This window comes from Vibrio sp. Y51_MX_L26 (assembly GCF_024181935.1).
In the GTDB taxonomy this organism is placed as follows: domain Bacteria; phylum Pseudomonadota; class Gammaproteobacteria; order Enterobacterales; family Vibrionaceae; genus Vibrio; species Vibrio diabolicus.
Map to the genome: position 1 here is coordinate 433,713 of NZ_JAMZAS010000003.1, position 100,653 is coordinate 534,365.

Genomic DNA, 100,653 nt, shown 5'->3' on the forward strand with positions numbered 1-100,653 from the left:
TGATCAAAAAACATGACAAAGGGTAACCCGATTCGTTTGCTCCTGAGCACGTTGTTGCTTTTCGTCGGCGTGCTGTTTTCTTCATTTTCGTTTGCTGAGGCAGAGGAGTCTGCTCTGCCTGAAAACTTGGCCGATGGAAGTAGCGTCACTGTTCAGGCGATGCAAAGTGATACTGGCGCCAGTCGTGCTATGTCCGTTTCTAGTGGTGGTGGCATCCCTGCGTTTACCATGACCACAAACCCAGATGGCAGTGAAGATTACTCGGTTACGCTACAAATCCTAGCGTTAATGACCATGCTTGGCTTCTTGCCTGCTATGGTGATTCTAATGACGTCGTTTACTCGAATTGTTGTGGTGATGTCGATATTGCGTCAGGCAATGGGTTTGCAACAAACGCCGTCTAATCAGGTCATCATTGGTATAGCTCTGTTTTTGACCTTCTTTGTTATGTCTCCCGTCCTGAACGAAATCAACGATAAAGCCGTTCAGCCTTATTTGAATGAGCAAGTCACTGCGAGAGAAGCGTTTGATGCTGCACAAGCACCAATGAAAGCTTTCATGCTTAAACAAACCCGAATCAAAGATTTGGAGACGTTCGTAACCATGTCAGGAGAGCAAGTCGATAATCCAGAAGATGTGTCGATGGCGGTGTTGATTCCGGCTTTTATCACCTCAGAGCTAAAAACTGCATTCCAAATTGGTTTTATGCTCTTCTTGCCGTTTTTGATTATTGACCTCGTGGTAGCGTCGGTACTGATGGCAATGGGTATGATGATGTTGTCACCAATGATTGTTTCGTTGCCGTTCAAGTTGATGCTGTTCGTATTGGTCGATGGTTGGAACTTGATACTTTCGACACTCGCGGGCAGTTTTGCCCTTTAGATAAGCGCAGATAGAGGATAAGACATGACACCAGAAATGTTTGTCGAGCTTTTCCGTGAAGCACTTTGGATGGTGCTTATCATGGTCTGCGCCATTATCATCCCAAGTTTGCTTATTGGCCTTATTGTTGCGATTTTCCAAGCTGCGACTTCCATCAACGAACAAACATTGAGCTTCTTGCCGCGTTTGATTGTCACGCTTTTGGCTCTAATGCTATTTGGTCACTGGATGACGCAAATGTTGATGGAATATTTCTATGGCTTGATTGAGCGCTTACCTCAGGTGCTTTATTAGAGGCGCCTATGGAGTACCCCACTAGCGTTGTCTTAGATTGGATCGCAAACTATTTCTGGCCCTACGTTCGTATCTCTTCCATGCTGATGGTGATGACGGTAACTGGGGCTCGATTTGTCTCACCACGAATCCGCCTTTACCTCGGGTTAGCCATTACTTTTGCCGTCATGCCAGCGATCCCTGCAGTGCCCCAAGACATTGAGTTGCTCTCGTTTCGGGGTTTTATGACCATTGCCGAGCAAATGATCATCGGTATTGCGATGGGTATGGTCACTCAATTTATGATTCAAACCTTTGTCTTGTTGGGACAAATATTGGGTATGCAGTCAAGTTTGGGTTTCGCTTCTATGGTTGATCCCGCAAATGGTCAGAACACGCCATTGCTTGGTCAGTTATTCATGTTTTTGACGACAATGTTTTTCCTTGCCACCGATGGGCATTTGAAAATGCTGCAACTGGTAGTGTTCAGCTTTAAAACCTTGCCGATTGGCTCCGGCTCGCTCAACGCGGTTGATTTCCGTGAAATGGCAGGCTGGCTTGGTATTATGTTCCAAACGGCACTGAGTATGTCGCTATCTGGCATTATTGCACTACTTACCATTAACTTGTCGTTTGGTGTAATGACCCGTGCTGCACCACAGCTGAATATCTTTTCGCTTGGTTTTGCGTTTGCGTTGATGGTGGGTCTATTACTGTGTTGGTACATACTGGCTGGCCTTTACAGTCATTATGAAATGTTCTGGACGGTGGGTGAGGCGCAGATTTGTCGACTCATTCGCTTGGAGTGTTAAGAATTGGCAGAATCAGACGGTCAGGAACGCACCGAAGAAGCCACGCCCCGGCGGTTACAACAAGCCAGAGAAAAGGGGCAGGTTGCTCGGTCTAAAGAACTCGCATCAGCATCTGTACTGATCGTTGGCGCCATTTCACTGATGTGGTTTGGCGAGGCGTTAGCACGCTCACTGTTTTCCATCATGAGCCGTTTATTTGATCTTCAACGAGAAGAGATTTTCGATACGGCAAAGCTATTTGACATTGCTTTAGGGGCGATGACCGATTTGTTGTTCCCACTATTTTTGGTGTTAGCGACATTGTTTACTGCCGCCATGATTGGTGCTGCGGGTGTGGGAGGAATCAGTTTTTCTGCTCAAGCGGCTATGCCAAAGCTGTCAAAAATGAATCCGCTTAGCGGTTTAAAGCGGATGGTCGGAATGCAAAGCTGGGTAGAGTTGATCAAATCAATTCTTAAAGTGGTTTTGGTTACTGGTGTCGCGATCTATTTGATCCAAGCATCGCAGGCGGATCTGATTCAATTAAGTATGGATGTGTATCCGCAAAACATCTTCCATGCTTTAGATATTCTGCTGAACTTTATCTTGTTGATCAGCTGTTCGCTGTTGATCGTGGTTGCCATCGATATTCCATTTCAAATCTGGCAGCACGCTGATCAGTTAAAAATGACCAAGCAAGAAGTCAAAGACGAATATAAAGAAACCGAGGGTAAGCCAGAGGTCAAAGGACGCATTCGTATGCTGCAAAGAGAAGCGGCTCAACGTCGTATGATGGCAGATGTTCCTCAGGCTGATGTTATTGTTACCAACCCAGAGCACTTTTCGGTTGCGCTTCGTTATAAACAGAAGACAGACCGTGCGCCGGTAGTGATCGCTAAAGGCACCGATCACATGGCAATGAAGATTCGAGAAGTCGCCCGAGAGCATGACATCACAATTGTACCTGCTCCGCCACTTGCTCGTGCGCTGTACCATACTACCGAGCTAGAACAAGAGATCCCCGATGGATTGTTTACTGCGGTGGCTCAGGTTTTGGCATTTGTATTCCAGTTGAAGCAATACCGAAAGCGAGGTGGTCAGCGCCCCAAAATTCAGGATTACGATTTGCCAATCCCGCCAGAACACCGGCACTAATGCTAAAAGAAGCCTAATTCTAAAAAGGCTAATTTAATCAGATATTAAGCTCTACTTGAGTGTTTAGTCATTATTTTGGCGTTAATTATGGTACATAGCTTGCTTAAAACGCCTTAATTATCAACCATACCTAAACTTTTAGGCCAAAGCGGTCGCGTATTAATAGTAAGAGCTAACGTGACGCTTCAATCGATTGAGATCTCTCGTAGTATGAAGTTAAGCCTGCCATTTGCAGATAAATTGCCACGAATCCCTCAGCGTGAAATGCCAGCTATTGGCGCGCCGGTGATGGTTTTGGCCACCTTAGCGATGGTGGTGCTGCCTATTCCAGCCTTTTTGCTGGATATGTTCTTCACCTTTAACATCGCGTTGTCGATGGTGGTGTTGTTAGTGACCGTTTACACACGTCGTCCGTTGGACTTCGCCGCTTTTCCGACGGTACTGCTGATCGCGACCTTGTTGCGTTTGGCGCTGAACGTTGCCTCGACACGTGTTGTCTTACTGCATGGTCACGAAGGCGGCAACGCGGCAGGTAACGTAATTGAAGCGTTTGGTAATGTCGTTATTGGTGGTAACTACGCGGTCGGCTTAGTGGTTTTCCTTATCTTAATGATCATCAACTTTATGGTGGTGACCAAAGGTGCGGGTCGTATCTCTGAGGTAAGTGCTCGCTTCACCCTTGATGCGTTGCCAGGTAAGCAGATGGCTATTGATGCGGACTTAAATGCCGGATTGATAGACCAAGAACAAGCAAGAGTTCGTCGTTTTGAAGTGACCAAAGAAGCGGATTTCTACGGTTCAATGGATGGTGCCTCGAAGTTCGTAAAAGGTGACGCGATTGCCGGTATTTTGATTCTGTTTATCAACATCATCGGCGGTCTGTCGATCGGTATGGCGCAGTATGGATTGGGTTTCGGTGAGGCAATTGAAATCTATACTTTGCTGACGATTGGTGACGGCCTAGTTGCACAGATTCCATCGCTATTGCTGTCGATTGCAGCGGCGATGATGGTGACGCGTCAAAACACCGATGAAGACATGGGTGAACAGCTGGTCTTCCAGATGTTCGACAACCCAAAAGCACTGATGATTACCGCAGCTATTCTCGGTGTGATGGGCATCGTACCGGGCATGCCACACTTTGCGTTTTTGAGTCTGGCGGTCGCGGCTGGCGCGGCGGCGTATTTCATCGATAAACGCCAAAAGCAGAAAGCGAAAGAACCGGCTTTACCAGCGAAAGCTGACGAAGGTGCAGAGCCTTCATCACAACGCGAGCTTTCTTGGGACGACGTCCAGCCAGTCGATATTATTGGCCTAGAAGTGGGTTACCGCTTGATTCCGCTAGTGGACCGAGACCAAGGCGGAGAACTGTTAGAGCGCGTAAAAGGTGTGCGTAAAAAGCTATCGCAAGATTTTGGGTTCTTAATCCCTGCGGTTCACATACGTGACAACCTTGAACTGACGCCAAACAGCTATCGAATCACATTAATGGGGGTTGCGGTGGGCGAAGCTGAGATTCGTCCGGATCAAGAGCTAGCGATTAACCCAGGTCAGGTGTATGGCATGATTGATGGCGAGCCAACCATTGACCCTGCATTTGGACTGGAAGCTGTATGGATTCGCGAAGATCAGCGTGAGCATGCTCAGGCGTTAGGTTATACGGTTGTTGACTCATCGACAGTATTAGCGACGCACCTGAGCCAGTTATTGACTAATAACGCATCGCAGTTGATTGGTCATGAAGAAGTAGAGAATTTATTAGAAATGTTAGGACGCAGCGCGCCTAAGTTGGTTGAGAACTTTGTTCCTGACCAATTACCATTAGGTGTGGTGGTGAAAGTCCTACAAAACTTGTTAAACGAGGCCATCCCAATCCGCGATATTCGCACGATTGTTCAAACTTTGGCTGAGTACTCAAGTAAGAGTCAAGAAGCTGACATATTGACGGCAGCAGTTCGAATTAGTCTGAAACGTCTAATTGTTCAAGAAATCAATGGTATAGAGCCTGAGCTGCCAGTGATTACTTTGATACCTGAACTGGAACAAATATTGCATCAAACTATGCAAGCATCAGGAGGCGAATCTGCGGGGATTGAACCGGGGCTCGCTGAACGATTGCAGTCTTCACTAAGCCAAGCGACACAGGAACAAGAATTGAAAGGCGAACCTGCCGTTCTGCTTACTTCCGGTGTATTACGCTCGACGTTGGCGAAATTTGTGAAGAACACAATACCTAATCTCCGGGTACTGTCTTACCAAGAAATCCCGGATGAAAAACAGATCAGAATTGTGCAAGCCGTGGGTAACTGATCTCACGCATCATTAATGGATTCATAGTTTGAAAATAAAGCGATTTTTTGCCAAAGACATGAGAACGGCGCTGCTCCAAGTGAAAGAGGAGTTAGGCGCGGAAGCGGTGATCATGTCAAACAAGAAAGTGGCTGGTGGGGTGGCGATTGTTGCGGCGATAGATAGTGAATCTAACCCGTCTCAAGCAAGCGCAGCGTCACAACAAAATCGCGGTGCTTCTCAATCGAATCGCTATAACGAACATCGTCAAATGTCATCGTCTTCTGCAGATCGTTATCAAGATCGTCATTTAGATGAAGATAAAATTAGCCTGAACAGTAATAACAGTAACAACGAAAAAACAGGCTCGATGACGCAGCGATTCGCTAACATGCTTAAGCAATATAGTGGTGGTGCAGCAGATGCTGACGATCATGTAGCGGAAAATGAAGATTCGCTCTCTGCTTTATTGCAACGCCAGAATAAGCATCGCGACGGCTACAACCAAGAAAAGCCAGCGCCATATCAACCAGATTCACCTTTGGCGAAGTTAATCGCACAAGATAATCGATTTGAGCGTCCAACGCCGAAGTTGGATCCGACACGCTATGATCGCCGCCGTCCAAGTGATGAGCGAGAAGAGTCTGCCGATGAGCTGGAGAGTATGCGCGAAGAGATGACGTCAATTCGTCGTCTTCTAGAGCATCAAGTCTCTGGCCTGATGTGGCAGGAAGTGGAACGTCGAGAGCCGCTCAGAGCAATGCTGATTAAGCGCTTAGAGCGTATGGGCGTTTCTCCGGAGTTAGCAGACCAAATGGCGTGCTATATCCCGGAAGATACAAAACCAGCGCGAGCGTGGAAAGCGTTGTTGTCGCTGGTGGCGGATCAAATCAATATTCCTAAACAGGACATTTTAAAACGTGGTGGTGTGGTTGCACTGCTAGGTCCGACGGGGGTGGGGAAAACAACCACCGTTGCGAAGCTCGCAGCACGTGCCGCCATGGAATACGGTGCCGACAATGTGGCCCTTGTGACAACAGATACATATCGCATAGGTGCACATGAGCAGCTCTCAATTTACGGAAGAATCATGGGTTGTCCCGTAAGAGTTGCTAAAGATTCTAACGAGTTAGCCGATGTTATATATCAGCTAAGAAACAGAAGACTGATTTTGGTCGATACGGCAGGGATGGGGCAACGAGATGTCAGGCTTTCTGAGCAGCTCGATACTCTAATGCAAGAGAGCGGAGAAGTGATTCACAGCTACCTTGTTTTGCCAGCTACCGCACAACGTCGCGTTCTACAAGAAACGCTGGATCACTTCCGACGCATACCACTTTCGGGTTGTATTATGACGAAGCTTGATGAGTCATTAAGTCTAGGCGAATTCATCAGTGTAGTGATTCAAAACGCAATGCCAGTGGCTTACATCGCTAATGGTCAGCGCGTGCCAGAAGACATTGTGATAGCGCAACCAAAATATATGCTTGCGAAAGCAAATGAACTGTTAGAGAAGTCGACAGAGAACGAACCTCACTTTTGGAACAGTGACAGTGAAGGACTCTAAGGCGGCGGACTACTATGACTGAGAATATGATACACGATCAAGCAAGCGGCCTCCGTCGCTTAACACAACCATCGTTGACCAAAGTGATTGCTGTTACTGGCGGCAAAGGTGGTGTGGGGAAATCAAACGTAACACTGGGTCTGGCGATTTGTATGGCTCGCCAAGGCAAGAAGGTGATGGTTCTCGACGCTGATTTAGGTCTGGCCAATGTGGACGTGATGCTCGGAATTCGTGCAAAACGTAATCTAGGACATGTCTTAGCGGGTGAATGTGAGCTAAAAGATGCGATTGTCGAAGGGCCTTATGGTATAAAGATAATCCCTGCAACTTCTGGCACACAGAGCATGACTGAGCTTTCTCACGCTCAACATGCTGGACTCATTCGAGCATTTGGTAGTCTTGAAGACGAAATGGACGTCCTGCTGATAGATACCGCCGCAGGCATTTCTGACATGGTAATCAGTTTTTCGCGAGCAGCTCAAGACGTCGTTGTGGTTGTGTGTGATGAACCAACTTCAATCACAGATGCATATGCGTTAATTAAGCTGTTAAGTAAAGAACACCAGGTCCAACGCTTTAAAGTTGTAGCAAATATGGTCAGAAGCTACCGTGAAGGGCGAGAATTGTTTGCAAAGTTGACGCTAGTCACAGAGCGATTCTTGAATGTCAGCCTTGAACTCGTAGCATGTATTCCATTAGATGATAAAGTACGACAGGCTGTAAAAAGACAAAAAATTGTCGTTGATGCGTTCCCTCGCTCACCTGCCGCTTTAGCTATCAGCTCACTAGCAAACAAAGCGTTAACGTGGCCACTACCGAAAACACCAAGTGGACACTTGGAATTTTTTGTGGAAAGGTTGCTAAATCGTACCGAATTCGCAGAGGACCCTTTTGGTGAATAAAGCGATAACCTATGACCAACATGGCAAGTTTAATAGCCAGCAAGCGTTTATAGAGCGCTACTCAGTGTTGGTTAAGCGCATTGCTCACCACCTATTAGGCCGTTTACCGCCGAGTGTTCAGGTAGAGGATTTAATTCAGGCCGGCATGATCGGTCTTATCGAAGCTCAGCAGAATTATGATGGTTCTAAAGGTGCGAGCTTTGAAACTTATGCAGGTATCCGTATTCGTGGCGCAATGTTAGATGACATGCGCAAAGGCGATTGGGTACCGCGTTCTGTTCATAAAAATAATCGAGAGATTAACCAAGCGATTGCGGAACTGGAAGGCGAATTAAATCGAGATCCTACTGATTCTGAAGTAGCCACGCATCTCGGTATGACACTGGATCAATATCATAGTGCTCTGACCGATATCAACTGCTCAAAATTAGTCGGTATTGAAGATTTAGGCGTTTCTGATGATGTGATTTCACCTGCAGATGAAACTGATGACAGTAACCCGTTCAAAGGGGTTGCCGATGAATCATTTCGAAAAGCACTGGTTGAATCAATAAAACAGCTTCCAGAGCGTGAAGCTTTGGTACTTTCGCTTTATTATGATGAAGAACTCAATTTGAAAGAAATTGGCGATGTGTTAGGCGTAAGCGAATCTCGCGTAAGTCAAATACTGAGTCAAGCGATGCAACGTTTGCGCACCAAGCTCAGTGCGTGGACACAAAATGACTAAAAACACTGATTTTACGATTCAGTGGAGGCAATTTTGAATAAAAACATGAAGATCCTTATTGTTGATGATTTCTCAACAATGCGCCGTATTGTTAAAAACCTGCTTCGTGACTTGGGTTTCAATAACACTCAAGAAGCGGACGATGGTTTAACCGCATTACCAATGCTGAAAAAAGGTGACTTCGATTTTGTTGTAACTGACTGGAACATGCCAGGTATGCAAGGCATCGATTTGCTTAAACACATCCGCGCGGATGCAGAACTTAAGCATTTGCCAGTTCTAATGATCACGGCTGAAGCGAAGCGTGAGCAGATCATTGAAGCTGCTCAAGCAGGCGTAAACGGCTACATTGTTAAGCCATTTACTGCTGCAACATTAAAAGAAAAATTAGATAAAATTTTCGAGCGTTTATAACTCTCTCTTTTTCTCTTTGTTATTCGAGTCATTCATACCAATTATTAAATACCTATTAAATGACTCGTTTAGCGTTTTTAAAGTGATAAGAAGAACTAAACGTAAAAGGGTCTATTCAGAATGATCTCACTAGAGCAGGCGAAGTCACTCGTTCAAATGCTAGAAAACGGGGAACAAGACCAAGCCAATATGCTTGTTGCCTCGATCTACGAAGGTGCCGAGAATCCAATGCTGCAAGAAATTGGAGCCTTAACTCGAGACCTTCACGAATCACTCAAGCAGTTCAGTCTCGATCAGCGCATGACCGAAATTGCGAAAGACGAAATCCCTAACGCAAGGGATCGTCTTAATTATGTGATCGAGAAGACAGAGCTAGCAGCCAACAAAACGATGGATGCAGTCGACTGCTGCCTTCCTATCGCTGACAACCTGCATGATTGCCTTCAGAAAGTTCGTCCTCAATGGAATGAACTCATGCACGGGCGCATCGAATTAAGCGAATTCAAAGCACTTTGTCACCGAATCGACGAGCTATTAGTTCAAGTCGAAGGTGACAGCACTGAGTTGCGTGGTCAATTGACCGAAATTCTCATGGCGCAAGACTTCCAAGACCTAACTGGCCAAATTATTCGCCGCGTAATTACGTTGGTAAATGAAGTAGAAGGCCGCTTAGTGGAAATCCTAACCGTATTCTCTGGAAATAAACCTGAAGAACACATTCAAGTTTTGTCAGAACCGGCAGATAAAAAGAATACACAAACAAGCGAAGCCGAAGGCCCGATTCTTCATCCAGAACTGAGAGAAGATGCGGTTTCATCGCAGGACGAAGTCGATGACTTGTTGTCCAGTCTTGGATTTTAAAGGTAACGTATGAGCTACGATTTAGACGAAGATATTCTTCAGGACTTTCTCATTGAGGCTGGGGAAATTCTCGAACTGCTTTCTGAGCAGTTGGTTGAATTGGAAAATAACCCAGAAGACAAAGACTTACTTAATGCAATTTTCCGCGGGTTTCACACCGTAAAAGGCGGTGCTGGCTTCCTGTCTTTGGCAGAGCTAGTCGATACTTGTCATGGTGCGGAGAACGTGTTCGACGTTTTACGAAACGGCCAACGCACGGTCACGCAAAACTTAATGGATACGATGCTAAAAGCGTTGGATACGGTCAATACCCAGTTCCAAGCCGTTCAAGATCGTGAACCATTGGAAGCAGCGGATCCTGCCCTTCTTGAAGAACTTCATCGTCTATGTAAACCTGAATCAGAAGATGAAGTCGCTGCAACCGTGGTTGAAGAACCAGTGGTTACTCCTGAACCTGTCATTCCTGAGCCTGTTATTGAAGAACCTGCCGCGCCAGCGTCAAGTGTCGGCTCTGTCGATGAAATTACCCAAGACGAATTCGAAAAGCTGCTGGATGAACTTCATGGTAAAGGCTCAGCTCCAGGCGCTTCAGAACCTGCGACACCAACAGCGCCATCAGAGCCCCCTCAATCAAGTGCGCCATCAGTTGAAAGTGGCGATATCACTGACGATGAATTTGAACGTCTACTTGACGAACTTCACGGCGTTGGCAAAAGTCCATCAGCGGCAGAGGCTGCAGCATCTGCACCAGCAGAACCTCCTAAAGCGGCAGAACCAGCTGCGCCAGTTGCATCGTCAGCAAATCAAGATAGTGATTTAATGACGGACGAAGAGTTCGAAAAGTTACTCGATGAGCTACATGGTGCGGGCAAAGGTCCTACGCTAGAAGAACTGGATATGGCAACGAAGCCGGCATCAGCAAACGTAGAGGAAAGCCCTGCGAAACCTGAGCCTGCGGTTAAGCCAGCACCAGCAGCTCCAGCACCAAAACCAGAATCTAAACCTGTCGCGGTGAAAGAAGAGGCGAAAGCGCCAGCGGTTAAAAAGCCTCAGGCCGAGGCAACCGTTCGTGTCGATACCTCGACGCTTGATACCATCATGAACATGGTAGGTGAGCTTGTATTGGTCCGAAACCGTCTATTAAGCCTTGGTTTGAACAGCGACAATGAAGAAATGTCCAAAGCGGTCGCCAACCTTGATGTCGTAACGGCGGATCTGCAAGGCGCGGTAATGAAAACGCGTATGCAGCCAATCAAGAAAGTATTTGGCCGTTTCCCACGCGTTGTCCGTGACTTGGCGCGCAACCTAAATAAAGACATTGTGTTGGAAATGCGCGGTGAAGAAACCGATCTCGATAAAAACCTTGTAGAAGCATTGGCTGATCCATTGATTCACTTGGTTCGTAACTCGGTTGACCACGGTATTGAAATGCCAGACGACCGCGCGAAAGCAGGTAAATCACGCACAGGTAAAGTGATTTTGTCTGCATCGCAAGAAGGGGATCATATTGAGCTATCCATCGTAGATGATGGCGGCGGTATGGACCCGAACAAACTGCGTGGTATCGCGGTTAAGCGCGGCATGATGGACGAAGATGCGGCGGCCCGTTTAACAGACAAAGAGTGCTTCAACCTTATCTTTGCGCCAGGTTTCTCAAGTAAAGATAAAATTTCTGACATCTCTGGCCGTGGCGTTGGCATGGATGTGGTTAAGACGGCGATCAACACCTTAAATGGTTCAATCGATATCGATTCTGAGCTAGGGAAAGGCACTAAGATCACCATCAAAGTACCACTGACGCTTGCGATCCTACCAACACTGATGGTTGGTGTTGGCGGTCATCCGTTTGCACTGCCACTGGCATCTGTGAGCGAAATTTTCCACTTGGATCTGAGTCGCACAAACGTGGTAGATGGTCAGTTGACGATCATTGTGCGTGAAAAATCTATCCCGCTATTTTACTTACAGAACTGGTTAGCATCCAAATCACAAAACGTCGAAGAGCGTACTGGTCACGGTCATGTGGTTATTGTACAGATCGGTAACCAGCGCGTTGGTTTTGTTGTGGATACGCTTATTGGTCAAGAAGAAGTGGTTATTAAGCCACTCGATAATCTATTGCAAGGCACTCCGGGCATGGCTGGTGCAACAATCACTAGCGATGGCCATATTGCATTAATTCTAGATGTGCCTGATTTACTTAAGCGATATGCTGCGGCTTCACGCCTTTAAGCAAAGCTGACGTTATTAAAAGGAATAAGATGGCGATTAAAGTACTAGTCGTTGATGATTCGAGTTTTTTTCGACGTCGCGTGAGCGAAATCATCAACTCAGAATCGCGCCTAGAAGTGATTGACGTTGCGGTAAATGGCAGAGAGGCGGTTGAGAAAGCCAAATCTCTTAAACCGGACGTCATCACGATGGATATTGAAATGCCAGTGATGGATGGCATTACCGCTGTGCGTGAAATCATGGCAGCTGCTCCAACGCCAATCCTAATGTTTTCGTCCCTGACTCATGACGGGGCGAAAGCCACGCTTGATGCGCTAGATGCGGGCGCATTGGATTTCTTACCGAAAAAGTTTGAAGACATCGCACGTAACCGCGAAGAAGCGGTGTCACTGCTTCAGCAACGTGTTATTCAGATTGCTTCGAAGCGCGCTTTTATGCGTCGACCAATCACTCGCGCTGCTGCGAGTACCAGTGCGGCAGCTCGTCCACTAGGTTCAAGAACGGCTTCGCCAGCGACTCCAGCTCCTGCTCGACCGGCTGCGGCAAAGTTCCGAGCCTCTGGTAAGAAGTATCAACTGACCGCAATTGGCACGTCGACTGGTGGTCCGGTTGCTTTGCAAAAAATTCTGACGCGTTTACCGATGAACTACCCGCATCCGATCGTATTGATCCAACATATGCCGGCAACCTTTACTGCTGCATTTGCCAGCCGTTTGAATACCTTGTGTAAGATTCAAGTGAAAGAAGCCCAAGACGGCGATGTCTTACAGCCTGGTGTGGCATACCTTGCTCCAGGTGGTAAGCAAATGATGGTGGATGGTCGAGCGGGGGCTGCTCGTCTTCGTATCATTGATGGCGGCGACCGCATGAACTACAAACCATGTGTGGATGTGACTTTTGGTTCTGCAGCCAAAGTATACGGTGACAAAGTACTCTCTTTAGTGCTGACTGGCATGGGTGCAGACGGTCGTGAAGGTGCTCGTATGTTGAAGTCTGCAGGCTCAACTATTTGGGCTCAAGATGAAGAAAGTTGTGTTGTTTATGGTATGCCCCAAGCTGTTGCTAAAGCAGGCATTTCTTCAGAAGATTTACCGCTTGACCGCATTGCAGAACGCATGTTGGTGGAAGTTGGCCTAGCGTAGGATTCATCATGATTGTTTGGAGTGTAGCTAACCAGAAAGGTGGCGTGGGTAAAACCACCTCAACAGTGACATTAGCGGGTTTGCTGAGTCAAAAAGGTCATCGCGTACTGATGGTCGATACTGACCCTCACGCATCACTGACTACCTATCTTGGTTATGATCCTGACGCAGTAACTTCGAGCCTGTTTGATTTATTCCAGTTGAAGACATTCTCTCGTGAAACGGTGAGGCCGTTAATCCTAGAGACAAAACTGGAAGGGATGGATATCATTCCCGCGCATATGTCCCTTGCGACGCTTGATCGTGTCATGGGGAATCGCAGTGGGATGGGGCTGATCTTAAAACGAGCTCTACAAGCGGTCTCACAAGACTATGATTATGTGTTGATTGACTGCCCGCCAATTCTTGGTGTGATGATGGTGAACGCACTGGCCGCCAGTGACCGAATTTTGATTCCCGTTCAAACCGAGTTTTTGGCGATGAAAGGCTTGGAACGCATGATGCGCACGTTAACCATTATGCAAAAGTCTCGTCCGGGTGGTTTCAAAGTGACTATCGTTCCAACGATGTATGACAAGCGCACCAAAGCGTCTTTGCAGACATTGATGCAACTGAAGAAAGATTACCCAAATCAAGTATGGACCTCTGCGGTGCCGATTGATACCAAGTTCCGTGATGCTAGTTTAAAGCATTTGCCAGCATCACATTTTGCATCTGGTAGTCGTGGTGTGTTTGCGTATAAACAGTTACTGATTTACCTGGAGAGGTTAGCGTTCGATGAGCAGTAACGACGTGCTTTCCAGTGAACAAGCGCTTGATGACTACTTTAATGCGCTACTGGGTGATGAGGCTGAAGCAACGACTCTTGAGGAAGAGCTTGACTTGCTGGCTCAAGAAATATCATCTGCAGAGCCAGAGCCAGAGCCAGAGCCAGAGCCAGAGCCAGAGCCAGAGCCAGAGCCAGAGCCAGAGCCAGAGCCAGAGCCAGAGCCAGAGCCAGAGCCAGAGCCAGAATTGCAGTTTCAATACTCGGAGCCGGAAACTTACCAGTTTCAAGAAGCGTATCCGCCAGAATTGGAAGCCCCAAATCTGGAAGATGTGCAAAGGTTATTAAGTCAGCTTGAAGCAAGCAACCCTGTAGCCGAGTTAGATATTGATAGTATTCTTGAACAAAATACGATTGATATTGCAGCAGAAATAAAAGCGGCTGAGCCAGACGTACAAACCGTTAGTGAGGCGCCCGAGTTACAAACAGTTGAAGAGATACAAGACTGGGTGATTGATGCGCCAGTTTTTGAGGAAACTCAGCCAGAACTGGTTGAACCTCAATCGGTGATTGAGCATGATGTCAATATAGAATCGAACGTTGATACCGAGCTCGAGACACAAACAGGTTCCGAAATACCAACTGACTGGGAAAGCACGAAGCGAAGTGAAGATTTTCAAGTGCTTTACTTTGATGTGAATGATGTCACGTTTGCCGTACCGCTTGATGAGTTAGGTGGTATTCATCGCATCAGCGAGCTTAACCATTTGATAGGAAAGCCCGCCTGGTATTTGGGGCTACAAACAAATCGTGAGCAACAGTTTGATGTCGTCGATACCGCGAAATGGGTGATGGCAGATAAGCTTCGCGATGACAGTTACAAAGATAATTACCAATACGTTGTCATGCTTGGAGAGAGCATGTGGGGGCTGGCCAGTAACCAACTAATGGGGACGGAAACGCTCAATATCGACAAGGTTCGCTGGCGTGAACAGGCGGGTAAGCGCCCTTGGCTAGCGGGCATGGTAAAAGAAAAAATGTGCGCCTTAATTCATGTCCAGGCGCTCATTGACATGCTAAACGCCGGTTTAGATGTCAAATCACTGAATTAGATTTAAGTCGGGAACGACATTAACGAGGATTAACTATGTCTCAAGCTTTTGAAGTAGAAGTGAAGAAAGATGCATCGAATGACGAAGTTCTTCAGTGGGTGACGTTCCAGCTAGAAGAAGAAACGTACGGCATCAACGTAATGCAAGTTCGTGAAGTACTTCGTTATACTGAAATTGCACCCGTTCCAGGTGCGCCAGATTATGTTCTGGGTATCATCAACCTGCGTGGTAACGTGGTTACTGTTATCGACACGCGTTCGCGTTTCGGCCTGATGGAAGGCGAAGTTACAGATAATACTCGTATTATTGTGATCGAGTCAGAGCGTCAAGTGATTGGTATTTTGGTAGATAGTGTGGCAGAAGTGGTTTACCTACGTTCTTCTGAAATTGACACGACGCCTTCTGTTGGTACTGATGAAAGCGCGAAGTTCATCCAAGGTGTGAGCAACCGTGACGGCAAGCTTCTTATCCTTGTGGATTTGAACAAGCTCCTAACGGATGACGAATGGGACGAGATGGCTCACCTATAATGGGCTGAATAATGATGGCTGAAGAGACTCTTTTATCTGTTCCATTCCTTGCGGGTGGCGTCGCTTTTATCGTGTTGGTGTTGGTTGTTTTGCAACTGCGCATTCGCTCGGGGTTGCAAAAGCAAGTAGACCAGCAACGAGCACAGTCTCGACATGTAGATAAAGAAGTACAAAAGTTGAGTAAGCAGTTACTCGAAGTGCGTTCGGTTGTCGTTGGTCTTGGACAAAAAGTAACGGAACAACAAGACATTATTCAGCACCTAAACGAGAGAATTCGTGAACTCGAACACGCTGATACTGATGGTCGCTTGTACAGTCGAGCTTCTAAAATGGTACAGCTTGGTGCAGATATCAATGAGCTCATTGAAGAGTGTGAACTGCCAAAAGCTGAAGCGGAATTGATGCTTTCACTACAGAAAAAACTGGCGGGAAAAGAGAAAATTCCACCACTAAGCGGTCAGCCATCAGATGATGCAGAATACCCGGCGCGTGGACGTCGTCGACGCTAAAGGTTTTAAAGCGATAAAAAGAGGCGATAAGCCTCTTTTTTTTGTGTTCGGTTACTAATTATCTTTTTGCAATACAGCCCTAGATTACCTTAAGCTCTTTTCATTCTTAGCACTCGCTCCCCAAGTTAAAATGAGAGCTTATAACTACTTATAGTTAATTTTATTAAAGTGTGACGATTAATTAACAAAAATACATGAACTTACATACATCACAGCCCTCTTATCCTGTTTTGTCATAACTAAGCTGTGCTAATATATCGCTTCGTTCATTTTTTAGTTGAAGCTCTATGTTAGAAGTATCTAACCTGACAGCGATCCGTGATGAGAGGGTCCTGTTTGAAAACCTGCAGTTTGAAATTAAGCCTGGTGAATTGGTCCAGATAGAAGGACGCAATGGTACTGGCAAAACTACGTTACTACGTATTGTGACAGGTTTAGGTGATAGAGAAGAAGGCATCATTAAGTGGAAAGGAGAAGAGGTTGAAAAATCTCGTGATGTTTTCCATCAAGATCTGCTGTTCTTAGGGCATCAAACTGGAGTGAAACGAGAGCTTACCGCACTAGAAAACTTACGTTTTTACCAATCTATTCAAAATAACCGCTCTTCTGACGAAGAAATCTTCACAGCTTTAACTCAAGTTGGTTTGGCCGGTCGAGAAGATGTGCCTGTAGCACAGCTTTCCGCAGGTCAGCAACGACGAGTGGCACTAGCAAGGTTATGGCTCAGTAAGCAAATTTTATGGATTTTAGATGAACCGTTGACCGCCATCGATAAGCAAGGCGTCAAAGTGCTTGAATCTTTGTTCGCAAGTCACGCTGATAATGGCGGTATTGTCGTGTTGACGACGCATCAAGATATGTTTTCGGACAGCCCGAAACTTAGAAAAATAAAGTTGGGTGATTGATATGATTCCATCTATGACCACCATCATTCGCCGCGAGCTATTGATAGCATTTCGCCGTCAGGCAGACATTCTGAACCCGCTTTGGTTCTTTATTATTGTTATTACTTTGTTTCCTCTTAGTATCGGGCCTGAACCAAATTTGTTAGCACGTATTGCAGCGGGCATTGTTTGGGTTGCCGCATTGCTATCCGCCTTATTATCATTAGAGCGTCTATTTCGTGATGATTTTCAAGACGGTGCATTGGAACAAATGATGCTAATGCCGATTCCATTGCAACTTGTAGTGGTTTCAAAGGTCATAGCACATTGGTTGTTAACAGGGTTACCTCTGATCCTAATTAGCCCATTATTGGCGGTTTTACTTTCGCTCGATTTCAATACTTGGCTATCTGTTGTACTAACCTTGATGATCGGTACACCGACACTAAGTTTTATTGGAGCTATTGGTGTGGCTTTGACGGTTGGGTTGCAAAAGGGTGGCGTTCTTTTGAGTTTGCTTATTCTTCCGCTCTACATCCCAATTTTGATTTTCGCAACATCAGCAATTGATGCCGCCGCGCTTGGTATGGCGTATAACGGTCAACTAGCAATTTTAGGTGCGATGCTAATGGGAGCGATGACGTTAACGCCTTTTGCCATTAGTGCCGCATTGAGAGTTAGTGTTAACTAACTCAATAAAGTGCCAATGAAGCGGCGCTTGATCAAAGAATTATTATTAAAGCACTGCTACGGTCTCAACCCTTTAGACAGTGTCCCTGAAGTAAGAGTGAGAACAAAACATGTGGAAATGGCTACATCCTTATGCCAAGCCAGAAACCGCTTACCGTTTGAGTGGTAAGTTTCTGCCTTGGTTTTCTGTATTGGCCCTCGTATGCTTATCGGTTGGTACGGTTTGGGGGCTTGCATTTGCGCCTTCAGATTACCAACAAGGTGACAGTTTCCGAATCATCTACATTCATGTCCCATCAGCTATTTGGTCTATGGGCGTTTATATGTCGATGGCGATTGCGGCATTTATTGGCTTAGTATGGCAAGTACGTCTATCTGATATGGCGGCACTTGCGATGGCGCCGATTGGTGCGGTATTTACCTTTATTGCTCTACTTACTGGTGCCGTTTGGGGTAAGCCAATGTGGGGCACTTGGTGGGTATGGGATGCGCGTCTTACTTCAGAGTTGATTCTTCTATTTCTCTATCTTGGTGTTATTGCGCTTTATCACGCGTTTGACGATCAGAAAACAGCCGCAAAAGCGGCGGGTATTTTAGCGATCGTAGGCGTTGTTAACCTTCCGATCATTCACTTTTCCGTAGAGTGGTGGAACACGCTTCACCAAGGCGCGACGATCACGAAATTTGAACAACCTTCTATTTCATCCGACATGCTTTGGCCGTTATTGCTAAACATCTTTGGCTTTGCGTTCTTCTTTGGTGCAGTGACGATGGTCCGTTTCCGTAACGAAATCATCAGTAAAGAAAGTCACCGCCCTTGGGTGCGCAAACTCGCAACAGAACAAACTCAGTGAGGTAATTGATTATGCATTTTGAATCTCTGAGCGACTTTTTTGCCATGGGTGGCTACGCATCATACGTATGGAGTGCGTTTGGTATTACTTTCTTATCCATGCTGATTCTTCTGATCACTAGCCTTCGCCGCGGTGATGCATTATTGAAAGAAGTGAAAGCAAAAATTGACCGTCAAGCTCGTATCGACGCAGCGAAGAACATGGAGAACACCTTATGAATCCGAGACGTAAAAAGAGGCTAGGTATCGTACTAGCGATCTTTATCGGTATTAGTGCCACCATTGGTTTGATACTTTATGCGCTTAACCAAAATATGGACCTTTTCTACACTCCTACGGAATTGGTTAATGGTAAGCCAGATGGCACCAAGCCAGAAGTAGGCCAGCGTCTGCGTATTGGTGGTATGGTGGTTGTGGGCTCGGTTCGTCGAGATCCTAATTCTTTGAAAGTGAGTTTTGACCTGCACGATGTCGGTCCTAAAGTGACGATTACTTATGATGGTATTCTTCCTGACTTGTTCCGTGAAGGGCAGGGTATTGTGGCTCAAGGTGTGCTGAAAGATGCCACGACGGTTGAGGCATTTGAGGTCCTAGCGAAGCACGATGAAGAATACATGCCACCAGAAATTGCAGAAGCGATGAAGAAAACGCATGAACCGCTTCAATACAGCACCGAACAGAAACAAGGAAGCGGCCAATGATTGCTGAAATCGGTCACTTTGCTCTCATTCTTTCGCTTGCAATGGCTGTGCTGCTGAGCGTATTGCCATTGTGGGGAGCATCGAATAATAACACCATGCTCATGAACACAGCGCGACCGCTATCTTGGTCTATGTTCCTGATGCTGTTGTTCTCTTTCGCCATTTTATGTTGGGGATTTTATACCAACGACTTCACGTTACAGTATGTAGCGAGCAACTCGAATAGTCAGCTTCCTTGGTACTACCGTTTAACCGCAGTATGGGGTGCACACGAAGGTTCACTGTTGCTATGGGTGTTAATCCAAGCTGCTTGGACTGTCGCTGTAGCGACATTCAGTCGTGGTATGCCACAAGAGTCGGTTGCACGTGTACTTGCCGTAATGGGTATGATCTCAGTAGGTTTCCTACTGTTTATTATCTTAACGTCAAACCCATTCTTACGTACGTTGCCTTTCTTCCCGGTTGACGGGCGTGACTTGAACCCTCTGCTTCAAGACCCTGGTTTGATTGTTCACCCGCCAATGCTTTACATGGGCTACGTTGGTTTCTCGGTTGCCTTCTCTTTTGCGATCGCATCCCTAATGACCGGACGCCTTGATACGGCTTGGGCTCGTTGGTCTCGTCCTTGGACAACCGCTGCATGGGTATTTTTAACACTCGGTATCGCACTAGGCTCTTGGTGGGCTTACTACGAACTTGGCTGGGGTGGCTGGTGGTTCTGGGACCCAGTAGAAAACGCATCATTCATGCCTTGGTTAGCGGGTACCGCATTAATGCACTCTCTTGCCGTGACAGAAAAACGCGGCACATTTAAAGCGTGGACGGTACTATTGGCAATCTCTGCATTTTCGTTGAGTTTGTTGGGCACATTCTTAGTCCGTTCCGGTATTTTAGTATCGGTGCACGCGTTCGCGTCTGACCCGTCGCGCGGTATGTTTATTCTAGGCTTCCTCGTTTTCGTTATCGGCGGCTCTTTATTGCTGTTTGCTGTAAAAGGGGCAGCAGTACGTGTACGTGGTAACTTCGACTTAGTCTCTCGTGAAAACGCGCTCTTAGCCAACAACGTATTACTTATCGCAGCACTTGTTGTGGTGTTAGTGGGGACACTGTTGCCGCTCGTACACAAGCAGCTTGGTTTGGGGTCGGTTTCTATCGGTGCGCCATTCTTCGACATGCTGTTTGCTTGGTTGATGATGCCATTTGCTTTCCTACTTGGTATTGGTCCACTTATCCGTTGGAAGCGAGACAATTTATCTAAACTTGTGAAACCAATGCTCATTTCAGGTGTGCTTGCTTTCGCCTTGGCTGCGGTATGCGTGTTCCTGTTTGCCGACTTCTTCTCAACCATGGCTTACATTGGCTGGGTAATGGCGATTTGGATTATTGCAATGCATGGCTTTGAACTATATGAGCGTGCAACGCACCGTCATAGCTTTAGTGAAGGCGTTCGCAAGCTGCAGCGTAGCCACTGGGCGATGATGTTGGGTCATGTTGGTCTGGCGGTATCTGTTATCGGTATTGCGATGGTACAGAACTACAGCATCGAGCGTGATGTACGTTTAGCACCTGGCGAACATTTCCAAATTCAAGGTTATGATTTCTACTTCTCAGGCCTGCGTGATAAAGATGGTCCAAACTACGATGGCTACATCGCGGATTTTGAGATCACACATGATGGCAAATACGTGAATACGCTTCACGCTGAGAAGCGCTTCTACCGTACGGCTAAGTCTATGATGACCGAAGCTGCCATTGACCGTGGCATTAGTCGTGACTTATACATTGCAATGGGTGAACGTTTAGACGACAACCGATCTTGGGCTGTTCGTATTTACTATAAACCGTTCGTTCGTTGGATTTGGGCTGGCTCTTTGATTATGGCGTTAGGCGGTGCACTAGCGATTTCAGATAAGCGTTATCGCTTCCGTAAATCTTCAAAGAAAAACGCGAAGTCAAAAGAGCAGGAGGCATAACATGAATAAGAAAATCTTATTTATTCCGCTCGTCGCTTTCATGATTTTGGCGGGCATTTTCGCAACCCAGTTAATGCGCAACCAAGAGGGCGATGATCCAACGAAATTGGAGTCGGTTTTGGTTGGTAAGCCAGTTCCTGAGTTTCACTTAGAAGACTTAGCTGAACCTGGAAAACAATACGACCAGTCAATTTTTAAAGGTGAGCCGTTGCTCTTGAACGTTTGGGCAACGTGGTGTCCAACATGTTATGCAGAGCATAAATACCTAAACGAATTGGCGGGTAAGGGCGTTAAGATCATCGGTATGAATTACAAAGATGATCGTAACAAAGCGGTAGGCTGGTTGAATGATCTCGGCAACCCGTACTTAATTAGCCTATTTGATGGTAGTGGTATGCTTGGTCTTGACCTTGGCGTTTATGGAGCACCAGAAACATTCATTATTGATGCAAATGGTGTGATTCGCTATCGCCATGTGGGGGATGTAAACCCACGTAATTGGTCAGAAACACTGGAGCCGCTTTACAACAAATTGGTTGAGGAGGCGAAGCAATGAGAAAGCTGATCCTTGCAGTTTTTGCTGCCATGACATTATCTCTTGCTGCTCACGCTGCCATTGAAGTGTACGAGTTCGATAACTTGGAACAAGAACAGCAGTTCAAAGAGTTAAGCCATACGCTCCGTTGCCCTAAATGTCAGAACAACACGATCTCGGATTCTAACGCTGAACTTGCTCAAGACTTACGCCATAAGGTGTACGAAATGACCAAAGAAGGTAAGTCCAAAGATGAGATTGTTGATTACATGATCGCCCGTTACGGTAACTTCGTGACTTACAACCCACCATTTACGGTTGCGACTGCGATTTTGTGGCTAGGGCCACTCGCTGTAGTACTGGGTGGTTTTGGTTTGATTGTGCTGCGTAGCCGTAAATCTAAAGTTAAGGCAAAAGCGAGCAGTGACGAGCAATGGGATGAGCAAAAAGAGGCTCGTTTAAAAGCATTGCTTGAAGAAGAGAACAACGGAGATAAGAAGTAATGACACTATTTTGGATTTCCACCGTTGCTCTTACGCTTATTGCTTGTGCGCTGGTGGCTTTGCCGCTGCTTAAACAAAAAGCGAACAATGATGATGTGTTACGCGATGAGCTCAACAAGGCATTTTATAAAGACCGTCTATCTGAGCTTGCAGAAGAAACCGACGAAGGGCTGGTTGAAAGCGAAGACGAACTGATTTCTGATCTAAAGCAGTCTCTCCTTGACGATATTCCGGGTGATAAAGCGCAAAAAGAAGCCAAGGTTTCACCAATCGCGGTTTTAGTTCCATCGGTAATTCTGACGGTGGCGTTGAGCTATGGCTTGTATTACAAATTTGGCGCGTCAGACGATATTGTTCAATGGCAAGAAGTGTCTGCAAATCTACCTGAGTTATCGAAAAAGCTGATGTCGGCTTCTTCTGAGCCGTTGAGTGACGATGAAATGGCGGATTTGACCCTTGCCCTTCGAACTCGCTTACATTACCAGCCGGAAGACTCGACAGGTTGGTTACTGCTAGGTCGTATTGCGTTAGCAAATCGTGATGTCACGACCGCTATCGATGCGATGGAAAAGTCATATCGCCTAGAGCCCAAAGATCCTGATGTGATGTTGGGTTATGCACAAGCTCTGATGCTGTCTCAAGAGGAAATGGATCAAGCGACGGCTCGCTCATTACTCGGCAAGCTGATGCAGCAAGACTATGTCGATCTGCGTGTGTTTTCTTTGTTAGCGTTCGATGCGTTTGAGCGTCAAGACTTCCCGGCAGCGATCAAGTACTGGGGAATCATGCAGCAAATGATTGGTCCAGAAGATAGCCGCTACGAGATGTTGTCACGCAGTATTGAGAGTGCTCGTAAGCAAATGGGCGAAGCGGTTTCACCGGATAAGAGTGTAGCTGTGACAATTAATGTGGCACCAAATGCTCAGTTGGATCCAAACGCAGTTCTGATTGTATCGGTACATCGTGCAGATGGCTCACCAATGCCTGTTGCGGCAGCTCGCTATCCGCTGGGTACTTTCCCTCGTACAGTCGTATTAGATGATGGTAATGCCATGATGCAGGGGCAAAAACTATCTTCACTCGACAAGTTAATCGTCCGTGTGCGTGTGGACTCTGACGGTAACGTAGCAACGCGTGACCAAGATTGGCACGGAGAGAGTGACGTCGTTGAATTTGGCACGCCGGTTGAAGTGACCATTGACCAGCAATATTAATCGTTAGCGTCTGTCTCTGAAATATGACAACGGGGTAGAGTCTGTTGCCTTTAGTGGTATGACTCTAAACGATCGAGTAGAATACCGAAGGCCAGCGACTGCTGGCCTTTATTTATTCCCATATCTGAGTCATCTTTACTACGTATACTGCTCAACATACGTACAACTGTTCATTGGATGACTTAGGTACATTAATAGTCGTTATGGAAAATAAAATGTATAACAAGGGTAAATCTACCTTCTTGTTACTGCTTGCAGTTGGACTGGTTGGCTGTTCAAGTGCGCCTGATGAAGCAGTAACAGGACAAGAAACAAATCAAACGACTTCTGATGTGTATGACCCGTTGGAAGGCTTTAACCGAACCATGTGGGAAATCAACTACGAATATTTAGATCCGTATTTGGTTCGTCCTGTATCACTTGCGTATGTGGAATACACGCCAGTTCCTATTCGTTCCGGTATCGCTAACTTCTTGTCGAACTTAGATGAGCCAGCCAGCATGGTTAATAACTTAGTCATGGGTAACGGCACGAAAGCCGTAGACCACTTTAACCGTTTTTGGATTAACTCGACGTTTGGTATTTTCGGTTTATTCGATATTGCAAGTGCCGCGGGTATTACGAAATACGACGAGAAAGCGTTCAGTGATGCAGTAGGCCACTATGGTGTTGGAAATGGCCCTTACTTCATGATTCCAGGTTATGGCCCGTATACCTTACGTGAAGTGACAGATACCGTAGATAGTACGTATTTACCCCTCTCTTACCTCAACTTCTGGGCGAGTTTGGGTAAGTGGGCGTTTGAAGGCATGGAGAAGCGTGCTTTATTAGTACCGCAAGAAGCACAGTTAGACTCGTCGCCGGATCCATATATTCTTACTCGCGATGTTTATATTCAGCGTCAAAACTTTAAAGCAGAAGTTGAAACCGTTGAAGAAGTGAACATCGAAGAAGAAGAGTATTTAGACGAATACCTAGAAGACTTTTAAGCGCTGTTCTTTACAATATACAAATAAAAAAGGCTTAGCTGATGCTAAGCCTTTTTTGTATTTTTGCTGTTTGGTTAGAAACGGTAGTTTGCTTGAACACCGATTAGCCAAACATTACCCGTAGTTTCGCCTACGAATTGGCCGCCGACTTGTTCTGCAGCGTCGTCTGACTTGTAACCACGAGACTCAACGATTGGTGCGTCTTTCGCGAAAATATAGGTGAAGCCAGCGTCTAGGCTGAAGTCTTTCGTCCAATCGTACGTTGCGCCAATACTTAGCCAAGTACGGTCAGTTTCTGGAATAGTGATCGTACGGTTTTTGTCGCTTACCGCTGAAGTATCGTATGCAATACCAGTACGTAGCGCTAGCTTAGGATCAAGCTGGTAAGTGGCACCAACAGCAAAGCGGTAGTTATCTTCCCAGTTTTCTACTTTAACCATATGCGTGCCAGCGGTATCTAGGCGTGCTTCCAATTTCTCGAAAGAGCTCCAATCCGTCCAGTTAAAGCTTGCGTGTAACGCAAGTTGGTCTGTTACTTGGTGGAAACTTGCCAGCTCAGCTGTTGCAGGCAGGTTTAGGTACATATAGCCGTTGTCACGTAGTTGTGGAAGCTCAGAAGTACCGAAGCCAAAACCTAGACCTTCAGCATGGCCTTCAAGCTTCAGTTCAACTTCAGATTTGTACGCGAAGCCGATACGGTTATTTTCATTGATCTGCCATGCAGTACCAACTTGCCAGCCCCAAGCGGTATCGTCACCTTCCATGTATTTTAGAGCGGTACCTTGAGGAACACTGATAGGATCGCCAGTGACAGGGTGCTGTCCTACAACGTTATTCTTAGGTGCGGCTGCGCCAAAGCTGCCTTCGCCGATGATGTAACGGATACCACCACCAACGCTGATTGATTCATTGACTTTGTAAGCTGCGTTTAAGTTCGCTTCCATTGTCGTTACGCTTGCTTCGTTACCGAAGTGTGAAGCACCAAAGCCTTTACCTAAATCGGTTTCCATGCCGTAGTTGGTGCCAAATGCCAAACCAATCGCGAATTTCTCATTGTATTGGTGTGATAGGTAGAAGTTTGGAATGATTGCATCATGTGCGAAATCATCTGAAGATGCAGAAGAAGTACTACCGTGGAAGTTTACATCACCTTCAATATCAATATTTGGGTTCACATAGATTGCACCAACGGACACTTGAGTGCCTTCCAAATAAGTTAGCATTGCTGGGTTACGCCATTGTGCACTTGCGTTGTCAGCCATTGCTGCTTCACCAGCATATGCTCGACCTAGGCCTGTTGCAGAATATTCAGCAAGTTGGAAACCTGCTGCGTTAGCCATGCCCGTTGTGCCAAGTAGGGTTAATGCCACTGCTGTTGATAGAAGAGTCTTGTTGGTTTTCATTCGAATGTTCGCTGATTTGTTTATAACGTGGGACGAAAGTTTAAAGGTAGAGTTTTTACTTTAGAAATGAAAATCCAGCACAAGCAGTCATTTGGAATATTATGCTTTCAAGTGTTGTTTGGGTGGTTTAATAATCTAACTGTGAAGGGCTTGTAAATGGAATTCAGCGAACAGCTGTGCGTCCTAATTGTGAGATTTAGATACACGTGTTCACTCAAATTGAGTGGGCAATAAATCGCAGATATGAAAAAAGGCTGGAAATCCAGCCTTTTATATAAAGTATTTTTCTACTAACTAACAGCGAAGCGCTTAGAAGCTACGGCTGTATTGTAAGCCGAATAGAATTGCGTCAGCATGAGTTGTTGCTGTTACACCGGTAGAAAGACTAGGAGCTAATTGAGTATTCTCATTAACTTTTACATCTTCACCTAACAAGTACGTGAAGCCAAAATCGATGTTTGAGCTATTATCAATATGGTAAGAGAAACCTGTGGAGAACCACTGGCGATCTGAGTCTGGTACCGAGATAGACGTTACTTTATCTTGAGCGCTTGTGTCGTACATGTAACCAGCACGAAGTGTCCAGTTGTTGTTTAGGTAGTAAGTACCACCAATTGCGTAGTGCCAGCCATCTTGCCATTGATAGTCTTTCGAGTAACCACCTTTAAGTAAACCCTGATTTAGGTTCTCAAAATCAATTTGGTCAAAATCTTTCCAACCGATGTATTGGATGCTGTAGTGTACAGCAAACTTAGTGTCTTGGATTTTGTGGAAACCAGAAAACTCGGCCATATCTGGTAGAGGTAGCGTGATTTCCTGACCTTTGTCGTCTTTCGCTGTAAATTCAGGGCTGTAACGATACGCTAGACCAAAACGGTTGTTTTCATCTAGTTCGTACACAGTACCAACGTTGAAACCAACAGCCCAACCATCAGCTTTATCTACGTCCAGAATTTTTTGACCGCCAACCCCTGGGACTGAAGAGCTAGTTGTACGCTTCATTGTGCCTTGGCCGTAGATTAAATCTAAACCAGCACCAAAGCTCCATTGTTCGTTTAAACGGTAAGAACCCGCAAAGCCAAAGTTGAAGCTTTTTACATCCGTAAGACCACCGTACTCGGTTGCGGTGTAGTTATCTGAAAATTCAGTTTTAGTGCCGAAATTAGAGTATGCGTTTACGCCCCATGCAAACTTGTCATTTACTGGAACGATTAGGTGAATGTTTGGAGCTATTGACGTATCACCCACATCATCAGTGTCAGCAACATTTACAGTACTGGAACCCAAAGGAGTATTAACGTTATATTTCGCATCTTTCACTTCAATCATTGAAGTAATGCTTTCGAAACCTAGCGAAAGCTCCATTTTATCAAATAGAGCCATTGCTGCTGGGTTGCGAGCCATTACTGCGGCGTTATCTGCGATTACTGCATCACCAGCAAATGCACGGCCGATGCCAGTTGCTGATTGAGCGTTGATTTGGAAACCCGCTGCCATCGATTGACCTGAGGCAAAAGCTACCGTTACTGCTAGGAGAGTCTTTTTAAACAGACGCGTGTTCTGAGTCATTTGTTTTTCCTTATTAGATTCGTCTCTTTGGACGATAAATTGAGCTTTTGCTCAGTGGCGCAGATAGTAGTATCAATAGTTGCTTGGACAAATCCGACCATTGGATAAAATTGAATAAAAATTGCAGAAATGATGTCTAAAAGACGGGAAATTGCACTTAAAATGCATAATTTAGAGTTTAAGCTCTAAATGCTATAGCGATGGTGAATGTTTTGTGTTCTATTTATACAAAAATGCCGCTAAATAAGATCATTTAGCGGCATTTAACCTTTTGAAGGCTGGAAATCGTCGAAGTTATTACATAGGTTTAATCATTGATGCAAGAGTCGTAGCGATAGCATCAATATTTTCACCTTCTTCTCCGACTAAAATCAGGCTTGAACTCCCGACGGGCTGAACGATACCGGTCATGCCATCCTTATTAAAGTCGGTACTTTGTTCGCTAGGAATACCAGTAATAAATAACGTTACTTTACCTTTTGGACCTTGGAATACCATATGCACCGCATTGGATTCACCAAAACCGCAGTGGTTTAGGTAGTAAACGTGATATGGAAAGCTTTCACTAAACTGGTAATGAAATGGCGACATTTTCGCATTAATTTGCGAGCTCGGTACATCCTCATCAAGATGACGAACAAAAGGTTCTTCATGAATAACGTGTTTCATCGCGGTATCAGCTAAACTGGCTTGTGCTGGAGAAACCAAAACATTTCCCCAGTTTACTTGACCAACTAATAATCCTGCGGTGAACGCAATAGAAGCGGCAAGTGCCATTGCTTTGCGCACAAAGTTTGGTCTGACGACCTTCTCTTCATCAAGTGCACTCGACGTCTGACTAAATAAAATCTTATCAGCGAGATCTTCAGGTACATCCACATTCATGGCTTGTTTAATTTTTACGTCGAGATCCAAAACGTCATCAACAAACTTATTGTTGGTGTCGCTACCAGCTAAAGCTTGCAGAATCTCTTCATCCTTTTGTTTTGGATCCGACAAAATACGACGACGAAATTCTAAATCATCCATTCTTTTGTCCTCTCTTAGTATCTTGAGAATCCAACATCTCTTTGAGTTGATTACGAGCGCGAAATAATCGAGTCATCACTGTATTTTTATTTAAATCAAGAATGTCGCCAATCTCTTCTCCGCTGAAACCACCGACAACTTGGAGAAATAAAGGCTCGCGGTATTCAACATCGAGTTTCATGATCTGCGCTTGCAGCCATTCTTGCTGATGATGTGGGTCATCGCTGACTTTAGCATCATTGCCGTAATCATCGATATCAACTAAATCAAATTGTTTACGTTCGAAGCGGCGCGCATTTTCTCGTCTCAATATGGTGATGAGCCAAGACTTGGCTGCTTTTTCATCCTGGAGACTATCGAGTGACTTCCAAGCTCTAAGACAGGTTTCCTGAACTAGATCTTCCGCTATCGCTTTATCTTTGCACAACCAGTATGCGTAGCGATATAAGTCACGATGGTACCCTCGGACGAGCGCTTCGTATTTTCTTTGCTTGTCCATATCAGAGTTGACCGGACTGTTGGAATTTTTCTTTCCAAACATTTTTAATATGGCCACAGGAGCCTCCATCCTCGCTCTGTGAGTTTTTTATTTGTTCTGAGCATGACTTTACTTTTCAATAGCTTCGCGGTTTCGGTTGAGCGTGTGTCGTAGATAACCTCTGACACAATAAGCTATGTGGTTACTTAAAAGTGTATACGCAAATGCCAAATATCATCGAACATGAATTGGTAAAGATTGTTAACAATATCATCATTAGTAATCAATGGTTTGGATAAGTTCATTCGATGGGACATAAAAAGAGACTGCTAGCGGTGAATTTTTGAATAGGTTTGCATCGCTGAGCCTTTTAGATGTGCTTAAAGCTCGTAAAATCACTATAAAATTGATCTATTTCAAAATATCAAGCAGTGAAGGGGTTATAGTACATCTTGTCATCTCGTTAGTCATTGCGACTAACATGTTGAGCAAGATGACACTTCCTTTTGAAGGCTGACTTTACTTTCTCCTAATCAGGAAACTGATTAATTTTCAATTGGCGTAAGTTAATTGTTTTATAGATATTCCGACCACACAGTTATGTGTGGTTTTTTTTTGCTTCGATTTTACCTTCCATATACCTCTTACCGTTTTAACTCTCTATAGTTAATCATTATTAATCGCATAAGAATCAAAGAAGTAGAGTAATTGATCTACTTGCTTCACGTTTATTTAAACGCACGTTTGATAAATTTAACAAATTCATTACAATGCATCAGGTCAGACCTCTTGTATTTAAGGAGAAACAATGGGCAAGCAGGAAGTAAAAACACGCAATGGTGAGCGTGTCGCTATTGTCGCGGGGCTTCGAACTCCCTTTGCTCGTCAAAGCACGGAATTTAGCCAAGTGCCAGCGGTCGATTTAGGGAAAATGGTAGTAAGCGAAATGCTTGCTCGAACAGATATTGATCCGAAGTTAATCGAACAAGTGGTATTTGGACAAGTAGTACAAATGCCTGAAGCGCCAAACATCGCACGAGAAATTGTGTTAGGCACCGGTATGAACATCCATACTGATGCTTACAGTGTGACTCGTGCGTGTGCAACGAGTTTTCAAGCGGCGGTCAATGTCGCAGAAAGCATCATGGCGGGAACCATCGATATCGGTATTGCTGGTGGTGCAGACTCTTCTTCCGTCCTGCCTATTGGCGTATCTAAGAAACTGGCCGCTAATCTGCTTGCTCTAAGTAAGACAAAAACAATGGGTCAGAAGCTTAGCATCCTCAAAAACTTGAGCTTTAAAGACCTTATGCCAGTGCCTCCTGCAGTAGCCGAATACTCGACGGGCTTGTCGATGGGACAAACTGCGGAGCAAATGGCAAAGACGCATGGTATTTCTCGTGCAGAGCAGGATGCGCTTGCACATCGCTCTCATACGCTGGCTTCCCAAGCTTGGAAAGAAGGTAAGATCCAAGGTGAAGTGATGACGGCTTTTCCAGAACCATACAAAAAATGGATTTCGGAAGACAACAATGTCCGTCACGACTCAACCGTAGAAGGGTACGCGAAACTTCGACCTGCCTTTGATCGCCAGTATGGCAGTGTTACGGCAGCTAACAGTACGCCACTGACTGATGGTGGTGCGGCAGTGATGTTGATGCGCGAAGGTAAAGTGAAAGAGCTTGGCATGGAGATTCTTGGCTACATACGTGGCTACGCATTTTCAGCGATCGGTGTGGAAAAGGACATGCTGATGGGACCGACTTATGCCACAGCGAAAGTGCTAGAAAATACAGGCTTGGAATTGTCTGATCTGACGTTGATCGACATGCACGAAGCGTTTGCTGCGCAAGCATTGGCGAATGTGAAGATGTTTGCTTCAGATAAGTTTGCTCAAGAAAATCTAGGTCGTTCGAAAGCGATCGGCGAAATCGACATGGATAAGTTTAACGTGCTTGGTGGCTCAATCGCTTATGGTCACCCATTCGCGGCGACAGGTGCACGAATGATGACGCAAACCCTACGTGAACTGAAACGCCGTGGTGGCGGTATTGCATTGAATACCGCATGTGCAGCTGGCGGTCTTGGTGCAGCAATGATTCTGGAGGTTGAGTAATGAGCGAGCAAAAAGCATTTAGTCTAAAAGTTGATGAGCAGAATATTGCTTGGTTAGCGATTGACGTACCTAATGAAAAAATGAATACGCTACAGGCGGCTTTTGCTGATGAAATGAAAGAAATCTTTGCTCAGCTAAAAGACGCCAGTGGCATCAAAGGGATGATCATTCATTCCCTAAAACCGGACAACTTTGTCGCGGGGGCCGATGTTCGCATGCTAGAAGCGTGCACGACCGCAAGTGAAGCAGAAGCATTAGCGAGGCAAGGTCAAGAGCTATTCCAGCAGCTATCGGACTTACCATATCCTGTGGTTGCCGCTATTCACGGTCCATGTTTGGGCGGTGGTTTAGAGCTTGCTCTTGCATGTGATTATCGTGTTTGTACGGATTCAGATAAAACGCGTTTAGGCCTACCAGAAGTACAGCTTGGATTGCTGCCAGGTTCCGGCGGTACGCAGCGTCTGCCGCGTTTGATTGGCCTGTTACCTTCACTGGACTTGATCCTGACGGGTAAACAGCTTCGCGCAAAGAAAGCTAAAAAGCTGGGTGTGGTTGACGCCTGTGTCCCTGACACCATTTTGCTCGACGTAGCAAAACAGTTTATCGACAAAGGTAAAAACAAGGGTACGAAAAAGCTATCGACGAAAGAAAAAGTGATGTCGGGTAGTGGGTTAGGGCGCAAGTTTGTGTTTGAACAGGCAGCGAAGAAAACCAATCAGAAAACCCGTGGTAACTATCCTGCAACGGTCGCGATTTTAGACGTTATTCAGCATGGTTTAGAGAAAGGTTTCGCCCAAGGACAAGAGCTTGAAGCGAAACGCTTCGGTGAGCTTGTGATGAGCTCAGAGTCAAAAGCGCTTCGTTCTATCTTCTTTGCGACAACGGAAATGAAGAAAGAAAATGGTACGGATGCGAAACCCGCGCCAGTTCATAAAGTTGGCGTGCTTGGCGGTGGCTTGATGGGCGCAGGAATCAGCCATGTGTCTGTTGCAAAAGCGAAGGTGCCTGTCCGCATCAAAGACGTCAGCAACGATGGCGTTCTAAACGCACTCAACTACAACTACAAGTTATTTGAGAAACAGCGTAAACGCCGTATTCTATCCAAAGCTGATCTGCAAGCGAAAATGTTGCAACTGTCTGGCGGTGTCGACTTTACCAGCTTTAATCATATTGATGTCGTAATTGAAGCCGTTTTTGAAGACTTAGATCTTAAACAAAAAATGGTGGCGGATATTGAAGCGAATGCCAAGCCGGAAACTATCTTTGCGACTAATACTTCTTCGTTACCAATCCACAAAATTGCAGAAAAAGCGGAACGTCCAGAAAACGTAGTGGGTTTGCATTACTTCAGCCCGGTAGAAAAAATGCCGTTGGTGGAAGTGATTCCGCATGAAACGACATCAGATGAAACCATTTCAACAGTCGTTGCACTTGCTAAAAAGCAAGGTAAAACCCCGATCGTAGTGAAAGACAAAGCGGGCTTTTACGTGAACCGCATTCTTGCGCCATACATGAACGAAGCGGCGCATATTCTGCTGGCTAACGAACCGATCGAAAAGATTGATACGGCGTTGCTTGATTTTGGTTTCCCTGTCGGCCCGATTACCTTACTGGATGAAGTCGGTGTCGACATTGGCGCGAAGATCATGCCGATTCTAGTCAACGAGTTAGGTGAGCGATTCAAAGGCCCTGACGTGTTCGATATCTTATTGAATGACGGTCGCAAAGGACGTAAGAGCGGGAAAGGTTTCTACACTTACAAAGGTAAGAAGAAAGAAGTCGATAAATCTATCTACAAGCTGCTTAAGCTCGATCCTGAATCTAAGCTGAGCGATAACGATATTGCGTTGCGCTGTGTACTACCAATGCTGAATGAAGCGGTACGTTGTTTGGATGACGGCATCATTCGCTCGCCACGTGATGGTGATATTGGTGCAATATTTGGCATTGGTTTCCCTCCATTCTTGGGCGGTCCATTCCGTTATATGGATCAGTTTGGCATTAAAGAACTGGTTGAGAAAATGAATGAGTTTGCATCGAAGTATGGCGATCGTTACGCACCGTGTGATGGTTTGCTTACTCGAGCTGGAGAAGGAACCACATTCTATTAAACGTTGCTTCGGTAAAGAAAAAGGCTTGCCAGTGGCAAGCCTTTTTCATAAATAAGAAATAGTTACTTCTTCTTGTCTTTTTTATCTTTATTGTGGCCTTTACCTGGGTTGTCGTCCCCGTGAACGCTGCTGTTGCCTTTGTTGTCTTTATCTTTCCACTGTTTTGAAGAGCAATCATCTGATTTGATAGAAACATTGTCTCCGCTTAGGCGGACACAGTCGTTACTTAGCTCAAAGCCATCACCTTTCACCGAGATTTCAGCGTGTGCAGATGCCAGTGGCAGTAAAATAGCCGCAAGTAGTAGTGCTTTTTTCATGATTACCTCATTTAATTTATTTTTAGTGTGGTAATTAGAGCATAAGCCGCAATGGCGTAATTTCAATTTTCTGCCAATTATGGTGTCGATTCTATTTATGAGACCCACAACCTCATTGGTTTGTAGGTATATACTTACTAATCGATAATTTTATTACTGCGCAATTAGATCATCCTAAGCCGCAATCTTTTGGCCTAAGTTGGAACTCTTCAATCGATCCAATTTCTTGCCCTAAGTGGATGCGCGGAGCGTCCGAATGCGATTGCCCTTGAGAGTGCATGACCAATCGGTTTGCCGTGCGAGGTTTCAACTCATTAACGACAAAGCGAATCATGTCTGCTCGGGTCAATTTCTTCAGTTCAGCAAGTACCTTGTCACGTTGGTTAAACTCGGTGTCTTTGTTTCCTATTGCAACCCAAAGACGCTGAGCACGACCTCGCAGTGTGGTGTCCGGCGTCGCTATTTGATTCCACAAGCCGCGCTTACTGCTATGCCACTGGTAATCGTTCAGTTCTAACAGCACCATATAAAAGGCATTTAAGAACTCATCGATTGAGGTAACCAGCTCGGCAGGTGCTGCATTGGGTGATTGCACATAAAGCACAATACCCGGATGACGATTAAGTGGCATATTGCCAGTGCCCACCATGTAACCTAATTGCTGTTTTGTGCGGATCTCGTGGAAAAAAGTTGCCGACATGAGATGGTTCGCCAATGAGTATAGAGCAATGCTACGAGGCTCAATATCCTCACACTGGTGATAAATAACGACCGCCGAATCTTGCTGGTTACAATGTACTTCACGTTGAAAACTGCCGTTTTTTCCCAGCATGATGAGTGGGCGGAGCGCCTCTTCATAACGCTGCTCTTTTACTCTTAGGGCATCCTTTAAGGTTGTCGCCATGTCATGCGCTTGTTGACGCTGCCAATCTCCGTAAACAAACATTTCAACGTGCAGCTCTGCAAGAATTGATTCTACGAATACCGAGAGTTCATCGACTTCGATTTCTTCTAGCGCTTCGACTAAGGTTGCGAAAGGCGGGTTATTGGGTTGAAGTAGCCCTGTAAGTGCGTTAAACAGCTGCGAAATAGGACGATCTTGTGAAGCATTTCTCCAGTTACGTAACAGTTGCTGCTTGATGGTTTCAAAGCGTGCAGGGCTGAAATCTCGAGAAGCAAAACGGTGCAGGATCATTTCCAACAATTGAGGCAGTTTTTGGCTGAACCCTGAGAGGGTTAAGGTAACCCCGCCTTGGTGAGCGTACATGTTGTAACCCATCCCTGCGATTTCAGCTTGATAGGTTTCTTTTGCTAGCGAGTCGAGGAACATCTCGACACATAGGCGAGTTTTGACAATGTTCTTCGGTGATGCAACAGCATGAGAGCTGTCGATAGCGACATATACAACGCCTTTTGGCACGCGAAATTCATCATCTTGTAAATGCCAAAGTCGGAAGCCTTCGAGATCTTCAATTAACTCTGGTAGTGAACCACCATTTTCGAACGGCATGGGATCGAGATCGTAGCAAATATAAGGGTTCTTTTCTGGTAAGACGAACTGCCAGCTTGGATCGATTTGTTGATAGAAGCGGCGTTGCTCATCACTAAAAGGCGTGACGGAATACGGAGTAAAGTACCATTCGGCAGTACGATTGTATTCCAGTCCTTTTGCAATCAGGGTTACGCGGACATTATCGATGGTTAAGTATTGCAGCAACGAACGCTGCAGTTGTTCATCATAGCCCGCCATTTTGTAGTCGCCATAAATGGTATCGTCTGGCTGATAATGCTGCATATTGATAACAAGATGGCTAACCAAATCCATTGGTCGAGATGGTTCCTGGAAACGAAACGCCGACTCAAGCACCGCTTGTTTTTCGAGATAACGCCATTCATCTAGCCCGTCTTGTTTGATCATCGAGAGGTATTGAAAAACCGCTTGGATGATGTCGTCAACGTGGTTGAGACCCAGCGGGGTGAGTGTGCAGCTAACCGTAAAATCTCGATAGTTGCTACCACTAGCGCCGCCTCCCGCAGAAAGCGACGTAATCCAGCCCTCATTTTTTAGCTGGAGCATTAAGCTGCCTTCGCCTTCATAGCCGAGTAAATGCGCGAAGTAAGAGAGTGGTTTCAAGCCGTAGTGCTTATCCATTCCCGGCATTGGGAAGGTGAGAATGAGTTTTCGAAATTCTTTGATTGGTTCAACTTGAACTAAAATCCCGGTACTTTCTTTGGTGCTAATGGGGACATCAATCGATTTTCCACGAAGGTGGTGGTTTGGGATATTGGCAAACATGGCCTCTACCCACGCTTGCTGTTCATCGAGCGACTGCGGCCCAAAGAGCGTCAACGTCATGAGATCGGCAGAGTATTGAGAGTGGTGAAACTCGACAATTTCGTTGCGGATGGATTTACCATCTCGATCACCTAATGTATCTAGGTTGCCGACTGAGAACTTAGAGAAAGGGTGATCTGGATTGATGACTTCTTTGTTGACTTGATACAGGCGGCGAGAATCGTCATTAAGTTTGAGTTTGTATTCGGAGTCGACAGCTTGGCGTTCTTTGTCTAAAGCTTCTTCGTTAAACAATGGTGCGGTAAAGAATTGGCTAAATCGATCTAAGGCATTTTCAAAGGCATTCGGAGTAACATCAAAAAAGAAACAAGTGTGCTCAGTACCCGTCCAAGCGTTATTTGTTCCTCCATGCTGGCTAATATAGCTTTGAAACTCGCCCACTTTAGGGTATTTTTCCGTACCCAAAAAAAGCATATGTTCTAAATAGTGTGCCAGACCTTGGCGATCGTTTGGGTCGTCGAAGTGTCCAACGTTCACTGCTAGAGCAGCTGCTGACTGTTGAGCTGTCTCGGAATGAATCAGCAGTACACGCAGATCATTGCTCAAGGTAATGTAGCGGTATTGATTTGAATCGTTAGGACTTAGATGCACGATGCGTCTCCAGATTTCGCATTACAGTAATTATGAACCCCTAGCTAGGGGGCGCAAAGTTTGCGTTTCGACAAATACTGCTTGCCGTATTTTTGTTATTCGTAGACTTCTGCACAGGCCCATCGCGTTTGCGTATGGGGAAGAACTGTTTGAATGAATGCTCTGAACTCATAGCACAGTTAAATACTGTGATGAACTGAGTACATTCTTTTTAATAGATTGTTAAGAAAGTCGCTATCTTTAGCAAGCGAATTGGTATAATGAACAGATAATTATATCAGTATTTTTGTTTCGTCATTATTAAAGTTAGCCCCGTCTATCTAATAAAGATAGCAGTCAACCTTTTGGTAGCGTTAGCTATCCCTAGGAAATAACATGAAAATATTCATCATGCGTCACGGCGAAGCCGAGCATTTTGCAGATTCAGACGCAGCACGACAATTGACCCCAAGAGGCAGAGTCGAATCAGAAGCGGTTGCGAGAGCCTGTAAAGAACAAGGTTTTGCGCAATTCGATAAAGTGTTGGTGAGTCCGTACATTAGAGCTCAACAAACTTGGCAAGAGATCAGCGAGTATTTTGCTGCAAAAAGCATCGAAACTTGTGAAGATATTACACCTTACGGCCAATCTGAGCATGTATTTGATTTTGCAAGTGCATTGATTGAAGTGGAAAAACTAGACTCGCTTCTGCTTGTCTCTCACTTGCCTTTGGTTGGCTATCTCACTTCAGAGTTTGTAAAAGACATGGCACCACCGATGTTTCCTACATCAGGTCTAGTGTGTATTGAATACGATCTACAAACGCAAAACGGTGAAGTGCTGTGGCATATTACGCCATAAGCGTCGAAACCAAATAAGCATTTAAACATTAGATATAGAATGAAGAAAGGCAGGAAATTTCCTGCCTTTTTGTTTAATTGCTTCTACAGTGAGCTAGTTACTTTTCTGGAATCGAGAGCAAAACTAACAACGCGCCATCACCGCCGAATTCTAGTGGCGCTTGGTGGAAAGCCATTACGTCTGGGTGTTGTGCTAACCAAAGTGGCGCTTTCTGTTTCAGGATGTGTTTACCAATGCCATGTTGCACACACGCACAGTGAATCTCGTTTTTGACGCAGTAGGCGATCATCGCACCAAGTTCGCGTTTAGCTTCTTGTTGTGTCATGCCGTGCATATCGAGGAATACGTCCGGTACATACACGCCGCGACGTAGACGTTTAACTTCATAAGTGGAGACGTCGTCACGTGCATAACGAGTTGGGCCTTCTTCATTTAAGAGAGGGACAAACTCGTCGGAGAAGTAAAACTCAGAATCACTCGCTTCCCGGTTGGAGCGCTTGATTTCTTTTTGCTTAGTATTTTTTTTTGGTTGCTGGATTATGGTATCCTGTCGCAACTTTTTTACGCCCTGTACTGCTTCCTGAAACAAGGCGAAATCGTCATCGTGTTCGGTGTCTTTTTTGCTCATTAGGTAAACAATTTCATTAATAAACTTTTATTGGCAGTATTGTAGCGCTTTTCGGAGGCAATTTTGGATAAGATTTTTGTAGAAGAAGCGGTATCGGAGCTGCATACCCTTCAAGATATGATTCGTTGGACGGTAAGCCGCTTTAACGCAGCGAACCTGTTTTACGGTCATGGTACTGATAATGCGTGGGATGAAGCGGTTCAGCTTATCCTGCCAACCTTATACTTGCCGATTGATGTGCCTCCGCACGTATTAAACTCTCGCCTAACGACCAGCGAGCGTCTGCGTATTGTTGAGCGCGTAGTAAAACGTATCAATGAACGTACACCAACTGCATATCTAACCAACAAAGCGTGGTTCTGCGGTCTTGAATTCTTCGTTGATGAGCGCGTACTTGTGCCACGTTCTCCAATTGGTGAGTTGATTCAAGCAGAATTCCAACCTTGGTTGGTGGAAGAGCCTACGCGCATCATGGACCTATGTACGGGTTCTGGTTGTATCGCGATTGCTTGTGCGCACGCTTTCCCTGAAGCTGAAGTGGATGCGATCGACATCTCTACAGATGCTCTACAAGTGGCTGAGCAAAACGTACAAGATCATGGCATGGAGCAACAAGTGTTCCCAATTCGCTCTGACTTGTTCCGCGATCTACCAAAAGAGAAGTACAACCTGATCGTGTCTAACCCCCCATATGTGGATGAAGAAGACATGAACAGCCTGCCAGACGAGTTCACACACGAACCTGAGCTTGGTTTAGCAGCCGGTACGGATGGCCTAAAACTTGTGCGTCGTATTCTTGCAAACGCACCAGACTACCTAACAGATAACGGCATTCTTATCTGTGAAGTTGGCAACTCAATGATTCATATGATGGAACAGTACCCACAGATTCCGTTCACTTGGATTGAGTTTGAGAACGGTGGTCACGGCGTATTCATGCTAACGCGTGACCAGCTGGTTGAGTGTGCCGAAGAGTTCAAACTGTACAAAGACTAATAGGGTCTTGCACTAAACGTCAAAACACCGAGCTTTATGCTCGGTGTTTTTTTATGCATAACTCGCCGATATTAACTCTTTACATCAAAACGTAATAAAGCCACTATGAATCCACGAAGAATTGGAAAGCAGTTGCGCTCTGGTTTGAGAGGGCGTAGCGATAAAACTTGAGGAAGTAATGGCAGGAAACAGTATCGGACAACATTTCCGAGTGACGACATTCGGGGAAAGTCACGGTATCGCACTGGGATGTATCGTAGACGGATGTCCTCCGGGGTTAGAAATTACAGAAGCAGATCTGCAAATCGATCTCGACCGCCGTCGTCCAGGCACATCACGTTACACCACACAACGTCGTGAACCGGATGAAGTTAAAATTCTTTCTGGTGTTTTTGAAGGCAAAACCACTGGCACATCGATCGGTTTGCTAATTGAAAACACCGATCAGCGCTCAAAAGATTACTCGGACATCAAAGATAAATTCCGTCCGGGTCATGCTGATTATACTTACCACCAAAAGTATGGCATCCGTGACTATCGGGGTGGTGGCCGTTCGTCTGCTCGTGAAACCGCAATGCGTGTGGCGGCGGGTGCAATCGCGAAGAAATACTTGAAAGATGAGTTTGGTGTTGAGATTCGCGCGTATTTATCACAAATGGGTGATGTCTCTATCGACAAGGTAGATTGGAACGAAATCGAAAACAATGCGTTCTTTTGCCCAGATGTGGACAAAGTAGAAGCGTTTGACCAACTTATCCGTGACCTGAAAAAAGAAGGCGACTCAATTGGCGCGAAAATTCAGGTTGTGGCAACTAACGTGCCTGTTGGTCTTGGTGAGCCTGTATTTGATCGTCTTGATGCCGACATTGCGCACGCGCTAATGAGCATTAATGCGGTGAAAGGCGTGGAAATCGGTGATGGCTTTGATGTGGTAAACCAAAAAGGCAGTCAACACCGTGATACGCTTACTCCTGAAGGTTTTGGCAGCAATCACGCGGGCGGTATTCTTGGCGGTATCTCAACTGGTCAAGACATTGTGGCTAACATTGCGCTTAAGCCAACATCAAGCATCACAGTTCCGGGTGAGACCATCACAAAAGAAGGTGAGCCAACTCAATTGATCACCAAAGGTCGTCATGATCCTTGTGTGGGTATTCGTGCCGTACCAATTGCTGAAGCGATGCTCGCGATTGTGGTGATGGATCATTTGCTGCGTCATCGTGGTCAGAACCATGGCGTAACAACTGAAACACCGAAGATTTAAGAGCTTTGTGTCATTCCAGCGAGCTATAGCGAGACTAGGAATCTAATTTCAGCGCGATGAAAAGAGAAAGAAACATCTCTGACAACAGAGTGCTCGGATAATAGATCCTGAATCATGCTCCTTCGTCGCTGTTCTGGATGACTGAATATAAAATTATGCCACTCACTTAATCGCGGGTGGCACAATTTTATCAGGCAACCTTTTTGTTTAAGTAGTTTTTGCTTAATGGAGTGAGCCTTCCGTTTCCAAATTGAAAGAAGGGAGACGCCACTTAAAACGTACCGCGGCCATACGCAGCATATAACCGGTGATCAGTGTAATGATAGTGGCTGTTACATCGGGAACATTAAATTCTAATAGCGCTAAGTACATTCCTGATGCGATAAGAGCGACAGAAGCGTAAAGTTCTTCATGCAGTACCAACGGTGTTTGGCGACAGATTAAGTCGCGGAGTAGCCCACCGAATACACCCGTTACTAGCGCTGAAACCATACAGATTCCAGGGTGTAAGCCCATGCCCATCGCAATCTTAGTTCCGATGATGCTGAACACGATTAGACCTAACGCATCAAGGCGGATGAATAGACCTTTTAGCTTAATCACCCATTTCGCTAAGCCTGTGGTAAGTACACCCGCAATACACGTGATTGCTAGGAACTCTGGGTTTTTTACCCAACCAAGAGGGTAGTGCCCCAGTAAAATGTCACGTACGGTGCCACCACCAATGGCCGTTGCACTGGCCACCAACATAACACCAAACCAGTCCATTTTTCTTCTACCAGCACTCAACGCACCTGTCATGGCTTCAGCCGTGATACCAATGATATACAACACACTTAGCAACATAGGGAGACACTCAACGTAAAAAGTCACTACGTTCTACGTGAATCACCGTAGGCGCAGCAACAACACTTACAAAAGGTTTTATCATTCTTAAAAAGTGATTAAAACCAGCAACATGCCTGTAATCAAACCGCTTAAAAAACAGCAGTTTGAGCAGCATCAAAATAAGGCGAGAGTGTAGTAGCAAATGAGTACGCTGACGAATGAGAAATTATATGGAGAAAGCGATGTTCAGATAAATTCAACTAATAACCAAAACTGTGGGAGCACCTTTACCTTATAGATAAAAACAGCGACAATACCCAGCGCATGTCAAACTGAAGTACAAACTCGACGATGACCCACGAATACCAAGACCTTATCACTATTTTTAATGACACCTTTTTAGACCAATTTAATACGAAATTGGAGTTAGGTGGTGATGAGCCTATTTATCTTCCTGCTGATGATGAACATCCTCATCATCGGATTATTTTTGCTCGGGGTTTTTATGCCTCCGCATTACACGAAATCTCGCATTGGTGTGTGGCAGGGCCAGAGCGTCGTTTGCTGGAAGATTTTGGCTATTGGTATGAACCTGATGGGCGCACGGCAGAAGTTCAAGCGGAGTTTGAGAAAGTTGAAGTGCGTCCGCAAGCTTATGAATGGATTCTGGCACAAAGTGCTGGCTTCCCTTTTACGGTGAGTTGTGACAATCTACACGGCGATTTTGAACCAGATAGGCTCGGCTTTATGCAGAAAGTGCATAAAGAAGTGTTGGGTATTTTGGAAGCTGGCTTGCCTTTGCGAGTGAAAATGCTTTCGGATGCTCTGCGTGCGTTTTACCAAACCAAGCCGCTGGAAGCGTCAGACTTTTGCGTTAAATAACCTCAAATAACCTCAGAGATACACCATGATTATTGAATTTGAAGAAAAACTACTGGAACTGATTGATGCTCGAATTGAAACAGCATCTGACGATGAATTGTTTGCTGGTGGTTATCTACGTGGTCACATCTCTTTGTCTGCGGCATCTTGTGAAGAAGAAGGCATTAGCGATATTACTGAGCTGAAGTCACGCATTGAGAGCAGTTTGGAAGACGCTCGTACCGAATTAAGCCCAGCAGATCGCGTGATCGTCAGTGACTTGTGGCAAGAACTGCAGGCTCAGGCTTAATCTCCGAACGTCGTTCTCCATTTATTAGTCTAAGTCATTTACTACTTCGAAAAATTCGAACCTCTCCATAAAATTTTTGTGGTTGTAGCGAAACTGTTCAACTTTTATTCTGGTTAGCATAAAACGTGAACAAAGGATTACAACCATGAAAATTGTCGCATTTGGTGCTTCTACCAGCTCTACCTCAATCAACAAATTACTTGCTACATACGCAGCAAACCAAGTCGAAGACGCTCAAGTGAACGTTTTAGACTTAAACAATTATCAAGTACCGATGTTTAGCGAAGACAAAGAGAAAGAAATTGGTCAAGCTGAAGGTGCAGTCGCATTTTTACGTGATTTGGCTGAGGCTGACGCTATTGTTGTTTCCTTCGCAGAGCATAACGGTTCATACCCAGCAGCGTATAAAAACCTATTTGATTGGGCGACGCGCATTGAGCGCAACGTATTCCAAAACAAGCCAGTCGTTTACCTAGCAACTTCTCCTGGTCCGGGTGGCGCACAGAGCGTTCTTGCTGCGGCAACAGGTTCCGCGCAATTTTTCGGAGCAGATGTGAAAGCATCGCTATCTGTGCCGAGCTTCTACGAGAACTTTGACGTGGAGTCTGGTGAGGCGGTAAATCCGGAAGTGGCAGAACAAGTGAAACAGGCAATTGCACGGCTGAAGTAATTTCAACACGAGTGACTTAATGAGTTAGTGATTCCCGACACATATTTGCGTCGGGAATGTAAACGAGAGGATACTCTTACAGCTCAGTAATGGCTTTGCCTTTTCTTAGTTTACGAACCCACATTCGACTTGGATGAAGTTCGGTCAATACATCAACAGGTAATGGCAGCGGGTCCCCACAGATTTGCGAGGCCAACACTTCAGCTAACAATGGTGCAGAGCTCAGCCCACGAGATCCTAAACCTAAGAAGCAGAATAGGTTAGTGTACTGATGAACGGTTTCTACCTCTTCTGCTTTTTGATTTTGTAAGTTGGCGTATTGCGTTTTTATCGTCTCAAAGTCACCCACATTTCCGACAAATGGTAAGTGATCTCGGCTCACGCAGCGAACACCTTGGCGAGATCGATTGCCACTGATATCTACCTCTTTTGGCCATTCTTGGTTCGGTACGCACTTAACTAATTTTTCTGCGTTATCCTTCTGAGCGTTTTCATCAAATTCGTAGTCTAGGTGACAGCGATCGTAGCTTGCGCCTATGCACAGGTGCTGATTGTTTGGGTTAACAGGCGTCATGTAGCCGTCGTAACACAATACCGTTTTCAATTGACTCAGCGTTTCGGTTGCCGGAGCATGACTGACTTGCCCTTTCACCTGTCCCATCGGCAGGGAAGCGGTTTGGCTCAATGTTTGGAACTCATGGCCATTCGCAACCACAACGGTTGAGTGCTCAAATGTTTGACCATTGACCGTTAGTGTCCAAAGCTGATGCTCTTCATCCCAATTTAATGCTTCAACGTGATGTTCAAACTTCGTTGAGAGTAACGATGTCTGTTCTAATTGTTTGATTAACCCACGCGTTAGCTCGGCAGGGCACAACCACCCTCCCATAGGATAGTGCACAGACGACATATCGATAGGTAATCCGATAGTATTCGCAGTTTCCTCGGCGGACAGTTTTTGAATCAATTCAGAAGGAAAATTACCCGCAAGCATCTTTTCCAGCTTATCAGCAGATTTTTCATCCCACATTAGCTGAGTTACACCACACCAATCGTGATCGAATGTAACCGACTTCGCAGCTTGTTCAATAAATTGTCTTGCAAACAAAAATGCAGGCGCAAACACACGCGAAACACCAGTATGAGGACCGTTCAACAAGGGATACACGGCCCCTTGACGATTCCCCGACGCTCCTTCGGCTGGTTGAGTGTCTTTGCAGTAAAGCGTGACGTTTTGGCCACGACGAACCAACGTTTTCGCTAACGCCGCGCTGGCAATACCGCCTCCGATTATGGCAATCGAATCAAGATTGCTGGACGCCGTGCGATTGAACCACGGAAGATGGTTCGACTGCTTTTTGCGTTGTTCCATCGAACCTGCGATCATTTCACGCTTGGTGCCAAAGCCTTTGACTTTTTTCATTGCAAAGCCTGCTTCGTTCAATCCTCGACGCACAAAGCCCGCTGCGGTAAAAGTGGCAACTGTACAGTCTTGCTTGGCTAACTTAGCCATGTTGTTGAACAGATTTTGGTTCCACATCTCTGGGTTTTTGCTTGGCGCGAATCCATCTAAGAACCAAGCGTCAATCAGTCCTTGTTCGCCATAAGGCACTTGCGGCATGCAGTCTTTGATGTCACCAAACCAAAGGTCGAGTGTGATTGCGCCGTCTTCTAAAATAATGCGATGACATTCCGGCACGGCGGCAGGGTAGTGCTTTTGTAACTTTTCCGCGTACTCAGCTAGCTCAGGCCAAGCTTCATGCGCCTTCTTTAAATCCGCTTGGCTTAGCGGATATTTTTCAAAGCTAATAAAATGCAGCTCTTTCAATGCTGCGTCTGGATGCTGACGACGAAACTCACTAAACCACTGGCATACTGCTAAGAAGTTTAATCCCGTGCCAAATCCTGTTTCACCAATGACAAAACGTCTTTGGTCAAATTCCTGCCATCTTTCTGGGAGATGATTTTGTTTTAAGAAAACGTAGCGTGTCTCTTCAAGACCGTTTACGTTAGAGAAGTAAACATCATCAAATTGGTCTGAAACCGGAGTACCAGCTTCGTTCCAACCAAGTTCTGCGTTTTTTATTGAAGTCATAATGGTGCAAATTTGTGATTTGGCGCGGTAAGAATGGGGCGATTGTACGAATTTATGGGAAAGCTGACCACTTTTGTTGACTATCTTAGTTATCATCTAGCGGATTTTTGAATTATAGGAATGTCATAATGAAACGAGTCGTAATCACCGGTATGGGTATTGTTTCAAGTATCGGTAACAACGTCGAAGAAGTTCTAGCGTCTCTTAAAGCGGGCAAATCTGGCATCACTGCATCTGAGCAGTTCAAAGAACACGGTCTTCGTTCGCAAGTATGGGGTGACCTAAAAATCAACCCGGCGGAACACATCGACCGTAAGCAGATGCGCTTTATGGGTGATGCGGCTGCTTATGCATACCTATCAATGGAGCAGGCAATCGCAGACGCTGGTCTTACAGAGGATCAGGTTTCAAACGATCGTACCGGTATCGTTGCGGGTTCTGGCGGTGCTTCTGCATATAACCAAACGGTAGCGACAGATACGATGCGCGCAAAAGGCGTAAAACGAGTTGGCCCTTACATGGTTCCTCGTACTATGTCTTCTACGGTTTCCGCTTGTCTTGCTACGCCATTTAAGATTCGTGGTGTGAACTACTCAATGAGCTCTGCATGTGCTACCTCTGCACACTGTATCGGCCATGCTATGGAGCTTATTCAACTTGGTAAACAAGACATTGTTTTTGCGGGTGGCGGTGAAGAGCTTGATTGGTCTCAAACCATGATGTTTGACGCCATGGGTGCGCTGTCAACGAAATACAACGACACTCCAGACAAAGCATCTCGTACGTATGATGCGGACCGTGATGGTTTCGTTATCTCTGGTGGTGGCGGCATGCTGGTTATCGAAGAACTTGAGCACGCTCTAGCACGTGGCGCGAAAATCTACGGTGAGATCGTAGGTTACGGTGCGACATCAGATGGCTACGACATGGTAGCACCATCAGGTGAAGGCGCGATCCGTTGTATGAAGATGGCGATGCAAGACGTTGACGGTGTGGATTACATCAACACGCACGGCACGTCGACACCAGTTGGTGACGTGAAAGAGCTTGGTGCGATCCAACAATTGTTTGGTGAGAACAGCCCAGCAATCTCTGCAACAAAAGCAATGACTGGTCACGCACTAGGCGCCGCTGGTGTGCACGAAGCGATTTACTCAACACTTATGCTAGACAAAAACTTCATTGCTCCAAGCATCAATATTGAAAACTTGGACGAAGCAGCTCAAGGTCTGGACATCGTGACAGAAGCACGTGATGCAGAGTTAACGACCGTAATGTCAAACAGCTTTGGCTTTGGCGGCACAAACGCAACTTTGGTTATTAAAAAGTACCAAGGTTAACTGAATTTGTTGGCGCGCCACGTGAGTGAGAACAGCGTCAACAATCCAGTTTCCAGAGCTTGATCAGTCACGCTGATCGAACAGACGCAGACTCTATCCCATGGAGAGCGGGATAGGATCCTTTTGTTCTGGAACTTTGCCCGGCTATTTAGCCGGGCTTTTTCTTTTCTCAATTTCTGCTTTTTACGTTGCTTCCCGTTAAACGATTTCTTTGGAACCAATCTCCTTGAGGTTTATTAGGGTTATTTCTTGAGATTTTTCGGGAAAAGGGCACAATCGTTTTAGTTTCGCATCTTGCGAATAAACGAACTCATACAAATGGATGTTAAAACGCTGGCGCTATGAAAATTATTGTTGATGAAAATATGCCGTACGCTGAAGAGCTATTCAGCCAACTCGGTGAAGTGATTCTAAAACCAGGTCGTACACTGACAGCTGATGATTTAGTGGATATCGATGCCCTAATGATTCGCTCGGTAACTAAAGTGAATGCCGATCTGATCAGCAAAGCAAACAAGCTAAAGTTTGTTGGCACCGCAACAGCAGGTATGGATCATGTCGACCAAGCACTTTTAAAAGAGAAAGGTATATTCTTTACCGCTGCGCCGGGTTGTAACAAAGTGGGTGTGGCGGAGTATGCGTTCAGCGTAATGATGGTGCTCGCTCAGCAACAAGGCTTCTCGGTATTTGACAAGACGGTAGGTATTATTGGTGCAGGCCAAGTAGGTAGCTACCTAGAGAAATGTTTGAAAGGCATGGGGATTAAAGTTCTCATCAATGACCCATTCAAACAAGAGGCTGGTGATCCTCGTAGCTTTACTCCGTTGACAGAACTGATTGAAAGCTCAGACATCATTACACTACATACGCCAATCACCAAAGATGGCCCATATCCAACTTATCATTTAATTGATGAAACGGTTTTAAACTCGCTTCGTGGTGATCAGATTTTGATTAACGCCGCGCGAGGTCCAATCGTTGATAACGAGGCATTGAAGCAACGTCTTTTGAAAAACGACGGTTTTACCGCAGCGCTTGACGTATTTGAATTTGAACCAGAGGTTGATATGGAGCTTCTGCCTCTGCTAGCATTCGCAACCCCTCACGTTGCAGGCTACGGCTTGGAAGGGAAAGCTCGCGGTACGACGATGATTTTCAACAGCTACTGTGAGTTCTTAAATAACGAATTACGTGCGCATGCCAGCGATTTACTGCCAACCGCGCCTGTTCCTACTATGGTATTGGACAGAGCTTGGGATGAAGCAACACTGCATAACATCACGCAGTTAATCTATGATGTGCGTAGAGATGACGCTCTTTTCCGTCGTGAGATCAGTAAGCCAGGTGCTTTTGACCTGATGCGTAAAAACTACTGGGATCGCCGTGAATACAGCGCTGTCACGCTAGTGGGTAACAAAACATGTAACCTTGCTCCATTAGCAGAACTAGGTTTTCAGATTGAGGTAAGTCAATGAGCCAGCAATATAATGTTGCCATTTTAGGTGCGACCGGTGCGGTCGGTGAAACAATTTTAGAAGTGCTTCAAGAACGTAAATTCCCAGTGGGTGACATTCACTTATTGGCAAGTGAGCGTAGCGAAGGCAAGACTTATCGCTTTAATGGCAAAACGGTTCGTGTACAGAACGTTGAAGAGTTTGATTGGTCTCAAGCTCATATTGCGTTGTTCTCTGCTGGTGGTGAACTATCTGAAAAATGGGCGCCAATAGCGGCAGATGAAGGTGTTATCGTTATCGACAACACTTCACACTTCCGTTACGAGTACGACATTCCTCTTGTTGTGCCAGAAGTAAACCCAGAAGCGATTGCAGAGTTTCGTAACCGTAACATCATCGCGAACCCAAACTGTTCGACCATTCAAATGCTGGTGGCACTAAAACCAATTCACGATGCAGTGGGTATTGAGCGTATTAACGTATCTACATACCAATCCGTATCTGGTGCGGGTAAAGCGGGCATTGACGAACTAGCAGGTCAAACGGCGAAGCTTCTAAACGGTCTGCCCGCGGATAAGAAGCAATTCTCTCAACAGATTGCGTTTAACTGTATTCCACAAATCGATCAGATGATGGAAAATGGCTACACCAAAGAAGAAATGAAAATGGTGTGGGAAACACAGAAGATCTTTAACGATCCATCAATCACAGTAAACCCAACGTGTGTGCGTGTGCCGGTATTTTATGGTCATGCTGAAGCGCTTCACATTGAGACTCGCTCTCCAATCGATGCACAAGAAGTCGTTAACTTGCTTGAGCAAACTGACGGTATCGAAGTCTTCCACGGTGATGACTTCCCGACACAAGTGCGTGATGCGGGTGGTAAAGATCATGTTATGGTTGGTCGTATCCGCAACGATATCAGCCACCACAGTGGTGTAAACTTGTGGGTTGTGGCGGATAACGTGCGTAAAGGCGCAGCAACTAACGCGGTACAAATCGCTGAAGTCCTGATCCGCGATTACTACTAAGTCACTTACTGTTCATTTCAAAGCCTCGCATTGTGCGAGGCTTTTTTGTACGAACGGAACAAAATAGTGTGAGATTAGTACGAATATGGCGAGAGCCACACATTTTTTATTCTCAACGCTATAGTTTTGCATGTGATATCCGATATATTTAACCGATCACCATTTCAAATTGTATTTAGCACAAAACTGAGCCTTCTATGCGTCAAAATTATAAGCGTTTGTTAGCAGCCCTTGTGTTGATGAGCGCGACTCAGACATCATCAGTGGTTCAAGCCGAAGGAATTCGTCTTGTTGGACCGTCTGGTGAAGTGCAATCATCTCCGAGCTATGCTGAAGATATTGAGCGAGCATTACCTGCTCCTCCTGCAAATACTCAGCCGTCACGTTTCTTTGGTCCGACTGGTGAAAATCAAACACTATGGTCGATCGCTTCAGAATTACGACCTTCACGCGGTGTTACCGTTCAACAAACGCTTCTTGCCATTTATCGAATTAACCCTCAAGCGTTTGAGAACCAAAACATTCATGAGTTGATCCCAGGGAGTCGACTACGAGTACCGTCTCTAGAGCAAGTGCAAAGCGCGACTACAGAACAAGCTGTTGCGATCATGAAGGCGCACGAGGCTAAGTTAAAACAGCCGAAGCCGACAAATAGAGCCACGCCAGCGCAACGCGTCGCCGAGCAACCAAAGCCACAAATAAAAGTAGAACCCAAGCCTGTTGCTCCTAAACCAGAAACCACTGTAGCTGTGGAACCAAAACCGGTTCAAAAAACAATACCAGTTATTCCTGCGCCACCTGTGAACACCTCTCCGCAGGGTGAAAAGCAGGTCAGTGCGTTAAAAGACAAACTTCAAGGCTCACAAAGTGAATTAGAGTCATTGGAAGAGAAGAACCATCGTCTTCGCTTAATGTTGTCAGAAGTGCAAAGCGAAGTTGAAACCTTGAAAAATGAGCTGAATGACGAAGAACGCATTCGCTCGGAAGTCGAGAAACTGCTTGCTGAAGAGCGCCAGCGCCTTGCTGAGCAACAACGCATGCAGCCAAGTACGATTGACAAGATTTTGTCTAATGGTTGGCTTGTCGGCTTAGCGGCGCTTATTCCAGGTGCATTGCTGGCACTGTTGGTTGTGATGTTGCTTGGTCGCCGTTCTAAAAACAAAGAGGAAGAGCCTGCTGAGCAATCGCCGCAGGAAACCGATCCATTAGCTGCGCCAATTGGTTTAGCGGCGACGGACGAGCTGGATGAAGAACTCACACTTGATGATGAGTTGTTCGCAGATGAAGATATTAATACTCAGGCTACACAAGAAGAGAAGCCAGATTTAGAAGAAGACGTCTTTGCCAACCTTGACGATGAAGAACTGGATTTCAATCTAGAAGGGGACGATGACCCATTTGCGGGTATCGGTGATGACGGCGACCTAGATGTTGGTCTGGATGAGTTTGAGTCATCGAACAATGGTATCCAAGTTAACGGCGAAGAAAAAGCGCTTGGTTTAGAAGAGATGGAGCGAGCCTTAGATGAGGTTGCTCCAGAACTAGAAGTGCTCGATGACGATGAGGCTGGCTTCGATCTTTCAGATGATACGAACGAGAAAGCAGATTCGCTCTCAGATGACGCATTTGCGGAACTACTTGCAGCAGATGAGCCGTCAGAAGAGTTACCAAGTGACACTGTCGATCAGGATATGCTTGATGACTTGTTTGCGGAACTTGGCAATGACGACTTCGACCTAGATACCGATGAACCTGAACTAAAACAGCCCGTATCGGATGATGATTTCAGCGCAGGAGAGGCATCTGATGACGATATCGATAAGCTATTAGCTCAATACGAGCAGCCTGTTACTGAGTCGACAGAAGTTGAAGGTGACGCCAGCGAAGACGCCGTTCTAGATGAAAACAGTACGGACTTACTCGATGAACTGATCGATTTTGACGAAGATGAAATAGACGACGAGTTTGATCCACTGAATGAGCTAGAAGCACTCTCTGGTTTTGAAGGTGATGACTCGATTGAAGAGTTAGATGCAGATAGCACAGATTTACTGGATGAACTCATTGATGACGTCACACCAGAACTTGATGAAGAGACAGGAACTGAGACTGAGTTAGACCCGTTTGATGATCTGATTCGAGAGGACGAAAGCCCTGCACAGACTAAATCGGAAGAGGAAGAGTTACTCGCTTCTCTTGGTTTTGGCGAACCAGACGGCGACGAAAAACCATCTTCAATAGCCGAGTCAGAGCCCGCTCATGAAGAGCCGGAAATTGAGTCTGGTTTGGACATCGACGCTTTATTAAGTGACAGTCAACCAGACCCACAACAAACAGCGCCAGAGCAACCATTAACCGAGCCAGAAACTGATTCAGAGCCATTTAGCAGCGATGAGTTTCTTGGTGATTTAGAGGATCTCTCACCAGAGAACGATCCTTTAATGAGCGAGCTAGACGACTTGTTTGAGTCAGACAGTGAAGAGCTTCAGCCTACAGAGCAAGAAAACGCGGACTTTTCTGCTGAACTGGATGCGCTATTTGATACTGAAGATGATTTAGCGCAACAACAAGTTGAAGAGCCGCAAGCTGAGATAGAGGAATCTTCGCCACAACAAGAAGAGGATGCCAATTCTAAGTCAACTCAAGATGCATCAGTAGAGCCTGATGCTAAAGTGCCGCCTCAAGTTGAGACAGTAGAAGACGCTCCAGCGTTCACTCCGACACCAAATACAGTAGAAAATGAATTTGGTGTTCCACAAGAAGAAGATTGGCTACTGGATGAGCCTGAACTAGAAAGTGAAACTCAACCAGAACAAGAACAAAACTCGGGTAACAAAAGTGAGCCAGAAAGTTCAGAACTAGCATCAGAAACTGATTCGGCCACCAATGCAGAAGAAGAGTTCAATTTTGATGAACTCGAACTACCAGAGTTCAGTGAAGAAGATGCACTGGCATCCATGGCCGACGAACCTGCGTTTGATGAACCAGAGCCTGTCGAGCCTGAGCGCTCTGAAACTGAGTCGGCTACTGAAGCAGAAGAAGATGAACTCAATTTTGATGAACTCGATCTACCAGAGTTCAGCGAAGAGGACGCATTGGCGTCTATGGCGGGTGAACCTGCGTTTGATGACCCAGAGTCTATCGAGCCTGAGAGCTCTGAAGCTGAGTCGGCTACTGAAGCAGAAGAAGAGTTCGATTTCGATGAACTCGATCTACCAGAGTTCAGTGAAGAAGACGCACTGGCGTCCATGGCGGACGAACCTGCGTTTGGTGAACCAGAATCTGTAGAGCCTGAGCGCTCTGAAGCTGAGTCGGCGACTGAAGCAGAAGAAGAGTTCGATTTCGATGAACTCGAACTGCCAGAGTTTAGTGAAGAGGACGCATTGGCGTCCATGGCAGGCGAACCTACGTTTGATGACCCAGAGTCTATCGAGCCTGAGCGCTCTGAAGCTGAGTCGGCGACTGAAGCAGAAGAAGAGTTCGATTTTGATGAACTCGAACTGCCAGAGTTTGGTGAAGAGGATGCATTGGCGTCCATGGCAGACGAATCTGCGTTAGATGAATCAGAGTCTATCGAGCCTGAGCGCTCTGAAGCTGAGTCGGCTACTGAAGCAGAAGAAGAGTTCGATTTTGATGAACTCGATCTACCAGAGTTCAGTGAAGAAGACGCCTTGGCATCTATGGAAGAAGAGCCAGAATTACCGAGTTCTGAAACCGCAGATATAGAACCAATCTCCGGTGAGGATGAAGAGCTAAGCTTTGACGACCAAGACCTTCCTGAGTTCAATGAGGAAGATGTTCTCGCATCAATGAATGAGAGTGCGCCAGAGACTCCTAATGTTGAAGCTGAGACATCGAGACCAACTCTTCAAGCCGATAACGATCATGATGCTTTGTTTGAAGTTTTTGCGCAGCAAAACGGTTTTGATACTGAACCAGAAGTGCAGCCAACGGCGACAGAGGGTGAGCCGCTAAGTGACTTAGATGATGAATCTTCAATGGCTAACCTTCTTGCTGAAGACGCAAGTTCAGAGGTATTTGAAGGTCAGTTAGACAGTGACACCATCGCAAGCGCAGGTATGGATTTTGAAACCATGCTTGATGTTGGAGATGATTGGGATGGCTTTAAACCAGCTGCCGATAGCGTAAGTTCTACGGAAGATGTGCCTGAGGACCAGCGTGATGTTTGGAATTCGAGTGACGCACTAAGTCAGCCAGAGATCGCGCAAGAAAACTGGGCAGAGCAAAGCAACTTGGATGACTTCGACCCGAAGAAAAATCAATTTATGACGATTGATGAATTGATGGCTCAGGTCGATAAAGAAGGTGGTGAGTTCGAAGAGGAAGATCTGAAGCTTGATGTCGGATTGAACGAGTTTCCAGATGTTATCGGTGAGATCGGCGATGTTGACGTAGATAGCAACGCTGAAGCTGCTGGAAAACTGGACCTTGCTAAAATCTATCTCGAGATGAACGATTCTCAAGGGGCGATAAAATTACTAGAAGAGGCGATTGTTTACGGTGAAGATGATATTCGCCGCGAAGCAAAGAGCTTGATTGATGCCATTAATGGCCGATAAATCGAAAAGGGTAGCGTTGGCTACCCTTTTTGTGTCTCGCTAGTATGATGCTACCTCTACGTCATCCTTGTTGAAACTGGCAACTTGAGGTGACTTGAGTATATACTTCCCGCCCCATTTTAGAGTTCGAAGGTTAAGATGAGAATCGCATTAGGTATCGAGTACAACGGTACAAACTACTTTGGTTGGCAGCGCCAAAGAGAAGTGAAAAGTGTCCAAGAAGAGCTAGAGAAAGCATTGTCCGTCGTCGCTAATCACCCAGTTGAAGTTCAGTGTGCTGGTCGGACAGACGCAGGCGTGCATGGCACGGGACAAGTTGTGCACTTTGATACCAACGTTACTCGAAAAATGGTAGCTTGGACCATGGGCGCAAACGCGAACATGCCGAGCGATATAGCGGTTCGTTGGGCTAAGGAAGTCCCAGAAGATTTCCATGCACGATTCTCAGCGACAGCGCGCCGTTATCGTTACATTATTTTCAATCATGCTTTACGACCTGGCATCTTAAACTCTGGTGTGAGCCACTATCATGGTGAGCTCGACGAGAAAAAAATGCATGAGGCAGGGCAGTATCTGCTTGGTGAAAATGATTTTACGTCGTTTCGTGCGGCGCATTGTCAGTCTCGTAGCCCATTTCGAAACTTGATGCATCTGAACGTTACGCGCCATGGGAACTATGTGGTTATTGATATTAAAGCCAATGCGTTCGTGCATCATATGGTTCGTAACATCACGGGTAGCTTGATAAAGGTTGGACGTGGTGAAGAGAGTCCTGAATGGATCAAATGGTTGCTAGAGGCTAAAGATCGCAAACTAGCGGGTGCGACAGCGAAAGCGGAAGGTCTGTACCTGGTAGATGTAGACTATCCAGAAGAATTTGGGTTACCTGAAGTGCCGATCGGTCCACTGTTTTTGCCAGATAATTTGAACTAATTTTACAAACTTATTTCAAAATATCGGTAGTGTTTACATTGAATGTGAGCGGAAAACATACGCTATTTATGATATCAAAAATAGGTACAACCAGTTTTTTATCTACAGTAGCTGCAAGATATGGTTTAATCCGTCGGTATTATGTCGAATTTATATCTTTCGCAATGAAGCGGAAGAGTTGAGAGAAAAGGTCTTCCATGAGTTGGCTTGAAAAGATTTTAGAGAAAAGCAACCTAGTAAGTTCACGCAAAGCTTCTATCCCAGAAGGTGTGTGGACTAAATGTACCTCTTGTGAACAGGTTTTATACCATGCTGAACTAGAGCGTAACCTAGAAGTTTGTCCAAAGTGTAACCATCACATGCGCATGAAAGCGCGTCGTCGTTTGGAAACGTTTTTAGATGAAGGCAATCGAGTTGAATTAGGTACCGAACTTGAGCCACAGGATAAACTGAAATTTAAAGATTCTAAGCGATACAAAGAGCGTATCTCTGCAGCACAAAAAAACAGCGGAGAGAAAGATGCGCTAGTTGTGATGCAAGGTGAACTGCTTGGTCTACCCCTTGTGGCGTGTGCGTTTGAATTCTCCTTTATGGGCGGCTCAATGGGTTCAGTTGTTGGTGCTCGCTTCGTAAAAGCGGTGGATGCAGCAATTGAAAACAATTGTGCACTTGTTTGTTTCTCAGCAAGTGGTGGCGCTCGTATGCAAGAGGCATTGATGTCTCTTATGCAAATGGCAAAAACCAGTGCTGCGCTTGAGCGTCTATCAGAAAAAGGTCTGCCGTTTATTTCGGTTCTAACTGACCCTACAATGGGTGGTGTATCAGCAAGTTTGGCTATGTTGGGTGATATCAACATCGGTGAACCTAAGGCGCTGATTGGCTTTGCTGGTCGTCGTGTTATCGAGCAAACAGTGCGTGAAGATCTTCCTGAAGGTTTCCAGCGTAGTGAGTTCCTGCTTGATCACGGTGCGATTGATATGATCGTTGACCGTCGTGAAATGCGTCAGCGTGTGGGTGGTCTAATCGCTAAGATGACTAACCACAAGTCTCCTTTGGTGGTTTCGGTTAACGAATCTCCAAATGAAGAACCATATTCTGTACCAGAAGCGGACGAAAAAGGGTAAAGTATCAACTAACATAAAAACCAAAGAATTTAATGGTTAAAGTTAGATGACCCAAAAACCAATTCCTCAAGCCACATCTTCATTAGAGATGTGGCTTGATTATTTAGCAAATATTCATTCCTCAGCAATTGATCTAGGCTTAGACCGTGTCCAAGCGGTAGCAAACAAAGCCAATCTTACCAAACCAGCTCCAACCGTAATCACCGTTGCCGGAACCAATGGCAAAGGCTCAACGTGTGCGTTAATGGAAGCCATTTTACTCGATGCTGGCTATTCAGTCGGTGTTTACAGCTCTCCGCACCTGATTCGTTACAACGAGCGTGTACGCATTAATGGCGTCGACGTTGTAGATGCAAAGCACTGTGAAGCATTCGACTATGTAGAAAAGCAGCGTGGTGATATCAGCCTTAGCCTCTTTGAATTCGGTACGCTTGCTGCGCTACGTATTTTCCAAGTAGAGAAAGTTGACGTTGTGTTGCTTGAAGTAGGACTTGGCGGCCGTCTAGACGCCACCAACGTTGTTGACCATGATGTTTCTGTTATTACGAGCTTAGCGATCGATCATGTGGATTGGCTTGGTGATGACATCAATGTCATTGGTTTTGAAAAGGCAGGCATTTACCGTCCAGGGAAGCCAGCAATTTGTGGTCAACCAACGCCACCGGCGACCGTGGCAGCTTATGCTGACGATATTGGCTCTGAGTTCTTCCAAGTTGGTATTCAGTATGATTACCAACTAACTAATAATGGTTGGAAGTGGAGCAGTGGCGCATTTGCGTTAGAGGATTTACCTGTCCCATCGTTACCGCTACAAAACGCGGCAACAGCATTGATGGCGTTGGGAGCATCGGAATTGCAAATCACTGACATAAACATTGTCAATGGCTTGAATAATGCTCGCCTGGCAGGGCGTATGCAGATATTGCATCATGAGCCGGAGATAATCCTTGATGTCGCGCACAACCCGCACTCTGCTGAGTATTTGGTAGAGAAAGTGAAGCACCAATATTTGGGTAAGAATATCCATATTGTAGTCGCGATGCTGCATGACAAAGACATTAAAGCAACCATTGAAGCGCTAACTCCAATTGCAACACAATGGTATCCAGCGTCGCTAACCGGACCGAGAGCGGCGACTGCTGGAGAGTTGTGCCAATACTTACCCGATGGGCAAGTTCATTTTGAAAACCCTGTTGACGCCTTCGAGAGTTCGAGAAGCCACGCAAAGACAGGAGACGTTATTCTGGTGGTTGGTTCATTCCATACTGTCGGAGAGGTATTGGAACATTGGCAATCAAAGAATAAATAAGCAAAGGTATTTTGATGGCAAGTAAATTCCAAAGTCGTTTAGTCGGCACCATCATTCTAGTCGCAGTCGGAGTGATTGTTCTTCCCGATGTGCTAGATGGTAAGAAACTGCACTACAAAGAAGAATTTGCCAGTATTCCTATCAAACCTGAACTTGATAGTGATGTGGAAAACTTCGAAATATTAGAGCCAGTGGAAGACGACATAGCGTTACCGGACTCTCCAGTTGAAGCGGTGGTGCAGGAGCAAGAGGGCGCCCAAGTGGCTGCTTCTGAGCCTGACCCAACGCCGACGCCTAAACCAGAGGTCATCAAACAGCCAGAGCAAGTTGAGGTGGCCACTCGTCCTGTGCAAGAAAAAAATCAATATGAAGATTCTGCTTGGATCATTCAGTTGATGGCGCTTAAGAATCACGAAAATGCGGTCGCGCTTGTCGCTGATTTGCAAAAGCGTGGCTATCAAGCTCATACAAAGAAAGAAAAAGAGTTTACGAGAGTGATTGTTGGTCCTGATGTGTCAAAAAGTAAACTTGAACGGCAAGTCAAGGAATTACAAAAAATTACAGGCTCAAAAGGTCAATTGCTTAAATTTAAGCCATTAAATCCATAAGAAAACGTTTGCGTCAGCATTTTTTCTGTTAAAATGCGCGCCAACTTAAGATGAAGAAAACATGAATTGGATAGATTTTATCATTTTAGGTGTGATCGGATTTTCAGCTCTGATCAGTTTAGTTCGCGGTTTTGCTAAAGAAGCTTTGTCTTTGGTGATTTGGTTTGGAGCGTTTTTTATCTCCAGCAACTACTACGCCAAATTGGCGGTGTACTTCACCAACATCGAAGATGACATGTTTCGTAACGGAGCGGCGATTGCGGCTTTATTTGTCGCGACCTTGGTAGTTGGTGCAGTGGTGAATTACGTCATTGGTCAACTGGTACAAAAAACAGGGCTATCAGGTACGGACCGAATTCTTGGGATTGTATTTGGTGGTCTACGCGGAGTCTTAATTGTTTCTGCGGTGCTGTTTTTTATGGATGCGTTTACTGCATTCCCAAGCTCGGATTGGTGGAAAGATTCACAGTTGATCCCTGAGTTCAGCCGTATCATCGCCCCATTCTTCGAGCATTTACAAGCAACATCAAGTTTTCTGTCTGGCACTATCTAGTAGTGCCAGCTACTGTCGCAAATCGAGGATTAGGACATGTGTGGTATTGTTGGAATCGTGGGCACAACGCCTGTAAACCAGTCTATTTATGACGCGTTAACGGTGTTACAGCATCGTGGCCAAGATGCCGCTGGTATTTGTACCATAGAAAGCAATCGTTTTCGTCTGCGCAAGGCGAACGGTTTAGTCAAGGATGTATTTGAAGCAAGACATATGCAGCGCCTGCAAGGCGAGGTCGGAATTGGTCATGTTCGTTACCCAACAGCAGGCAGTTCAAGCGCTTCAGAAGCTCAACCTTTCTACGTAAACTCTCCTTTCGGTATTACACTTGCCCACAATGGCAACTTGACCAACGCTAACGAAGTTCGTCAAAAGCTGTTTGAAAAAGATCGCCGTCATATCAATACCACTTCAGACTCCGAAGTATTACTAAATGTACTGGCGCACGAAATTGACTCAGTAAAAGGAAATGTCACGACAGAAGACGTATTCCGCGCAGTCACCAATGTGCATCGCACAATTCGTGGTGCTTACGCTGTGACTGCCATGATTATCGGTCATGGTATGATTGCGTTTCGTGACCCACACGGTATTCGCCCTCTATGTTTAGGTAAGCGTGAAGTTAATGGCAGAGCGGAGTACATGGTTGCGTCTGAGTCGGTAGCATTGGATGCCGTCGGTTTTGATTTTGTTCGTGATGTTGCACCTGGTGAGGCGATCTACGCAACGTTTGACGGTGAACTGTACACGAAGCAGTGTGCAGACAATCCTAAGCTGAACCCTTGTATTTTCGAGTTCGTGTATTTTGCTCGTCCAGACTCGTTCATCGATAAAATTTCGGTATACAGTGCTCGCGTTGAAATGGGTAAAAAGTTAGGCGAACGTATTCGTGAAGACTACGCAAATCTTGATATTGATGTCGTTATTCCTATCCCTGAAACTTCATGTGATATCGCACTTCAAATCGCTCAAGCGATCGATATCCCTTACCGCCAAGGCTTCGTGAAAAACCGTTACGTGGGACGTACGTTTATCATGCCTGGTCAGCAACAACGTAAGAAATCTGTACGTCGCAAGTTGAATGCAATTCGTTCGGAGTTCAAAGATAAGAATGTGTTGCTGGTGGATGACTCTATCGTTCGTGGTACTACGTCAGAACAAATCATCGAAATGGCACGTGATTCTGGTGCGAAGAAAGTGTACATGGTATCAGCAGCACCAGAAGTTCGATTCCCGAACGTGTACGGCATTGATATGCCAAGTGCTACCGAGCTTATTGCTCATGGCCGTGACAACGATACAATTTGTAAGCAGATTGGTGCTGATGCATTGATTTATCAACGTCTAGAAGACTTGGTTGAGGCAGTCGGTCTTGGAAACCAAGATATTACTCAGTTCGATACATCCGTGTTTAACGGCGAATACGTAACGGGTGATATCGACCAACAATACCTAGACTTCTTAGATGGTCTTCGTAACGATGATGCGAAAACACAACTTGAAATCCAACAGGATTTAGCAAACCTAGAGCTGCATAACGAAGGCGCATAATAGGCGTTTTCTTGAGGCGTAAAAAAACCAGAGCTTCGGCTCTGGTTTTTTGTATTCGCTATCGAATTAGTGGATGTTATAAGCGATCACAAAGTCGATAAAGAGACGAACTTTCTCTGGCAGGTGATCTTTGTGGTTGTAAAGCATATAAATGTCGCGCGGGTTTGCACTCCAATCTGGCAGTATGCGTACCAAATCGCCGCTTTCGATGTATTCTTTGATCATGACATCTGGCATTAGCGTGATGCCTAAACCTTCGGAACAAGCACTACGTACTACATTTAATGCATTCGCCTGAAAGCGACCACGATCAACGTTTACGACAGACTCGCCTTTGCTATTAATTAAGGTCCACTTGATCAGAGGGTAGCCTTTTAGCAATGAATGGTTAGAGAGCTCTTCTGCGTGGTTTGGTGCCGGATTCGAGGCAAGGTAGTCAGGACTTGCGACAAGAATATCCTTCACTTCGCCAATCTTACGTGCGATTAGGCTAGAATCACGTTGGGGCCCCACTCGAAAAATGACATCCCATTCAGTCGGGTCAAGCTTGTCTGCATTATTTTCTGTCGTTAGTTCGATATTGATGTCCGGATACTGCTTCATAAAGCTGTTGAACATCGGCATCATCATGCGCTTAGTTAAGTTATAAGGCGCCGATATCTTAATCTTGCCTGATGCTCCTCGGCAGTCGTCAGTGATTTCCTCTGCTGCCGTGGTTAGCCTTTGTAGCAAAGGAGAGCACTCATGGTAAAAACGTTCCCCGGCTTCTGTAAGCGAGAGTTTGCGAGCGTGACGGTTCAACAGTCGAAGATTGACAGAGTCTTCTAGCGCTTGAATGCGTCGGGTGATGGTCGCAACCGGGATCATGGTTTTTCGCGAAGTTGCGGTGTAGCTCCCATTTTCGACAACCAGTCGAAACAGGTTTAAGTCATCTAATTTCATATTTCCAGACACATTAAATTACCGATTACGGCTAATTTATAATTAACTTTGTGATCAAAGCTTGCTTTAAGTCAACATGTTGCATCATTTGAACACAGCAACCCTGTTTGAGTAAATACTGTTATACCCCGTAATATTTGTATAAACGCCGTTTTCAAGCTACGTTTTATAACAAGGCGGAACGGCCTCAAGTCTTGCTGCGCAACGTTTCGCCGGATGTAAACACAACAAAAATAATGACTTAGTAATAAATCTGTTTTTTGACTTAGCTTTGTGAGGTGTAAAGGTATGTTTAAGACTCACAGTCAAACGGCAATGGTCTCGGCACAGGAAGTGGTTAATCAAAAACTAATTATGTTGGTAGATGATGATCCAATATTTCGTAAAGTAACCAATGCTTATTTAGAAAGTCAGGGTTTTAAAGTAGTAGAAGCTGAAAACGGCCTAGAGGCGCTTCAACAACTCAGGGAATGCCAACCCGATCTTATCTTGTGTGATTTATCGATGCCGGTATTAGATGGCATTGAATTCGTCGAAGAAGTCAGTCTTGAATATCCATACTTGCCGCTTATCGTGGTATCCGGCACGGATGAAATGTCCGATGTCGCGAAAGCGTTGCGATTTGGTATTAAAGATTTTCTTCCTAAACCGATAGGTAATTATGAGCACCTATCTCAGGCGATAGACAATACGCTCGAAGATACCGATAGCCACTTCTCAGAACAGCGTGACTTTTCAAGTCAGTGGTTCCGAGTCGATGATGGTGGCGAAATCCCAGATGAGCAAGAGCTTCACTGGCATCTAGAGTATTTGCAGCAGAACCCGAGTGCTGCAAGAGATTTACTGCATGCTCTATTGCCAGAGAAAGATGCTTCTCAAGGTGATTGGCGCTGCTCATACCGTTTATTGCAATCGACGGACGTTATGCCACTGGTGTTCGATTATCGTTGGTTAATGAATGGGCAATTTGCGTTCTATCTCGTTGACTCTGCTTCCCAGAGTAATGATGGTGTCGCGACGACATTGCTTGTTAGGGCTTTGTTTGACGATTACCTGCGTAATTTGAAGAGTTTCAGTGCTGATCTGAAGGATATGGTAGGGATCATTGAAAAAGGAATCGAGTGTTCAGAGTGCGCTGGTGCGGTTAATGCTGTATTTGGTGTCGCTGATCTGGCTTCGTCCTCCGTTTCTATCCTGCCTGCGGGTTTAGATAGTCATTGGTCTGACGGAAATACTAATCAACATATCGCGGCAGGTAACTGTTTAGGGGCAGGAAGTATGAAAAACTTCATAACCCGAGATTTACCGCTAGGTGTTGCTGGTCAGTTATCCATCGGTTGTTTAGGTTCTTCAAGTTTTAGCTTAAATATTGCCCGGAAATCACGACTGGTATAATTCTGACTTCATAACACAATAAGCAGCGTCTTGGCGCTGCTTATTGTCTTTTTAGAACCACAAAAAAACAACAAATGCTCGAACAATAACCTTACTTTTTGCTGGTGTTTAGATTTGGCTGTTTAAGGTATAGTCAACGCCTAAAACAATAATGACCCATTTGTGCAACGATAATTTAACGCTGTGCCTTGGGAGAAGCAAAGTCAACTAGTGAGAAGATACATCATGGCAGACAAAGATTTTAAAGAGCCTTATAATATTTTTTACTTTTTAGGTTTCATTGCAGTACTTTTAATTCCAACACTACCTGCAACGCTAACCTGGCTTCGTGTAATGAATGGTTACGCAGGCTTTTAATCTAGCTATTTTGTACCGGAGTTCACCATTCGTATTAAGCGTTACTTTTTCAATACCGTTGGTGGACTCTGTATTGTGCTCGGCATTGCCGGCATAGCCCTTCCGCTTTTACCCACCACTCCTTTCATTCTACTTGCTAGTGCATGTTTTATGCGTGGTAGCCCCGCATTTCATCATTGGCTACATAACCACAAAACGTTTGGGCCGATTCTCGATAATTGGCATAAGCACCGGGCTGTTACTTCAAAAGTAAAGCAGCGTGGCGCCATTTTTATTGCACTTAGTTTCATTGTTTCAATCGTCGTTGTTCCCCTTGTTTGGGTAAAAATTGGTCTTTTAGTGATGCTAATCGTTTTACTCGGCTGGTTTATACGTCTGCCTGTGATTGAGTTGGTTGCTGACAGAGAAGAAAATCACTAAGATTGTAGAGAATAGTGTGCCCGCTCTTCGAGTGGGCGTTTGTATTTTCAGCGCCTGTGACTCTTACGAAAATAAGCACATAGTGGTGAAAACCTATTGTTCGTTGCCCTCGTGATACTGCGATTAGAGAGGGCGATGAGCCAATCTAAGTAAATCGGTATTATGACTACAGAAACAATTTCACTGATCAAATCTAGCATCAAAAGCATCCAAGACTACCCAAAGCCAGGCATTCTATTTCGTGATGTAACGAGCCTTCTTGAAGACGCAAAAGCATACCAAGCGACGATCAACCTTCTTGTTGAACGTTACAAAGATATGGGCTTTACCAAGGTTGTGGGTACGGAAGCTCGTGGCTTTTTATTTGGTGCGCCTTTAGCGCTTGAGCTAGGTGTTGGTTTTGTACCAGTACGTAAACCAGGCAAGCTACCACGTCCTACTGTTGCTCAATCTTATGAGCTTGAATACGGCGTTGATACACTAGAAATCCATACAGATGCCATCGTTGAAGGCGACAAAGTACTGGTTGTCGACGATTTATTGGCAACGGGCGGCACTATTGAAGCGACGACTAAGCTGATTCGCCAACTGGGTGGTGAAGTTGAGCACGCTGCGTTCGTTATCAACCTACCAGAAATCGGTGGTGATAAACGTTTAGAAGCACTAGGTCTAAACGTATACAGCATTTGCGATTTTGAAGGACATTAATACATTCAATGAGTTATTTAGCTTTAGCGCGAAAATGGCGTCCTAATCAGTTTGACCAAGTTGTCGGACAAAAACATGTCCTGACGGCGTTGGAAAACGCACTGGCGCAAAACCGTTTACACCATGCTTATCTGTTCAGCGGGACTCGTGGTGTGGGTAAAACGAGTATCGGTAGGTTGTTTGCCAAAGGCTTGAACTGCGAAACCGGTATTACCGCGACACCTTGTGGTAAGTGCGATACTTGTCGTGAAATTGATGAAGGTCGCTTTGTCGATCTTCTTGAAATCGACGCGGCATCACGTACTAAAGTTGAAGACACTCGCGAACTGTTAGACAACGTTCAATACAAACCTGCTCGTGGACGGTTTAAAGTGTACCTCATCGATGAGGTACACATGCTATCGCGTCACTCTTTCAATGCGTTGTTGAAAACCCTGGAAGAGCCGCCAGAGTATGTGAAGTTCTTACTCGCGACAACCGATCCACAAAAGCTGCCTGTTACTATATTGTCGCGTTGTCTACAGTTCCATCTCAAACCGATCAGCGTTGATGATATTCATCAGCAACTTGACTACATTTTGGGTCAAGAGCAAGTATCGGCAGAACCAAAAGCACTGGGTATGATTTCACATGCTGCAGATGGCAGTATGCGTGATGCTCTCAGCTTGACCGATCAAGCAATTGCTTTAGGTAACGGTGCGGTGCAAACCGATATTGTCAGCCACATGTTGGGGACGATTGATACCGACCAAGCGATTCACTTGCTGGAGTCAATCAGCAGCAAGCAACCTCAACAAGCCATGGATAAAATCCAGCAATTAGCAGCAAATGGTGTTGAGTGGGATGGTTTGTTGCAGCAAGTCGCAACACAGCTTCATCGAATTGCGATGTATCAAGCGCTGCCAGCGTCGCTAGACCGAGCGCAGCCAGATGCAGAAAAAATCGAGTTGTTGAGTAAAGCACTAAGCCCGCAAGACGTTCAGCTTTACTACCAAATTGCATTGAAAGGTCGTGAAGATTTGACTCTCTCGCCAAACGGGAGAGTCGGTCTGGAAATGATTGTGCTGCGTATGATGGCGTTCCGCCCATCAAATAACAGTGGGGCAAATATTGTTTCTAGTAACTGCGAACCAGCTTCAGCCCCAGTTCAAAGTGCCAGTCAACCAAAGACTGCACCAGCTCAGACAGTAGCTGCTCCTCGAACTCAGCAGCCGAGTCCAGCGCAAAGCACACCACAAGTGGCGCCTCAACCTTCATCTAATTCACAACCTGAGTATCACGCGAGTGGATATGAAACGGTTCCGCCACAGTATGATATGGCGCCGCCGATGAGCGAAAACCCAGCGCCGCAGCATGAAACGCCACCTCAACAAGTGCAAGAGAGCGTTTCAACACCGGCGCGCGGTGGTCTAAGCGGTTTACGTCACCAATTACGTTCTCAGCGTCAAGGCCTACAACAGAACACTCCTCAAAATGGTGGCTCAAAAAAGCCTAAAGCGGCATCTGCACAACCAGAATCGGTTATCGACCGAGTAGCGCAATTGCATGGCAATTCCGCGCAGGTGTCGCCAAACTCAGCTCCGAAGTCGACGGAGCCACAAGTTGAGGAAGCGTATCGCTGGCGTCCAAGCAAGCCTGTTGAGACAAAAGTGAATACAAAACTGACACCTACGCAGCTCAAGCAGGCACTTGAGCATGAGAAAACGCCTGAAATGGCACAAAAGCTCATCGATGAATCGTTAGAACATAATGAATGGGCGAAGCTAATCAGCTTAATGGAGATCCCTAAGCTGGTAGAGCAACTTGCGCTAAACTCTCATTATAGTAAGGAAGGAACAACCGTTTCGTTACTATTGAGAAGCAGCCAAGCTCATTTGAATACTGATAGAGCTCAAGCCGAATTGCTTAAAGCACTTAATACCGTGTTAGGTGAAGAGTGCCACATGAGCATCGAAATAGGGGAGAGTGGAGAAACACCACTTGAACTTAGAGATAGGCTCTATCAAGAGAAATTACAGCAAGCTCTGAATAGTTTAGAAAACGATCCAAATGTTCAATTTATTGAACGTCGTTTTGCTGCAGAGCTTGATAAAGATAGTGTGCGCCCTATCTAATAATCGAATGGAATGGGGTTGAAAACCCAAAGGTATAACCCCATTAATTGATGCAACACCTCATTAAACCAGAGAGATAAACATGTTTGGTAAAGGCGGTATGGGCAACCTAATGAAGCAAGCCCAGCAAATGCAAGATCGCATGCAAAAGCTTCAAGAAGAAATCGCGAATATGGAAGTAACTGGCGAGTCTGGTGCTGGCCTAGTTAAAGTTACTATCACTGGTAGTCACAGCGTACGTCGTGTTGACATCGATGAAAGTTTGATGGAAGACGACAAAGAAATGCTTGAAGATTTGATCGCTGCGGCGTTCAACGATGCGGCTCGTCGTGTTGAAGAAACTCAAAAAGAGAAAATGGCTTCTGTAACTGGCGGTATGCAACTACCACCAGGTATGAAAATGCCATTCTAATCTGCTGATATTTAATTAAGCGGACTTTTAATGCGTACCAGTCATATGCTGGAGCAATTGATGGAGGCCTTACGTTGTCTACCTGGGGTTGGCCCCAAGTCGGCGCAGCGTATGGCCTTTCATTTGTTACAGCGCGATAGAAAAGGCGGTTTGCAACTTGCAGATGCGCTTAGCCAGGCAATGACAGAAATCGGTCATTGTACTGAGTGTCGAACCTTCACCGAAGAAGAAGTCTGTCATATTTGTACTAACCCAAAACGCCAAGAAAATGGTCAAATTTGTGTGGTAGAAAGCCCGGCAGACATTGCTGCAGTCGAAGCAACGGGCCAGTATTCTGGTCGATACTTTGTTCTTATGGGACATTTGTCACCACTAGACGGTATTGGTCCAAGTGATATTGGACTGGATGTGCTTGATTACCGCTTACGTCGCGGTGATATAGCCGAAGTGATTTTGGCAACAAACCCGACGGTTGAAGGCGAAGCCACTGCACATTACATCGCAGAGCTATGTAAAGAACACCAAGTTGATGCCAGCCGCATCGCGCATGGTGTGCCTGTCGGTGGAGAACTTGAGCTTGTCGATGGCACGACGTTGTCACACTCGCTGTTAGGTCGACACAGAATTTAATAAAAAGCCGCTGAATTCAGCGGCTTTTTTGATCTTGTGAGTTGGGAACGATTAATCGTTCGATTCTTTACCAAGAAGGTTTTTGTAGATGACTGCACCAAGTACACCACCCAAAATAGGCGCAACCCAGAACAGCCATAATTGAGAAACTGCCCAGTCACCCACATACATTGCGACTGCTGTACTACGAGCCGGGTTTACTGAGGTATTTGTGACAGGAATGCTGATCAGGTGAATAAGAGTCAGACACAAACCAATCGCAATAGGTGCAAAACCTTGAGGTGCACGTTTGTCTGTCGCCCCCATGATTACGATAAGGAACATCATCGTCATTACAACTTCAGAAACTAGCGCAGCAAGCATGGAGTACTGACCCGGCGAGTGTTCACCATAACCATTGGCGGCAAAGCCAGAACCCACAACATCGAATCCAGCTTGTCCTGTCGCGATGACATAAAGAATGCCACCAGCGATCAGCCCGCCGAGCACTTGTGCGATGATGTAAGGCGCAACGTCTTTTGTCTCAAAACGACCGCCAGCCCAAAGACCAACCGTCACTGCCGGGTTCAAGTGACAACCTGAAATATGACCGATTGCAAATGCCATGGTTAAAACGGTTAAACCAAAGGCCAGAGCAACGCCCAGCAGACCAATACCCACGTCTGGGAAACCTGCAGCCAACACTGCGCTACCGCAACCGCCTAATACTAGCCAGAACGTACCAAAAGCCTCTGCTAAATACTTGTTCATGTTATTTCCTAATTTCTACTTAAATGACCCGCTGAACATAGTCGAGAATTGTCAATTAAGTGTGAGGGAGGTCTCGTAAAGACTGCAAATAGGACGGTATGTGGCAAGAGTTCTCAAGGATGAGAGAAAAGCAAGGAGAGGAGAGGTTGAATTTTAAGTTTGCCTTGGCCATCACTACCTGAGTAACAGCCAAGGCAAAGTAGGTTTTAGCTAAATGCGACGAAAGGTGATACGCACAACAAAATACCAGTCGCAATAATCAAGTAAAGCGACGCGCCTTTGTATTTGTGTAAAGAAGGCACTTGATAGACAAGGTAAGCTGGAATCAAACAGCCAATCAAACCAAAGATAGGGCTACATACTGATGTGAAGCTCAGAACTGGTAGATTCAATACAATTGCACCCCACGCCATGAGAATCGCAAAGAGAATGATTCCCTTGGTGACTAAGTCTTTATTGATCTTATCTTCAGGCATGACCTTTTTTAGAGCCAGCATCGCTAGACCTTGGCAAGAATCGCGGAAACCCAAGTACACACCAAAAAACGCAGTCATTACTGAGAAAATATTCAGCATCAAACTCATTAGTTTTAGCGTCGTGCCGTCCATACCTTGCGCAACCATCGCAAGAGCAGAGATGTTCTCTTCTGCTGCTTTAACCGCTTGTTCATGTGACATCGCAAGTGTAAAGGAAATCGCGTAGAAGAAGACGGTCACAAACAAGATACCGAAAGCAATTTTCATTGCGCGCATGGCTTTAAAGCGAGCAACCTCAATCGATTTTTCTTTTGAGCGGTACGAGATCACCATTGGGCTCAAGCTTTGAATGAAGAGAATAGACGTTAGAGTAAACGGCAGTAGCTCAATTGCATCTTTCAAACCAGCGCCTGTTTCTGGAATTGCACCGACATTCGCTACATCCCATTTTTCGATCATCATGACGCCAAGTAATGCAACGGTACAAAGTTTAATCAGTACAAGACCAGTACTGACCTTAAACAAAATCTTTTCACCACGAGATGCAATAGCGACCAGCGCGCACACTAAAGCCAGACCATATAGCGGGTTTTCAGACAATAAACCTTCCGTGATGCCAAAACTATGTAGGAAAGATGCCGAGTCATTGTTGATAGCTGTTGAGTAAACAAAGACCCAAATCACCAACATGATGAAGTAGAGCACACCTAATAACGCCCCCCATTTGTTACCAAGGTAGCCGGAAATGACGCCAGCGTAATCTTGGCACTTTGGTGAACTTGAGAGAGTGTTGATGAAAAGGCGTTGGAATAAGTACATTGCTGGGTAGCCGATCACGGCAGAGGCCAAGAATACCCAAAGGCCCAATACGCCTACTTTTACTGGTAAAAAGACAATACCGGCACCGATTGCCATGCCGATACTCATGATCACCCATCCCCAGTCTGTGCTATCAAACTTGGTCGCGGCTTTCCACTCATCTAGGGCCATGCCTGCTTTTACGTGCGGTGGCTCTTTACCGATAGGTAAGGTTTGTGTAGGTGCTGTCACGCTCATTTTATTGTTTCTCTTGTTAGTATGAATTTTTCTCAAATTTAATTGAGAAAATGTATATCACCAATTTTTTTGTGGAAAACTCAGATAAATTTGAGATTCTGGCGAATGAGTTCAAATAAATTGGAGTTTTTAACGAATTTTGTGATCTGATCTAGTTGTTTGATTCATATTTAATTGAAAAAATAACGCTAATACGGAAGTTAAATTAGAAACTTCTTAATAAAAAATAAAATTTATGTGAGGATTTAAAAATGAAAAAATTGATTTCATCTGAACACGCGCCTGCTGCTATCGGACCTTATTCACATGGCACTAGCTATGGTGATTTGATTTTTACTTCTGGCCAATTACCCGTTGATAAGGCAACAGGAAAAGTCGTTGAAGGCGGCATCAGTGCACAAAGTCATCAATCTCTTACTAACTTGAAGTACGTTTTAGAGGCTGGTGGTGGCAGTATCGATACTGTTTTAAAAACAACGTGTTACCTATCGAATATTAATGACTTTGCCGAGTTTAACAAGGTCTACGCAGAGTTTTTCCAACAAGATTGTCCGGCACGCAGTTGCTTCGCAGTGAAAGATTTGCCTCTTGGCGTGTTAATTGAAGTCGAAGCGATTGCTCATAAAAAGTAATACGGAGAACAGAGCATGAGCCAGCAATGGACACAATATATCCAAATCATTAAGCAAGTTGTGAAACCTGCATTAGGATGTACAGAACCCATTGCTGCTGCGTACGCGGCAGCAGTTGCTAGAAAAGAGTTAGGCACATCCGATATTGATGCGATAGAGGTGCGTGTTTCAGACAACCTATTTAAAAATTCGATGGGTGTTTTCGTACCCGGAACGGGCAAGATAGGCCTCAAAATTGCCGCCTCGGTTGGTGCATTAGCCGGTGACCCAACAGCAGAACTGGAAGTGTTGGCTCGGATTAATGAGCAGGATGTCGCTGCTGCGCAACAATTGATAGATGAAGAGCGAGTAACTGTAGCGCGCGTGGATACGCAAGAATTCATTTATTGCAGCGTAACGCTCACCTCTGGTGACGATGTTGTTTCGGTCACGATCAGTGGCGGTCACACCAACATTCTTCAGATCATGCGTAATGGCGACGTGATTTTTGATGCCCCATCACAGCAACGCGTTGCGACCGCTTCCGTTTGTGAAGGTGTGGATATTTCGATCAAACAAATCTATGAGTTTGCCACTCAAGCGCCTTTTGAAGAGATCAAGTTCATTCTCCAAGCTGCAGAGCTTAATACCTTGTTGGCTCAAGAGGGTATCGACCGAGGTTACGGCCTAGAAATTGGACGCACGCTAAAAGGCAACATCGAGCAAGGCTTATTAGGCAATGACTTAATGAGTCGCATACAGGTGATGACATCCGCGGCGTCTGATGCTCGCATGGGAGGGGCGACGTTGCCAGCCATGAGCAATTTCGGCAGTGGGAACCAAGGTATTGCCGCTACAATGCCAGTTGTAGTTGCGGCAGAAGTATTCCAAAACGACGAAGAACAGTTGGCTCGCGCGTTGATCATGAGCCATTTAGGGGCTATTTACATCAAATCTTATTACCCACCGTTATCTGCATTTTGTGGCAACACTGTAACCAGTGCGGCGGCATCTATGGCGCTGGTATATTTAGCTGGTGGTACATTCGAGCAATCATGCTACGCCATTCAAAACGTCATCAGCGATAGTTCAGGCATGGTGTGCGATGGTGTGAAGTCCTCTTGTGCGATGAAAGTGTGTACTTCGTCGACAACGGCGGTGCGCTCATATTTGATGGCGATGGGTAACCACAGTGTTAAGAATCAAGGTATAGTAGGCGAAGAAGTTGAGCAAACGATAAGAAATGTTGGCTCAATGGTTCGTTTCGGTATGCCGTATACTGACAAATCTATTATCGATATTATGTCGGCCTAACCTCCAGTTTTTGCTAAGGGAAGTAACATTGCTACTAAAGAAACTCACCAAGAGTGATCTCGATATTTTGAACTCTATGAAAAACGTCGTGGATGGCATTGCACGTATGTATGGTGAACACACTGAAGTGGTTCTCCACAGCTTAGATGCCGAAGCGCCGGAAATCATCAAAATCGCAAATGGGCACGTGACGGAACGCAGTGAAGGTGCCCCAATTACCAACTTAGCGAGAATGAAGTTAAGAGAGGGCAAGGACGTTTCTGATTCGTACCTGACGAAAACGTCGAACGGAAAGACCTTGCACTCCATTACGACAATTGTCAGAAATCCAAAAAACAAACCGATTGGTTTGCTGTGTATCAACGTGGATATGGATGCACCGATGCAGGCGTTTTTAAAGGCAATGCTGCCTAAGCAACACACCGAGTGTTGTGTTGGTGGTGCTCGCTCACCAGAAACGTTTGCGCGTAATATCGATGAAACCATCATCAGCACGATAGAAACCGTGCAAACAGAAGTGTGGGAAAATGAAGCCATTGCGCCTTCTAAACGTAACCGTGAACTGGTGACGCGACTGCACGGCTTAGGCATTTTTAAATACAAAGATGCTGTTTTAATGGTTGCAAACCATCTTGGCATCTCGCGCGATACCATCTACTTGTACTTACGAGAGCTTGGTAACGACTAATCGGGGGCTCTGAATAGATTAAGTAAGTTGCTCTAGCTCAGTGATGTTGTCGAGCGCTTCTTGGTTGGTTTTGCCACACACAACCGGACACGGTTTAAAATCGTGACAAACGTTAGGGCGCTCAGGCTTACCAAACAGCTTACACAAATTATCATCGTTGAGTTGCACGCAACGAACACCTGCTGGTTTGCCCTTGGGCATTCCAGGTATCGGTGAAGAGATACTTGGCGCAATACAGCAAGCTCCGCATCCTAATCGACAATCCATAATGTAAACCTCTTAAAAATTGAGGAGGCAATTATGGTCATTTTGACGTGGATTGGAAGAGCAGGAAAAAGAAAAAATAAAAGGGAGTGTTCAATGCCACGCTCCCTTTTAACTTTTTTGTTTTTAAATCATCGTGATTATCTTAAGAAACGGTTATATACAAACAGCAGAATAAATGCGCCCAGCGTTGCGGTAATGATGCTACCGATATTTACGCCAGTTGCCCCGCCGAAACCCAGAATACCGCCAAGAAAGCCGCCGACAAACGCCCCAGCAATACCGAGTAGCATTGTCGCAATCCAGCCACCCCCATCTTTTCCTGGCATGAGCCATTTTGCGAGTGCACCGGCGATTAAGCCCAAAATAATCCAAGAAATAATACCCATGAAAACTCCTTAATGCCTTCTTGATCAATTGAGTAATGGAAACTTGTTTAAGGATAGAACAGTAAAGCGAAAGTAGTTGAATATCTCTACTGTTATGTGTGAATGATTCGAGATCTTCTCAAAACTTGAACTTTTGCGTCGAGAGGGGTATAAATCGCCCCCTAAATTCCCTTGGTGAGACCTGAAGTATGAGCACTCCATTTTGGCAAAGTAAATCGTTAGAGCAGATGACAGAAGAGGAATGGGAATCTCTCTGTGATGGTTGTGGTAAATGTTGCCTGCATAAGCTAATGGACGAAGATACCGACGAAATCTATTACACCAATGTGGCCTGTAGCTGGTTAAATAGCAAAACGTGTTCTTGTAAGGATTACCCAAATCGTTTTACTTCGGGTGAAGAGTGCACCAAGCTGACGCGCGAAGACATCGACGATTTTACTTGGCTGCCGCATACGTGCGCTTACCGCCTGTTGGCTGAAAAGCAGCCTTTACCAGAATGGCATCCGTTGATTACTGGCTCGAAATCTGCGATGCACGCGGCGGGCGAAAGTGTCCGCAATAAAGTGGTATACGAGATTGATGTGGTGGATTGGGAAGACCATATTCTGAATCACCCCAATCGCCCGTAGTTAAATTTACACAAGCCTTTCATCTAATAATGAAAGGCTTGTTTGTTATTGGGTTTCTCAACTTTGACGCCCAACTAACGAAATGCTGCTCAGTTTATTATTTAGTGTTGTAAACTTAGGTATATAATTTCAAGGCTTTACACTTCTATTCTTGGTCGTTTTGATCAGAACTGTTCCCTAAGAGGTAAACATGACGTTTCATTTCCCCCAGAAAATACGCCTGACATCTTGGGTGGCATTATTCGCGCTCATCCTCGGTATGATGGCCCCGATGGTCATCAATGCGAAAGATATTCAGGATACGCCAGAGCCCTCTGCTGCCGAAACTTCTATTGATAACTTGAATCGAGAAATTGTGGATTTATCCCAAGGTCTCTCGCAAGCGAGTGGTGATGAGCGCGACGCGCTTCAACTACAGCTGTTCCAAAAAAATGAAGAGTTAAGAAGTCAGTTAGCATCAGCGATTGAACGTGAAACTATCCCTCGTGACAAATTGATCTCCTTGGTTAAAAAGCAGGAAAAATACTCTGAGGACGCCACGAACTATCTGTCGGAAAAAATAAAGAAAGTCGTTGAAGATTTAAATAAAGCCAAGGATGAAGAGAAACTTGCTCTTGTAAATGATTACCGAGAGTTACAGCATTACCTCGATGTCAGCTTCGATTCAAGTTGGCAAAACCTTGCTTGGCTGAAAGAGTTAGGGGCTCAAAATGAGCGCGCAGAAGCGGAACTAAAGGATAAAGTTGATAAACGCATGCGTTTGCTGTCTGCCTCAATTGAGTACTTGAGTCAGCAAAGTGAAATCATCGGCTCTCAACTTTCGTCAAGCCCTGAATCGGAAAAAGCGTCACTGCAGCTAAGTCAGCTTATTACTAAGCAAAGACTGAATATTGCGACGGAAAGCCTACGCAATTTAATTTCGATTGGCGATAAAGTCGGTTTAGAAACGTCCGAATACAAACGCCAAATTTTCGAAGTGACAGGGAATATCACCCACGATTTACTGAATACTAAAGTAGTGTGGTCAATACTGAGTCATTGGTCCAACTCGGCACTAGACTGGTTTGCCGAAAATGCGCCGCAGCACATTTTCCAGTTGTTTGTATTTGCGTTGATTTTATTGATCGCTCGTGGGCTTGCGAAGTTAACGCGCAAAGTGGTCAGCAAGGCGGTTTCATCGAAAAACTTAAAGCTCTCACACTTGATGCAGGACTTCTTTATCTCAATGTCCGGCAAGTTCGTGTGGGTGATTGGTATCATGGTGGGCCTATCTCAGCTTGGATTGAACCTAGCCCCGATCCTAACCGGTTTTGGTATTGCTGGTGTGATTATCGGCTTCGCCTTGCAAGACACCTTGTCTAACTTCGCGGCGGGTATGATGTTGCTTATTTACCGCCCATTTGATGTTGGTGACTTTGTGTATGCTGGTGGTGTGGATGGTAAGGTAAGCCATATGAGTTTGGTGAACACCACAATCCGTACGTTTGATAACCAAATTATTATTGTACCTAACAGTAAAATTTGGGGAGATGTGATTAAGAACGTCACACACGAGCGCATTCGCCGTGTGGATATGGTGTTTGGCATTGGTTATGCGGATGACTTGCTGAAAGCCGAGTCAGTGCTGTCTGATATCATTACTTCTCACCCTGCAGTACTTCGTACACCAGAGCCGATGATCAAAGTGCATACGTTAAACACATCATCTGTAGACTTTATTGTTCGTCCTTGGGTAAAAACTGATGATTATTGGGACGTGTATTGGGATGTGACAAAAGAAGTGAAACTGCGCTTTGACCGAGAAGGCATTTCGATTCCTTTCCCACAACAAGATGTGCATTTGCACATGGTAGAGAAGCAAGACGCGTAATCACAGCCACAACAGTACGAAAAGGCACTCTAGTAAAGAGTGCCTTTTTATTTGCATTAAGCTGTGTTTTTACAGTTCGTTAAAGAACGCCAATTTCGGTTCGCATTCTAACAAGTTGTCGATTTGGCTAATCAAAAGAGAAAAGTGTTCTGTTTTACCATGAAGATCGAACGCTTGTTGGTCTTTAAATTGCTCTTGAAAAACGAAGTGGCACGCATTGTCTTTATCTTGGAATAACTGATAACGAACACAACCTTCCTCATTGCGAGTGGGTTCAAGTGCTCGGGTGAGCACTGCTTTCAGTTCCTGTTCTTTTCCCGGTTGTGCGTGAAAGGTAGCAGTCACGTGAATCATGATGTTTACTCTTTTTGTTATAGGTAACGCCCTTGGCGTTGTAAGAACTCAATTTTGTAACCATCAGGATCAGTCACAAAAAAGAACGTTGCCAAATGCTTTTGTTGGTGATCAAAGGCTTTGATGTCACCCGCTTCAATACCGAGAGATTTAATGCGTTTGTGAGTTTGTTCGATATCCTCTACGCTGACAGCAAGGTGACCGTAGCCTGAGCCGTGAGTGTAAGGCTCAGTTTGATCGTGATTGTGTGTTAGCTCTAATTCAAAGCCAGTTTCTTCGTTGGCTAGATAGGTCAGAGAAAAACCATCAAAGATGTATTGGTCTTTGATTTCTAGCTCAAGTACGTCGCGGTAAAATTGTAGAGAACGGTCCAGATCGCTGACTCGGATCATGGTGTGAATCATTTTTGTCATGGGTACTCCTTGATAGTCCGCATAGGTTAGCGAGTTCAAAAGGAGTCTGGGTAGTACTCTAGTACGACAAATTAGAACATGCTCAATGGCTTACAACTCTTGTTGCATAGCTTATGAAGGTTATTGGTAGGTTGGTCAGCGGTTGATTGTTAAGTGTTTAGTTGTGTCAGTGCTTGACGAATCGTCTCTTTAGGTTGGCGAGCGTAAGTGAGACAGGCGCAGCGGAGTAGGGAGGCAAAGTTGTTTACTTCACCATTGTATTCGAGCGCTTCTTGATAGACCGTACTAATAAACTTAGGAACAGTCATGTTTTGAGCGTTAGCAATTTCCTCAAGAATCGTCCAAAAGCTTGCTTCAAGTTTTACACTTGTGGCGTGACCATCAATACGGATAGAGCGGGTGATGAACTGATAGTTGTCTTGGGGCTGCTTAGCAAATATTTCGCACATTTTCTTCATTCATATAATCAAAGACCTATAATTATTGAGGTTTATTGTTTAAAACGTCAACTATTTTCATGCATAAAAAAACGCTCCCTTACGAGAGCGTTTGAACATCACGAGTCGTGAAGTAAGTGTAAGCCGATTATTTGATTTGTTGCTTTAAGTACTCACCTAACTGAGAGTGGTGCATGATTTTTGATACCGGAAGGATAGTTTCTGCCGGTCCCCAAGCAAATACGTTGACTGGGGTATGCGTATGAGTACCCGTTCCCCATACTGTGTTTTGCTTTGTTGCATGCTCACGCGCTAGCAAGTTGCCACGGTCGTTGTAAGGAAAGAACGCATCAAAGTCATTGATTGTAGGAACGTTCTCTTCGCTTAAGTATTTGTGTCCAGCGAGTCGGTATGGATTTGGTTTACTTGCTAATACGCGTTCTGCTTGCTCTGGTGTAATCGAAAAATCGCTATTTGCGTTCACGATTTCCGCAAACTTCTCTGGTGTTTGAGCTTTCTTATCAAGCGCTTGGAATTCGCTGATCATGCCGTAGTAACTTTTCTTTTGGTTGTATAAACCATCAAGGATCTCGAACTGACCAAAGTTGAAGTTTGGCGCGTAATCTTGATTTTTGAATGCTTCGCCGTCGCGTTTTTGCGGTTTAGGCAAGTTTGCTGATGAGTAACTAAAGCCGAAAGAACCGGTCTCGTGGTCAGCGGTAACAATGATCAGTGTGTCATCACGGCCTTTTGCCCACTCATAAACCGAGTCTACCGCTTCGTCGAATTTGATCATTTCATGCAGCATCGTACCCGCATCGTTACTGTGGCCAGCCCAGTCAATTTGACCGCCTTCAACCATTAAGAAAAAGCCGTCTTTGTCTTTTGAAAGGATGTCGATCGCTTTGGTGGTCATTTCTTTCAGTGATGGCTGCGTACGTTTTGGATCGTTTTTGCTTTGACTGTAGGCAATACCATCGTTCATGCCCGAGTAAGCAAAAAGTCCAAGTAATTTGTCACCTTTAGCTTGTGTGAGCATATCGCGGCTGAAAGCCAGGTTGTAACCTTGGTCTTGCGCCTCAGTAAGCAAGTTGCGCTCATCTTTACGTTTCGACTTTAGGTAGACATTACCTTCAGTGAGCTTTTCAAGTTGCTCGTATGTCTCTCCCTTGTCGTTTGTCGACTTTGGAATCCAATGACGAAGTCCGCCAGACATCATCACGTCAACGCCAGTTTCTAGCATGTCCGCCGCAATACTGTTTTCTAGAGAACGGTGTGGTTGATGAGCGGCAAATGCGGCTGGCGTTGCATGAGTCATACGTGTATCAGAGACGAGACCCGTAGCCTTACCTTTGCTTTTGGCTTTTTCCAAAATGGTTTCAACGTGGTTGCCTTGGCTATCAATGCCAATGACTTCAGAAGCGGTAGGTATTCCTGTTGCTAGCATCGTTGCGGAGCACGCAGAGTCGACAACAATCGCGTCTTCTGGATTAGTCAGTGATGATCCAATCACACCTTCTTGAGCGAGTTTATACAAAGCGGTAGTTTCGCCTTGGTAAATCGAGTTAGGTGCGTGTTTGGCGTAGGTCTCTAGTAGACCAACTTGTTGAGGCCCCATGCCATCGCCGATCATCAAAATAACGTTTTTGATTTCGGCCGAGAGTGCATTAAAAGAGAGGGTTGATGCTGCCACTGCGGTAACGATTGGAGATACTAAGCGCTTCATTATATTTTCCTTGTTTATTAAAAGCGCTGGCATTAAAACAATGATTTATGACGATTTTGTGTCGGTAATAAAAGTTTAACTAAATTGTCGTCTTTGCTTGGGTTTGTAGAAAAAGTGAATCAACCTCTAACGTTTGTGAATTTAGAAAGAAGAAAGCCCACAAACGTGGGCTTGGATTACGCTTAGGAGTTGAAAGCATGGACTAAAGTTATCCATTCAGTGCCTTCACAAGAAACCTAGTTTAGGGAGCAATAAACGAGTATGCGTTTTAAGATCATAAGAGCGGTCGAATTGAGGAGTATATAACCTACGTTTACGACATATCGTTCTTTGACGTATCAAATTATGGGCTGCAGTTAGTGATTTATTCAAATAGGATTTATTGTCGTAACGATTATTAGACCAACGCTAATATGATGCCACCGACAGTGAGGGCCGCAGAAAGGTATTGACCCGCAGAGTATGAGCCGTCTTCTTCTTCCTCGATTTTGTCAGGGTGATCCATGCCAAGTGCGCCATGTGTAAAGGACTCCACTTTTTCACCAACAGATTTATCTTCTGCTTCTACTCTCTTACTGTCGTGTTCGATTTGCTGCAGAGCGGCGAGGAGCGCTTTGCCCTCCGTGGACAGTGTCACCTTATTGTGTTCGACTTTTAGCGGCGAAGCGTTGCCTTCCTCTTGTGCAATACTTGTTTGCTTAGAGGCGACAGATTGTTTGGCATAGTTATTAACAGAAGTGCTTCCTACTGGATTCATCGAATACTCCTTGGAACATCGACACTCGGTCACTGAGTGCGGTAAAAAGCAGTTATATTACTATCGGCGGCAAAGTCTATTTCTGAAGCTATTTGGATAAAAACAGGTCTGCTTTTGCCGCTTCTGGTTTCTATTCGTGATCATTAGCAAAAAATAGACCAGCAGTAAGCAGACCGTTGTCACTCTATGAACTCGGAGCAGTGTGATGATGCAACGCAACGACAAGGTAGTAACTTAAATTGGAGACCAGCTACTTACATTGAAGATCGCTATTGCGCTTAGTGAGGTGTTGATATGCCGCCATGCGGTGAGCATCTTGTACATACCGTACTGGTGGTGCAAGAACCTCTAACTGATAATCAGTATGATCAGCAAGCACATTATCTGTTGGGCTAATTACAACCACTTTTAAGCTCGGGTTGCGGCTTAAGATTGATGCTGCCGTACCCAACCCTTGCTCGGTGTGAAACTTGCCCGCAACATGGACAACCTGAGCGCCTGGGTTGTCGTCTAGGTAGCTAACGATAGATTCCGCCATAGTTTCATCCCAAGTAACTTGAGCTGCAAACTGTTTTTCCGTCTGCTCTGGCTTACCGTGATGCATGGATGCCATGAACTTTTCTTTGTACGGACTACTGGCCGTGTTGATGGATTCTGCAATAAACGTTCGCTGCTCATCATCGAGCTTGTTAACGTAGTCTATCCCCTGACGACCAATACATCGGACAATGCCCTTTGGTGCATTCGCTGCAATCACCGGGAGATTTTTCTGCTTAGCAAACTCAACGAGAGGGCGATAGTCGCTCTCATAATTGGGCCAAGCATTGGCTTGTTTCATCAAGTACTGTTCACCGATTTCCCCACGCAGGTAAGCGTCAACAACAGGTTGTTTGTCGCGGGTAAATTGTTCCATTGATAACGCGAGTGGGCGGTCATAAGATGAAAGTTGTTTGAGCATATCGGTTTGAAAGCGATGAACGCCGGCATGTGTGTGCCATTCACCAATAAGAATAACATCTGCTTGTCGCAGCTCTTTTGGTAGTTCGCTTAGAGCGATGTGCTCACCAGAAGGAGTGTAAAGTTGGTAGTCGTAAAAAGTAGTGACTTCCGCAGAGGTAGGGTGAGAGTTGGTTGATGGAACAGAAGAACAACCAGTAAGTAAGCCAGCAAAGAGCAAGCTTAAAATAGAAAAGCGCATTGAAAAGCCTCCAAAAATGTCCGGATGATATTAATGGAGGCTGAGCAATGAATCAATATAAATGATAACTATTTGCGTTTGTTGGTTGCCACTATTATTACTGAGTGGACATTTTGCGATATACGCGCAGCATAAAATCAGCCTCACACTGATAGAGTGTAGCGGACTTCAACTCTTCACGAAGTGCATCGGTTGCTTTCCATGCGAATGGCGTCATTTGCAATAAATCGAATGCGGCCCCGTCCTTCAAATTCATAACATAGTTAAGATGTTGTTGATGCTCTAATTCATATCCTTCAATGTGTTCTGGCTCTTCACTGTGAAGACGAACATCTTGATAAATGCGTTCACGTAGTTGGTATAAGTGACGGCTTGCAGGTGTCACCGTGATGACCACACCGTTCTCTTTTACAACGCGCTGAAGCTCTTCTGCTTTGCAAGGGGCATAAATGCGCAAAATAGCATCTAAGGATTCATTCGCGAAAGGAAGCCGATGGCTAGAAGCGACGCTAAAGTGACACTGTGTGTAGCGCTTCGCCGCATAACGAATCGCAACTTTTGAAATGTCCAATCCATATATCGTCGCATCGTCCGTTTGCGTTTGTATCGTTTTCTGCACTTGATCCGTGTAGTAACCCTCGCCGCAACCAATATCTAATAATTGATGATCGGTTCCCTCTGTGTATTTCGCACACAGCTGCGCAACCTCTTGGCGCATTGGGTTGTAGTAATTCCCCTCAAGGAATCGACGACGAGCTTGCATCATCTCTTTATTGTCACCAGGATCTTTAGAACGTTTGTGGTGCGCTGGCATCAAGTTAACGTAGCCTTCTTTTGCTAAGTCAAACTGATGATTGTTTTCGCACTTAAACGTTTTTTCACTTAACGCTAGAGCTTGGTGGCATAAAGGGCATTGATAGTTCATGACGATCTCGAACAGAAAGTAGGGCGGCAAATTCTATCAAAAAGCGTGGTCTCAAGTGAAACAAAAAGAGCCGATGGAATCGGCTCATATTCAGTATTAGTGGAAGAAGTCGACTTGCTCTTTCAAGTTCCGAGCTTGTTGTTGCAGTTCAATGGCACTTTGCGAGGTTTTCGCGCTGGTGTCGCGGCTTTCTCGGTTTAGCTCACTGATAGAATGGGCATTTGCAGCAATTTCTTGGGATACTTGCGCTTGCTCTTCTGAGGTCGCAGCAATGGCGTCGGCTTGAGACGCTATCGACTGGACTTGTACTGCGATAGCTTCTAATGCTGTACCCGCGTCTTGTGCTTTGTCTAAGACCTGATTGGCACTGCGTTGGCTGTCAGTCATCATATTAACTGCATTATGAGTAGAGCCTTTTAGCTTCTCAATAATTTCAACTACATCCTGAACTGAGCTTTGTGTACGGTGCGCAAGTGTGCGCACTTCATCTGCTACAACTGCGAAGCCACGACCTTGCTCACCTGCTCGTGCGGCTTCAATGGCTGCATTCAACGCAAGTAGGTTGGTTTGCTCTGCAATCTCATCAATCATCTTCGTGACGGTTTGAATACTCTCACTATCGCGATTGACTTGCTCGATAGCCGCTGCTGATTGATCCAATTGATCGTTGAGTTGAGCAACATCGATACATACGCCTTCTACAATCGCGAGACCAGATTGACTATCGGTATTTGCGGAGCGTACGTTTTCCGCAATGCTTTCTACTTGCTGCGCCACCGATTGAGCGGAAGAGGCCATCTCTTCGATTGCTGTTACCACTTGTTCTACTTCTTCTTGTTGGCGGTCAGCTTGGGTTAAATTGCTATGGGCATCATTGGCAACGCTGGTGGAGTTGCTCTCTACTAAGTCGCTTGTGGAACGGATCTTACCTACAAGTTCATTGAGTTGACTTGCCATACTGGCGACACCCGTATTCAGGTTCGTAATTTCATTTTTTGATGCCTTACGAGACGATGGGACGTTCAAGCTGACCTCGCCGCCCGCCAAGCGAGTCATATAGGAGTTTAGAACGGTCAGAGGTTTTAAGCTGCGATTCAAGAAAAGTGTCAGTACAACAAAAGTAATGATTGCCGCTACCGAAGAAATGATGGCGATAAGTTTAAGTAGTGTATCACTGCCTTTGGTCACTTCTTTGATAAACGTACCACCCAGTAGTTTCCAGTTCCAGCCTGGTACTTCGGTAAACACTAAGTACTTTTCGCCGACTGTTGAGCCGAATTGGTAAGGGTATAGAATTAATCCGCTCTTTTGTTCAAAAATTTTATGGAAAGGCTTATTACCCTCGTAGTCACGAACTTCTGTGATTGAAGGGTCGGTTGCACTTTTAGTCGGATGGAGTAGGTACTTACCAAGATTGTTGTCGTCGTTGTCGACAATGATGGTATAGCCAGTATCGCCCCATTTAATCTCTTCTAGCGCATCGAATAGCGTTTGTGTTGCTTGATCTACGGGTAAACCAATAAACGATAACCCTGCAACTTTTCCAGTTGCATCTTTAATTGGAGAGTAATAGGTAATGTAGCGTTCGCCGTACAACTTTATTTGAGCGTAATATGGCTGACCAGCTTTTAGTTGCTGATAACCTGGGTGGTCGAGACCTAGTGTGGTTCCCACTGCTCGTTGACCTTGTGGATCTTTTAGTGAGGTAGATACACGGATAAAGTCATCTCCCAAAGGCGCGAATAAAGTCGCGATAGCACCGGTATCACGTGTGAAGCTATCGACCAGCTTTGTGTCGTTAATTAAGCTTTCACTGTATTGAGTGATGTTTGGTATTTCATGCCCCATGAAATCAACCGTATAGTTTTCGACATAAACACCGGCAAGGTAGCCATTACGAAAAGTGGACTCGAGCACTTTAGCGGTATGCAGATAAGCATCGAATTGGCCAGCAATGGTTTTAGCCATCGACTCTACTTTAGATTGGTGCTCTTTAAGGGTGCTTTCCAATAGAACATCGGAAGCGTTACGGTAAACAAGCGCAGCAATACTGCTGAAAGCAATGAATAGACACAAAGTGATAACCAGCTTTAACTGGAATCCGACACTTTGATTTCGGTATCTCTCTAACATAGATTAGTTCCTGATATTTTTATTATTTATGAGTTTTGTATCGGCATGCTATCGGTTTATATGATCGAATTTTTTGATATTTATTAATGAAATAGTCAAAAGTGACTGATAACCAATAAGTTAGTTGAGAGAGGACCATCTAGGTGGGGCTTTTATTACAAAAAAGGTCGGGTATTCCCGACCTTTGATCTGGTTATAACTACTGCACTGAAATTACAGTGACAAGTTCATGAGTCTCACCTGGCTGGAGCGTTTTACCTTGCTCGATACTTGGAGCGTGAACAGTAGATTCAACACACAGCATGGTTTGGTAACCATCGTCAGCCATATCAGCCATACCTTGTGCACCTTCTGCCCAAGGGTTCCAAAGTACCGCGGAGTTATGACCATGGTTTTCCACGCTTAATGTACGATTCAGTTCCGGATCTTTTACCAAAATTTTCGCTTCTGGTTGCGTGTAAACGCGATCAATGGTGTCTGTGAGTTGCAGAACATCACCACCTTGGCATACCGCATCAGCTTTCAAGCTATCAATGTACTCGGCACCCATGCCTGTCGTTTGTGCTTGCTTAATGTCTCCAACGTTTAGGTAAGTATGTAACGCGCCAGAGAAGGTCCAAGCTTCGTCATCGATGTTCATGACTTTGAGTGTCACTTTTAGCTCATCGCCAACTTCAACCACCAAACGAGCGTCAAACATATGTGGCCAAATATCGTGGATTTCTTCTGTCGGGAACAGAGCAAGTTCAACAATCACGCCGTTATCGTTCTCGCGATGTTCAACCAGCTCCCATTCAGCAATACGTGCGAAACCATGAGCCGGTGCTGCAATACGCCCAAACCATGGCCAGCAAACGGGAATGCCGCCTCGCAGAGCTTTTTTCCCGTCGAAAATTGCCTTCTCGCTCATCCAAATCAAATCTTCATGACCAGCAGGAGTGAACGAAACAACGTGACCACCATGTAAGGAGATGCCTGCTGTCGCTTTCTCATGAATAACACGTACTACTTTGACCTGATCAATTTCAACGACAGTAACGTTATCAGATAACACGGTTAGAGCTGGGAGAGTTTTTAAATCCATGTGCTGTTTCCTATCATTGGGGAAAGTAGGGTTTCGACATCCGTCGCAAATACAATGCAACAGCGCCGAGGTATTCTCTCAAATTCCAGATACAAAAAAGGCGACTCTAGAGCCGCCTTTTCTTTAACGAAGTTATTCGCTAATTGCTAACTATCTAATTACTTAGAGATGTGAGCGATTAGGTCTAGAACTTTGTTTGAGTAACCGATTTCGTTGTCGTACCAAGATACAACTTTAACGAAGTTATCAGTTAGAGCGATACCAGCTTTAGCATCGAATACAGAAGTTTGAACTTCACCGATGAAGTCTTGAGATACTACTGCATCTTCAGTGTAACCTAGAACACCTTTTAGCTCGCCTTCAGAAGCTTCTTTCATTGCTGCACAGATAGCTTCGTAAGATGCGCCTTCTTTTAGGTTAACTGTTAGGTCAACTACAGAAACGTTAGCTGTTGGTACGCGGAAAGCCATACCAGTTAGTTTGCCGTTTAGTTCTGGAAGAACAACGCCTACAGCTTTAGCAGCACCAGTTGAAGATGGGATGATGTTTTGAGAAGCACCACGACCACCGCGCCAGTCTTTAGCAGAAGGACCGTCTACAGTTTTTTGAGTTGCTGTAGTAGCGTGAACTGTAGTCATAAGACCAGATTCGATACCGAACTTGTCGTTAAGAACTTTAGCGATAGGCGCTAGACAGTTAGTAGTACAAGAAGCGTTAGAAACGATGTCTTGACCAGCGTAAGTAGCGTGGTTAACGCCCATTACGAACATTGGAGTAGCGTCTTTTGAAGGACCAGTTAGAACAACTTTCTTCGCGCCAGCTTCGATGTGCTTACGTGCAGTCTCGTCTGTTAGGAAAAGACCAGTTGCTTCTGCAACAACGTCAACACCGATTTCGTCCCACTTAAGGTCCGCTGGGTTGCGCTCTGCAGTAACACGTACAGTTTTACCGTTAACGATTAGGTTACCGCCTTCAACTTCAACAGTACCGTTGAAACGGCCGTGAGTTGAGTCGTACTTAAGCATGTATGCCATGTACTCTACGTCGATAAGGTCGTTGATACCTACAACTTCGATGTCAGCACGCTCTTGCGCTGCACGGAATACGAAACGACCGATACGGCCAAAACCGTTAATACCTACTTTGATAGTCATTATAGTTGCTCCACAACTTAATTTCTGATTAAAGATAACTGGTAGTAAAATTACAGAATCCAGTAAACATCTGCAAGTGATAATCGGACTTAACTTGTTTAAAGTCAAAAAAAAGCGACGCTTTTTTTAACAATTCTTCGCAAATGTTCGTTTTTTAAACTTTTAACTGATTCTTCTGTAGTCCAGTTGGCGTAATATAACTGGTGAGATAAGTGCTCTTATCAAATTAATTACGCATGGTGTCCTGGTGAGAAAGTATGTGCTACAACTGTTAAGAGAAGCAAGTTTTTTGCTAAAAAAGTCAATACCAAAAACAGTAAAGAAGGAGCAGAAAGTCGTGGAACAAAACGGGAAAAAAGTGGCGAAGTCAGATGAGCAGTGGCGTGAGCAACTTTCTGAAGAAGAGTTTCGTGTCTGCCGAGAGCAAGGTACAGAACCGCCTTTCAGCGGTAAACTACTGCATAATAAAGAGACGGGTGTTTATGCTTGTACCTGTTGCAATGCCCCTCTCTTTGTCTCTGATAACAAGTATGACTCTGGCTGTGGTTGGCCAAGTTTTGATGCGCCCATCAATGATCAAGCGGTGCGCTATTTAGAAGATCTGAGTCACGGAATGGTACGTACAGAGATTCGTTGTGCCACATGTGATAGCCATCTAGGGCACGTTTTTAACGATGGCCCACAGACCACGGGTGAGCGTTTTTGTGTTAATTCAGTGTCGTTAATTTTCAACAAATCAGAACAATAACGACAAAATTGTGCTCGATAGTGTTTTATCCTTTCAATACGATTTGTTGTAAGTAGAAAACAGAGTGTAGTTTGACCCAAAGAAAAACTCCCGCCAATTGCGGGAGTTTTTTCGTTTATATCTCTTTGGGTATCATTGCTGGAGAGTAGTTTCCTCTCTCTATGGCTTTTGCCACCGATTCAGCTAATTCATCTAGCTGCTGATATTGCTCTGCATGACTAAAATTAAACATACGCTTGAGCTGCTTTTCATCAGCAAGCGGGACGTCGAATCTTTTTGCAACCATTGCCCACAGATACGCGCGCTCTTTTTCTCCAAGCCCTTGATGAATGCTTGCCATTGATTTGAGAATGATCGGATTAAGGTTGTCTTCATCCGATAAAGACAACGCTTTATTCAGCAGTATTAACGTTTTCTTGGCATCTCGATTAGTATAGAAAGTAGCTAATGCATATTGCATCTCAGCAGTATTTAACTTGGGTGAGCCTTCCATTTGTAAAAATGCGCGACGAGCTTGGATGTCACCCGTTTGAGACCACAAAAAATACAAAGTAGCCGGGTCTTCTGAGCCTTTTAACTCGTTTACGATGCGTTCTAGCTCATCAATACTGTGTACCAAAGCGTTAAAACGCTGTCTCTTGAGAGCACTTTGATCAATAGGTGTGATCTGAGAGGCGAGTTCTAAGCATTTTCTATATTCAGCGACCAGACCGTATTCGATGATTTGGTTGGCTTCTGATGGTTTTTTCAATTGCTCAAACCGATGCCATACTAAATTTGTTCTGGGAACTCGACATTGCCCGTCATCCATATTGAGCTGTTTGCAGCGCAGCTCTGGTGTTTTTTGGCACAACTCTTCGGTTGTCACGTTACCTTCGAAACAGCCCGTTAGTGCGAGACTTGTGAGGCTGAGAAGTAACCAGTGTGTTCTTTTCATGGCTTTGCTTGTGATCCGTTACACCAATTCATTTTCGTATTCTTGACTCAGTTTCTTAACCCGTTATGTTCTGTAAATAGAATGTAATAAGAAGGTACATTATGGACGCAGAACAACTATTACAAGCGATGACTCCAGAAGTTTATGATCGCTTAGTCTATGCAGTAGAAACGGGAAGATGGCCTGAGGGTACAACACTTTCTAAAGAGCAGCGAGATTCGTGTATGCAAGCTGTGATGTTGTATCAATCAAAACATAATACTGATGCGCAGCATATGACGGTTGCGGCAGGTGGTGAAATCAGCTTTAAATCGAAGCAAGAACTTAAAAAACAATTTAGCGGAGAAGAGAGCGACATTGTTCGTGTCAATCCGAACATTGATTAAGTGAACCTTTGATTTTTATAGGGTTCCCTTTACCGCTACTACTTTGACTTTAAAAGAAAAAAGCCCAATCTCTATTGGGCTTTTTAGATCGTAGTAAGCTTGAATTTACAGGCTCATCTCACCACGCAGTACTTGCTGCATTCTCTCTTTCACTTCTTCGTAAGAAAGGTTTTGGCTTAGAAGGTAATGCAGTTTTGCTAGTGCCGCTTCTGGCGTCATGTCAAAGCCGCTGATAACTCCAGAGTCTGCCAGTGCACAACCCGTGGCGTAGCCGCCCATATTCACTTTGCCTGCCAAACATTGAGTTAGGTTCACGACAATAACGCCGCGCTCAGAGGCTTCTTTCAGGTGACCAAGCAGCTCAGGGTTCTGAGGAGCATTGCCGACACCAAAAGTCAGAAGAATCATCGCATTCACGGGCTGACGAAGCGTGTTTCGGATAACTTCGTGTGAAATGCCAGGGTACATGGTGATCACACCGATTGGTTGTGGTGTGATGTTGTGAACCTTAAATTCACCTTCTGGTTGTGCACCAACGGTTACGCTGTTGCTTACTTGAATATTGATCCCGGCTTCCAGCAGTGGAGGAAGGTTTGGTGAAGTAAAGGCATTAAAACCGTCCGCATGAGATTTTGTGCTGCGGTTACCACGCATCAACTGATTATTGAAGAACAAAGTAACTTCGTTGATCGGGTAGTTTGCGGCAATATGCAGAGCATTCAATAGGTTTGCTTGACCGTCAGAACGCAGCTCTGCGAGAGGGATCTGTGAACCCGTAACAATCACTGGCTTGCCAAGGTTTTCAAGCATGAAAGACAATGCAGATGCTGTGTATGCCATGGTGTCAGTACCATGTAGGATGACGAAACCATCGTATTTGTCATAGTTGTCACGAATATCATCCGCAATCTGCTGCCAGTCGGCAGGCGTCATATCTGATGAGTCAATCAGAGGATCGTATTCGTGGATAGTGTAATCCGGCATTTCAGGACGGTGAAACTCTGGCATGCTTGCTAGTTGCTTTTCCATAAAGCCAGCAACAGGCACATAGCCGTGATCCGATTTTTGCATTCCGATGGTGCCACCGGTGTAAGCGATGTAGATGTGTTTTCTAGTCATCGTTTTTTCTTTCATGTAGGGGAACAGAGGCGGGGATTATATACCTAAATAACCTTGAGATGCGAGGCTATGCGCACAGCATCAGAAAGTCATCTGAGGAGATGTTGAGCGTAATAAAAAGGGCACCTCAAGTAGAGGTACCCTTTGTAATATTAATGAAAAAGCTACTGCACTTGGCAGTTCAAACAAAATGCGTATTGACCTTTAGGATCGTTAAAGCTTTGTAGCAAGCTTGCGTCTTGTTCAAACTGTTGAGCTACGGGTTGAAGACTTTTTGGTAGCAAGCTGGTTGCATCAATACCTAGAGAGACTTTCACCTGTTTCATGAACTCTTGTAAAAATAGTTCAGTGGGAGAAAGCGGTTCTTCTACCCAGTAAATGCCGTAATCGGTCACATTCGCCAGTTTCGCCGCTAGTTCTACGGCATCATCAAAGTCACCCATCTGGTCGACAAGACCAAAGGATAGTGCGTCTTGTCCTGTCCAAACTCGACCTTGAGCGACGTTGTCGACTTCCTCTAGAGACATATCGCGATTCTCGCCAACCAAAGAAATAAAGCGCTTATAACCGTGCTCGATACCTAATTGGAATACTTGAGACGCGCCGTCAGAGAGGCCAGTGGTAATGCCGTCACCAGAGAACGGCGATGTGCCAACGCCATCAGTATTAATGCCTAACTTACTAAAGCCTTTTTCAAACGTGGTGATGACACTAAAAATACCAATGGAACCCGTCAGGGTTGTTGGCTGAGCAACGATCTTGTCTGCGCTCATTGAAATCCAATAACCACCAGAAGCGGCCAAACTCGACATGGATACAACAACTGGCTTGCCTGCTTGTTTTAGTGCTTCTACTTCGTTGCGAATCACCTCAGAGGCAAAGGCACTACCCCCGGGGCTATCTACTCGCAACACGACCGCTTTCACCTTTTCATCATTGCGTGCCTGACGCAACAAGCTTGCGACGGTGTCACCTCCGACAGTACCACGAGGTTGTTGACCATCCATAATCGCGCCACTTGCTAGAACAACGGCGATATCGTGCTGAGGTAGTGTGTAATCAGGACGAATCGTTGCAAGGTAGTCGTAGTAACCAATCGCGTTGTAGCTGTCTTTGCCGTCACTACCAAACTGTTTGGCAAATAGAGTGCGAATGTCTTGGCGTGTCGCGAGTTCATCAACCAAGCCCATTTTAACTGCGAGCTGAGCAAGATCACCATCCACTGACTTCATTTCGTCAATCAGCTCATCCATGGTTGGGTTAAGCACTTTCGCATCAATGTTTCGGTTTGTGGTTACGTCATCAACAAAAGCACTCCACAACTGAGTAACCCAGCGTGTTGCTGACTCTTTCGCCGCATCGGACATGTCATCACGAATAAACGGTTCGATAGCGGATTTATAAGTACCTACGCGAAAAACATGAGTAGAAACGTCAAGCTTTTCAAGTAACGTTTTGTAGTACATTGAATAGGCACTGTAACCTTTAATCAATACACCACCATCAGGTGCCAGGTAAACTTTATCAGCGTAACTTGCCAAGTAATATTGGCTTTGGTTGTAGAAATCACCTACGGCGTAAACGGGTTTACCTGACGCTTTAAATTCGTTCAACGCTTTCGCGATGTAACGTAATTTCGTGAGATTTGTTTCTGGCATGTCTCGCAGTGCTAGCACTAATCCAGACACTTTAGGATCGTCTTTCGCGTAGCGAATAGTATCAACGATATCGAAAAGAACGTTTTCTTTCGGTAACTCATTGCCCAAAAGGGAACCAGCAAAAGAGTCCATTGGATTTACATAGCGTCTTTGTTCGACAATCGGACCTGAAAGGTTCATCACCAATGCCGACTCTTTTTCGACGACGGGTTGACCGTCTCCGGTATAAGTAAAAGCAAAGTAGAAAACGGCAATCATCAGCAAGAAGATCAGGTTTGCCAGTGCGAGTCTGATAAAGGTGATGCTCTTCCATATCCCTTTAAATATCAAACCAATAAATTTGAAGAGTTTTTTCATCTTGTCTCCATAACGAGATAGTTACGCCGAGTCTAACAAAGTATGGGTTCTTATCTCTAAGATCTCAAAAGATAACATTTTTTTAGCTTATCACGACCACTCAACAATTGGCATATTTTCACGCGAGATTGATCGGTGTTACAAAAATGTAAACGCTTGTTTGATTTTTTGGTTGAGCGGGCTTAATCTGGTCAGACCATGATAATAACAATGGATGTTAAGTGATGTCTGCCATGTACCCAAACCTATTAAAGCCACTGGATCTCGGTTTTACACAATTACGAAACCGAGTCCTGATGGGATCAATGCACACGGGCTTAGAAGAGCACAAAGAAGGATTACAGAAGCTCGCGGCTTTCTATGAAGAACGCGTGAAAGGCGGTGTTGGACTGATTGTAACCGGAGGTTTTTCTCCTAACTTACGCGGTCGTTTGCACCCATTGAGTGCTGAGTTCAGCAAGCCAAAGCATGCCAAGGCCCACAAAGTTGTGACAGAAGCGGTGCACAAGCACGGTGGCAAAATTGCCCTACAAATTCTCCATGCTGGGCGTTATGCCATGCATCCATTCTCGCAAAGTGCGTCTGGCATTAAAGCGCCAATTGCAAAGTTTGCTCCGAGTGAAATGAGCGACCGCCAGATTAAGAAAACCATTGATGCCTTTGCAAATAGCGCTGAGTTAGCCCAGCTTGCTGGTTATGATGGCGTCGAGTTAATGGGCTCGGAAGGTTACCTGATAAACCAATTCTTATGTAAGCGCACGAACATGCGTTACGACGAATGGGGTGGTAGTTACAAAAAACGTATGCGTTTTCCGCTAGAAATTGTCAAAGCGGTTCGTAAGGCGGTGGGTGACAAGTTCATCATCATTTTCCGTCTCTCTATGCTGGATCTTGTCGAGCAGGGCAGCACATTTGAAGACGTTATCGAATTGGCGAAAGCGCTTGAAGAGGCTGGCGTCACGATTATCAATACGGGTATCGGTTGGCACGAGGCTCGAATTCCTACCATTGCGACTCAAGTACCACGCGGTGCGTTTACGTGGGTTACGGAAAAAGTTAAGCCTCACGTTTCGGTTCCTATCATCACTTGTAACCGAATAAATACGCCAGACGAAGCAGAACGTATTCTATCTTCAGGTCATGCTGACATGGTTTCGATGGCGCGCCCATTCTTGGCCGATCCTTACTTTGTTGCTAAAGCCGAACAGGAAAAAGCGCAGTTTATCAATACGTGTATTGGTTGTAATCAGGCGTGTCTAGATAACGTGTTTAAAGGTAAGCGCGCCAGTTGCTTAGTGAACCCACTTGCGTGCTATGAAACCGAAATTGTTGTTGAACCAGCCTTTAAGAAGAAAAACATTGCCGTTGTCGGAGCTGGTCCTGCGGGCTTGGCTTGTGCGACTACACTGGCTGAACGTGGCCATAAGGTTGATTTGTTCGAAAAGAACGACCGCATCGGCGGTCAGTTCCGTCTTGCGATGCAGATCCCTGGTAAGGAGGAGTTTCGAGAGACGATACGATATTTCGCTAACCGTATTGATGAAACAGGCGTGAATCTGCACTTATCGACGGAAGCGAACTATGACTTACTCACAGAATACGATGAGATAGTGATGGCATCGGGTGTCGAGCCACGTAAAGTCAATATTGATGGAATTGAGAACCCAGAAAAAGTCGTCGACTATCAAACACTCATTCGAGACAAAACGCCAGTCGGTGAGAAAGTGGCTATCGTTGGTGCTGGTGGTATTGGCGTAGATGTCGCGACCATGCTCACAGAGCCAGTTGGACAAACGTTGGATGACTGGTTGCATGAATGGGGAATAGACAAAGAGATGTCTCAACCGGGTGGTTTATACCCTTACCCTGATGCGGTCAGCGATAAAGAAGTCTGGGTGCTTCAGCGTCGTAAAGGTCGTGTAGGTAAAGGTCCGGGTAAAACAACAGGTTGGATCCATAAACGTACCCTTGAAAAACGGGGCGTACATTTAGTCGGTGGCGTGTCTTACGATAAAATTGATGATCAAGGTTTGCACATTCATGTAGATGGAAAAGAACAGTTATTGAACGCGGACAAAGTCGTCATTTGTGCGGGGCAAGAGTCTGTTCGTCCATTTGAAGATAAATGGTCTGAACTTGGAGAGAAGATTCATATCATTGGCGGAGCTGACCATGCGGGTGAACTTGATGCTGTGCGTGCGATTCGTCAAGGTGTTAAATTGGCGGTAAAACTCTAGCCTTTTAATGTGTGTTTACCATAAAAGCTGCGCTTTGAGCGCAGCTTTTTTTGTATAGAACTAGTCACTAATATCTGGCAGTTGTTTGGCCATTACCACGCCAGCAAAAGTAATAAAAGAGAACACTAACACCACAGCTGAAAGGCTCAAGAAGTTCGACATAACACCAAGAGAACTCATTAGAAGCAGCATTATCCCAACCACTGTGTTACTCACGGCTACATAGCTCGTCCGTTTGTCACCTTCTGCGATATCAACTAAGTAGGTTTTTCGTCCGACTCGTATTCCGTCGTGGGCAATACACACACAAAAGTAGAGCAGAGGAATCACGAATAGCAAGCTTTGGCTAGCGGTGACCCACGTATCGTAAACAAATAAAACAACGCCAAGTAGCGCGCTCATCGTTGCGCCGATGACCATAACACTGCGGCTAGAGCGATCGGACATTCTTCCCCAGAAAGGACCTGACACAAAGGAGGCCAAGCCACTCGCAAACATAAAGAGAGCTAGCACCCAGAGCTGTCCACCGAGAGATTGCTGTGCCAGCACAACGTAGTACGGTGCACTCAGCGCAGAACATAAAAATAGTGTCCGCGTGATAACGAATCGACGAAAGGTCACGTCTGTTTTAAGTAACGCGAGTTGTTTAAATGCCTCAAGGACGCCATTTCGACCACCGTCTACCTCACCTGCATACTCATTAATTCGTGCATAAACTAATGCCGCAATAAGCCATATGGCACCCGCTAACCCTAAACTCAGACTGTAAAAGCGCTCCGTCGGCTCTACGTCCCATAACCAGGCTAGTGCCAGAAGACTAGAAAAAAGTAGTGTAACAAGGCCAGCAGCGCTTGAAGACCAGCCGTTGACTTGACCTCGTTGGTTTTTAGGGATGGTTTTGCCCAACACATCTTTTGATGCGACGGAATTTAAACCGCGTGAGAGACTGAAGATCACAAGACATGCAATTACACCATAACCCGCAGCAGCTCCTGTCAGAGTTAATGCGACCACTCCGATTGCAAATATGGAAAGAGCCTGCAAGATGCTGCCAATTACCCAGACCCATTTTCTTACTGGAATGCGTCGGATGTAGTGCGCGATGCTAAGTTGTGGGATAAGGGAACCTGATTCACGAATAGGAACGAGCCAACCAATTAAGTAAACCGGTGCCCCGAGGCTTTGTAGTATCCACGGCAACGTGACTTTGGGGTTGATTAACGCATCGCCGACCTTCGTTAAAAACTGAGCAAGAATGATTTTAAGAAAGTTGCCGGGAACTTGATGGCAAGCTGATTCAGGAATCGCCTTACAGGCACGGGCATCTTCGTCATTAACGATCTTTTCGTAAATGCTGTTTTGTTTATCCTTGTTCATCAACCTGCCTATGTTCAACTTATTCATTTCGCGAATAAATTAACATTAAATCGAGTTTGATGTTAAGTGAAGCACGTTATCAAGCCCACAGAAAACCGGTTGTTATTCGTAGGAACAGATTGTGCTAAAGTGGCGTAAACAAAATAACAACGATATTCGATAAGGATTCTTTCATGGACGCTCTCGATCTTTTGCTCAATCGCCGATCTATCGCGAAGTTATCTGCGCCTGCACCAGAAGGTAAAGCACTTGAGAACATCATTCGTGCAGGCCTTCGTGCGCCTGACCATGCGGGATTAACCCCTTGGCGTTTCGTTATCGCACAGGGCGATGGTTTGAAAAAACTGTCAGATATCTTGGTAAAAGCCGCAGAAGCTGAAAATAGTGATGAAGCGGTGGTCGAAAAGGTGAAAAATGCGCCATTTCGTGCGCCAATGGTGATCACAGTGATTGCTAAAGTAACGGAACATGAGAAAGTGCCTGCACTAGAGCAACACTTATCTGCGGGATGTGCCGTACAATCCATGCAGATGGCAGCGGTAGCGCAAGGCTTTCAAGGATTTTGGCGCTCAGGTAAGTGGATGTTCCATCCAGAAGTTCATCAAGCGTTTGGTTTAGAAGGCGACGATGAGATTGTTGGTTTCTTGTACCTAGGTACGCCTGGTTGCACACCGATGAAAGTTCCTGAGCGTGACCTCTCTCAGTTTGTTGAATTTCTATAACTGAAAACTTAAACAAACTTGACTGTTTATTTATACAGTTTTTCTTGATTTATTAGGGCTACATTCGTTAATGTGGCCCTAATTATATTTATTTCCAAAACGTTATGTCTCGTCTGTTTATTGCTGAAAAACCAAGCTTAGGCCGTGCGATTGCCGCTGCTTTGCCAAACCCTCAAAAGAAAGATCAAGGATTCATCCGCTGTGGGAACGGGGATATCGTTACTTGGTGTATCGGCCATTTGCTCGAACAAGTCGAACCTGACGCTTACGATGAGCGTTATAAAAAGTGGAATATGGCAGATTTACCAATTGTTCCGCAGCAATGGCAGCTCAGACCGAGGAAAAGCGCAAGTAAGCAATTAACAGTGATTCGTAAATTGCTCAAAGAAGCTAACGAAGTCATTCATGCAGGAGACCCAGACCGAGAGGGTCAGCTGTTAGTTGATGAAGTTCTCGACTATTGCAAGTTATCTAAAACCAAGAAGGAATCCACACAGCGTTTGCTGATTTCCGACTTGAACTTACCTGCGGTGAAACGCGCACTCAGTTCTATGCGCAGTAATCGCGAGTTTATCCCACTTTCAGTTTCTGCATTGGCTCGCTCTCGGGCTGATTGGTTGTATGGCATGAACATGTCTCGTGCTTATACCTTGCTTGGTCAAAAAGCAGGGTATCAAGGTGTTCTCTCGGTAGGGCGAGTGCAAACGCCAGTTCTTGGCTTAGTGGTGCGTCGTGATGAGGAAATCGAAAACTTTGTCCCGAAGGACTATTTTACCCTACATGCTCTGATCCCATATCAAGATGCCAATGGTACTTTTGATATTCGTGCTCGTTGGAAGCCAAGTGAGGCATGCAAGCCTTGGCAGGATGAAGAAGGGCGAGTGTTAAACCGTAAGTTAGTGGAAAACGTTGCAAACCGTATTGCAAATCAACCCGCGAAAGTGACGGAGTCGGAACAAAAGCAAACCAAGCAATCAGCACCATTACCTTATTCATTATCTGCTTTACAGATCGATGCAGCGAAGCGCTATGGTATGAGTGCGCAACAAGTACTAGATACTTGTCAGGCATTGTATGAAAAGCACAAGCTGATCACTTATCCACGTTCAGATTGTCGCTATTTACCGATGGAACACTACTCACAAGCAGAGATGGTGACAACAGCTATTGCGAATAACGCAAAAGAGCTGCAAGGTGCCGTTCAGGGAGCAGACTTAACATTAAAGTCCAAAGCCTGGAACGATAAAAAAGTGGATGCGCACCATGCGATTATCCCTACACCAAAACAAGCTAATGTGAATGCGCTTTCGGGCAATGAGATGAAAATGTATCAATTGATTGCGCGCCAGTATCTCATGCAGTTTTATCCGGCGGCGGTTTACGCAGAAGCGAAATTAGTTTTCGATATCGCTGGTGGTACGTTTATCGCGAAAGGTCGTCAGTTAGTTGCGCCGGGTTGGAAAGCGCTAATGGGCAAAACTGACAAGGAAGATGATGGTATTGATGCCGTGCCACCGTTACCAGAAGGCACCGTGTTAACTTGTCGTGAAGGGGAAATAAAAGACCGAAAAACCGAGCCACCAAAGCACTTTACCGAAGCATCGCTGTTGCAAGCGATGACCGGGATCGCCCGTTACGTTGCGGATAAAGAACTGAAAAAAATCCTTCGTGATACTGATGGGCTAGGTACGGAAGCGACTCGCGCTGGTATTTTGGACACGCTGTTCAAACGCCAACTGCTCACGCGTCAAGGTAAATCAATTCTCAGCTCTCCTGCGGGAAGAGGTCTCATTCATGCCTTGCCAGAAGATTCAACGTACCCAGATATGACGGCTCATTGGGAGCACCAGTTACAAGGTATGGCAGAGAGAAATCAGGCATATCAGCCGTTTATGCAAGCACTAGAGCAACGCATTGATGGCTTGATGGCACAAGTAAAAGCAGGGCCGATCCCTGATTCATTGCGTCATCTACCCGAGGTGGAACGTCCTGCGTTTAAACGTAAAAAGCGTAGTTATTCAAAGAGTGGTAGTGCGACTAAATCCCGTGCAACCAAAGGTAAGCGGGCATAGGACAAGCGCGGCGTAATTAAACACCGCGCATGCTTGAAAATAGATTACTCGAACAGGTCGCCGTGGTTTTGGATCGCGCCTCTTACTTCACCTTGAGTTAACACGCGTTTGTCCAGTACCTCTTTCACCTGGTTGCCCAAGTCAACTAATGTATCTCGATTCGCTTGAGTTTGGCGTTTACCAGCACTTCTCAAGCAGTAGTTTAGCTCGTGCTCTTCGCTAAAATTAACCAAATCCCTATCTGCTGCCATCGTGCCTTCTCCTTAATTGTTCTACTTTTTCATAAGTCTGGATTGGATATAGATAAATTCAAGTTAGATTGCGCGAATTATGCTGGTAGATCGCCGATGAACATTATGTTTGCCAACCAAGTCACGATTATGAAGCCTAGCTTAGGTGTTATTTGGTTTATTGATGGTTGTTTCTTAACGCCGCTACCAAGGTAGCTCAGTACCATCGTAGTTAATAAATCGACCTGAAAGTTGCGGTGTACTCAGCTCTATCACGTTCGCTAGGCCCTGCGCGGAGGCTTGCGTATCTATCAATGCATTTGGCCCGCCCATTGCCGTTTTTACCCAACCAGGATGAAGCGCTAAAACGGTAAATCCTTCAGGTGTTAAATCATTGCTCAAGCTTTTAACAACCGAGTTTAGCGCCGCTTTCGATGAACGATAAATATAACCGCCACCGGACGTATTTTCCGTCATGCTCCCCACTTTTGATGAGATACAAGCAATCTTTTTCATCTTGCCTTGTTGTAAGCGAGGGTAACAGAGCTCAACCAGTTTTAACGGTGCAATGGTGTTTACTTCGAAGACTTTACGCCATTCTTCTACGTCAGTGTCTCCAAAGCCATATCCCTTGGGGCCGTAATATCCTGCATTATTGATGAGTAAGTCGATGGCAGGGAGTTTATCGGCAAGCAGAGCGACTTGTTCGTAGTGAGTTACATCCAGTTCGTGCAAAACTAGATTGCTGTAATGTGAGGCTAGAGTTTGTAGTTCAGAACTGTTCTCCAAGGAACGGCTAGTAGCGTGTACTTGATGGCCTTGCTTTAGGTACAGCTCAGTTAAGCTAAGGCCAATGCCGCGATTTGCTCCGGTAATAAAGACGGTTTGACTCATACAAACACCTATGTTTTTTGATTTCAGCTGAAAGTCATTGTGTTAGCTAAGCGCAATAAAATCAACCAGCCACCACGCACCAACAACGAGAGATGAAAATAGGGACAGAGCACAAAGAGAGCCAAACAGTGCGCCGAGAATAGCAAAGAAAGTAGAATTCATATGTATATTAAATTTAATTGATATTGAAAATCATTATCAATTAAATTGCATTTTATTCAACCCTTGAAGTTGATACTATTTCGTTACCATTGTTATTAAGAATTTCTCATGCTGCCATTTATCTACCACCCGATTTATTCTCAACTTGAGTTGCCAGAGGGGCATCGTTACCCAATTATGAAGTACCAGTACCTCTATGAATCGGTATTGGTACATATGGAGAAAGATAACTGGAAAGAACACGTGCAGTTTTTCCAGCCAGAAGCATTAACTGTTGAGGAAGTAAAACGTGTTCATGACCAGGAATACGTCGACTTACTTGTGAATGGAAACATGTCAGCTGCGAAGATGCGCCGAATAGGTTTTCCTTGGAGTGAGTCTCTCATTACCAGAACGCTAACTTCAGCAGCGGGCACGGCTTTGACCGCAAATAAAGCACTTGAGTATGGTGTTGCCATTCATTTGAGTGGCGGGTATCACCACGCACACAAAGAGTTTGGCAGTGGTTTTTGTTTATTTAATGACTTAGTGATCGCGGCCAGGCAAGCGCTCGAAGTCGAACATGTCGATAAAGTATTGATCATTGATAGTGATGTTCACCATGGGGATGGAACAGCAACTTTGTGTCACGATGAGCCAGATATCATCACGCTTTCTTTCCACTGTGACAAAAACTTTCCGGCTAGAAAGCCTCAGTCTGATCTAGATGTGCCTTTGGTGCGAGGAACAGGTGATGAGGATTTTTTAATAGCGTTTAAGGAAGTGGTCGATATGGCGCTTAATCTTCATCGTCCTGATTTGGTTATCTACGATGCTGGTGTTGATATACATCAAGACGATGAGCTTGGATATTTTGATGTGTCGACGCAAGGGATTTTAGAGCGTGATAGATTTTTAATGCAAACAATGAAATCGCGAGGTATCCCTGTCGCAGCTGTCGTCGGAGGTGGATATCGAACGAATCATTCAGACCTCGTCCCAATCCATTTGCAGCTCATTAATGCCGCTAAAGAAGTTTTTGTTGGTAAGTAAATACAACTAGACGTGAGTATCAACCTGATTCATAACGGGACACTGGAACGAAAAGGGCGCTAATTTTCTAATGGGTTCTTTCTGAATGTGGCGATTGCTTGGCTTGTATTCAAGGAGGGATTTGTACAAATCTTTTCAAATCTGGATATACGAAAAAGCCCGCTAATTTCTTAGCGGGCTTTTTCTAAATGTGGCGGAGAGATAGGGATTTGAACCCTATCGCTCGCTAAAAATCTTTCGCAAACCCTTGATTATAAAAGAGTTTTCGACAACTAGTCATGCAAATCGATTACAAGTGCCTAAGTCAATTGACTACTTAATGATAGTTTCAAAAATGTACATCTAAGTCAAGAAAATATTGGCACCAAAACTAGCTTCCATCTTCATTACTCGCAGCTGTAACCTTATTGAGTGACATTGCATCAGGAACGGCTTTAGTCCATGTATTATGAGCCTCAGAAGCAAAACAAGTCACTTTGTAAATCAGCAACTTATCGGCAGTTTCGTTTGTAAGACCTTCATATACATCCACTCCATATCGATAGTGAACTAAAGTAGTTTCGATTTTTCTCTGTGCGGTTCTATAGACTGTCCACAGAGTTTGTGGCTTCCTTAATTGGAGCCAAGCTGTCGAAAATGCGGCTATTGCTGATAAACCAGATGGTATAACTTTTGATACCCAAATACCGTCTCCAAGACTTACAAATAAAGGAGCCAAAAGGGAGCAAACCATGACACTTCGGAAACACCAAATGCTTTCTGATTTATTATGATCTGCTTTTCTTTTGTAATGCAGAGCTTGCGCATTCCCATAATTTTCAGCAGATATTTCGGTAGTTTGTGCATCAGACATAACGTTCTCTAGTTAATCAATTGATTTGCGTATCTTTCAACAAGCTCTTTAAGAGTGTTCGCGCTTGTGTAACTTGCGTATGATTGATAATTATCATTTTTCTCGGAGTCTGCAAAGTCGCAAACAGACTTTATTGCGAAGACTTGAGGAGTAGGAGAGGATGAATTTATAGCAGTGTAATAAAGTCCGTAGATTTCCATTTCAATTCCAAGCGCTTTGCGTTGTTGGGACTGAATACTCTGAACAATTGCACTATCTGCAATGACTGAGGAGCCTACTGCTATTGGACCAATATGGAATTTAGGCGCACTTAGTATATGTGACTTTTCTCCTTTATAGTTAAGTATCATATTATGAAAAAAATTATTATCGTCTTGCAATAACTCCGCATGTGCTTTCACTGAAGCTGAGGATGGTAGTTGGTGTGGATCAATATGATGTACTCCATTATCCATCCGTTTACCATGCTGATAGTCCCAAGCAAAAGAAGCAAAAATGATATCACCTAAATTAACTTCACCCTTTATCCCAGCACATATGCCCGTCATTGCGATGACTTTTGGACGGAATCTGTGGATAATTGCCGAACTAGTAAAGGTAGCAGATACCATACCCATACGCTCACAACTAGCAACTACTACTGAATAACTTTTGCCTTTAGAAATAAAGTGACCTCTTCTATAAAACAGCTTATCATTCAATGGCTTAGATTCTTGCCAATCCCAATCTAACTCAAGTATTGCGGAAAGCTCGGGATCTTTCAGAGCACAAACTATTGCTAAATCCACAGTATCATAAGTATCATTTCCTTCCCCCGACTCGACATTATCAATATAACTAATGGCATTAATAATACGGTCTTCCCACTCATTGCTGCTTGCTGAATGTTCAACAACACCGAGAAGGTGGCTCTCAAAGTTCAATAGTTCATCAGTAACTGTAGATTTATCTCCTGTTATTCCTAGAATTAGCCTTGGCTTAATGTATTCATCAGAATTATATAATGATAACAAAATATCTTGAGAGAACTTTGACGAAACGCCATCATCTTCTGACCATAAAGGTAACAATATATCCAATATAAACAAATCGTATTTGTTTTCCCCGAATTCAACTGCGAAGTGCGACACTCGCTAATATCAAGCAGCCAATGCCATTTCTTTAAATACAATTGCTGGCTGCTTGAAGTCTAAACATTTTCTCGGTCGATAATTTATCCGCAAT

General features: G+C 45.1%; 95 protein-coding genes (1 of these 95 cut by a window edge). 63 read left to right on the forward strand and 32 right to left on the reverse strand.

Going from position 1 to position 100,653, the window contains the following annotated elements; genetic code table 11:
- The 27 genes from fliO to NL645_RS10775 all read left to right on the forward strand — a co-directional run.
- A protein-coding gene (gene fliO / locus NL645_RS10645; RefSeq protein ID WP_253651684.1) for a flagellar biosynthetic protein FliO crosses the window boundary here: on the forward strand, positions 1-26 show its 3' portion. 388 nt of this gene lie to the left of the window's left edge; the window shows 26 of its 414 coding nt (coding positions 389-414); the start codon falls outside the window, past its left edge; it ends in the stop codon at positions 24-26.
- On the forward strand, positions 13-882 hold the full coding sequence (fliP, locus tag NL645_RS10650; RefSeq protein WP_253651685.1) for a flagellar type III secretion system pore protein FliP: 870 nt from the start codon (positions 13-15) through the stop codon (positions 880-882). The genes fliO and fliP overlap by 14 nt, the downstream gene beginning before the upstream one ends.
- 24 nt (positions 883-906) lie before the next feature.
- The gene (gene fliQ, locus NL645_RS10655; RefSeq protein ID WP_012841532.1) at positions 907-1,176 is read left to right on the forward strand and encodes a flagellar biosynthesis protein FliQ; all 270 of its coding nucleotides are present in this window, start codon (positions 907-909) and stop codon (positions 1,174-1,176) included.
- An 8-nt stretch (positions 1,177-1,184) separates the two neighbouring features.
- On the forward strand, positions 1,185-1,967 hold the full coding sequence (fliR, locus tag NL645_RS10660; protein WP_005384463.1) for a flagellar biosynthetic protein FliR: 783 nt from the start codon (positions 1,185-1,187) through the stop codon (positions 1,965-1,967).
- A 3-nt stretch (positions 1,968-1,970) separates the two neighbouring features.
- Positions 1,971-3,101 carry a flagellar biosynthesis protein FlhB gene (gene flhB, locus NL645_RS10665; protein WP_006741705.1) on the forward strand — a complete coding sequence of 377 codons (1,131 nt, stop codon included), beginning with the start codon at positions 1,971-1,973 and terminating at the stop codon, positions 3,099-3,101.
- A gap of 210 nt (positions 3,102-3,311) precedes the next feature.
- A complete protein-coding gene (gene flhA / locus NL645_RS10670; RefSeq protein ID WP_041853026.1) occupies positions 3,312-5,411 on the forward strand; it encodes a flagellar biosynthesis protein FlhA in 2,100 nt (699 codons plus the stop codon).
- Between the two features lie 28 nt (positions 5,412-5,439).
- On the forward strand, positions 5,440-6,957 hold the full coding sequence (gene flhF / locus NL645_RS10675) for a flagellar biosynthesis protein FlhF (protein ID WP_012841533.1): 1,518 nt from the start codon (positions 5,440-5,442) through the stop codon (positions 6,955-6,957).
- A 14-nt stretch (positions 6,958-6,971) separates the two neighbouring features.
- A complete protein-coding gene (locus NL645_RS10680; protein WP_005380498.1) occupies positions 6,972-7,859 on the forward strand; it encodes a MinD/ParA family protein in 888 nt (295 codons plus the stop codon).
- On the forward strand, positions 7,852-8,586 hold the full coding sequence (locus tag NL645_RS10685) for an RNA polymerase sigma factor FliA (protein WP_048625854.1): 735 nt from the start codon (positions 7,852-7,854) through the stop codon (positions 8,584-8,586). Before NL645_RS10680 ends, NL645_RS10685 begins: the two co-directional genes overlap by 8 nt.
- A gap of 45 nt (positions 8,587-8,631) precedes the next feature.
- A complete protein-coding gene (gene cheY / locus NL645_RS10690; protein WP_017635949.1) occupies positions 8,632-9,000 on the forward strand; it encodes a chemotaxis response regulator CheY in 369 nt (122 codons plus the stop codon).
- A 120-nt stretch (positions 9,001-9,120) separates the two neighbouring features.
- Positions 9,121-9,861 (forward strand): protein phosphatase CheZ, encoded by a 741-nt coding sequence (locus NL645_RS10695; protein ID WP_006741709.1) that lies wholly within the window; start codon positions 9,121-9,123, stop codon positions 9,859-9,861.
- 9 nt (positions 9,862-9,870) lie between these two features.
- Entirely contained in the window at positions 9,871-12,093 is a 2,223-nt protein-coding gene (locus tag NL645_RS10700) for a chemotaxis protein CheA (protein ID WP_253651686.1), read from the forward strand.
- A gap of 29 nt (positions 12,094-12,122) precedes the next feature.
- The gene (locus tag NL645_RS10705) at positions 12,123-13,235 is read left to right on the forward strand and encodes a chemotaxis response regulator protein-glutamate methylesterase (protein WP_047008842.1); all 1,113 of its coding nucleotides are present in this window, start codon (positions 12,123-12,125) and stop codon (positions 13,233-13,235) included.
- Between the two features lie 8 nt (positions 13,236-13,243).
- Positions 13,244-14,023 carry a ParA family protein gene (locus NL645_RS10710; protein ID WP_006741712.1) on the forward strand — a complete coding sequence of 260 codons (780 nt, stop codon included), beginning with the start codon at positions 13,244-13,246 and terminating at the stop codon, positions 14,021-14,023.
- A complete protein-coding gene (locus NL645_RS10715; protein WP_074191669.1) occupies positions 14,013-15,113 on the forward strand; it encodes a chemotaxis protein CheW in 1,101 nt (366 codons plus the stop codon). Before NL645_RS10710 ends, NL645_RS10715 begins: the two co-directional genes overlap by 11 nt.
- Before the next feature lie 35 nt (positions 15,114-15,148).
- Positions 15,149-15,643 (forward strand): chemotaxis protein CheW, encoded by a 495-nt coding sequence (locus NL645_RS10720; protein ID WP_005380507.1) that lies wholly within the window; start codon positions 15,149-15,151, stop codon positions 15,641-15,643.
- A 14-nt stretch (positions 15,644-15,657) separates the two neighbouring features.
- A complete protein-coding gene (locus NL645_RS10725) occupies positions 15,658-16,152 on the forward strand; it encodes a DUF2802 domain-containing protein (protein ID WP_041853027.1) in 495 nt (164 codons plus the stop codon).
- 287 nt (positions 16,153-16,439) lie between these two features.
- Entirely contained in the window at positions 16,440-17,057 is a 618-nt protein-coding gene (ccmA, locus tag NL645_RS10730) for a cytochrome c biogenesis heme-transporting ATPase CcmA (protein WP_012841536.1), read from the forward strand.
- A gap of 1 nt (position 17,058) precedes the next feature.
- Positions 17,059-17,727 (forward strand): heme exporter protein CcmB, encoded by a 669-nt coding sequence (gene ccmB, locus NL645_RS10735; protein ID WP_006741714.1) that lies wholly within the window; start codon positions 17,059-17,061, stop codon positions 17,725-17,727.
- Between the two features lie 109 nt (positions 17,728-17,836).
- The gene (locus NL645_RS10740) at positions 17,837-18,580 is read left to right on the forward strand and encodes a heme ABC transporter permease (RefSeq protein WP_005394301.1); all 744 of its coding nucleotides are present in this window, start codon (positions 17,837-17,839) and stop codon (positions 18,578-18,580) included.
- An 11-nt stretch (positions 18,581-18,591) separates the two neighbouring features.
- The gene (gene ccmD / locus NL645_RS10745; protein WP_005380515.1) at positions 18,592-18,798 is read left to right on the forward strand and encodes a heme exporter protein CcmD; all 207 of its coding nucleotides are present in this window, start codon (positions 18,592-18,594) and stop codon (positions 18,796-18,798) included.
- Positions 18,795-19,280, forward strand: a complete 486-nt coding sequence (gene ccmE / locus NL645_RS10750; protein ID WP_005380516.1) for a cytochrome c maturation protein CcmE — start codon at positions 18,795-18,797, stop codon at positions 19,278-19,280. The genes ccmD and ccmE overlap by 4 nt, the downstream gene beginning before the upstream one ends.
- Positions 19,277-21,253: a heme lyase CcmF/NrfE family subunit gene (locus NL645_RS10755; RefSeq protein WP_139060712.1), complete on the forward strand. Its 1,977-nt coding sequence runs from the start codon at positions 19,277-19,279 to the stop codon at positions 21,251-21,253. Before ccmE ends, NL645_RS10755 begins: the two co-directional genes overlap by 4 nt.
- A 1-nt stretch (position 21,254) precedes the next feature.
- Entirely contained in the window at positions 21,255-21,809 is a 555-nt protein-coding gene (locus tag NL645_RS10760) for a DsbE family thiol:disulfide interchange protein (protein WP_012841537.1), read from the forward strand.
- Positions 21,806-22,291: a cytochrome c-type biogenesis protein gene (locus tag NL645_RS10765; protein ID WP_005380519.1), complete on the forward strand. Its 486-nt coding sequence runs from the start codon at positions 21,806-21,808 to the stop codon at positions 22,289-22,291. Before NL645_RS10760 ends, NL645_RS10765 begins: the two co-directional genes overlap by 4 nt.
- On the forward strand, positions 22,291-23,505 hold the full coding sequence (gene ccmI / locus NL645_RS10770) for a c-type cytochrome biogenesis protein CcmI (RefSeq protein WP_253651687.1): 1,215 nt from the start codon (positions 22,291-22,293) through the stop codon (positions 23,503-23,505). The genes NL645_RS10765 and ccmI overlap by 1 nt, the downstream gene beginning before the upstream one ends.
- A gap of 215 nt (positions 23,506-23,720) precedes the next feature.
- A complete protein-coding gene (locus NL645_RS10775) occupies positions 23,721-24,494 on the forward strand; it encodes a VacJ family lipoprotein (RefSeq protein ID WP_005394290.1) in 774 nt (257 codons plus the stop codon).
- A gap of 74 nt (positions 24,495-24,568) precedes the next feature.
- On the opposite strand, the gene NL645_RS10780 is transcribed toward NL645_RS10775, so the two are convergent.
- The 4 genes from NL645_RS10780 to NL645_RS10795 all read right to left on the reverse strand — a co-directional run bounded on the left by NL645_RS10780 (position 24,569) and on the right by NL645_RS10795 (position 29,063).
- A complete protein-coding gene (locus NL645_RS10780; protein ID WP_253651688.1) occupies positions 24,569-25,897 on the reverse strand; it encodes an outer membrane protein transport protein in 1,329 nt (442 codons plus the stop codon).
- A 309-nt stretch (positions 25,898-26,206) separates the two neighbouring features.
- A complete protein-coding gene (locus NL645_RS10785; protein ID WP_203347041.1) occupies positions 26,207-27,466 on the reverse strand; it encodes an outer membrane protein transport protein in 1,260 nt (419 codons plus the stop codon).
- A gap of 297 nt (positions 27,467-27,763) precedes the next feature.
- Positions 27,764-28,495, reverse strand: a complete 732-nt coding sequence (locus NL645_RS10790; RefSeq protein ID WP_139060708.1) for a DUF3379 domain-containing protein — start codon at positions 28,493-28,495, stop codon at positions 27,764-27,766.
- The gene (locus NL645_RS10795) at positions 28,488-29,063 is read right to left on the reverse strand and encodes a sigma-70 family RNA polymerase sigma factor (protein ID WP_029836529.1); all 576 of its coding nucleotides are present in this window, start codon (positions 29,061-29,063) and stop codon (positions 28,488-28,490) included. Before NL645_RS10795 ends, NL645_RS10790 begins: the two co-directional genes overlap by 8 nt.
- 718 nt (positions 29,064-29,781) lie before the next feature.
- Between NL645_RS10795 and fadI the strand changes: the two genes are divergently transcribed.
- Together fadI and fadJ are read left to right on the forward strand one after the other, a co-directional pair.
- On the forward strand, positions 29,782-31,089 hold the full coding sequence (gene fadI / locus NL645_RS10800; RefSeq protein WP_253651689.1) for an acetyl-CoA C-acyltransferase FadI: 1,308 nt from the start codon (positions 29,782-29,784) through the stop codon (positions 31,087-31,089).
- Positions 31,089-33,200: a fatty acid oxidation complex subunit alpha FadJ gene (gene fadJ, locus NL645_RS10805; protein WP_005394283.1), complete on the forward strand. Its 2,112-nt coding sequence runs from the start codon at positions 31,089-31,091 to the stop codon at positions 33,198-33,200. Before fadI ends, fadJ begins: the two co-directional genes overlap by 1 nt.
- A gap of 62 nt (positions 33,201-33,262) precedes the next feature.
- Here fadJ and NL645_RS10810 read toward each other — a convergent pair whose 3' ends face one another.
- Positions 33,263-33,517 carry a hypothetical protein gene (locus NL645_RS10810; RefSeq protein WP_005397900.1) on the reverse strand — a complete coding sequence of 85 codons (255 nt, stop codon included), beginning with the start codon at positions 33,515-33,517 and terminating at the stop codon, positions 33,263-33,265.
- Between the two features lie 169 nt (positions 33,518-33,686).
- Positions 33,687-36,464 carry an insulinase family protein gene (locus tag NL645_RS10815; protein WP_253651690.1) on the reverse strand — a complete coding sequence of 926 codons (2,778 nt, stop codon included), beginning with the start codon at positions 36,462-36,464 and terminating at the stop codon, positions 33,687-33,689.
- Between the two features lie 375 nt (positions 36,465-36,839).
- Here NL645_RS10815 and sixA point away from each other — a divergent pair, with 375 nt between their 5' ends.
- Positions 36,840-37,304 carry a phosphohistidine phosphatase SixA gene (gene sixA, locus NL645_RS10820; protein ID WP_005397904.1) on the forward strand — a complete coding sequence of 155 codons (465 nt, stop codon included), beginning with the start codon at positions 36,840-36,842 and terminating at the stop codon, positions 37,302-37,304.
- Between the two features lie 97 nt (positions 37,305-37,401).
- Here the strand turns inward: sixA and smrB are convergent, their stop codons facing one another.
- Positions 37,402-37,932 carry an endonuclease SmrB gene (gene smrB / locus NL645_RS10825; RefSeq protein WP_012841540.1) on the reverse strand — a complete coding sequence of 177 codons (531 nt, stop codon included), beginning with the start codon at positions 37,930-37,932 and terminating at the stop codon, positions 37,402-37,404.
- Positions 37,933-37,995: 63 nt separating this feature from the next.
- Here smrB and prmB point away from each other — a divergent pair, with 63 nt between their 5' ends.
- Both prmB and aroC read left to right on the forward strand, forming a co-directional pair.
- Positions 37,996-38,928 carry a 50S ribosomal protein L3 N(5)-glutamine methyltransferase gene (prmB, locus tag NL645_RS10830; protein WP_253651691.1) on the forward strand — a complete coding sequence of 311 codons (933 nt, stop codon included), beginning with the start codon at positions 37,996-37,998 and terminating at the stop codon, positions 38,926-38,928.
- A 178-nt stretch (positions 38,929-39,106) separates the two neighbouring features.
- On the forward strand, positions 39,107-40,192 hold the full coding sequence (gene aroC / locus NL645_RS10835) for a chorismate synthase (RefSeq protein ID WP_253651692.1): 1,086 nt from the start codon (positions 39,107-39,109) through the stop codon (positions 40,190-40,192).
- Positions 40,193-40,414: 222 nt separating this feature from the next.
- Here the strand turns inward: aroC and NL645_RS10840 are convergent, their stop codons facing one another.
- Positions 40,415-41,038: a trimeric intracellular cation channel family protein gene (locus NL645_RS10840; protein WP_012841541.1), complete on the reverse strand. Its 624-nt coding sequence runs from the start codon at positions 41,036-41,038 to the stop codon at positions 40,415-40,417.
- A gap of 333 nt (positions 41,039-41,371) precedes the next feature.
- Here NL645_RS10840 and NL645_RS10845 point away from each other — a divergent pair, with 333 nt between their 5' ends.
- From NL645_RS10845 to NL645_RS10855, 3 genes are all read left to right on the forward strand, one after another.
- Entirely contained in the window at positions 41,372-41,902 is a 531-nt protein-coding gene (locus NL645_RS10845; RefSeq protein ID WP_012841543.1) for an elongation factor P hydroxylase, read from the forward strand.
- A 25-nt stretch (positions 41,903-41,927) separates the two neighbouring features.
- The gene (locus NL645_RS10850; RefSeq protein WP_005380548.1) at positions 41,928-42,191 is read left to right on the forward strand and encodes a YfcL family protein; all 264 of its coding nucleotides are present in this window, start codon (positions 41,928-41,930) and stop codon (positions 42,189-42,191) included.
- Positions 42,192-42,336: 145 nt separating this feature from the next.
- Positions 42,337-42,861 carry an NADPH-dependent FMN reductase gene (locus NL645_RS10855; RefSeq protein ID WP_046875554.1) on the forward strand — a complete coding sequence of 175 codons (525 nt, stop codon included), beginning with the start codon at positions 42,337-42,339 and terminating at the stop codon, positions 42,859-42,861.
- A 76-nt stretch (positions 42,862-42,937) separates the two neighbouring features.
- Here NL645_RS10855 and mnmC read toward each other — a convergent pair whose 3' ends face one another.
- Entirely contained in the window at positions 42,938-44,956 is a 2,019-nt protein-coding gene (mnmC, locus tag NL645_RS10860; RefSeq protein WP_253651693.1) for a bifunctional tRNA (5-methylaminomethyl-2-thiouridine)(34)-methyltransferase MnmD/FAD-dependent 5-carboxymethylaminomethyl-2-thiouridine(34) oxidoreductase MnmC, read from the reverse strand.
- A 128-nt stretch (positions 44,957-45,084) separates the two neighbouring features.
- On the opposite strand from mnmC, the gene fabB reads away from it, so the two are divergent.
- The 10 genes from fabB (at position 45,085) to purF (ending at position 59,439) form a co-directional block, all read left to right on the forward strand.
- Positions 45,085-46,296, forward strand: a complete 1,212-nt coding sequence (gene fabB, locus NL645_RS10865) for a beta-ketoacyl-ACP synthase I (protein ID WP_006741726.1) — start codon at positions 45,085-45,087, stop codon at positions 46,294-46,296.
- Between the two features lie 341 nt (positions 46,297-46,637).
- On the forward strand, positions 46,638-47,771 hold the full coding sequence (locus tag NL645_RS10870; protein ID WP_237312371.1) for a 4-phosphoerythronate dehydrogenase: 1,134 nt from the start codon (positions 46,638-46,640) through the stop codon (positions 47,769-47,771).
- Positions 47,768-48,781: an aspartate-semialdehyde dehydrogenase gene (locus tag NL645_RS10875; protein WP_005397941.1), complete on the forward strand. Its 1,014-nt coding sequence runs from the start codon at positions 47,768-47,770 to the stop codon at positions 48,779-48,781. The genes NL645_RS10870 and NL645_RS10875 overlap by 4 nt, the downstream gene beginning before the upstream one ends.
- A gap of 197 nt (positions 48,782-48,978) precedes the next feature.
- Positions 48,979-53,361 carry a FimV/HubP family polar landmark protein gene (locus NL645_RS10880; protein WP_253651694.1) on the forward strand — a complete coding sequence of 1,461 codons (4,383 nt, stop codon included), beginning with the start codon at positions 48,979-48,981 and terminating at the stop codon, positions 53,359-53,361.
- Between the two features lie 138 nt (positions 53,362-53,499).
- Complete coding sequence (gene truA, locus NL645_RS10885) at positions 53,500-54,294, forward strand: tRNA pseudouridine(38-40) synthase TruA (RefSeq protein WP_253651695.1); 795 nt, start codon at positions 53,500-53,502, stop codon at positions 54,292-54,294.
- A gap of 197 nt (positions 54,295-54,491) precedes the next feature.
- Positions 54,492-55,418 (forward strand): acetyl-CoA carboxylase, carboxyltransferase subunit beta, encoded by a 927-nt coding sequence (gene accD, locus NL645_RS10890; protein WP_005397203.1) that lies wholly within the window; start codon positions 54,492-54,494, stop codon positions 55,416-55,418.
- A 46-nt stretch (positions 55,419-55,464) separates the two neighbouring features.
- Positions 55,465-56,727: a bifunctional tetrahydrofolate synthase/dihydrofolate synthase gene (gene folC / locus NL645_RS10895; RefSeq protein ID WP_253651696.1), complete on the forward strand. Its 1,263-nt coding sequence runs from the start codon at positions 55,465-55,467 to the stop codon at positions 56,725-56,727.
- A 14-nt stretch (positions 56,728-56,741) separates the two neighbouring features.
- Entirely contained in the window at positions 56,742-57,335 is a 594-nt protein-coding gene (locus tag NL645_RS10900) for an SPOR domain-containing protein (protein ID WP_253651697.1), read from the forward strand.
- 61 nt (positions 57,336-57,396) lie between these two features.
- Positions 57,397-57,888 (forward strand): CvpA family protein, encoded by a 492-nt coding sequence (locus NL645_RS10905; RefSeq protein ID WP_005380590.1) that lies wholly within the window; start codon positions 57,397-57,399, stop codon positions 57,886-57,888.
- Positions 57,889-57,924: 36 nt separating this feature from the next.
- Positions 57,925-59,439 carry an amidophosphoribosyltransferase gene (purF, locus tag NL645_RS10910; protein WP_005397209.1) on the forward strand — a complete coding sequence of 505 codons (1,515 nt, stop codon included), beginning with the start codon at positions 57,925-57,927 and terminating at the stop codon, positions 59,437-59,439.
- 66 nt (positions 59,440-59,505) lie between these two features.
- Here purF and NL645_RS10915 read toward each other — a convergent pair whose 3' ends face one another.
- A complete protein-coding gene (locus NL645_RS10915) occupies positions 59,506-60,381 on the reverse strand; it encodes a LysR family transcriptional regulator (RefSeq protein WP_005397211.1) in 876 nt (291 codons plus the stop codon).
- Between the two features lie 288 nt (positions 60,382-60,669).
- Between NL645_RS10915 and NL645_RS10920 the strand changes: the two genes are divergently transcribed.
- The 7 genes from NL645_RS10920 to recR all read left to right on the forward strand — a co-directional run bounded on the left by NL645_RS10920 (position 60,670) and on the right by recR (position 66,417).
- Positions 60,670-61,776, forward strand: a complete 1,107-nt coding sequence (locus NL645_RS10920; RefSeq protein ID WP_005397213.1) for a response regulator — start codon at positions 60,670-60,672, stop codon at positions 61,774-61,776.
- A gap of 225 nt (positions 61,777-62,001) precedes the next feature.
- Positions 62,002-62,133 carry a hypothetical protein gene (locus NL645_RS23100; RefSeq protein WP_005380608.1) on the forward strand — a complete coding sequence of 44 codons (132 nt, stop codon included), beginning with the start codon at positions 62,002-62,004 and terminating at the stop codon, positions 62,131-62,133.
- Positions 62,134-62,166: 33 nt separating this feature from the next.
- Positions 62,167-62,553, forward strand: coding sequence for a YbaN family protein (locus tag NL645_RS10925; RefSeq protein WP_301606465.1), 387 nt, complete (start codon positions 62,167-62,169; stop codon positions 62,551-62,553).
- A 162-nt stretch (positions 62,554-62,715) separates the two neighbouring features.
- On the forward strand, positions 62,716-63,261 hold the full coding sequence (gene apt / locus NL645_RS10930; RefSeq protein WP_005380615.1) for an adenine phosphoribosyltransferase: 546 nt from the start codon (positions 62,716-62,718) through the stop codon (positions 63,259-63,261).
- 8 nt (positions 63,262-63,269) lie between these two features.
- A complete protein-coding gene (gene dnaX, locus NL645_RS10935; RefSeq protein WP_005397216.1) occupies positions 63,270-65,375 on the forward strand; it encodes a DNA polymerase III subunit gamma/tau in 2,106 nt (701 codons plus the stop codon).
- Positions 65,376-65,457: 82 nt separating this feature from the next.
- Positions 65,458-65,787 carry a YbaB/EbfC family nucleoid-associated protein gene (locus NL645_RS10940; protein WP_005380618.1) on the forward strand — a complete coding sequence of 110 codons (330 nt, stop codon included), beginning with the start codon at positions 65,458-65,460 and terminating at the stop codon, positions 65,785-65,787.
- A 30-nt stretch (positions 65,788-65,817) separates the two neighbouring features.
- On the forward strand, positions 65,818-66,417 hold the full coding sequence (gene recR, locus NL645_RS10945; RefSeq protein ID WP_031780610.1) for a recombination mediator RecR: 600 nt from the start codon (positions 65,818-65,820) through the stop codon (positions 66,415-66,417).
- Between the two features lie 51 nt (positions 66,418-66,468).
- Here recR and aqpZ read toward each other — a convergent pair whose 3' ends face one another.
- Both aqpZ and NL645_RS10955 read right to left on the reverse strand, forming a co-directional pair.
- Complete coding sequence (gene aqpZ / locus NL645_RS10950; protein ID WP_053808790.1) at positions 66,469-67,167, reverse strand: aquaporin Z; 699 nt, start codon at positions 67,165-67,167, stop codon at positions 66,469-66,471.
- Positions 67,168-67,373: 206 nt separating this feature from the next.
- Positions 67,374-68,633 carry an amino acid permease gene (locus NL645_RS10955; RefSeq protein WP_172605980.1) on the reverse strand — a complete coding sequence of 420 codons (1,260 nt, stop codon included), beginning with the start codon at positions 68,631-68,633 and terminating at the stop codon, positions 67,374-67,376.
- Between the two features lie 317 nt (positions 68,634-68,950).
- Between NL645_RS10955 and NL645_RS10960 the strand changes: the two genes are divergently transcribed.
- Genes NL645_RS10960 through NL645_RS10970 form a run of 3 tightly spaced genes read left to right on the forward strand, consistent with a single transcriptional unit; the run spans position 68,951 to position 71,312 of the window.
- A complete protein-coding gene (locus NL645_RS10960; RefSeq protein ID WP_054868011.1) occupies positions 68,951-69,331 on the forward strand; it encodes a RidA family protein in 381 nt (126 codons plus the stop codon).
- Between the two features lie 15 nt (positions 69,332-69,346).
- Positions 69,347-70,624 carry a serine dehydratase subunit alpha family protein gene (locus tag NL645_RS10965; protein WP_253651698.1) on the forward strand — a complete coding sequence of 426 codons (1,278 nt, stop codon included), beginning with the start codon at positions 69,347-69,349 and terminating at the stop codon, positions 70,622-70,624.
- 28 nt (positions 70,625-70,652) lie between these two features.
- Complete coding sequence (locus NL645_RS10970) at positions 70,653-71,312, forward strand: transcriptional regulator (protein ID WP_171058476.1); 660 nt, start codon at positions 70,653-70,655, stop codon at positions 71,310-71,312.
- Positions 71,313-71,330: 18 nt separating this feature from the next.
- Here the strand turns inward: NL645_RS10970 and NL645_RS10975 are convergent, their stop codons facing one another.
- Positions 71,331-71,579, reverse strand: a complete 249-nt coding sequence (locus tag NL645_RS10975) for a YkgJ family cysteine cluster protein (RefSeq protein WP_025574470.1) — start codon at positions 71,577-71,579, stop codon at positions 71,331-71,333.
- A gap of 137 nt (positions 71,580-71,716) precedes the next feature.
- Positions 71,717-71,965, reverse strand: coding sequence for a GlsB/YeaQ/YmgE family stress response membrane protein (locus tag NL645_RS10980; RefSeq protein ID WP_005397239.1), 249 nt, complete (start codon positions 71,963-71,965; stop codon positions 71,717-71,719).
- A gap of 188 nt (positions 71,966-72,153) precedes the next feature.
- Here NL645_RS10980 and NL645_RS10985 point away from each other — a divergent pair, with 188 nt between their 5' ends.
- A complete protein-coding gene (locus NL645_RS10985; RefSeq protein ID WP_005384948.1) occupies positions 72,154-72,594 on the forward strand; it encodes a YcgN family cysteine cluster protein in 441 nt (146 codons plus the stop codon).
- 190 nt (positions 72,595-72,784) lie between these two features.
- Positions 72,785-74,464, forward strand: coding sequence for a mechanosensitive ion channel family protein (locus tag NL645_RS10990; RefSeq protein WP_053808793.1), 1,680 nt, complete (start codon positions 72,785-72,787; stop codon positions 74,462-74,464).
- Positions 74,465-74,533: 69 nt separating this feature from the next.
- Here the strand turns inward: NL645_RS10990 and NL645_RS10995 are convergent, their stop codons facing one another.
- The 10 genes from NL645_RS10995 to gap form a co-directional block, all read right to left on the reverse strand.
- Complete coding sequence (locus NL645_RS10995; protein WP_170902891.1) at positions 74,534-74,818, reverse strand: putative quinol monooxygenase; 285 nt, start codon at positions 74,816-74,818, stop codon at positions 74,534-74,536.
- Positions 74,819-74,835: 17 nt separating this feature from the next.
- Positions 74,836-75,231 carry a VOC family protein gene (locus tag NL645_RS11000; RefSeq protein WP_005397245.1) on the reverse strand — a complete coding sequence of 132 codons (396 nt, stop codon included), beginning with the start codon at positions 75,229-75,231 and terminating at the stop codon, positions 74,836-74,838.
- A 149-nt stretch (positions 75,232-75,380) separates the two neighbouring features.
- Positions 75,381-75,680 carry a ribbon-helix-helix domain-containing protein gene (locus tag NL645_RS11005; protein WP_031780613.1) on the reverse strand — a complete coding sequence of 100 codons (300 nt, stop codon included), beginning with the start codon at positions 75,678-75,680 and terminating at the stop codon, positions 75,381-75,383.
- A 136-nt stretch (positions 75,681-75,816) separates the two neighbouring features.
- A complete protein-coding gene (locus NL645_RS11010; protein WP_053808796.1) occupies positions 75,817-77,394 on the reverse strand; it encodes an alkaline phosphatase in 1,578 nt (525 codons plus the stop codon).
- Between the two features lie 397 nt (positions 77,395-77,791).
- Complete coding sequence (locus tag NL645_RS11015; RefSeq protein WP_005397250.1) at positions 77,792-78,151, reverse strand: hypothetical protein; 360 nt, start codon at positions 78,149-78,151, stop codon at positions 77,792-77,794.
- 250 nt (positions 78,152-78,401) lie between these two features.
- The gene (locus NL645_RS11020) at positions 78,402-79,349 is read right to left on the reverse strand and encodes a ChaN family lipoprotein (protein ID WP_253651699.1); all 948 of its coding nucleotides are present in this window, start codon (positions 79,347-79,349) and stop codon (positions 78,402-78,404) included.
- 97 nt (positions 79,350-79,446) lie between these two features.
- Positions 79,447-80,274 (reverse strand): 23S rRNA (guanine(745)-N(1))-methyltransferase, encoded by an 828-nt coding sequence (gene rlmA / locus NL645_RS11025; RefSeq protein ID WP_253651700.1) that lies wholly within the window; start codon positions 80,272-80,274, stop codon positions 79,447-79,449.
- 96 nt (positions 80,275-80,370) lie between these two features.
- Entirely contained in the window at positions 80,371-82,407 is a 2,037-nt protein-coding gene (locus tag NL645_RS11030; RefSeq protein WP_046874510.1) for a methyl-accepting chemotaxis protein, read from the reverse strand.
- A gap of 199 nt (positions 82,408-82,606) precedes the next feature.
- Positions 82,607-83,491, reverse strand: coding sequence for a D-hexose-6-phosphate mutarotase (locus tag NL645_RS11035; RefSeq protein ID WP_253651701.1), 885 nt, complete (start codon positions 83,489-83,491; stop codon positions 82,607-82,609).
- Between the two features lie 158 nt (positions 83,492-83,649).
- Positions 83,650-84,645 (reverse strand): type I glyceraldehyde-3-phosphate dehydrogenase, encoded by a 996-nt coding sequence (gene gap / locus NL645_RS11040; RefSeq protein WP_139060831.1) that lies wholly within the window; start codon positions 84,643-84,645, stop codon positions 83,650-83,652.
- Positions 84,646-84,982: 337 nt separating this feature from the next.
- On the opposite strand from gap, the gene msrB reads away from it, so the two are divergent.
- On the forward strand, positions 84,983-85,393 hold the full coding sequence (msrB, locus tag NL645_RS11045; RefSeq protein WP_176319628.1) for a peptide-methionine (R)-S-oxide reductase MsrB: 411 nt from the start codon (positions 84,983-84,985) through the stop codon (positions 85,391-85,393).
- Positions 85,394-85,508: 115 nt separating this feature from the next.
- Here the strand turns inward: msrB and NL645_RS11050 are convergent, their stop codons facing one another.
- On the reverse strand, positions 85,509-86,330 hold the full coding sequence (locus NL645_RS11050; RefSeq protein ID WP_114323307.1) for a DUF2989 domain-containing protein: 822 nt from the start codon (positions 86,328-86,330) through the stop codon (positions 85,509-85,511).
- A 101-nt stretch (positions 86,331-86,431) separates the two neighbouring features.
- Between NL645_RS11050 and NL645_RS11055 the strand changes: the two genes are divergently transcribed.
- Positions 86,432-86,716 carry a YeaC family protein gene (locus NL645_RS11055; protein WP_005380700.1) on the forward strand — a complete coding sequence of 95 codons (285 nt, stop codon included), beginning with the start codon at positions 86,432-86,434 and terminating at the stop codon, positions 86,714-86,716.
- A 105-nt stretch (positions 86,717-86,821) separates the two neighbouring features.
- On the opposite strand, the gene ansA is transcribed toward NL645_RS11055, so the two are convergent.
- Both ansA and sppA read right to left on the reverse strand, forming a co-directional pair.
- Complete coding sequence (ansA, locus tag NL645_RS11060; protein WP_046874512.1) at positions 86,822-87,835, reverse strand: asparaginase; 1,014 nt, start codon at positions 87,833-87,835, stop codon at positions 86,822-86,824.
- A gap of 164 nt (positions 87,836-87,999) precedes the next feature.
- Complete coding sequence (sppA, locus tag NL645_RS11065; RefSeq protein ID WP_139060832.1) at positions 88,000-89,850, reverse strand: signal peptide peptidase SppA; 1,851 nt, start codon at positions 89,848-89,850, stop codon at positions 88,000-88,002.
- Positions 89,851-90,074: 224 nt separating this feature from the next.
- On the opposite strand from sppA, the gene NL645_RS11070 reads away from it, so the two are divergent.
- Positions 90,075-92,087, forward strand: coding sequence for an NADPH-dependent 2,4-dienoyl-CoA reductase (locus NL645_RS11070; protein ID WP_237308159.1), 2,013 nt, complete (start codon positions 90,075-90,077; stop codon positions 92,085-92,087).
- 60 nt (positions 92,088-92,147) lie between these two features.
- Here the strand turns inward: NL645_RS11070 and NL645_RS11075 are convergent, their stop codons facing one another.
- Positions 92,148-93,464 carry an MFS transporter gene (locus NL645_RS11075; RefSeq protein ID WP_253651702.1) on the reverse strand — a complete coding sequence of 439 codons (1,317 nt, stop codon included), beginning with the start codon at positions 93,462-93,464 and terminating at the stop codon, positions 92,148-92,150.
- A gap of 173 nt (positions 93,465-93,637) precedes the next feature.
- Between NL645_RS11075 and NL645_RS11080 the strand changes: the two genes are divergently transcribed.
- Positions 93,638-94,186 (forward strand): NAD(P)H nitroreductase, encoded by a 549-nt coding sequence (locus tag NL645_RS11080; RefSeq protein ID WP_005396515.1) that lies wholly within the window; start codon positions 93,638-93,640, stop codon positions 94,184-94,186.
- Between the two features lie 104 nt (positions 94,187-94,290).
- Positions 94,291-96,258, forward strand: a complete 1,968-nt coding sequence (locus tag NL645_RS11085; RefSeq protein ID WP_253651703.1) for a DNA topoisomerase III — start codon at positions 94,291-94,293, stop codon at positions 96,256-96,258.
- A gap of 44 nt (positions 96,259-96,302) precedes the next feature.
- Here NL645_RS11085 and NL645_RS11090 read toward each other — a convergent pair whose 3' ends face one another.
- Positions 96,303-96,509 (reverse strand): hypothetical protein, encoded by a 207-nt coding sequence (locus NL645_RS11090; RefSeq protein WP_005380717.1) that lies wholly within the window; start codon positions 96,507-96,509, stop codon positions 96,303-96,305.
- Between the two features lie 183 nt (positions 96,510-96,692).
- A complete protein-coding gene (locus tag NL645_RS11095) occupies positions 96,693-97,382 on the reverse strand; it encodes an SDR family oxidoreductase (RefSeq protein ID WP_104972009.1) in 690 nt (229 codons plus the stop codon).
- Between the two features lie 270 nt (positions 97,383-97,652).
- Here NL645_RS11095 and NL645_RS11100 point away from each other — a divergent pair, with 270 nt between their 5' ends.
- Complete coding sequence (locus NL645_RS11100) at positions 97,653-98,576, forward strand: histone deacetylase (protein ID WP_150919168.1); 924 nt, start codon at positions 97,653-97,655, stop codon at positions 98,574-98,576.
- Positions 98,577-98,946: 370 nt separating this feature from the next.
- Here NL645_RS11100 and NL645_RS11105 read toward each other — a convergent pair whose 3' ends face one another.
- Together NL645_RS11105 and NL645_RS11110 are read right to left on the reverse strand one after the other, a co-directional pair.
- Positions 98,947-99,429: a DUF4231 domain-containing protein gene (locus tag NL645_RS11105; protein WP_222818618.1), complete on the reverse strand. Its 483-nt coding sequence runs from the start codon at positions 99,427-99,429 to the stop codon at positions 98,947-98,949.
- An 8-nt stretch (positions 99,430-99,437) separates the two neighbouring features.
- Positions 99,438-100,508: a hypothetical protein gene (locus NL645_RS11110; RefSeq protein ID WP_253651704.1), complete on the reverse strand. Its 1,071-nt coding sequence runs from the start codon at positions 100,506-100,508 to the stop codon at positions 99,438-99,440.
- Between the last annotated feature and the right edge of the window lie 145 nt (positions 100,509-100,653).

Bases quoted from the DNA above. Each gene is read 5' to 3' on its own strand.
- NL645_RS10915 (WP_005397211.1), bottom strand. From the start codon at position 60,381: ATGAAATTAGATGACTTAAACCTGTTTCGACTGGTTGTCGAAAATGGG.
- NL645_RS10780 (WP_253651688.1), bottom strand. From the start codon at position 25,897: ATGAAAACCAACAAGACTCTTCTATCAACAGCAGTGGCATTAACCCTA.
- NL645_RS10900 (WP_253651697.1), top strand. From the start codon at position 56,742: ATGGCAAGTAAATTCCAAAGTCGTTTAGTCGGCACCATCATTCTAGTC.
- NL645_RS10760 (WP_012841537.1), top strand. From the start codon at position 21,255: ATGAATAAGAAAATCTTATTTATTCCGCTCGTCGCTTTCATGATTTTG.
- NL645_RS10845 (WP_012841543.1), top strand. From the start codon at position 41,372: ATGACCCACGAATACCAAGACCTTATCACTATTTTTAATGACACCTTT.
- NL645_RS10955 (WP_172605980.1), bottom strand. From the start codon at position 68,633: ATGGCCCTAGATGAGTGGAAAGCCGCGACCAAGTTTGATAGCACAGAC.
- flhA (WP_041853026.1), top strand. From the start codon at position 3,312: ATGAAGTTAAGCCTGCCATTTGCAGATAAATTGCCACGAATCCCTCAG.
- NL645_RS11020 (WP_253651699.1), bottom strand. From the start codon at position 79,349: ATGCGCTTTTCTATTTTAAGCTTGCTCTTTGCTGGCTTACTTACTGGT.
- NL645_RS11070 (WP_237308159.1), top strand. From the start codon at position 90,075: ATGTCTGCCATGTACCCAAACCTATTAAAGCCACTGGATCTCGGTTTT.
- NL645_RS10995 (WP_170902891.1), bottom strand. From the start codon at position 74,818: ATGATTCACGTGACTGCTACCTTTCACGCACAACCGGGAAAAGAACAG.
- cheY (WP_017635949.1), top strand. From the start codon at position 8,632: ATGAAGATCCTTATTGTTGATGATTTCTCAACAATGCGCCGTATTGTT.
- accD (WP_005397203.1), top strand. From the start codon at position 54,492: ATGAGTTGGCTTGAAAAGATTTTAGAGAAAAGCAACCTAGTAAGTTCA.
- fabB (WP_006741726.1), top strand. From the start codon at position 45,085: ATGAAACGAGTCGTAATCACCGGTATGGGTATTGTTTCAAGTATCGGT.
- truA (WP_253651695.1), top strand. From the start codon at position 53,500: ATGAGAATCGCATTAGGTATCGAGTACAACGGTACAAACTACTTTGGT.
- sixA (WP_005397904.1), top strand. From the start codon at position 36,840: ATGAAAATATTCATCATGCGTCACGGCGAAGCCGAGCATTTTGCAGAT.
- NL645_RS11010 (WP_053808796.1), bottom strand. From the start codon at position 77,394: ATGAAGCGCTTAGTATCTCCAATCGTTACCGCAGTGGCAGCATCAACC.
- NL645_RS10725 (WP_041853027.1), top strand. From the start codon at position 15,658: ATGGCTGAAGAGACTCTTTTATCTGTTCCATTCCTTGCGGGTGGCGTC.
- fliQ (WP_012841532.1), top strand. From the start codon at position 907: ATGACACCAGAAATGTTTGTCGAGCTTTTCCGTGAAGCACTTTGGATG.
- ccmA (WP_012841536.1), top strand. From the start codon at position 16,440: ATGTTAGAAGTATCTAACCTGACAGCGATCCGTGATGAGAGGGTCCTG.
- NL645_RS10785 (WP_203347041.1), bottom strand. From the start codon at position 27,466: ATGACTCAGAACACGCGTCTGTTTAAAAAGACTCTCCTAGCAGTAACG.
- NL645_RS10810 (WP_005397900.1), bottom strand. From the start codon at position 33,517: ATGAAAAAAGCACTACTACTTGCGGCTATTTTACTGCCACTGGCATCT.
- NL645_RS10855 (WP_046875554.1), top strand. From the start codon at position 42,337: ATGAAAATTGTCGCATTTGGTGCTTCTACCAGCTCTACCTCAATCAAC.
- NL645_RS10880 (WP_253651694.1), top strand. From the start codon at position 48,979: ATGCGTCAAAATTATAAGCGTTTGTTAGCAGCCCTTGTGTTGATGAGC.
- NL645_RS10765 (WP_005380519.1), top strand. From the start codon at position 21,806: ATGAGAAAGCTGATCCTTGCAGTTTTTGCTGCCATGACATTATCTCTT.
- NL645_RS11100 (WP_150919168.1), top strand. From the start codon at position 97,653: ATGCTGCCATTTATCTACCACCCGATTTATTCTCAACTTGAGTTGCCA.
- NL645_RS10980 (WP_005397239.1), bottom strand. From the start codon at position 71,965: ATGGGTATTATTTCTTGGATTATTTTGGGCTTAATCGCCGGTGCACTC.
- NL645_RS11090 (WP_005380717.1), bottom strand. From the start codon at position 96,509: ATGGCAGCAGATAGGGATTTGGTTAATTTTAGCGAAGAGCACGAGCTA.
- NL645_RS11005 (WP_031780613.1), bottom strand. From the start codon at position 75,680: ATGTGCGAAATATTTGCTAAGCAGCCCCAAGACAACTATCAGTTCATC.
- NL645_RS10755 (WP_139060712.1), top strand. From the start codon at position 19,277: ATGATTGCTGAAATCGGTCACTTTGCTCTCATTCTTTCGCTTGCAATG.
- NL645_RS11075 (WP_253651702.1), bottom strand. From the start codon at position 93,464: ATGAACAAGGATAAACAAAACAGCATTTACGAAAAGATCGTTAATGAC.
- ccmI (WP_253651687.1), top strand. From the start codon at position 22,291: ATGACACTATTTTGGATTTCCACCGTTGCTCTTACGCTTATTGCTTGT.
- NL645_RS10975 (WP_025574470.1), bottom strand. From the start codon at position 71,579: ATGGATTGTCGATTAGGATGCGGAGCTTGCTGTATTGCGCCAAGTATC.
- apt (WP_005380615.1), top strand. From the start codon at position 62,716: ATGACTACAGAAACAATTTCACTGATCAAATCTAGCATCAAAAGCATC.
- NL645_RS10720 (WP_005380507.1), top strand. From the start codon at position 15,149: ATGTCTCAAGCTTTTGAAGTAGAAGTGAAGAAAGATGCATCGAATGAC.
- NL645_RS10700 (WP_253651686.1), top strand. From the start codon at position 9,871: ATGAGCTACGATTTAGACGAAGATATTCTTCAGGACTTTCTCATTGAG.
- NL645_RS10775 (WP_005394290.1), top strand. From the start codon at position 23,721: ATGTATAACAAGGGTAAATCTACCTTCTTGTTACTGCTTGCAGTTGGA.
- rlmA (WP_253651700.1), bottom strand. From the start codon at position 80,274: ATGAACTATCAATGCCCTTTATGCCACCAAGCTCTAGCGTTAAGTGAA.
- NL645_RS10715 (WP_074191669.1), top strand. From the start codon at position 14,013: ATGAGCAGTAACGACGTGCTTTCCAGTGAACAAGCGCTTGATGACTAC.
- aqpZ (WP_053808790.1), bottom strand. From the start codon at position 67,167: ATGAACAAGTATTTAGCAGAGGCTTTTGGTACGTTCTGGCTAGTATTA.
- NL645_RS10985 (WP_005384948.1), top strand. From the start codon at position 72,154: ATGAGCACTCCATTTTGGCAAAGTAAATCGTTAGAGCAGATGACAGAA.
- NL645_RS10710 (WP_006741712.1), top strand. From the start codon at position 13,244: ATGATTGTTTGGAGTGTAGCTAACCAGAAAGGTGGCGTGGGTAAAACC.
- NL645_RS11080 (WP_005396515.1), top strand. From the start codon at position 93,638: ATGGACGCTCTCGATCTTTTGCTCAATCGCCGATCTATCGCGAAGTTA.
- smrB (WP_012841540.1), bottom strand. From the start codon at position 37,932: ATGAGCAAAAAAGACACCGAACACGATGACGATTTCGCCTTGTTTCAG.
- NL645_RS23100 (WP_005380608.1), top strand. From the start codon at position 62,002: ATGGCAGACAAAGATTTTAAAGAGCCTTATAATATTTTTTACTTTTTA.
- fliR (WP_005384463.1), top strand. From the start codon at position 1,185: ATGGAGTACCCCACTAGCGTTGTCTTAGATTGGATCGCAAACTATTTC.
- NL645_RS10960 (WP_054868011.1), top strand. From the start codon at position 68,951: ATGAAAAAATTGATTTCATCTGAACACGCGCCTGCTGCTATCGGACCT.
- NL645_RS11105 (WP_222818618.1), bottom strand. From the start codon at position 99,429: ATGTCTGATGCACAAACTACCGAAATATCTGCTGAAAATTATGGGAAT.
- fliP (WP_253651685.1), top strand. From the start codon at position 13: ATGACAAAGGGTAACCCGATTCGTTTGCTCCTGAGCACGTTGTTGCTT.
- fadJ (WP_005394283.1), top strand. From the start codon at position 31,089: ATGAGCGAGCAAAAAGCATTTAGTCTAAAAGTTGATGAGCAGAATATT.
- recR (WP_031780610.1), top strand. From the start codon at position 65,818: ATGCGTACCAGTCATATGCTGGAGCAATTGATGGAGGCCTTACGTTGT.
- NL645_RS10940 (WP_005380618.1), top strand. From the start codon at position 65,458: ATGTTTGGTAAAGGCGGTATGGGCAACCTAATGAAGCAAGCCCAGCAA.
- NL645_RS10990 (WP_053808793.1), top strand. From the start codon at position 72,785: ATGACGTTTCATTTCCCCCAGAAAATACGCCTGACATCTTGGGTGGCA.
- NL645_RS11095 (WP_104972009.1), bottom strand. From the start codon at position 97,382: ATGAGTCAAACCGTCTTTATTACCGGAGCAAATCGCGGCATTGGCCTT.
- NL645_RS11085 (WP_253651703.1), top strand. From the start codon at position 94,291: ATGTCTCGTCTGTTTATTGCTGAAAAACCAAGCTTAGGCCGTGCGATT.
- NL645_RS11000 (WP_005397245.1), bottom strand. From the start codon at position 75,231: ATGACAAAAATGATTCACACCATGATCCGAGTCAGCGATCTGGACCGT.
- sppA (WP_139060832.1), bottom strand. From the start codon at position 89,850: ATGAAAAAACTCTTCAAATTTATTGGTTTGATATTTAAAGGGATATGG.
- NL645_RS11035 (WP_253651701.1), bottom strand. From the start codon at position 83,491: ATGGATTTAAAAACTCTCCCAGCTCTAACCGTGTTATCTGATAACGTT.
- ccmE (WP_005380516.1), top strand. From the start codon at position 18,795: ATGAATCCGAGACGTAAAAAGAGGCTAGGTATCGTACTAGCGATCTTT.
- gap (WP_139060831.1), bottom strand. From the start codon at position 84,645: ATGACTATCAAAGTAGGTATTAACGGTTTTGGCCGTATCGGTCGTTTC.
- NL645_RS10965 (WP_253651698.1), top strand. From the start codon at position 69,347: ATGAGCCAGCAATGGACACAATATATCCAAATCATTAAGCAAGTTGTG.
- NL645_RS11050 (WP_114323307.1), bottom strand. From the start codon at position 86,330: ATGAAAAGAACACACTGGTTACTTCTCAGCCTCACAAGTCTCGCACTA.
- ccmB (WP_006741714.1), top strand. From the start codon at position 17,059: ATGATTCCATCTATGACCACCATCATTCGCCGCGAGCTATTGATAGCA.
- NL645_RS10920 (WP_005397213.1), top strand. From the start codon at position 60,670: ATGTTTAAGACTCACAGTCAAACGGCAATGGTCTCGGCACAGGAAGTG.
- NL645_RS10905 (WP_005380590.1), top strand. From the start codon at position 57,397: ATGAATTGGATAGATTTTATCATTTTAGGTGTGATCGGATTTTCAGCT.
- NL645_RS10740 (WP_005394301.1), top strand. From the start codon at position 17,837: ATGTGGAAATGGCTACATCCTTATGCCAAGCCAGAAACCGCTTACCGT.
- dnaX (WP_005397216.1), top strand. From the start codon at position 63,270: ATGAGTTATTTAGCTTTAGCGCGAAAATGGCGTCCTAATCAGTTTGAC.
- ccmD (WP_005380515.1), top strand. From the start codon at position 18,592: ATGCATTTTGAATCTCTGAGCGACTTTTTTGCCATGGGTGGCTACGCA.
- NL645_RS11015 (WP_005397250.1), bottom strand. From the start codon at position 78,151: ATGAATCCAGTAGGAAGCACTTCTGTTAATAACTATGCCAAACAATCT.
- NL645_RS10870 (WP_237312371.1), top strand. From the start codon at position 46,638: ATGAAAATTATTGTTGATGAAAATATGCCGTACGCTGAAGAGCTATTC.
- NL645_RS10680 (WP_005380498.1), top strand. From the start codon at position 6,972: ATGACTGAGAATATGATACACGATCAAGCAAGCGGCCTCCGTCGCTTA.
- mnmC (WP_253651693.1), bottom strand. From the start codon at position 44,956: ATGACTTCAATAAAAAACGCAGAACTTGGTTGGAACGAAGCTGGTACT.
- purF (WP_005397209.1), top strand. From the start codon at position 57,925: ATGTGTGGTATTGTTGGAATCGTGGGCACAACGCCTGTAAACCAGTCT.
- NL645_RS10695 (WP_006741709.1), top strand. From the start codon at position 9,121: ATGATCTCACTAGAGCAGGCGAAGTCACTCGTTCAAATGCTAGAAAAC.
- NL645_RS11030 (WP_046874510.1), bottom strand. From the start codon at position 82,407: ATGTTAGAGAGATACCGAAATCAAAGTGTCGGATTCCAGTTAAAGCTG.
- NL645_RS10850 (WP_005380548.1), top strand. From the start codon at position 41,928: ATGATTATTGAATTTGAAGAAAAACTACTGGAACTGATTGATGCTCGA.
- NL645_RS10705 (WP_047008842.1), top strand. From the start codon at position 12,123: ATGGCGATTAAAGTACTAGTCGTTGATGATTCGAGTTTTTTTCGACGT.
- NL645_RS10875 (WP_005397941.1), top strand. From the start codon at position 47,768: ATGAGCCAGCAATATAATGTTGCCATTTTAGGTGCGACCGGTGCGGTC.
- ansA (WP_046874512.1), bottom strand. From the start codon at position 87,835: ATGACTAGAAAACACATCTACATCGCTTACACCGGTGGCACCATCGGA.
- fadI (WP_253651689.1), top strand. From the start codon at position 29,782: ATGGGCAAGCAGGAAGTAAAAACACGCAATGGTGAGCGTGTCGCTATT.
- NL645_RS10790 (WP_139060708.1), bottom strand. From the start codon at position 28,495: ATGGATGATTTAGAATTTCGTCGTCGTATTTTGTCGGATCCAAAACAA.
- folC (WP_253651696.1), top strand. From the start codon at position 55,465: ATGACCCAAAAACCAATTCCTCAAGCCACATCTTCATTAGAGATGTGG.
- NL645_RS10795 (WP_029836529.1), bottom strand. From the start codon at position 29,063: ATGGAGGCTCCTGTGGCCATATTAAAAATGTTTGGAAAGAAAAATTCC.
- NL645_RS11055 (WP_005380700.1), top strand. From the start codon at position 86,432: ATGGACGCAGAACAACTATTACAAGCGATGACTCCAGAAGTTTATGAT.
- aroC (WP_253651692.1), top strand. From the start codon at position 39,107: ATGGCAGGAAACAGTATCGGACAACATTTCCGAGTGACGACATTCGGG.
- NL645_RS10840 (WP_012841541.1), bottom strand. From the start codon at position 41,038: ATGTTGCTAAGTGTGTTGTATATCATTGGTATCACGGCTGAAGCCATG.